The sequence below is a fragment of the uncultured Fibrobacter sp. genome, assembly GCF_946062555.1.
Taxonomy (GTDB): Bacteria; Fibrobacterota; Fibrobacteria; order Fibrobacterales; family Fibrobacteraceae; genus Fibrobacter.
Window position 1 is genome coordinate 1 of sequence record NZ_CAMGVQ010000001.1, and the last position, 115,343, is coordinate 115,343.

Below are 115,343 nucleotides of genomic sequence, written 5' to 3' on the forward strand. Positions count from 1 at the left end.
GTGATTATTCCGGGGTATGTTGAGCCACGAGTCCGGTGTCAGAGAGCCAGGGTTCCGAAGAAAGAGAGCCGGCCCTCTTAATGGGGGCTGCTTATGGCTGGATAAAACCAGAAACTGCTGTTCACAGCATTGCGTGTGCCTCTAAGCTGCTTGTAGGCAGGCGGCTCGCGCGAACAGGCTTATGAAATCCCGCGCGACAACAACACGCTGAATTTGACCAAACAAAAGAACTATAAATAGGTGGCTCTCTAGGTCTGGAATGGTGGCTCCCATTTTTCCGGACTGGCGGCTCCGCCGCACCGGAATAATCAAGATGTGCAAAAGACGGATCTTGTTTTACTCAGCAATCGTTCAGTACCTGGAAAAAAATTTGATTCAAATTCTCGTAGTGAATGCTATTCAAATTATGAATACAAATATATAGCAGAAAAAACATCTGACAAAATTCACATGAGTGACAATTTTTACGATGTCCTAGATTCTGACGAACATGTCCGCTTTTCGCTTTTTGACAAGAACAATGTTGAAAAGTCGTATGATATCGACCTTTCCGAAATAATCCATTCCTACACTTACAAGGGAGATTCCGTAGAAATAAAGATGCCGGAAAATGGGACTTCTAAAATTTCAATTGAGTGCCCTTATTGTAGTACTCATAGAATTTATGATAGCTTATGTCAAGGCATTTTTGCATGCAATTATCAAAGTACAGAGCTGAAGTCCGTTATGGTCGGAACCGATTCTTCTTGGGGAAAAAGTTATGGCATTGATTTATATTTGGGTGCTCAAAGTTCGATGAAAACCGACGGCATACACATTTTGGCAGAAATCACATTTAGGTAGATTTTATGTAAGGCTCATTAGTTTCAAGAAAATATCGTTCTAATTATTCGCCTGCTAAGATGATTTTGCTACGCCAATAGCTAAATTTTGTTTGTCTACATATTGTTTATCCCCGAACTAATCTATATTTAGGTTATGTTTGGATTTTACCGATTCGCATCTGTTTGCCCGACGCTGAAAGTCGCCGATACTGCCTACAATACGGCTGAAATTATCCGTTGCGCCCGCGAGGCGATTGACGGGGGAGCGGTCTTTGTCGTGTTCCCCGAACTCTGCATTACGGGGTACACCTGCAGTGACCTGTTCCATCAGGAACTGTTGCTTAAAAAGAGCCTGGAATCGCTTTCGGAGATTGCGAAGGCTTTTGCGGATAGCGATACGGTGATTGCGGTGGGGCTTCCGCTTCGTATGTTCGGTTGCCTCTACAACTGCGCCGCCTTTGTGCAGAAGGGTAAGCTTGTGGCGGTGACGCCCAAGATTCATTTGCCGAACCAGCGCGAGTTCTACGAAAAACGTCATTTCTCGAGTGGCCGCGACTTGTTGCGTGGCGGTGCGGCAGGGACTGCGCCGATTTGCCGAGTCGAAGGGTTTGGCGATGTGCCGGTGACGAATTTCTTTACGGTGAATGGCGAGGGCTCCGAGGTACGTGTCGGCGTGGAACTCTGCGAAGACTTGTGGACGCCTGTGCCTCCGAGCGGTGAACTTGCCCTGGCCGGAGCGAATGTGATTGTGAACCTTTCCGCAAGTGACGCCTTGGTGGGCAAGGGCGACTATCGCCGCAACCTGGTGATGAACCAGTCGGCCCGTTGTATGGCCGCCTATGTGTATGCTTCGGCGGGGGTGCACGAATCGACGACGGACATGGTCTTTAGCGGTCACCTGATGATTGCTGAAAACGGAACGATGCTTGCCGAGACGAAAAATTACAGCCGCGAATCTGAAATCATCTACGCCGATATCGACGTGGAACGCCTGAACATGCAGCGATTGAGCGAAGGCTCGTTCCAGGATTTCGATAGCCGCGAATTTTATGCGTGTGCGGCGAGTTTCGATGGGCTGCGCTCGATGGAGAGCCTCAAGTACCGTTTCGTGGCTCCAACTCCGTTTGTTCCGGGGAATGCCGAAACCCGTGACCAGAACTGCAAGGAAATTTTCAATATCCAGTGTGCGGGGCTTGCGAAACGCATCGAGGCTTCGCATACCAAACGTGCTGTCGTGGGGCTTAGCGGCGGGCTCGATTCGACGCTGGCATTGCTCGTGATTTCGGAAACATTCAAGTTGCTGAAACGCCCTGCAAGCGAAATTCTCGTGCTCACGATGCCGGGCTTCGGAACGACGAAACGCACCAAGAACAACGCTGTTACGATGGCGGAACTGTTGGGCGTGGAACTTCGCACGATCGATATCCAGAAGGCGTGTATGCAGCATTTTGCGGACATCGGCCACGACCCGAATACGCTCAACGTGACCTACGAAAATGTGCAGGCCCGTGAACGCACCCAGATCCTGATGGATATCGCGAACAAGGAAGGCGGTATCGTGGTGGGAACGGGTGACCTTTCCGAAATTGCGCTTGGCTGGAGCACCTACAATGCCGACCATATGTCGATGTATGCGGTAAACTGCGATATCCCGAAGACGCTGGTGCGCCACGTGGTGGGCTGGTATGCGGAACGTGCGAGGAACTTCATTGCCGACGAAAAGACTGCCGATGAACTTTCCCTGGTTCTCCGCGATATTCTTGATACCCCGGTCTCGCCGGAACTGTTACCTGCCGATGCCAACGGACAGATTGCGCAGAAGACCGAAAGTATTCTGGGCTCCTACGAAATCCATGACTTTTACCTGTATCATTTTGCCAAGTACGGTGCGACTCCGCAAAAGATGTTGTTCCTGGCGAAGTATGCTTTTGCGGGGAAGTATAGCGACGAGGAACTGGAAAAGGCGCTTGCCGTATTCGTGCGCCGTTTCTTTACACAGCAGTTCAAGCGTAGCTGTATTCCTGACGGCCCGAAGGTCGGAACGATTTCCCTGTCGCCGCGTGCCGACTGGCGTATGCCCAGCGATTCGAGTTTCGGCGACTGGCTTTAGATAATGCCGACTTCGAGGTTCGGCGACAGGCTCTAGCTTTGTCCGTTGCGGGACCTGTAATTGCGGAATTTGTAATTTCGGTACCTATAAAATAGGGCGACGAGTTCTTTTTATAGGTATCTGGAAAATAATTTTTTATTTCGTACCTATAAAGTTTTGAAAATCAATCCTTTTATAGGTACGTTTTTCTTGTTTTACAGATAAATTAATATCAAAGACTCAAAAAAAGCACCTATAAGACTAGCCTTTTGACATTGCTTATAGGTACAAGTTCAATATAATTTGCCTTGCGGGATTGTTTTGTACCTATAAAATGTGAAAAACAGCATTTTTATAGGTACAAATCACAAAAAAGAGTCTAAAAACGGAGAAAATTTCTAGAGCTTGCGAGATATATCCCCAAGCGCTTCTTCCATAATTTTGCCAAAAAGTTTCGATACCGTCTCGGCGGTGGTTCGCGGTTCGCGGTCGCCCATGCTCATTTTCTGGTCGAAGGATTTTTCCCAGAGGGCTTCGTCGCTTTCTGTCTTGCGGAAGGTGAGCTGCACGGCGAGACGTGCGTACTGCGAGGAGCCTTCGTCCACTTCTTCGATGGCGACGATGTTTCCGAGGAGTTCATAGTCGGGCTTGCCGTTTGCCTTGGTCTCGACGCTCTTGAAAAGGCCACTCTTGGCGAGGTATTCGCTTGCGACTTGCGTCATCATGTGTTCGGGGCGGCTGGCCCACAGGTCCAGGTCGTAGAACATAAAGTCGTAGGCGGATTCGCGGTAGACGATGTTGGTGCGCTGGTAGGCGGGCTCGATGGTGAACTTGCGCACTTGCAGGCGTTTGTCGGCGAAAGCCCCGGTCGAGGGCATGCTGATGCTTTCGACAGCGATAGTGTAGTACTTGGTGGGTTCGCTGGAGCCGCCACCCAGGCAGGCTGTGAGCGTGAGCGCGATTGCTGATAAAATGATTGCCGGTTTAAGAGTGTTGAACATATTTTACCGTTGAGTCCCTTCGACAAGCTCAGGGCCCTTGTTCTAATGTTTTATTTCCGCCTAGCCTTGTTCTCCGAATGGATCAGCACCGACGGATTGTTCTTGATTTTCTGCGTAAATTCTTCGAGGTTCTCGAGAACTGCGTTGAGTTCCACGACGGCGTCGCCCACCTGGTCCTGGTTCTTGTACACCACCTGGTCAAGCCGCTGCATGAGCTGCTTGATGGATTCCATCGCCTGCGTCAGGTTCTCGTTCATCGCCTTGGTGTCGATGGCTTCGAGCTTTTCCTTGAGAACATCCAGGTTTTCGCCCGCCTTGGCGGCAATCTTGGCTTCCTCGATTTCAGCGAGAACGTTCTTCATTGAGTTCGCCGCATTCGAGATGTTGTTGATAGGTGTATTTAAGTTCTGGGTAAGCTTGTTCAGGTTGTAAGTGGCGCTTTCAACATTTTTGAGGGAATTGCTGATGCTTTGGGTGTTTTCTTCGGAGAATATGTTGTTGATGTTAATCATCAGCGAATCGACATGGCCTATGATATCGGTTGCCTTGTTGGCGATGGCGTCGAATGCGGTCTTTGCCGCGGGAACGTATCCGCCTTCGGCGACATCGGGTTCATCGAAGCGCCCGCCTGAAAGTACAATCTGCTTTTCTCCGGTCAAGGAGATTCCATGCGTCATGCCGGCGCGGGTGCCAATCTTGATGGGGGTCCCCTTGTTCACGCGGAAATGGACGATGACCTGGTTTAGGTTTGAAGAATCGATTGCGATTTCGGTAACGTTGCCGACATCGATTCCGTTTAGTTTGACTTGAGCGTCTTTGTAAAGGCCGATAACGGATTCGCAGAATACCGTATAGTAGTTGTCGTATTCCTTGTTCAAAAAACGCGAAAGCACATAGCCCAAGAATATGCATATCATAATCCCGCAAAGGAGCATGAATGCACCAATCTTGATTCTTTCGGCACGCGTGGTTTCCATGGTTACTCCAGATCAGTCTATAAAGTTAAAATGATAATATTCGTTGTTGTCTTCTTCTTTGGGGCATTGCCTGTTGAAGAAGTTCTTTAAAATCGGGTCATCACTTTCGAGCCCCTGCTGCAAGGTCCCGTCCATGAGCACGTAGCCGTCTTTCAGGTATATAAAGCGGTCGCAGACGATCTTTATGCTTTCGAGTTCGTGGCTCACGATGACCATCGAGACTCCGAGCGTGTCGCGGAGTTCCAGTAGCAGTTCGTCAAGGGAACGTGCGGTTACCGGATCAAGGCCGGTCGAGGGTTCGTCACAAAAGAGCAACTCCGGCTTAAGGGCTATGGCGCGGGCAAGTGCTGCGCGACGCTTCATGCCACCCGAAAGTTCGGAGGGGTACTTGTGGAATGCGTGCAGCAGGTGGACCTTTTCAAGTCGGTCGGCTACAATCGCTTCCATTTGTTTTCGGGGCATGTAGGGCATGCTGCGAATCAGCGGGAGCATTGCGTTTTCTGCTACGGTCAGGTCCGAAAGGAGCGCCCCGTTCTGGAACAACACACCCGTACGCAGGCGAGTCTCGAAATCGAGACCTTCCTTGGCTCCGAACTGTTTCCCGAAATAAGTGATTGTTCCACTTTCGGACTTGTAGAGCTTGAGGATGTTGTTCATGAGCGTCGATTTACCGCAACCGGAGCTCCCGAGAATCATGCGGATTTCGCCCTTCTTGACGTCGAACGAGATGTCGTTCAAGATGGTCTTTCCGTCGTAACCGGCTTTCAGGTGATCTACTTTGAGTGTGATGTCTTCCATTGTTGCTCCTAGTAGAACGCAAAGCTGAACGCACAGTCTGCGATGATAATGGCTGAAATCGAAACCACGACGCTAGAGGTGGTGGCTAGGCCTACCGCCTCTGCACCGCCTTCGGCATTTAAACCCTTATTGCAAGAAATCAGTGTCACGAGCCAGCCGAATACAATGGACTTGACAGTGCTTTTCAAGAAAAGAATAGGGGGAATCCCGTCGCGGATAGACTGGAAATAGTTTGCAAACGAGATGTCGAAGAAGAAGTAGCCAATCAAGAATCCGGCGAGGCAACCCGCAATGCCCGCGCAGAAGGCGAGGATCGGCGTGCAGATGGTCATGGCGATAAAGCGGGGGACTACCAGATACTGTACCGGAGATATCGCCATGGTCTTAATCGCCTTAATTTCTTCGCAGACGGACATGTTCGCAATTTCTGCCGCAATGGAGCTGCCGGAACGCCCCGCCAAGATAATGGTGGTGAGTAGCGGGCTGATTTCTGCAAAGATTAGGTAGCCAAGCCCCGAGGCGAGGTAGGAACCGCCGCCCACGGCCTTGAGCATGAACGAACTCTGGAGCGCCATGGTGAAGCAGATGAGGGCGACCATCAGAAAGCAGATGCCCGTGGCTTCGGTGCCGAGCATAAAGACCTGCTTGGCGGTGCCGCCGAACTTGCTGCGCCCTTTGTCGAAAGGCCCGCAGATCATCCAGTAGATGCTCATGTTCAAGAGGATGAACACCTCGGCAACTTCCTTGGCGATGACGATGGTCTTTGCGCCGAGTGCTTCGAGGAAATTGCTATAGCCCGTCTTGACTTTTTCGGGAATTTTCTCTTTCTTGAGTGCCCTGAGCTGCGCCTTGATTTCTTCGTTGAAGTGAGCGAGCGTGAGCTTGTTGCCGGTCTTTTCGCTTAAGTCGGCAAGGAGCGCAAAGAACGCATCGCCGCTGTAGTCCATGCGCGTGAGGGAAGAACCGTCGAGATTGAGCGGCTCCTTGTAGAGCGTGCGCCGACACTCCCGCAACAATTCCTTGCTGTTTGTTGCGGTAAGGGCTACGGGTAGAGTAATAGTCCTTCCTTCCATTGTGCACAAATTTAGTAAAAGAAGAAAAATTTACATAATAGATTTTATAATTTTGGGATAAACGGCGATATATAGGTTATGATGGGTAATTTTGACTTGATAAATGGACCGGTTTCGGCAATCACGGATGGGCTCGATAACGAACAGAGGTGCGCTGTAGAGATGACCGAAGGCTATATCCGCGTGATTGCGGGGGCGGGTTCCGGCAAGACCCGGACGCTCACGCACCGTTACCTGTACCTGGCCAAGGAGTTTGGAATTTCGCCGTCGAACATCTTGTGTGCGACTTTTTCGAACAAGGCCGCCTTCGAGATGAAAAAACGAATCCGCACCATGCTGAAGGGCGACGATTCGGGCTATATTTCGACTTTCCACAGCTTTTGCGTTCGACTTTTGCGCGAAGATATCCACGTGCTCCAGTTCCCAAAGGAGTTCCTTGTTCTCGACGAAGAAGACCAGAAGTCGCTTGTAAAAAAAGCGTACACGGAACTTGGCTATTCGCTTAAGGACTTGCGCATCAGCAGTGCCATCGACTTTATCGGCGGCCGCAAGGGTAACGATATCTCGTATGTGCAGTGGTTTGCGGGGCATGATTCGGCCTCGGCCAACGACGACTTGCTCAAGATGGTGGAAAATGCCCCTGACAAGTGGCATAAGGTCTATTTCCGCTATCTTTATGAACAGAAAAAGAACTTTGCGCTTGACTTTGATGACTTGATATTGGTGACCCTGTACATATTGCAACGTTTCCCCGAAAAGCTCAAGAAGTGGAGCGAACGCATGATGTACGTGATGGTCGACGAGTTTCAGGACATAGACCTGCAGCAGTACCAGCTCGCTGAACTCCTTTCGAGCTACCATCATAATTTGTTCGTGGTCGGCGACCCGGACCAGACGATTTACGGCTGGCGTGGCGCCGATGTGAACCGCATCTTGGAATTCGACAAGGTGCACAAGGATGCGAAAACGATTCTTTTGCAGAACAATTACCGCAGTACGCCGAGCATCTTGAAACTCCCCGATGCGGTTATCAGGAACAACGAGTTCCGTATCGAGAAAGTGCTGCGTCCCATGCGTAGCGGCGGTAAGACGCCCGTGTTCTGCCACGCGAAAAATACCCGCGACGAGGCTTCGTGGATTGTTGAAAACATTCAGGAAGCGATTGCGAATGGGGTCGCGAAAAAGGATATCGCGGTGCTATACCGCATGCATGCGCAGTCGCGCTCCGTCGAAGAGGCGCTGATGACCGCTGATATTCCGTACAAGGTCTATAGTGGCGTAGGCTTTTACCAGCGGGCCGAAATCAAGGATGCCATTTGCTACTTGCGTATGCTGGTGTACGGCGACGATATGGCTTTCTTGCGTACGGTGAATACGCCTAAGCGGCAGTTCGGCCCGAAAAAGGTGGCGGCACTTGCGGCTCTTGCCGATGAACAGGGAATGTCGCTGTACGAAACCTTGCTGCAGATATGTTCTGTGGCGGGAGCTTTGCCGCTTGCCCAGGCGAAGGATGCGGCGGTTGCGAAACCCTTTGCGCTGAGTGCGGAGCAGTGCAAGGCTTTCCTTGCGAAAAGCAAGGTGGTGGAGTTCGTCGCGCTCATTGAAAAGTTCCGTTTCAAGTACCGCGAAATGCCTATTACCGAAGTGTTTACGCGGCTCATGCGCGAATCCCGCTACGAAGAGATGCTGCGCCTCGATGGCGATGAAAACCGCCTCGACAATCTTGCGGAACTCAAACAGGGTCTGCTCGAATTTGAAAACCTTCTCGAAGAAGATGCGACGCTCGACGAATTTTTGCAGAATATTGTGCTGTTTACGAACTCCGACGAGAACGACGGCGACCGTGACCGTGTGCAGCTGATGACCATCCACAATTCCAAGGGACTGGAATTTCCCTACGTGTTCGTATGTGGAATGAACGAGGGCTTTTTCCCGGTCAAGCGCATCGAGAACAAGATGCAGCTGGAAGAGGAACGACGCCTTGCGTATGTGGCGCTCACCCGCGCCGAAAATGTGCTGTTCCTGAGCGATGCCGAAGACGGTGTCGGCGAAGAATCGAGCCGGTACCCGTCGCGGTTCCTGCTCGAAATGGATATGGCCGATCTCCACGTGGTTCGCGGTGTTTCAGAAAAACTGCTGCAGGAGGCTCGCGCCTACATCGCTGAATCTGACCGCAACCGAGAACTTTTCAGCGACGAAACTTTGGGCCTCGTGAAAAAGGCTCCTGCCGCGGAATTTGCCGTGGGCGACCGCGTTTTCCACCGCATCATGGGCTTTGGGAGCGTCGCCAAGGTCGATGAACAGGCCCTTTGCTACCAGATTAAATTCGATAAAATTGAGACTCCGCGGGCGATTCAATTCGATTTTCCGCTCAAGCGGGTGGTGGATGGCGAAACCCTGGAGGATTAACCGTCTAGCGCGTGCTCCGTTTCTCTCCACGGGGCTTCGCTGCGTTCTTTCTCTTTCTGTTCGTAGGCTTCGCGCTTTTTGTGCCAGGCGGCGAGCTGTTCCTTGAAGGTTTCTCGGAGGCGTTCCATGCCGATGTTTTCGCGGGCGCTCACCTGGATGGCCTCGGGGTAATTTTCGCGGAGTTCCGTGCGGCGGGCCTCGTCGCAAATTTCGGCCTTGTTGAATACGCGAATACGTGGCGTCTCGGAACTGATGATGCCTTCCAGCGTCTTGTGGGTGACTTCCAGATGCTCCCGGTAGTCGGGGGCGGAACCGTCAACAACTTCCAGGATGCAGTCCGCATGAGCGGCCACGCCGAGCGTGCTCTTGAAGGTTTCGATTAAGTTGTGCGGAAGCTTACGAATAAAGCCTACGGTGTCTGACAAAATGATGTTTTCACCGTCGAGGTAGAGCTTGCGCGTGGTGCTGTCAAGGGTGGCGAACAACTTGTCTTCTACATACACGTCGGCGCCGGTCAGGCGGTTGGTCAGCGTAGACTTGCCCGCGTTCGTGTAGCCCACGATGCCGATGTGGAAAATGTCGTTACGGTTTTCGGCCTGGCTTTCGCGGGCGTCCTCGATTTTTTCAAGCTTCTTTTTGAGTTCCTGGATTCGCTTGCGGATCATGCGGCGGTCCGTTTCGAGCTGCGTTTCGCCGGGGCCCTTGGTGCCGATACCGCCGTTGTGCTGGCGACAAAGATGCGTCCATGCACCGGTCAGGCGCGGCATCATGTACTGGAGCTGCGCCACTTCAACCATCAGGCGGCTTTCCGCCGTGACGGCGTGTTTCGCGAAAATGTCCAGGATAAGCCCCGTGCGGTCGAGAACCTTGATTCCGGGGAGGCGTTGTTCCAGGTTTCGAACTTGGGAGCCCGAGAGATCGTCGTCGAACACGACCATCTTAGCGTTCAGTTCTTCTAGAGCGTGCTTGACCTCGTTCACCTTGCCTTCGCCAATGAGCGTTGCCGGGCTAAAGTTCTGTACCCGCTGCAAAAAACTCTGCACCACCTCGGCGCCTGCGGTCTCGGCGAGCCGGCCCAGTTCGGCGAGTTGCTCGGAGGCGAGCCAGGGGCGTACTTTGGGGGTAGAGATCCCCACGAGAATGCATCGTTCCTTTTCGGCTTTGTGTTCGATGGTCAAATCCTTCATACGCCCTATATATTAGTAAAAATTTTGTTATAATTGGACTTGTTTTTGGATGCATGAAAAAGATTAAGTTAAAAAAGTGGATGGCTCCTAGTCCTGTGGTGGTCGTGATGGCGGTCGCAGTGATTATCGTAATCAGCCTGTACTCCTTTTTTTCTCGAGTCTACTTCTTTAAACAGGTTGAAACCACCATTGCGCAGAATGCGGAAAGTGTCGCCACCGAACTAGAAAACAGTATGCGTTATGCGCAAAGCAGCATAAAGCTTGTTTCTCTGATGGCGACCCATCAAATGAATGGCCCTGTGCTACGCAATCCGGATTCGCTGTTCCTGTCGAAACTTGCCGAGACCCCGTTCTCGAGAATCGAATATGTTCGAGGCGACGGTTGGAATACGGCGTATGGTGATTCTTCGTTCGATGTGTCTGACCGTGAATTTTTCCAGCGGGGTGTTCGTGGCGAAACGGGAATTTGGGTTGACTACCGCCCTCTATACGCATCGGAAGCTCAGGTAATAGTTTATACGCCTCTGTTCTATCGCGATTCGGTCGTGGGGGTTGTAGCTGGAATCCTGGGGGGCAATACTGAAATCCGTTCCATGATGGATTACACGCTGTTTGGTGAACGGATTGTTGCTTTGGTGTGTGACCGACACTTGAAGATTGTCGCTTCAAATACGGATGACGATGTCTACGGTCAGCTGTTTGAAAAGAAATCCCAGGATTTCCTACCGCAGAATGTCATTGAAACCTTTAAGAAAAAGGCGAGGGCCGGCTCCACGAATGCTTTTAGTTTCTCTACGGAATATGGCAATTCAGTTGCGGGGGTAGCGCGAGTCTCGAATACGGGGTGGGTCGTTGTCCAGATGGTGCCGTTCCATATCTTGAAGGAGTTCTCGTGGAAAAATAATAGCCGAGCGATAGCGGCCATTCTGCTCGTTGCCCTCTTTTTTATTCTTTATCTGCATTCCGTGTATAGGACGAATCGGCGCTTGCACTCCGAAAACGAAGGGCGTCATCTGAATGTCATCAATGCCTTGACCGAGTCGTATGGTAGCGCCTTTGAAATTAACCTTGATACGGGAAAAATGGTGGCTTATAGGGTTCACCCGGCTATTGAGCACTTGCTGCATGAAGTTGCGGGCCAGGAAATCCGTTACGATTCATTCTTGTCCCTTTACCAAAAGAGAATGGTCCTTTCCGAAGACCGTTCTTCTTTTGAACGGATTGCAAATCTGGAAAATGTTCGTCGCGAATTCCTGAAAAACGAACGATTCGATATTACATACCGCATCTTTGTCAAGGATAAGATTCACTATCTCCAGGCTCATTTGGTGAAACCGTCCAAGACTCGTCCGGAGTTTGTGATGGGGTTCAAGGTTATTGACGATGTCATGTCAGCGGAACTGGAAAAGCGCAAGGCGTTGAACGAACAGCGGATGGAACTTGTCCGCGCTTTGGACCAGGCGCGTATGGCTGACCGGGCGATGTCAAAGTTCCTGTTCAATATGAGCCACGATATCCGCACGCCGATGAACGCGGTTCTTGGTTACGAGGCCCTGGCCAAGAAAACACTTTGGAATATGAACCTTTCCAAAGAAGAGACTGCCGTATTCGAACGCTACCTGAACAATATCCACAATGCGGGCGAATTGCTCCTGGACCTGATTAATTCAGTCTTGAATATGGCCCGTATCGAATCGGGCGTAGAAACTTTGAACGAAACGTCTGTGTATACGCTGGAAATGACGAATTGGATTGTAGCTACCTTTGAACAGGCTGCGCATCAGAAGAATATCCTTCTCCAGGTGTCCAGGAATTTCAAGAACCAGTATGTCTATGCGGACAAGGTAAAAATCCAGCAGATCTTGCTGAATGTGGTGAGCAACGCAATCAAGTTTACGCGTGAAAACGGCTTGGTGCGTATCTCGCTGAGGGACTACTCGCACGAGACTCCCGGCATGTGCAATGTCGAAATCGTGGTGGAAGATACTGGTGTTGGAATTTCTGAAGATTTCATGCCTCGCATTTTTGACGAGTTCGAACGCGAACAGACGGCCTTGACTCGCAACGTGGAAGGTACGGGGCTTGGGCTCTGCATCGTAAAAAAGCTAGTGGACCTGATGCAGGGGACCGTAAAGGTGACGAGCCGTGTGGGCGAGGGGACTCGCGTCGTTTTGACGCTTCCGCTTAAGACGACCAATGTGGCTTCCGTTGCCCCAAAGGCGAACCGTGACGTGCCCCATGTGAATTTGGCCGGAAAGCATGTTCTTTTGGTCGATGACGACCCGAAAACCTGCGAAATAGTGGGAGAAATGCTGAAGGATGCGGGCATGAAGGTCGTTTGTGTGGAATCGGGAACGGAGTGTGTCCAAAGGATTGATTATTCTGCGGTAGGCTCGTTCGATGTCATCTTGATGGACCTGCGTCTTCCCGGAATGGATGGATTTGAAACGGCTCGGAAGATTCGTAAGCTGGATAATCCACGGAATGCGAATATACCGATATTGGCCTTGACTGCCAATGTCTTTGATGAAGACCGCTTGCGTGCGAGCAGGGCGGGAATGAAAGGACTGATTGCCAAGCCGGTGATCTCGTCGGAACTGTTCGGTATGCTTGCTCAAGTACTGACTTAATTTGTCTTGGATGAATTTTATGAAGAAAAAAAACTTATCCCTTGTTTCGTTGATGTTGGCTTTCGCCGCGGTCCAGTCTCTTGCTGCCTCGCCGGTGGTCGGCCCCGAAAACGTGCGCAACTTGCGGCTTCTGGAAAATTCTCCGATGCTGTTCGAACTGCACCGGGTAACGACGGGGGAGGGCCGTCAGTTCTTTGCCTATCCGCAGCGTGATACGACTTTTCGCAAGAATTTCGTGAAATCCGAGGGAAAGGCCCTGCTTTATTACGATAGCGAACACGGAGCTTCTGTCTCGGGATATCGTGATTCCTGTACGTCGCAGGATTCTGTGTGCAATGCCGAACTCAAGAATCTCAACGTGCCGCGCATGGCTTTGGCGATGTCGCTGGTGGGCGGTATCGACTATCGTGGTGGCGAGGCGCTGAATGATACGATTTGGCCAGGAATTGACGGGGGCATTTACCTGCGCGGCTATGCAGATTCCGTCGACTTCGTCCTGGACGCCCGAATTTATGACGAAGGCCATTCGGCGAAGTATCCGAAATCTTTCGATGGGGAATTTCTGGAAGTCCAGAAGGAAGAAAACAATTCGGGTATCGAATATACGAGCTATGCTCGCTACCGCGCCCATATTGCCTTGAACTACGACTGGGCGCGAATTGACTTTGGTCGCGACGTGATGCATTGGGGCCCGGGCTACTATAACAACTTGAGCCTGAACCAGTTTGCGCTCCCGTACAACATGCTTTCACTTGACATGAAGCTTGGCCCCTTGCGTGTGATGTCTTTCTACGGGGACTTGCGCATCTATTCGAGCATGAGCGACAAGAACAAGGACGAAACCCGCAACATTTTTGGCCACCGCTACGAACTGGCTGTGGGCAATGCCACTTTCGGCATTAGCGAACTTCAGATTCAGTATGACAACCTGAAACCATGGCTTTTTGTTCCGGTGGTCCCCCTGTTCATGGAAAAGGGAAACTATTCCGAAAGTTCCAATAACGGATCGCTTTCGTTTGATTTCAACTACCGCCTGTTCCGTTCGCTCCGCGTCTATAGCGAATTTTTCCTGGACGACATGGAAAGTCCGGTGAGCCTCGTGAAAAACGACAACATCGAAGCCAAGTGGGCTTGGATGGCCGGTATGCATGGAGCCCATGATTTTAAGATTAATACCCATCTGCTGGAATCGGGGTTCATTGCGGAATATGCACGCATCGAACCGTATGTCTATTCGCATTTCAAGAAGTATACGGCGCAGATGGAACATCTCGGTCGCCCGATCGGTAATCAGAACGGTCCCAATAGCCAGAGGGTTGACTTTACGGCCTACGGAAGGTTAGACCACCGTATTTTCGCCTCGCTTCGCAACAGCTGGTTCTGGAAGGGAACGGATTTCGGCAGCGCCGTGAACGACACGACTCCGAACCGGGACCACATGAAGCTTCCTAAGCATTTCTTGCGTGGCGCGAAGATGGAATACTCGCTTACGCCGTCGCTCAGCTACGAAGGTCAATACGTGTTCTTCCTGGGCGAGATTACCTTGTTTAACGATGAAAAGGTTTATTTGAGAACTGGATTCAAGTGGTAGTTTAATGTTGCTTATGGATCCCGTCACCACTTCGTGGTTCCAGGAAGACGCAAAAGGAACAGTCATTCTGGAGCGCAGCGACGGAATCCAGGGTGACGCTGTTGGAAACTTATGAAACGTCCTGAGTTATTAGCTCCTGCGGGTGACCTGACCCGAATGAAGTATGCCTTTGCCTACGGTGCCGATGCCGTGTATGCGGGGCAGCCCGCCTTTTCGCTCCGTGCCCGCGAAAACGGTTTCAAGAACTTGGATGATCTGGCCGAGGGTATCGAATACGCCCACCGTCTCGGGAAAAAGTTCTACCTGACGAGTAACGTGATTCCGCGTAACGTCAAGGTCGAGGCGTTTCAGAAGGCTTTGCTTGCGGCAATCGACCTGGGCCCCGATGCGTTGATCGTGGCCGATCCCGGTTTTGTGGGGTGGTTGCGCAAGGTGCGTCCCGAAGTCGAAATTCACCTGTCGGTACAGGCGAATACGACCAATTATTTGGCGGCGATGTTCTGGCAGGATCTCGGAGTGCGTCGCATTATCCTGAGTCGCGAACTCCGCCTGTCCGAGGTGGTGGAAATCAAGGAACGTTGCCCGAACCTGGAACTTGAAGTTTTTGTGCACGGTGCCGTGTGTATGTCGATGTCGGGGCGCTGCATGCTGAGTAACTGGGTGACCCGTCGCGATGCGAACCAGGGGGCCTGCGACAACAGCTGCCGAATGCCTTATCGCCTGTACGCCAATCCGGAACCGCAGTGCGAAAATTATCGCGAACACGAAGGTTCGTTCACCTTGCAACGCACGGACCGCCCGGAACTGGACCCCATCGCCTTGGATGAAGATGCCTGGGGTACCTATTTTATGAGTAGTCGCGACCTTTGCGCCATGGACGTCATCCCGGACTTGATGATGGCCGGACTCGATTCCTTTAAGATAGAAGGACGTACAAAGTCGGTATACTACTTGAGTCAGGTCGTGCGCGCTTACCGTATGGCGATTGATGCCTGCGCCGAACAGGCCGAGGCGGGAAAGCCGTTCGAGGTTTCGGCCGAAGCCCGCAGGGCGATTTCGTTCGTGGATGGCCGCGGCTTTATGACCGGCTTTATGAAAGGCCCGCTTCCGCAGAATTACGAGTCGACGCACGAAGATGCTGCGGGTGGTTGCGTTGTCGCGCAGGTCCTTTCTTACGACGAGGCGACCCGTGCGTGCCGCGTGAATGTCAAGAACCGTTTTTCCTTGGACGATTCTCTGGAACTGATGACTCCGGCGGGGCAGTTTTCTTGCGAAGTGCTGTCGATGAAGGATTTTAAGGGCGGCGATACCGATACGCTCCACCCGGGGACGGAAGGTTGGATCTTCCTTTCTGAATCTGCAGGCGATATGTCAAAAAATGCTAATTTTTTCTTTTTTCTTAAGAAAAAACCTTAAAAATTAGAAATTTTTTCATAAATTTGTGATATGGCTGTTGACGAAGCGACCAAAAAACAGGATGAACTGGAACTTTATCAGATAGACGATAAAGCCATTCTGCCTTTTTTTGAAAGCCATATTGATGAATTGCGCGACTTTATCCAGGATCGCCGTTGCCAGAACCTTTCCCTGCTGGAATACCTGAAGCAGTTCATTCGCACCTACAAGCTGCCGTTCAATATGCAGCGATACATGTCGGTGCAGACGACCTACATCAAGCAGGTGTTGCAGGAACGCGTTCAGGACCGTCAGGGGGCTGTGAGCCACTGGATCCAGGAGCACGCCGGCCGTCACCGTAACCGCATGATTCAGTTGCAGTGCCTGTATCTGGACCGCATCAAGGATTCCCTTTTGCCCGAAATCCAGAAGCTCCTGGACCGCCGCCTCGAGGCGCTTCATTCGAAGCTGGACGAAACCAAGTAATCGTAGTTTATATATTGTTGACGGGGCCTCTTCGAGGCCCTTTTTCTTTTGGGTGTATTTTATTCCTATCGCTAAATTGTTGTCTGTCAAGATTTTCTACGAAAAAATGCCGTTTTTTGTCAAAATTCGCCTATTATTTTTTTGTAAGAAGTTCAGAACAGTGCTTGTTTGAGCAAAAGTTTGCTTGATTTTTTGTCAAGAGATAGTTGAAAATTTTTCTGTTGATAAGTTGTGTTAAACATAGGGGTTGAGAATGGATTGGAGAGTGACTAAAGGCGTGATTTGTTTGTAGAGTTTTGGGAACAGCGGGGGATAAAAATAAAAATGGTCAAAACGGGCCAAAAAAGGCACTTTGGAGGATTTTTTTAAGAAGGTGAGTTTTTGTCGGGGAGCTTTATTTAACTTTCACCTTGCTTTTTAGATCATTGGTAGATTGTGACAAACACTGTTTCTTTGGTTGAACCTTCCGCCCGTCTCCAGGCAGTCCCTGTTTGGCAGCGCGTGCTTGACCTCCTTCGCGAGGAATGTAACGACTATTTTGGCCTCACCATCTTGGATGCGGCCGATTACGAAGGCTTTTTTGACGGATACGTGCAAATCGCCGTTCCCGACGAGTTGCGTGAAAACTGGATTCGTGCCCATTACGGCGACATTTTGAACAAGGCCCTGGCGCAGGTGCTGGGCTCGGAATATGTGGGTTACCGTATTCGTATCGTGGAACCGGAAAAACAGGCGCTGACTCCGAAGGCTGCTCCCGTTTTCCCGGTCGTTCCGCGCGTGGTCCAGAAGCCGCAGCTCAAGAAGGTGATTCGCCGCAAGCTTTCGCTGTATGCGGGTTACACTTTCGAAAACTTTGTCGAGGGTGATTGCAACTTTACCGCTTGCGAGGCTTGCAAGTCCGTTGCCGAAAATCCGGGTGATCCGGCGCTGAACCCGCTGTTTGTCTATGGCAAGTCGGGGCTCGGAAAGACGCACCTGTTGCAGGCGGTGGCCGCTCAGATTCAGAAGTCCAGGGCTCATACGCGTATCGTCTATTGTCACGCTTACGATTTCTTGCGTGACGCGACGGCCATGAGCAAGGCCCTGAAGTATAAGATAGGGAATGTCCGCGAACTCGCCGTGGCATTCCAGGAAAAGTATGAAAATTGCGATATCCTGTTGCTGGATGACGTGCAGTTGCTGGAATGTGGCGTAGGAACGCAGGAGCGACTCGCTATCCTGATCAAGCACCTCCGCGCGGCAGGCAAGCAGGTGGTGCTTTCTTGCGACAGGCATCCGTCCCAGTTCAACCGTCTTGCCGAAGGCGAAAAGAAGCCCGCCGGGCATTCCTCCATTCCGAGTATTTCGGCCAAGCTGCTTGCCCCGCTGGAATCTTGCGTGGCGGTCGGTATCGATGAGCCGGACTTGTCGACCCGCATGAAACTTATCCAGAAAAAGTCGATGAATATTCCTTTTGTCGACAAGGATCGCGAAGAAATTTGCAGGTTCCTTTCGATTCCGCGTCGTGAAAACGTGCGCGTGATCGAGGGTATGTTGAACGGCCTTTCTGCGATGAACCAGTTCTGCCAGGAAAATCTGGACTTGTGCGCAGTCAAGCGTCTGGTGGCTCCTTCAAGTGCGAACGGTATGCAGGAACTGACCATCAAGGGAATTGCCGAAGTGGTGGCGCTTGAGTTCGGCACCGATATGGTGGCGCTCGCGAGCAAGCGTCAGGATGCAGGTGTCTCGCTACCGCGCAAGGTGGCAATGTACCTTTGCCGCGAAATGACGACGGATTCCCACGAAAAAATCGGGATGCTTTTTAACCGCGATTACTCTTCTGTGATCGCCGCCGTCCGTTCACTGATCAAGCAGATGGATAAAGACGAGGCCCTTGTTCGCAAGGTCCAGGATATCCGCTATTTGCTGGAAGCCTAGCGATGATTGCTTTGGTGACGGGGGGCGCGGGCGTCGTAGGGAAGGCGCTTTGTCGGGAGCTATTGAGCCGCGATGTGTGTGTGCGGGTCCTGGTGCTTCCGGGCGATACCCAGGCTGGGTTTTTACCCGAAGGGGTGGAGGTCTTTTACGGGGATGTCTCGGATTACGATTCGATCCGAGCGGCATTTGAAGGGGTGGATTTAGTCTATCACCTTGCCGCCATCCTCCTATCGACAAAAAAGGGTGCGTTTGACCGTATCAATGCGCAGGGGACGGCCAATGTGGTGCATGCCGCCCGCGAGGCAGGCGTTTCCCGACTGGTTTACGTATCGAGCATTTCGGTGACATATCCGGTTCTTACGGAATACGGTGCGAGCAAGCTTGCGGGGGAATCCGTGGTGAAGGAATCGGGGCTCCGCTGGACAATCGTGCGGCCGACCCTGGTCATCGGTGATGGTGGCGGTGTGGAATTCAACATGTTCGCGGCCTACGTGAAACGTTTCCCGGTATATTTCTTGCCGGGCGGGGGCAAGTGCCTCAAGCGTCCTGTTTGCAGCGAGGACCTGGTCAAGGGAATTGTTGCGGCGGGCCTCAATGAAGAAGCTTGCGGCAAGACTTATTCGCTAGCCGGTTCTACCGTGATGAGCATGGCGCAGATGGCGCGGTTGATATTGCAGTCGGCAGGAATGCGTCACTGGATGATTCCCTTGCCGTGGTGGATTGCAAACAGGCTTGCCGTGCTGAAAAGCTGGATCGGTGGTCGTCGCGTGACGGCGCAGCAGGCGCTTGCGGGGTTCCTGTACGATGCCGCCCCCGATATCGGCGAATCGATGCGCGATTTGGGGTATAATCCCGGCTGTCCGCTCGAAAAGGGGTGAAAATCTGTCGTTTAGCTCACAGATTTTGCTTTTTTCTTGATTTTTTGACGCTTTTTGTATATATTCGTGAAAAAAGAATTGTCTTGAAGGACGTGTTTTTATGAAAAAATCTTTTGGACTTGCGATTTGGCCTGCTGCAGTGGCTGCGACGACGATGTTTGCCGCCTGTGGCAGCGACGATAATTCTTCTAACGTTGAACGCGAAGAGGGCGCCAGTTCCAGTGTCGAGGCGACCTCCTCTTCTTCGGAGGAATCATCCTCTTCCGAAAAGCGCGAGGTTCCCGAAGGAACCCGTGCCGCTACTCTGGACGATTTGCAGAAAAATATGGCCCTGGGCAAGATGTTCGGGTCTGATATTTACCTTGCGACGGGTGCAAAACTCGGCGTATTTTCTATTTGGATTCCCGATACAGCGTGGATTGCAGTCCATTCGGAATTCAAGGACGGTGTCCTTGAATATGGAAAGTCGAATGGCTCGATCATGGCGACCGCTACGGCTGTATCTGATTCATTGACGGCTTTCTTCGAAAAAGGTGGCAAGATTGAATTTGTCGTGAAGGGGGAAAAGCTCCAGTATTCCATTAACGGCGGTGATTATGCCGATGTCGAAAAGGCCAATGTGAAGACCTCTTCGAACTGGCTTTCCGATGGAACCAAGCTGCAGGGCGTAAGGCTTTCCTGCAAGAACGATGATGCAAAGCAGGCCTATTCCTTCTACAAGGGTCGCTATGTTGTCGAGGAATCGATAGGGGACTCTTCCTTCTGGTCGGCCGGTTTCTACGATATCCAGCGCAGCCACTTGCTGATGACGCCCGTGTTCTTTAATAAGTCCGCCTATTCGCTGGTTTCTGGCCAGGTGAGTAGCGACTTTAACTTGTCGATGGATACCGGCGCGGAAATCAAGTGCGAAAAGACGACTTTCAAGTTCGACGAGGTGGATCGTGACAGCATCGCGAAGGAATGGGTTGCCGATGCGGATGGCGTTGACTGGACCTTGAAACTCAAGACGTCGGGAGAGTACGCTCTCGATGCGACGAAGGGCAAGAACTCCGAGGATGTCCGTTCCGGAAAGTGGGATATCTACGGAGACATTCTCTTTTTGAAGAATTCCAGTTGCCAATCTCCGTCGAAATGCGCCAAGTCCGTGAAGGGCGCCGTTGAAGGCTTTGATCCGCAGAAGGGTTTCACCTACAAGCATGACGACAGCAGCACGCCGGTCATGCCGAAGGACTGGACGCTCCCGCAGTACGAATAAACGCTGAAAAACGGGTTGATCCCGGATAAATTTTAAAAAGAAAACGCGTGTAATTGGAAAAATTACACGCGTTAATTGTTTTACGCTCTAAATCCGACTTCCGAGTTCCTGAACCCGAATTCCTAAATCCTAATTCCGAACCCTGAAATCTGAATTCCGAATTCAGATTTCAGAAATTACTTCCCGTGGTGCTTGTCGTGGTTGGGGCAGCCGCAGCCGCCATTGCCGTCGCAGTTTTCCTTGTGGCCGTGGCCACCGCATTCATGGCCTTCGCCGCCACATTCGCATTCGTGGCCTTCTTCTCCGCACTTGCATTCGTGATCGCCTTCGCCCTTGCCTCCGCAGCATCCTTCGCCGTCTCCTTTGCCGCCACAGCAGCAGTGGTGACCTTGCGGATTGAGTTCTTCTTCGGTGGCTTCGCGCACAGAAACCACTTCGATGGCGAAGTTCAGGTTCTGGCCGGCGAGTTCGTGGTTTGCGTCGATGACGGCGGACTTTTCGCTCACGGACTTGACACGGATGGGCATCGGGCCGGCGGGCGTCTGGGCATAGAACATCATGCCTTCAACAACCTTGTCGACACCCTGGAAAACGTCCAGCGGGACTTCCTGCGTCATTTCTTCGTTGTATTCGCCGTAGCCTTCGGAGGGGATCACCTTGACGTCGAACTTGTCGCCCACGTCGTGGCCGACCATCGCCTTTTCTAGCCCAACGACGATCATGTGGGCGCCCTGGATGTACTGCAGCGGTTCGCGGCCTTCGGAGGAATCGATGACCTTGCCTTCGTCGGAGGTCAGGGTGTAGTGCATCTGGACAACGGTCTTGTCGGCAATTTTCATGGGTAATCCTTTGGGGTTGCGCGGAATGTCCGCATAGGTACTGGATGCGCAAATATAGCAAAAAACTATTGCTTCTCGGTATTATTTTTTGCTTCGGGCGAGGGGATGAGTCGCACGCTGTAATTGCTTTCCATCCTTTTCGGCATGGTGGGCGGAAGTTTCTTTCCGAACCCCTGGAATTTCAGTCGGTTTTCGCTGATTCCCTTGTGGACCAGGTAATTGTAGATGGCCTCGGCGCGCTCACTGGAAACCTTGTCGGGGTCCCCGGTCGAAATGTCGCTTGCGCTGCATTGGATTTCGAGAACCATGGGGTTCTTTCGCATGATGTAGACGATGTCGTTCAAAGCCGTGTAGCTGGAATTGAGCAGGGTGGAGTCGGCGCCCTTGAAACGGATGCGCATGGCGATGTAGTTGAAATTCAGCTTGCCGTTCAGGGGGCAACCCTGGTTGTTCACGGCTACATTCGGGAAGGTACCGGGGCACATGTCGTTCCAGTCGGCGATTCCGTCCATGTCGTTGTCCTGCGGGCAACCTAAGCTGTCGATGGGGGCGCCTTCGGGAGTGCCCGGGCACTTGTCGTCTTCGTCGAAGACGCCGTCGTTATCCTGATCGATGCGACACCCTTGCTTGTTGGCGGTGACTCCGGCCGGGGTTTCGGGGCAAAGGTCCTTGGAATCGGCAACACCGTCCATGTCGCTGTCTATAGGGCATCCGAGCGAGTCCACTTTTTCGCCGAGGATGGTGTTCGGGCACTTGTCAAGTTCGTCGGGGATGGCGTCTCCGTCGAAATCGAGGGGGCAGCCGACTCGGTCAACCGAAATTCCTTCGGGCGTATTGGGGCATTGGTCCTGGATGTTGGGGACACCGTCGTGGTCCTGGTCCAGGGGGCATCCGTCGCTTCCGACCCTTTCGTGTGTGGGCGTGTGGGCACAGTGGTCGTTGTTGTCGTCGATTCCGTCGCCATCGGTGTCACGGGTGCAGCCGTTGGTGTCCGCGGCGAAGCCTTCCGGGGTGTTGGAACAATGGTCCAGGTAGTCAAAAACTCCGTCGTGGTCTGTGTCGAGTGGGCATCCGTTATAGTCTACGACCAGGCCGACAGGGGTTCCGGGGCAAACATCGACGATGTTCAGGACGCCATCCTGGTCTTCGTCTACGGGGCATCCGCGTTCGTTGACCTTGAGATTTTTTCCGGTGTTCGGGCACATGTCCTTGCGGTCGATGACACCGTCCTGGTCATCGTCGTCCCAGCTGAAATCAAGTGTCTTGCTGAAGGTAACGGCGATTGTCAGGTTCGGGGAACCCGATTGCGTGTAGTAGATAGGCTCGTCGCTGGACATCAGAGTGACGGGGAGCCCTTCTTCGATTTTCTTCTTTCTAAAGTAGCCGAGTCCGATGTCACCCGAAATGGTCAGGTTGCTTTCGTAGGGGAGATGTATCCGGAGTCCGGGGGTAAGGCGGAACGGACTGCTCAAGAAATTGTTTTCGGCGTGAGTGGTGTGTAGGGGCGCTTCTCCGGAGACCTCGAAAATGGGACTTATCATCATGTTTGGGAAAAAGTTGAACCCGGTTCCCCAGATGATATAGTTTTCGTTTTCCTCGATGGTCTTCAAGATGCCTACATAGGCGTTGTAGGTGATGTAGTCCCGAAAATCGAGGGTGAAGTACACGTTGCCTTCGACGGCCCAGCTGCCGGCGGTATAGGCATAGGCTTTCCCGTCGCGTCCGACATACCAGCGGTGCCTCGGGCGGAACCCCTTGTCCTTTGAACCGGTCGGTGCAAAAATTTCGCCGCTCAGGCCGAAATGGAACCAGTCGTTGATGGGGATATGCCCCTTGGCCAAAATCTGGAGGTCGCCGAGGGCGAGGCCCTTCAGGTCTTGTTCGTGGATATCTCCTTCGTAGTGGAAAGGTAATGTGATGCCAATTTCCAGGTTGTCAAAAATCCCGAAACCGACAAATAGGTTTTCGTCATTGGAAGGAGAACCTTTATCGAGTTCGATTTGGTTGCCCTTGTTGTCGGTATAGTAGCCTTCTATACTGTGGGCCTGTCCGTCATTGACGATTTCGAAACTGCCCGATATAAAAAGGTTGCCTTGCGGAAGAGTCTTGGCTGAAGGCGCATGGATGCCGCTCGCTGACCTCGCAATTCCCACCTGGGCGGAGGCGGCGATAGAGAGGAGGAGCAATGCGGCAAAAAGTTTTTTCATACGCTGTGGTATAATATAGTTAATAGTTTTGGGTGACTAATTACTATATTTCCCCTATAATGAATCAGGATCAAGAAAAAGAAGAATTGCCTTCCTGGCACCGTAAGACGCAAAAGGCGTACCGCATAAACCGGATTATCATTATTTTGCAGATGGTGGCCGCGTTCGTGCTGGCGGGTGTCATTTGGTTTGGCGTTGAGCGTGTTGTCGGAAACTAGTCCATAATGAAATTTTTTATTCCAGCGATATTGTTTGCCCTGATTCTTGCAGGGTGTGCGAGCAAGCCGGCCGAGGTTTCTCCCGCCGTGGAACCCGTGGCGAAGGAACAGGAACCGATTTCGTTTTCGGAAAGGGCTTTAAAGGAAAAGGTCTCGGATTCGCTGTCGGTACGCCCGTCGTGGACCTATTACCAGTACGCCTTGCAGGCAATGGAAAACCAGGAATGGCTTTTGGCAAGGCATTACCTAGATGAGTCCTTGCGTCAGCTAGTTGCCGAAAAGTACGATTCCACTTACAGGAACGTGAGCGACCACGAGGACTCCCTTTACCGGGTCACGATGCCGATCCGTATTGTGCTGGCCCTGGACGAAGTTTACCCGAATGTGGCCGAACTCGGTGAAAATGCCGAGAATTACCTGCGCAATGATGTCTCGATCGAGGGAATTGACGCTCTCGACGAAAGTGCGGCGGATAGTGCGGCCCTGCAAGTGATTGAAAGTTTTCTCGATACGCTGGACGTGTCGCAGTTTACGCTCCCGGTGCAGTTCAACGAACGCGTGCTGCAGGAAATTTTTTACATGACGAATGCGGCCCGTAGCTTTACGGCAGGTTCGTTGAATCGAAAGACCGCTTACGATTCATTGATTTATGCCCAGCTCGATGCGGCGAAAATGCCACGCGACTTGATTTACCTTGCGTTGGTCGAATCGGGTTTCAAGGTGAAAGCGTACAGCCGCGCGAAGGCGTCTGGTATGTGGCAGTTTATTCCGGAGACGGGCAAACGCTACGGGCTCGAGGTGGACTACTGGGTGGATATGCGCCGCAATCCGGAGCTGGCGACGATGGCTGCCCTCAAGTATCTGAACCGTCTGCACGGAGAATTCAACGATTGGCTGCTGGCGATGGCCGCTTATAACTGCGGCGAGGGCCGCGTGCGTAGGCTTGTCCGCGAAATGCAGGAAGATACTACCCGCGATTCCACCCTTCCGATTACCTACTGGGACTTGGAACTTCCGAAGGAAACCATGCGCTATGTGCCGCGAATCCTAGCGGCGATGGTCATCGGGCATTATCCGGAACAGTACGAAATGACGGTCGAGAAAACCTATCAGCCCGATTTCGATACGGTGACAGTTTTCGATTCCTTTCCGCTCGAAGAAGTCGCAAAGCTCTTGAAGGTCAGCGAAGATACGCTCCGCAGCTTGAACATGGAACTGGTCAAGTGGTGTACTCCGCCGAACAGGGATTCCTACCTGTTGCGTTTGCCGGTGGGAACGCGCTCCGCCTTTGTCGAAGGCTACGACAAGATGGAAAAGAATAACTTCTCGAGCTGGCATCACCATAAGGTCCGCAAGGGCGAAAGCCTCGGCGTTATCGCCCGACAGTACGGCATCAAGGTCTCGGAGCTGCAGCAGGCGAACGACATGAAGGGTAGCCGCATCCGCGCCGGACAGTCTCTGCTGATTCCGATCAAGGTGACTCCGAAGGCGAAATCGAAAGTAGGTAAGAAACCGGAAAGGGTGCGTACCTATGTCGTAAAATTAGGTGACAACCTGGCTTCGGTCGCGCGTAAGTTCGGCATCTCGCAAGAAAGCCTTCGCACCTGGAATTCTATGGATGCGGCCGCATTTGTGAATGCGGGGGACACCTTGTTTGTCTCTAAACCGGAACTGAAACCCGCTGCCGAAGTTTCTCGTCCGAAACTTTCGAAGGGTGAAAAGTACGTGGTTCAGGAAGGCGACAATTTCGCCTCTATCGCCAAGGCCTACGATGTTCCTGTCGTGCTGCTGATGCAGGAAAACCAGGGATTTTCTCGCCGCCTGACCGTGGGGGATTCCTTGAAAATTCCTGAATTTGTTCGTAGTTCCAAGGCGACACTGAAAACGGCCAAGTCTGAATCAAAACCTTCAACCACCAAGGCTCCGAAGGCTTCCAAGAATTCTCCGGAAAAGGTGTCTGTCTATGTGGTTCAGTCCGGCGACAACCTGAGTGCCATTTCCCGAAAGTTCGGAACGACGGTTGCCAAGTTGCAGAGTCTGAACAATATGGGACAGTCCACTAATCTTAGTGTCGGGCAGCGCCTCAAGGTGAGTGGCGAACCCGAAGCCGATTTCAAGATTCACACCGTCAAAAAAGGCGAGGGTCTGTGGGACATCGCTCGCCAGTATAACGTGACCATTGAAGAAATCGTGAAGTGGAATGGACTGAACGATACCAAGCTGAAGGTCGGGGAACGCCTGAAAATTAAGCGCTAGAACAGCGTGATTCCAAGCGAAACGTAAGGCACGAAGTAAGTGTCGAAGTCCAGCATGAATTCGTCATCGTCCTTGTTGTCACCGGTTTTTCGCTCAAAGTAGGTGTGGAAGTATTCGTGGCTGTTGCGGAACCCTGCCGAAAGGAAGATCCCGTGAAGTGCCGTGCGGATGCCTGCACCGTAGGCGTAGCCGTAAAGCACCGGAGACAGGAACTGCGTATCGTCGGCAAAGAAGGTCTTGCCGAACAGGGCTCCGCCGAAGGCGTAGAGCTTGAGCATAAACTGATGGTTGTAGCTCATGACGAGCGGAAGCGCAAGGTCAAATCCCAGCTGGAAAAGCGCCGTGTGGATCTGGTGGCGTCCGTCGACATCGGAACTGCCATAGGGGGCTTCGATGAGATCTTCCTTGAGGGCTTCGATGTCGGCTGTGACCTCGTCGCGGTTGCGTGGATGGTGGCTGATGCCCAGGTACTGGTAACCGGCCATTAGGTAGATGTCGAACCATTCGGTGAGCGGAAGGCTGCCCGATGCACCGTAGATGTAGGAATTGTCTATCGAAATGTCGTAATCCAGACCGTGGATTTTGTAGTCGTAGGTGACATTTTTCATCTTGATGTTGCCGAATTCCACGTAAGGGCCGAATGAACCTCGGTCTTCATATTTCATGTGTTCGCTTTTTTCGGCTGCGGCCATGGTCGTATCGACGACGAGTCGGTCCGCCAATGCCGCCCCGGTCATGAACATGATAAATGTTACAAAAAACTTATTCATACGAAATAAATGTAGTCTTTTTTGTAGGTGGCGTCATTCATGGGGAGCATATACAAACGAAAAGTTTAGCTACATTTTTCGCATGCGCTTATTGTCAAAGATTCTACTGCTCGGTGTAGCCCTTTCGGGTTTCGTGTTTGCCGATGCGATTAATCCGTCGGATCTCTCAAAGGGGGGCGCGGTGGCCCGTGACCAGCAGCTTTCCGAAATTCGCGATATAATGCGCGGTGGCCGTGGGGGTTACCTGGATATCGGTTTCCACTATTTGCCGTTCCGCACGCAGACCCCGCTCCAGAGTGAATACGGTAAGCACGATGGTTATGCGTTTAGGCATCATGCGGCGGTTTTCGGCTCGGGCGAGGTGGCTCCCGATAAACATCTGGGAATGCTTTTGTGGCTGGAACGCTCGGGTTGGGATGGCGAGGATTTTTTCTTCGTCCCGCAGTACAATGATTTTTCTATCCAACGGTCGATTGCGACTTGGGGTTTCTCGTTTACGGATTCCAAAACGGACTGGACGCTGGCTTTGGGTATGCAGCACCAGAATGTGGAACATGTAGGCAAGGTCTACCCGCACGAAAACGATTCGCTGCTTTACAGCTGGGCCCACTTGCGCTTTGGCAAGGCGAGTGCGCAGGCGAATTTTTACAAGACGGATTGGCGGCTTTTCCGCTTCTCGCTCGACTTGGAGAGCCGCGCCGTATACGGGGGCCGTTCTTCGGGACCGTTGACTTACTTGCCGAATGTGTCTTTGGCGATGTATAATGCCGATGACGAATCCGATGTGGATTCGATGCGTGTGACCTGGGAACAGAATCTTTACGGTCAGCAACTTTATGCGGAAGTTTCCTACGACCTGCCCGACGCGGGGTTCCATAGCGCGGCGCTTAAGTTTTATCCGGATCCGTCGCGTATGATCGGTTTCGAGGCAACCTGCCTGCGTAGGCATTTGTATAGCGGCTCCGAAGATTTCCTCTGGGGTGGTGCCATTGACTTGCTGTTTGTGCGTTTTGCCTATAATGCGGCCTACGACTACGAACACTTGTTTGGAACCAAGGGAACCTTTGTTGCCGAAATCAAGTTCAACCTCGCGACTGTCGACGGACTCCTCTTTAACCGTGGTGGCGCCAGGAGCGCTCCTCTCGAAACGAATGTCATCAAGATGGACCAGTCTGCGAAACACAGCGAAATTACGCCGCTGAATGCCGATAAGTCGGGAGCGACCAAGACCATCGAGGCGAAGGGAATCCGCTATGAAAAGTCGAATACCGCTTCGAATGGAGGTGCTGTCGGTAGCCCTGCTAGCACGGAGGGTGGCAAGTGATGAAAAAGAGACTTGGAAATTTATTTGTAATTGCCGCGGTCTTAGCGTGTGCCTTCTCGCTCACGGGTTGCCTGACCCATTTGTTCGTCGATTCTACGACTAGGCTTCAGGTGGAAAATAAGACGGATTGGCATGTTGTCGGCTTCGGAATTCTTTCCGACGATGGCTCGTATTGGCCATGGGTGAAAGACACGATTGCCCCCGGTGAAAAGAGCCGCGTTTACGAAGAAGATTTCGTGGGCTCGTTCCATGTCCGTCTGCAGTTGGAAAAGGGATCTTGTTATGAGCCGGTTGCAGAAACCAAAGGTGCTTGCACGGGGGACTGTGTCCGTAACTGCTCCGTGATTTCGACGGAAGAATCCTTCTCGGTAGAGTTTGACGGCGGCAGCTACTACATGGTGGTGAAAGAAGAAAAAGGCGAAATTAAGTTGGAATTCCGTTAGCAGGTTGTCCTCGACCAACGGGGTTCGCTTGAGTTGCAGGATTCTGCTGTCAAAATAAGTGCTGGATTCCGTCACTCGCTCCGCTCGCTCCAGAATGACGAAGGTGGAAACGTCGTCCTCGACTCGTTCCAGAATGACTAAGGTGGAAACGTCGTCCTCGACTCGCTCCAGAATGACGAGGGTGGAAACGTCATCCTTGGTTTGTTTCTGATGATGTAAGCCGTAGCGTCATCCTCGACCAACGGGAGGGGATCCATGCAGTTTCTAAAGCGAAGTTTGGGAATGCCATTCCATTTCCTTGAGTCTACTTTACTAAATTAAGTCCCAGTGCAGATTACAAAGTTAAAGATTTTTGGCTTTAAGTCCTTTGCGCAAAGGACTGAAATCAACTTCCCGACGAAGGGGCTCACCGCCGTGGTGGGGCCGAACGGGTGCGGCAAGTCGAACATTACCGACGCTATCCGCTGGGTTCTGGGTGAACAGAAGGCTGCATCGCTCCGTATGAGCAAGATGCAGGACGTGATTTTTAGCGGTACCGAAGAACGTGCCGCCATGAGCCTTGCCGAAGTTTCCATTGTGATCGACAACAGCGATGGAACGCTCAATTCCGAATATTCCGAAGTGATTGTGACCCGCCGCGTGCACCGTGACGGTTCGGGCGAATACCTGATCAACAACCAGGAATGCCGCCTTCGCGACGTGCATGCCTTGCTTTTTGACTCGGGCCTCGGTTCCAGTACCTATTCGCAGATGAACGCCGACATGATCAAGGCGGTTCTTTCTGACAAGGCGGACGACCGCCGCGTGCTGTTCGAAGAAGCCGCCGGCGTGAGCAAGTACAAGCAGCAGCGCAAGGAAACCCGCCGCCAGCTGGAACGCGTGCAGATGGACATGGAACGCGTGGAAGACAACCTGCGCAGCGTGCGTCGTTCCGTAAAACTGTACGAGACCCAGGCCGAAAAGGTCAACGAATTTAAGCGTCTCAGCAAGCGCCTGCGTGAACTGGACCTCTCGGTCAGTATCGACAAGTTCGAGGACATGAAAGAGGGGCTTGCTACCCTCGATACTGCGACCCGCCGTCTGAACTACGATGTGGAGAATTCGAAGACGAATGCGACGGTGTTGCAGGCAAAAATTGACGAAAAGAAGCTGTTGATTGCCGAAGACGAAAACGCCTACCGCGACTTGGAACGCGAGGTGCAGAAGGCGACTATCGAACTCAACGACTTGAACAACAGCATGGGCCGTATTCGCGACGTGATTTCCAACTTGGAAGCCGCGAACGAAAAATCCCAGGAAGAAATTGACCGCAACACAGGCAAGGTGCAGGAACTTCTCTCTGAACGCGCTCGTTTGGAAGAAGAAAATGCGGTGCTCAGTTCCGACAGCGACGTGGACGAAATGAACGCGCTGCTGGAGCGTGAACGCGAAATTTTGCAGGTCATGCGCGACAAGGTGGACGACCTGCGTACCCAGTCAAGGGAACTTGCGAACGAACGCCTGCAGAAGACGAACCAGGTGAACTCCCTCAAGAGCCGTTTCGAGCGTATGGACGCAGAATCGGGCCTGTTGCAAGCGAACCTCTCCAAGTGGCGTAGCGAAATGGAACAGGTGCAGTCGCAGAAGGTGAATGCCGAATCTGCCCTTGCCGACATCAATGCGGGCCTTGAAGCTGCCGATGCCGACCTGGAACGCCTTACCGAACAGCGCTCGACGCGCGAAGAGCGACTCGATGCCGAACGCGCCGATTTGCTCGAAGCCCAGAAGAAACTGCAGGAACTGAAGAACGAGGTGGCAAGGCTCACCTCTCGAATCGACGTTTTACAGAGCGTTGCCAACGAGGGCACCGACGCTAGCCGCTGGCTCATGGAGCATAAGGCGGACCTGGTGGGCGGGCTCCTGTCGGAACGTATCGAAGCCGCTCCCGAATATGCCGCTCAAGTGGAGGCCGCCCTCGGTGACTTGATGGATGCCGTGGTCGTTGCCTCGGACGATGCCGCCATTGCCGCGGTGGATGCCATGAAGGGCGAAAACGTAGGCAAGGCGGTGCTCGCGCTGGTGGGTGCCGGTGCCGAACCCTATTCCGGCTCTCTCCAAGGCGACGGCGTAGTGGGTTGCCTCAAGGATTATGTGACTGCCGACGAACAGATTGCAGGCTGGCTCAAGGCGCTGCTTTCTCGTTACTTTGTCGTAGATAGCTTGCAGACGGCGGTGCGCCTTGCGCGAGCTATGCGCGGCGAAGACCTCTGCTTTGTGGCGCCCGAAGGCATTGTGCGTACGAGCGGCCTCATGAGCAGCGGTACGGCGACGTCTGGAACGCTCAGCCGCAAGAACGAAATTGCCGAGGCGAACAGCCTGTTGGAAGGCGTGAACCTTGAAGTGGCTCAGGCCGAAGAAGAAATTGGCCGCTTGCAGGATTTGGTCGACGAAGACACGCAGATGCTTGCCTCGTTGGTCGACGAAATCCGCGAAAAAGAAGATATGAAGCGCGGCGGAAACGCCGGCATTTCAATCCAGAATAACATTATCGCCGGTTGCGACCGCAGACTTGCGCAGTTGCAGGGCGAAATGCAGAACGCCGAATCCAAGATTCAGGCGGCGGAAGCCTCTAAGAACAGCGACCAGGAACTCATGGACGCCCAGGCTTCTCTCGAAAAGATCGAAGAAGAATATTCCCGCGTGAACGATGAACTCGGCGAACAGGACTCCATGTTCCGCGAAAAGGAAGAAGATGTTCGCGAATTGGAACGCAGTGCCCAGGACAAGACTGCAAAGCTCTCGCAGAATACGAACCGTTTGAACTACATCGCCGAACAGGTGGAATTCTTGGAAAATGCGATTCAGGGCCGCAAGGCAGAAATTGAAAAGAACCAGGCCGCCATCCAGAAGAACGAGGAAGACGGCAGGGGAGTCGCCGACCAGGTGCAGAGTAAGGATTCCGCTCTGCGTGAACTGGAAAATCAGCGCGACTTGGCCCGCGAAAAGTACGAACTTGTTTCGGGCGACCTCGAAGAATGGCGCAGCGAAGTCAACCGTCTCCGCGACGACATGATCGAGAAAATGAAGGAATTGAACGATGTGGGCCGCAGGCAGGAAGCCTTGCAGGCAAACCTCGACCGCCTCACCGAACGCATCACCAACGAATACAGTGTAGACCTTGCGAACCCCGACGACATCGAGCGCGTGGAATACAGCCAGCCCGAAGCCGACCGTGAAATCCGCGAACTCCGCGGAAAGATTAAGGAACTAGGCCCCATCAACGTGAACGTGATGGAAGACTACGAAGACGAAAAGAAGCGCCTGTTGGAAGTGGAAGCGCAGTTCGACGACCTGGACCGTGCTCGCGCTTCGCTCGACCGCACCATTACCAAGCTCGACGACATTGCCCGCAGCCGTTACCTCGATACGTTTGCCCGCATCCAGAAGAACTTCCAGTTCGTGTTCAGCAAGCTGTTCCTGAACGGCGAAACCAAGATGAGCCTTGTCGAAAAGGTGGACGAAATGGGTAAGCCCATGGATATCCTCGATGCCGACATCGAAATCAACGTGCGCCCGACGGGTAAGAAAATGCGCGGTATCAAGGCACTTTCCGGTGGTGAACATGCCCTGACCGCAACGGCTTTGCTGTTCGCTATCTACATGGAAAAACCGTCGCCGTACTGCGTGCTGGACGAAGTCGACGGCCCGCTCGATGACGCTAACGTGGGTCGTTTCATGGCGCTGCTCCGCGAATTCAGCAAGCAGACCTTGTTCATCGTGGTGACGCATAACAAGCGTACCATGGCCGAAGCCGACATGCTCTACGGTGTGACGCAGGAAATCAAGGGTATTTCCCGCATCGCCAGCGTGCAGTTGGCTGATGCTACGAAGTTTGCGATTTAATATGCCTTTCACGCGCAATAATGTCATCCCCGCGAAGGCGGGGATCTCCGCATTAAAAGGCTTCTTTTTTGCGGTTATCTTTTTCCTAATAGCTTGTTCAGAGGAACCCTCTGAATGTTTTCATGTACTGAAGATCAATTATTGGTCAACCACAGATATAGATAGCATTTTATTTTATTTAGACAACAAACAAATTTGTGATGGAAAAACAAAACTAGAACGAGATCATCGTAAAAAAAATGGTTATAAAGAAAATGTTATTTTGTGTAAAACTTCGATTGAAGATAGTGCATTGAGTATTGTTACATTTGATGAAAAAGAAAATTGTATATCATCAGAGGACACTTCTTTATGGAGGGTTTTTATCTGTGTAATAGATGAAGAACAATATGGAAACGAATTTAACTCTTCTATTCTTTCATCTATTGTTTATGCAAATACAGATATTTCAAAATTTAACGTATTTATCCCTAGAGAAAGTTTTAAAATTAATGAATATGGAAATTCACAGGGAGTTCGGTATCATATAATTTCTGAACAGGATACTGCAAAATGGAATCAATTTCGAATTGACATTTGGAGAAAAAATATTTTAATTAACTCCGAATACGATGAATTCAACATTCCTTATTTGGAGCATTCTTCGAATTCGGAGCGTGTGCTCAAATTTTCTTCATGTTCTGAAAGAATGTGCTATTTTGATATAGAGGAATATAATGAAACCGTTTGTCGTTATTAAATTATATTTTTTTTGAGGTCATATTGTGTTCCTTGTAGGAAATGATTTCCAATGGAGTGGAACGATTGTTGCTCCGAATGCAGAAGTTGTTGTTGGACAATCTGGCAAAAACTTTTATGGTGCTATATATGCTAAGAGTATTGTAATTCATCAAAATACGAGGATTATATGGGTACCGTTTGTGCAAACACAGGGAAATGTTGTTGCAAAAGCAGACTTCCCTGATTTGAACTATGTGGTTGATTTTTGGAGGATATAAGGATGCGGAAAATAGGAATTTCTTTTTTGATTTTTTGGGGAACCCTATTTTGAGGATGTTATGAGGGTGAATATGAATGCTTCTCTAATCTCAGAGTGAATTATATAACTGCATCTGATGTTGATAGCGTCCATTTTTATTTGAATAGTGAACGGGTTTGTCTTCAATGTTATTTCTATTTTATCGGTATTGAATATGGTTGATCGTGTGATTGCCTCTCTCAAGGGTTTTATTTTTGCAGCTCTTTCCGCGATTTGTTACGGTACGAATCCGCTGGGGGCGTTGCATCTGTATGCCCAGAATTATTCTCCCGAGACGGTTCTCTTTTACCGATTCTTTACAGCGGCGCTCTTGCTTTTAGCGGTGATGCTTGCGAAGGGTTCTCGTTTTAAGATAACGCTTCGCGAGTGTGGGGCGCTTGTCGCTTTCGGTTTCTTATTTGCGGTGAGTTCGCTTACGTATTACGCCTCGTTCAAGTACATGGATGCGGGGCTCGCTTCGACGCTTTTGTTCCTTTACCCGCTCGAAGTTTCTGTACTTATGGCGATTTTCTTCAAGGAAAAAATCAAGTTATGGACGGTCGTCTCGATTGTGGTCTCGATGGCGGGTATCGCCCTCCTGTACCGTGGTGGTGACGGTGTGGCGTTGAGTACGGTGGGACTTGCGCTCGTGTTTGCGTCTTCTATTTCGTATGCGGTGTACATGGTAATGGCAAACCGCATCAACTTGCAGATGGGTTCGGTGAAGATGACTTTTTATGCCATCTGCTTTTGCATGTCCTTTTTGTTGCTTTATTCGGTAACGCTCGGCTCGGGCCTCCCGCCGGTGCTTATCGAAGCTACTTCATGGGGCTGGGGCTTTATGCTTGGCCTTGTGCCGACGGTGCTTTCACTGATTTTTATGGTGAAGGCTGTAAAAAGCATAGGGTCTACTCCGACGGCAATTTTGGGAGCTTTGGAACCCGTGACGGCAGTGAGCATTGGTGTACTTGTCTTTGGTGAAATTCTCACTAGCCGCCTAATTGCAGGAATTATTTTAATTCTCGGCTCTGTGGTGCTGATTGCTGTTAAGAAGAAGTAATGGTTTGCTATATTGCAGTCATGCTTCGTTTGTTCTTGATTTTTTTGATGTTGGTTGTCTCTGTTACGCTGACCTCGTGCGATAGTGGAACCTTGAATCCGCTACCGGAGGGGTACGATCCCGATGGCAGGTGCAGTGCCGGGAAAACGCAGATCTTGCCAGAGGATGAGTGGGACTCTTTGCAGGTCCGTTGCGATACGGTCTTTATTCGCGATACGGTGATTGTCTATGGCGATACCGTTTATGAAGATACGGTGGTTACAAAACATAACTATATCGGCTTCAAGTATTTTGACCGTTTTCTCAATGACTACGATACGCTTGTGGGAATTCGCGTTGATGAACGCTCTGAGTTGGCCGATTCTTATCATTGCGGCCATCGCCCTGTCTACTGTGATTTGGATTCCACGCAAAAAACATTTAGTTGCCAAACAGGCACATTTTGTTATAGCGTCATGTATTCAACTGAACTCTCTCAATCACGAGTGGTGGCGTACCCGAATCCACCGATTGTTCATGTTCCTAAAGGGCATGCGATGGGTTCCATGTTGTGTAATCGTTCCGGTTACAAGTGTGTGCACGACCGGGTTTATCGCGATACGATGTATTTGCCGCCACTCTACAAGGACGTTTACGATACGACCTTCCTGAATTATGGTCGTGATGCCTGGACGGACTATGTTCCGGCCGTCAATGCGCCCCTCTTCGACACCTATGCTTTCCGTATGGCGCTCGACACGCTAGATACCCGAAAACCGATTTTTGGAATGGATTCCTTGTTTACGGGATACTTTATTACGGTAGAAGGCTTGCCTGAATGGGCGGAAAAAGGCCACCGGAGCCATTGTACAAAACAAGGGGACAATACCGTGTGTACAACAGCCGTTGTGGCGTCTCTTTTGGGCAGTTACCCGACTGCTTATGAAAAGGAGCCGTTCTTTCTCGAAAATAAGCTGGAAAAACCACTTGAAAAAGATACCGTTATCACTTGGGTGTTACGGTACGATTATCTCGGAGGCTGGTTCGAGGGTGATAGCGATTCCCTGACCATTACGACCCTGTTTAAAGGTTCACAGAAGTAACCATTGCCTACTGCTTACTATAATTACAGATATGCAGTGCACATGCTCCGTTTGCAACAAGGAATTTAACGACAAGGTCGGGATGTCCCCGATGCAGAGTAATCTTGCCATTCGTTACCGTAACAAGGTCGGCAACATTTGTCCCGATTGTCAGGCGGAAATTGCCTCGACAAAGCGGGGCCGCTGGCGCCTGTTTTTCTGGAACTTGAAAGTCGCGCTTTACTGCCTGCGATTCCTCTCGATTTTCGCAATCCCGTTTATCGCTTTTATTATTTTGCTTGCGTTGTATGTTTTATAGGTAAACCATGGAATTTATCAAACTCGCCCAGAATCGTTACAGCTGCCGCAAGTCCAGCGACAAGGCTGTAGAACCCGAAAAACTTTCCCTCGTGCTCGAAGCGGGACGCCTTTCTCCGACGGCCGTGAATGGCCAGCCGGTGACGGTGAAGGTTCTCAAGTCGGAGGCCGCTCTTGCCAAGCTCCGCGGCATTACCCGCATGGCCTACAACGCCCCTGTGGTGCTCATGGTCTGCTACGATAAGGACAAATGCTATTCTCCCGTGACCTACCACGATGATTTTGTAAGTGGCGACATGGATTCAAGCATCGTGACGACCTCGATGATGATGCAGGCGACCGACTTGGGCCTTGCGACCTTGTGGGCCCGCGGCTTCAACGCCTCTGAAATCGAAAAGGCCTTCGACTTCCCGGCAAACCTGAAGCTTGCCTGTTTCTTGGATGTGGGCTACGCCGACCCCGCCGAAGGCGGCCCCTCGCCACGCCACCCCGTGCGCAAACCCATGAGCGAATTCGCAGAAGAAATTTAGTTGTTGATGTCATGCCGGACTTGTTCCGGCATCTCCGTTCCATTTGAAAAAGGATTATTATGCGTTTATTTGTTCTTGCTCTTGCCCTAGCATCTGCTGTTCATGCGATAAATTGTACCGATGCGATTATGTCGTATTACAAAGGGTGGTACGGCATATATTTTGATTTAGATGACGCTGTTTTGGACAGTTCCTATAAACAGCATCAGGAAAGCTATGCAACTACAAAATACATAAGAGAAAAAAATATCATCAAACAAATCTATTCTGATTATTGGAATGGAGAATACTTCCAAGAATCTAACTTTATGTATGTCTTTAACGATCTTTCTGCACCGATTGATTCCGGCGTGGTGTATCAGAAAAGTTATTTGGGAGACACCTTATTTGTCGAGGCTATTATTAAAGAATATGTTCCCAAAAAAGAAGGCGTTCGAACTACAAACATGACAATGAAGATTCTTAAGGATTGGTTGCTTCTTGCTGAAGAGGAACATGAGCCGTGGAAGGAAGACATTTCGTCTGTGGGGTATATCGAACTATTTGTGAAAAATGATACATTGTTCAGAATTCATTATGGTTCTAATGATGGGACCTCTTTTGATACAACAAAATTTCAATTTGATTTTGCTTCGGAAACGGATGATCATGTCTGCCGAAACTTTTCTAAGGAGTATGGTTGCAGTGGATATTGTACCGATGAACATGGAAATGCGATTCATAATGGGGATGTGCAACAATTGGCTGATTGGACCGTCATCGAAAATGATTCCGGTTTTGTGGTTGGATACGGGGACGACGATGACTTAATGCAGTATTTCATGGTGTATCGGGATGGAAAGCCTACATCGATTGCGAAGCCGTTGGTTAAACGTTCGAATTCCGTGCGCCATACGCCGTACTTTGACCCCAAGGGCCGCAAACATTCCAAGACGTTACCTTACAGGGTTATGTTCTAAGGGCTAATTTGCTATATTTGGTACGGAAAATTTTAAAAAGGAATAAAAATGCGTTCTTTTAAATTTGTTTCTCGCGGTATCATGACGGTCGCTCTGGCCGCCGGTATCGCTTCTGCTCAGTTGTTGAACTCCAAGAGCCTGGACGTGATCCGTGTCGAAAAGACCGGTATTTCTGCAGGTAAGATTGATAGCCTTGCCAAGATGCTCGGCGAACAGCAGTTCCGCGGCAAGAAGATTGATGACCAGACCATGACGCAGCTCCGTTATGCCGTGATTGACAACCTGGTAGGTCAGGAACTCATCAAGCTCGAAGCCAAGAAGATGGGGGTCAAGGTGAACAAGGGCAAGGTCGACAGCTTGACCGCACTCTTCAAGGCCCAATTCCCGAGCGAAGACGCCTTCCAGAAGGAACTCAAGAAGTCGAATACCACCATGGCCCAGTTCCGTGAAAAGATTGAAGACCAGCTGAAGAGCGAAGCGATCCTTGAAAAGAAGGTCCCGTATCCGAAGGATCCGACCGAAAAGCAGAAGGAAGCTTTCTGGGAACTCAACAAGGGTAAGGTCCAGGTCAACGATTCCATTAGCGGTGCCCGCATCGTGATTTCAACCAAGGGCAAGTCCAAGCAGGAAATCGAAGATGCCAAGGATATGCTGAAGGGCCTCGCCGCCCAGGTGCGCAGCAAGAAGGCTACGTTTGCCCAGCTCGCCGCCATGTACAGCGACGACCAGACTGCCAAGAAGACCGGTGGCGTGATGACCAAGTTTGTCGCCAAGACCAAGGGTGACGCCTTCGTGAAGGCCGTGAACAAGATCAAGGTGGGCGAAATGACCGAACCGTATACCGACAAGGACGGCATCGCCATCTTCATGCTGACCGAACGCAACGACGGCAAGTACGAAAGCTACAAGCACCAGATCGACTACATCCTGCGTGTGCAGGCCGAACAGGACCGCCAGGCTCAGCTCAAGGCATACCTCGATGGCCTCGGAAAGGTCTACAAGGTGCAGTACCTCGACGCGAAGTACACTCCGCCGCAGGCTATCGGAGCAGCTAAGTAATTTTAAGAAATAGAACTTAGAAGAGGTGTCATTCTGAGCGAAGCGTAGCGAAGTCGAAGAATCTATAGATTGATTTAGATCCTTCGATTTCGAACCTGCGGTTCTACACTCAGGATGACACATTTGCTAGAATATCTACCCGAATTTGAGGATTGATATGGCATTCCAAACTACACATACTGGGCTGATCGACTTGCGTGCGCGCATCGACAAGCTCTGGGGGTATCTTTGACTTAGAGGCAAAGACCGAAGAACTTTACGTTTTGGAAAAGGACTCCGCCGACCCGAACCTGTGGAATGATCAGGACAAGGCGCAGTCCATGATGAAAAAGATCGGCAATCTGCGCGCCCTGCTGGACTCGTGGAAAGAAGTCTCGCAGACATGCGACGACCTCGCCGAACTTTACGAAATGAGCAAGGCGGAAGAATCCGCCGACCTGACCGCATCGATTGATTCCGATATCGCTGAACTCAAGTCGAAGATTGAGGCGATGGAATTCAAGAAGATGCTGAACGGCCCGGACGATGCCTGCAACTGCCTGATGTCGATTCACCCGGGGGCTGGCGGCACCGAGTCGCAGGACTGGGCGCTGATGCTCTTCCGCATGTACACGCATTTCTTCGAACGCGAAAACATGGACTTCAAGGTGGTGGACTTCCAGGAAGCGGAAGACGCCGGCCTCAAGAGCGCGACCATCGAAGTCACTTGCGAAAACGCTTATGGCCTGCTCCGCTCGGAAATCGGCGTGCACCGCTTGGTGCGCATCAGCCCCTTCGACGCAAACGCCCGCCGTCACACAAGCTTTACCGCCGTGTACCTTTACCCGGAACACGAAGATGTGGAATTTGATTTGGACATGGCCGACGTTCGCGTGGATACCTATCGCAGTAGCGGTGCCGGTGGCCAGTACATCAACAAGACGGACTCTGCCGTGCGTATGACGCACTTGCCCACGGGCATTATGGCGAGCTGCCAGACCGAACGCAGCCAGATTCAGAACCGCGAAACCTGCTACAAGATGCTCAAGACCATGGTCGCCGAACATTACCGCCTGGAAGAAGAAGCCAAGCGCGATGCCCGTATGGCCGAAAAGAAAAAGGTCGAATGGGGTAGCCAGATTCGTAGCTACGTGCTGCAGCCTTACCAGTTGGTCAAGGACTTGCGTACCGGTGTCGAAACTTCTGACACTGCAGGCGTGCTCGACGGTAAAATCAAACCGTTCATCAACGCGTACCTGCTCAGCACCAGCGAAGGGCAGAAGTAGTTCGCCAAGGTCCCTGAGCGGAGGGCTGAGCCCGTAGTCGAAGGATCTCTAGTTACAATTAGAAAAGTCCGCTCGAAGGAGCGGACTTTTTGTCTAAGGTAATGTCGGTTGCCTAGCGGTACTGCGTACTCCAGCGGTGCTTGAAGCGCGGCTCGTCCAGGACTTTCGCCCAGATGAATCCTTTTCTCACGTCGGCAAGGTTACTTGTCGACACAAGGGGGCGATTGGGTGCTGCGGCAGGTTCTGCGCTCGCTTCAGCCGAAGCGCCCATTTCTGTAATGGTGGCAGCCGATTCGCGTGCGGACCTGGCGCGGTCTTCGAGGGCGTTCAATTCGCGTTGGCGTTCCAATTCGCGCTGACGGGCGCTATCTTCTTCGTCGTTTTCGCGCTCGTCAGCCGGTCGCAGGTTTTCATTTCTATCCAGCTCGGCGCGCTTTTCGTGGCTGAGCAAGTTGTCGAGTTCTTCGAGGTCGTGCACCAGAACGTCGCATTCGCCTTCGCCCATGTCGCGGCCCACGATGCGGTGCGCCTGCAGGTCCATCAGCATTTCGGCGGCGGTGTTTTCGTCAACGTCGAATTCTTCCATCAAGAATTCCAGGTCGATAAAATCCACTTCGATAACGGCTTCGGCAATGTCGCGGAGCGTCAGCTGTTCCGGGTGTTTGCGATGCACAGGCGGAGTCGGTGGCTCAATGTTTCCTTGAGTCGCTTGCCTCTGGGCGTTTTCGAATTGGCGAATCAAATCCTGCAACGAACGCGGGGGACTGTTCGTCTCCTGCGTATCGTCGTCAACATCTCCATTTTCGCGACGCTGTTCCTGGTGACGGGGCGACTGGTTCTGCTGCTCCTTCGCCTTTTCCAGCTTCTTCTGGATAATCGTGATGACGACTGCGATTGCAATGAAGATTAGGGTTTCCATATTGCCCTACAGTCGGTTACTTGGCCTCGGGAATGCTGCCGATTTCCTTGCGCATTTGCGTGTCGGCTTCGATGTTCTTGAGGTTGTAATAGTCCATCACGCCGAGCTTGCCGTCGCGAAGGGCCGATGCCATAGCCATGGGAATCTGGGCTTCGGCTTCCACGAGCTTGGCCTTCATTTCCATGACCTTCGCCTTCATTTCCTGTTCGGCGGCGTATGCCATGGCGCGGCGTTCTTCTGCTTTGGCCTGTGCAATCTTCTTGTCGGCTTCGGCACGGTCGGTTTCGAGGATGGCACCAATGTTCTGACCCACATCCACGTCGGCGATGTCGATCGAAAGAATTTCGAAGGCGGTACCGGCGTCAAGACCGGAAGCGAGCACCTTCTTCGAAATCATGTTCGGATTTTCGAGCACATCCTTGTGGCTCTTTGCGGAACCGATGGAACTCACGATGCCTTCGCCCACGCGGGCGACCACGGTGTCTTCACCGGCGCCACCCACCAGCTTCTGGATGCTGGCACGCACGGTAATACGGGTCACGGCATGCAGCTGAATACCGTCGAGAGCCACGGCGGAAACCTTCGGCGTTTCAATCACCTTCGGGTTCACTGACATCTGCACGGCTTCGAGCACGTTACGGCCGGCAAGGTCGATGGCAGCGGCTTCTTTAAAGTCGAGCTTGATGTTTGCCTTGTTGGCGGCAATTAAGGCCTGAATCACGCGGAGCACGTTACCGCGGGAGAGGTAGTGGGCTTCAAGCAAATTGGTATCTACGGGGAGGCCTGCCTTGCAGCTGAGAATTCGGGCTTCCACGATCACCTGCGGCGGAACCTTACGCAGGCGCATACCGATGAGCTGGAAAATGCTCACGTTTGCCTTGGAGAACAAGGCCTGCAGCCACAGGCTGAAGAACTTGCCGATAAAGGCGAGTAAAACGATAACGGCAATGGCCGCGACGATGATACCAATGATAAGGAGTGTATCCATTTAGTTTTCTCCGGTTTTTTGTTTAAAAAATTAAGCATCCATTTCGGATTTAGCGACGGTCACCCAGATGTGGCCTTCTTGTACGGCGGTCACCTTGATGCGGGTGCTGGCTTCGATGATTTCGCCGTGGGTCTGCACGTCAAAAAGTTTTCCGTTAATAAGGGCCTGGCCGACCGGACGTAAGAATGTCTTTGCGATACCTTTGTCACCGACGGCGACTTCTTGCACGGCCTCGGTGGGCGAGGCGGCGGTTTCCAAATCGGTCTTGAGCATGGGCGTCCAGCCTTCGGGCAGAAGCGGAATCAGGTACTTGCTAGCTGCAATCGGAAATATGAGTGCGACACCCGCGCAACAGAGCATGTAGAGTAGCCCGAGCAGCCAGGGGGAGGCATCAAAAGTCGTCTCGATGGTTTCGGGGACGTATTCGGGCATTTCCGAGGGCTCGAACGAAAGTGCGAGTGCAAGGATCATGCACACGATACCGCCGATGCCGAATAGGAATGTTCCCGGCATTACGAAAATTTCGACTAGGAACAGTACCACGCCGGCCACCAGCAGGATGGCGGGAATGTAGCCGTCGAGCTGCGGGGCGAACTGTCCGAGGAATACGATGCCGATGAGGATGATGCCGAGAATTCCGAACAGGCCGAACCCCGGTGTCTTGAATTCGATGTAGAGCGCGCCGAATCCGAGTATCAGGAGAATGCCCGAAATCGCTGCGATGGCGGAGGCGATGTCTTCGCCGAGGGTGGTTTCGACTTCGCTCCTGCTTTCGATGGCGAGCTTGGTTTCAAATTCGTCGCGGCTCTTGAAGGTGCCCTGCGAGAATCCGAGTTCTTCGGCTTCCTTGTCGGTCATGGTCAGGAGTTCGCCTTCTTTCACGAGGATTTTCGGGGCGCCCCAGAAGGCCTTGGCGGCGCTGTCGAGGACGGCGTATTTTTCTCCTTCGATAATGAGCACCGTGTCGCGTTGCGATTTCTTGCCCTTGTCGAGCGTTGCGGTGAGTTCAAGAATTTCGAGTTCCGGCGTCACGAAGGCGGAACTCAGCAGCTCGGGGTAGCCGTTGCGCTGGGCAAGGTTCCTGAATTTGGCGCGGAGCGGGGACTGGATTTTTTCGCCGACGATTTGCGGGGTGCCGTCGCCTCCCTGCACTATTGGTGCGCAGTCGCCGATGGTGGTGGCCTCGAGCATGTAGAGCTTTTGGCAGGCGAGCGCGATGAGGCTACCCGCGCTGATGGCTTTCTTTTTCACTAGGGCGATGGTAGTCGGACCCTTGACGGCCATGATGGTGTCCACCAGGTCGAAGGCGGCGTCGAGGCGACCGCCGAAGGTGTTGATTTCAAAGACGATGTAGTCCGGGTTTTCCTGAAGCGCGTCGTCGATGGCGCGGGCGCAGAATTCGTACATCGACGGTTCCACGTCGCCTTCCAGCTTAATCCAGACGGCGTGTTTCTTGGCCTGTTTCTGGATGGCGGCTTCAGTTGCCGAGGCTGCGCGACCGATAGAATCCAGGGCGCCGGAATCAACTGCAAGTTTGCCGGTGTCGACTGTCGCAACGGCGGAATCGCCGGTAACGGCCTTCTTGATGGAAGTGGGACCCTGTGCTGTGTCGGCAAAACAGAATGCCGCAAGCACCAAAAGAGTAGAAATAATACGCACAAACAACTTCATACCCTCAATATATGAAGATTTTATGCCCAAAAAGCAGATTATCACAAAAAAAGACAATTTTGTTCCTTAAATCCTCCTTAACCAACCCCCTCGAGTCGTCCTCGACCAACCCCCTCGAGTCATCCTCGACCAACCCCCTTAAGTCATCCTCGACCAACCTCCTTGAGTCATCCTCGACCAACGGGAGGGGATCCATTACTTGCTGGGCGTACGATACGGAATTTCCTCCGAGATCCACATTTCAAAAATGACGCGTCCCGGCTTCCTTAAGTCCTTTTCGGGGGTGCCGCAGGCGAATTTTTTCTTAATTATTGTACTTTTGTGTAATTTTGAGAACATTTTATAATGTAAAATCTTTAAAAATATGAAATAAATGTGGATTTTAGTATTGCTTTTGCTTGATTTTGAGTGTATATTTTGAGAAGAAATTTGAGAACATTTTAAAAAGGGATGGACGAATATGGCTTCGAAATGCTCAAAAATGACCTCTAGGGTGGCGATTGGTGTGGCGCTGCTCGGTTTTGCTGGGGCGTATGCCCAGGTAACGGTGAACAAGGCCGAAGGCTGGTTGGAATCCGCATACGCGGAATGGGCCCCAGTTTCGGGAGCGGCCAGCTACAATGTCTATTGCGACGGCAACAAGATCGACGCACAGTTGATCCGCAGCTACGGTAGCTATATGCGTGCCGATGTGCTCGGACTCAAGGCGGGTTCACATACCTTGAAAATAGCTCCGGTGGTAAACGGAGCCGAGGGTACGTCTGTAACCAAGATGGTGACGGTGCTGGCCCATGACCGCACGGGTTTTGCGTTCAGTAACGGGCGCGTTCCCGGTGCCTACAATGCCGACGGTACGCTCAAGAGCGGTGCTGCTATTCTCTACATCTCCGAGAACACCAAGAATACGGTGACGATGGACGTGACGACAAGCGCCAAGGGCTCGAAGACGACTTGTAAAAGTTTTCAGGGCATTTTGAACTGCTACAAGAAAGGTTTTGAGACGACGCCTCTGGACTTGCGCTTTATCGGCAACGTGACGGATTCCGATTCGCTGTTGCAGGGGGACATGATGATTGACCTCGGCAGCTCCGAAAACACCTACGTGACTGTGGAAGGTGTCGGTGAAGATGCCGTGGTGAACGGTTGGGGTATCCGCATCAAGAATGCGCAGAATGTGGAAATCCGCAATTTGGGCATCATGAACGTGAACAGCAACGAAGGCGACAATATCGGCCTGCAGCAGAACGACCAGTATGTCTGGGTGCACAACAACGATTTCTTCTACGGTGATGCGGGCTCCGATGCCGACCAGGCGAAGGGCGACGGTGCGCTGGACTGCAAGAAATCCACCTACATCACCTTCAGCTACAACCACTTCTGGGACAACGGCAAGTCGAACCTGTTGGGTCTTTCCGAAGGTTCCACCGATGGCTACTACATTACTTATCATCACAACTGGTACGACCATTCCGATAGCCGCCATCCGCGCGTGCGCTACTACAGCGCCCATGTGTACAACAACTACTACGATGGTAACGCGAAGTACGGTATCGGCTCGACGCTCGGTTCGTCGGTCTTTGCCGAAGGAAACTATTTCCGCAACTGCAAGTTCCCGATGCTCACCTCGATGCAGGGGAGTGACCTTTACGCCGGTACGACAAGTAAGTCCAACGACAACGCCACGTTCAGTAAAGAGGCGGGCGGCTCCATCAAGGCTTTCAACAACTACATGGAAGGCGGTACCTTTATTGCGTATGGCGCGAGCAAGTATATGCTCAAGGGGGCCGAAGCGTCCATCGGCTCTATCGACAGTAAGGCGGATTTTGATGCCTATGTGATTACGAGCCGCAACCAGGAAATGCCCGCGTCGGTGAAGTCGCTTTCGGGTGGCAATACCTACAATAATTTCGACTTGAACAGCTCCGTGATGTACAAGTACACCGCCGATGAACCTGCCGCGGCCAAGGCGAATGTGATGAAGTATGCGGGCCGCGTGAACGGAGGCGATTTCAAGTGGACGTTCGACAATTCCGTGGATGACGCTGCGTACGCGGTGAATACGGCTCTCAAGTCGGCGCTCGTTGCATACAAGGGAACGGTGAAGTCAATTCAGGGCGAAGGCAACTTGCCCGTGGTGGCGCCGACTTCGAGTAGCTCGGTTACAAGTTCTAGTTCGTCGTCTCCGAAATCCTCGAGCAGCTCGCAGACCCCTAAGTCCAGCAGCTCTGTGGGGGTAAATGAAGATCCGGTTGATGAAGATGTTTCTACGACTCCGATTGACAAGGATGTTGTCCATAACTTTACCGAAGATGCGACTTCGAGCGACTACTTTGATTTTATCGGAAGCCTTTCGACAAGCAAGGGCACGGTGGCGTTCGACGGCTTGACGCTGACCCGTTGCCTCAAGATGGAATCGTCCACCTTAATTGAATTTACTTTGTCTAAAAAGGCGACGGTGACGCTCGTGTTCAACAGTGACTTTGCGAAGGATGTCAAGGTAGACGGCAACAAGGTGACTGCATCTGCTGGTGTCGTGACGGTGGAACTTGCTGCGGGTACGCACAAGGTTGCCAAGGGCGATGTGGCGAATCTTTTCTTGATCGTGGTGGATGTCGACGAAGCTTCGGCTCCGTCAAGCAGCTCTGTCTCAAGTTCCAGCAGCACAACCGATGAAACGAGTAGCTCTAGTGAAGAAGGCGGGACGACCGCGGTTGGGACGAAGATGCAGACTGTGGCTCCGATGCGCTACATCGCTGGCGAGGCCCATCTCGAGATTTTCACCGGAAATGTCCGCCGTTTAGATATTTTCGCGGTCAATGGAAATGTCGTGAAACTCTCGACCGAGGCGGTGTCGCAGTCCAGTGTGGACCTGAGTAGCCTTAAGCCGGGTGTCTACCTGGTGCGACTGGTGGCAGGCGGCAAGGCCTACCAGCAAAAGATTGTGAAACGATAGAATTTGACATCGTTCCGTTCAGGATGTCTGAGGTGTTTGGTCCTGAATAGGAACTTTGTGTGGAGAGGCGCGCGGGTACGTATGTGTCCGTGCGCTTTTGTATGTGAGGGACATTTCTAGTCAAACTTGGCTTGCTGATGAATTCCGCTGCCGGAGTCAGTCAGGAAGTGCCCTATGGAGTTTTATACAGGACAGGATGCTTTGCAATTTGGGCATTGAGCTTAATAATGGTTTCGTGTGTGAAGTTGAATCGGCGCACAACTTCGGCGATGGACTTGTAGCCGTAAACTTCACTGCATTTCTTGAAATCCATTTTGAACTGCTCCTTGGCCTCGCTGTGGAATCGTGTTGCTGTAGCCGCTCGGCCTTATCTGTGTGCGGAATGATAGAACAAGTTTCCGTACACCATAACATACTATTTCTTTTTTTGTCGTTGTTCTTTAGAAATCTTGATGTAGTGTTCGGCTTCGTCAGCCGTAATCTTTCCTGCATCGATCAACGTTTTGACCAAGTCCTCTTGCCCCTGCATGTAAGACCCCTGTTTTTCGTAAAGCATGTCAGTCATTCCGTCAACCTCGTTCAGAAGAATTTCGTCGGTGTACGAGCCAAAAGATACATCCTTAACAAAGTCTTTGTCAAGCAATTTTTTCAACTTATCTACAGGAATTTCCTTTTCTTCAAGAATGTCCCTAAAAATACGCAACATTTCCGCTCTGTCGGACATGTCGCGTTTTTTGGGGGGGCGTAAGATCATCGATGCTAAAAAATTTTTCGAGTTCAATCAGGTAAATGTCGAGTTTGTCGTAAAAAAGGTGGCGGTTGCGAACGAGTTGCGCGTGATGCAGATAGGTGTTCGTTTCCTTGGGAAACTGATTTTCAGTCAAGAGCGAAAGCACATAGATGTGGGGGAGATTGTAATCTTGCGACTTCTTGACTGTGCGAGAAATGACGCGTGCCGTATAGTAGATGAGCCTGTCGATGAAAAGGGCGTTGTAGTTTTGCTGGACTTCGATGAGAACAGGGCTGTTTGCCTCTGTGATGCCGTAAATATCGAAAATAGCCGTTTTGTCGTTGAGTACACCAGGGTTTTCGGGGACTCCCAAAGTAAACGTTTTTATGGCGTTGCCCCCATACAGTCCGAGCATTGCATTCAGAAATTTTATGGTGCGTTCGTGCTTGGCCTCGTTTGCCATAAGCATCTTGAAGATTCCATCGCTGAATGGATAAACGTTCTTGTATTTTTTGCGGTAATAAGCTAGCCTTTCGGGATGCGCGTGAACATCTCTGACAAAGGCGATGAATTGCGAACGATTCATAATTGCGTCTCCGTTAAGTTCAGGAGTGCAAATCTAAAAAGGAAAAATGGCCGTTTTCATAAAAAAGCGATTTTTGCAAACAATGTTTGCAGCAGCTAACAAGTTGTCAACACAAGAAAAATTTACATCAAAAATGGTCTATAAAATCAAGGGGAGCCTTATCTGTTATGATGGCTTTAATCCGAGTGAAAAATAGAACTCTTGCCAAAAATCCCTACTTTTATTAATTTTCTGCACATGAACAAGATTTTGAATCTACGACTTATTAACCTACTAGGACATTGCGCTGGAGCGCAAGCCGGTTTTTAAGCATAGGTTCAAGACGATTTTAGAGTTTTAACCCAAGGATTTAAACCATAAGGCCCGCTCCAATAAGGACGCGGGCTTTCGTTTTTGAGTCAAATTTCTATTTTTTAGACGAAAAATGAGCTTGCCGCCTTGTTGGAGAGGCAAGGAGATAAAAATGAACGAGAATAAGAACACGATTGAAAGACAACCCTTCTTTTACGACGTCACGCTGCGTGACGGTAATCAGGCGCTCCCGAAGCCCTGGAACAATGCCCAGAAAAAGGACGTGTACCTGCAACTCTTGAAACTCGGCGTGCAGGGCGCCGAAGTCGGTTTCCCGGCTTCGAGCGAGATGGATTTCGAATCGTGTAAGGAACTTGCCCAGCTGACAGCCAAGATGGCCGAAGAAGGCGACGAAGTCGCAAAGCGCATCGTGGTATCGGGTCTGGCTCGCTGCGTGGAGAGCGATATCCAGCGCTGCTGGGAAGCGGTGCAGTACGCTCCGCATCCGCGTATTCATACCTTCCTCGCCACGAGCCCGCTTTCGATGGAACATGTGCTGCACATGACGCCGGAACAGGTGAAGGAAAAGGCGGTGCATTGCGTGAAGTTTGCAAAATCGCTCGTTGGCGACAAGGGCGATGTGGAATTCAGTGCCGAACATTTCGGTGACTGCCTCGAAAACATGGATTTCGTGATTGACGTGCTGAAGGCCGTGGTCGAAGCCGGTGCAACGACGTTGAACCTGCCGAATACGGTGGAACGCTATCGTCCGTTCCTGTATGTGAACCAGGTAAAGCAGGTGTGCGAAGCGATGCCGAAGAATATCACGATTTCGGTGCACTGCCATAATGATCTCGGCATGGCGACTGCTGCCACGGTCGAAAGTTTCTTCGTGGGTGCGACCCAGCTGGAAGTCGCCCTGAATGGCCTCGGCGAACGCTGCGGCAACACTAACTTTTACGAAGTTGCGGTGGGCCTGCATAATTCCGGCGTGAATACGGGCCTGCACATGGAACGCATTTATGAAACGGCAATTCTCATCTCGCAGTGGTCGGGTATCAGCATCTATAGCCGCGCCCCGCTGATCGGCGCCGAAGCGATTGTGCACCGTAGCGGCATCCACCAGGATGGCGCCTCCAAGACGAAGGACATGAAGAAGGGCGCCTACCGCCCGATCGACTACTCGATTATCGGTCGTCACCAGAACGATTCGCTCAGCTTTACGAGCCAGAGTGGCCGTACCGCCGTGTACGAAATCATCACGAAGTTCGGCTACAAGATGTCGCTCGCCGAAGCCGCTCAGTTGCAGCCAATTCTGAAGGCCTGCAGCGAAAAGGAAGGCGAACTGTCTGCCGAACGTGTGCTGGATGTGTTCCGTGAGCATTTCGTGAATGTGAACGGCCGTCTGGTGTTCAACAACATCGAGGTCATTCCCGACGAGAACCGCTTTATTTTCCACTTCAAGAAAGATGGCGAATCTTTGGTAAAGTCCGTGACGGCCGAAGGCCCGATCGAGGCGGCTCTCATGCTTATGCGCGAAATTGGTATGCCGGTGGAACTCATCAAATATCGCCAGCTTGTTGTGCCCGAAAAGGACAAGATGTGGGCGGGCCGCGGGCTTAGCCGCATGCTCTTGAAGGCTGGTGATGTCGAGGTCGAAGGTCGTGGTGTGTCTAGCGATACGCTCAAGGCCAACATGCGCGCCCTCTTCGGCGGCGTGAACCTCTTGTACAAGAAGGTGTAAATCGTCATTGCGAACCCCGAAGGGTGAAGCAATCCATGGGAGAATGACTATGCTTGAACAACTGAAACGCCCTTTTAAAAAGCGCTACGACAAGGTCCGCGAAAAAGCGGGCCAGTATGTCGGTCCCGTCAAGGAATCGGCGTCGAAGTTGTTTGCGATGCTCCCGAAGATGGAAGCCTTTGCGGGTTCCGAGGACCTGGGACAGGAATCCGATGGCTCCATCTCGGGCGGTAAAACAGGCTTCTTTGCTAAGTTCAAGGATTTCAAAAAATCTCTCAAGGGCCTTACCGATTTTCAGAAGTTGCTGCTTTTGACGATTGCGGTGGTGCTCCCTGCGGGGATGTTTATCTCGGTGGCGCTTCTCGGATTCTTTAATCGGAAGAAGTGATGTTTTCATCCCGACTTCCTAAAGATCTTTCCCCGTCTCCGTTCTTTGCCGAACTGGAACGTGTGAAGGCGTGTGCGAAAAAGGATGCTGCCGAGGGCGGTCTTTCGTTTATCGACATGACGGTTTCTTCGCCTGTTAAAGTGGGGCTCCCGATTGACTTGAATGCGGCGGTGGACGAAGGCCGCGAATCCTTTGGTTGCTGGAATCCGGATGCGGCGGGGTGGATGTCGGCACGCGAGGCGGTGGTGGAGTATTACCGTGAACGTGGCGAAAACTTTACGGCGGGGCAGATTATTCTGACTGCAAGCACGAGCGAGGCCTACTCGGTGCTGTTCAAGACCTTCTGCGATCCGGGCGATGTGATTCTGACGCCGATGCCCGGCTACCCGCTGCTCGATACGCTTGCACAGCTCGAACATTTGGAATGTGCGCCCTATTTTCTGCAACTTAGACGAGAGAACGCTCGTAAACTCGCTACAGACGAGAGACGAGAGGGCGCGGCGTTTAGATTCGTTCTCGATACCGACAGCCTGCTCGCCGCACCGGAACGCGCGAAAATCCTGCTGCTGGTCAGTCCGCATAATCCGACGGGCCATTGCATTTCCCGCGAAGAATGGAATGCGGCGGTTCGTTTTTGCGAAGAAAACGGCATGGTTCTCGTGGTGGACGAAGTCTTCGGTGATTATGCGTTCTCGGATAAAGTAAAACGCACATGGGAGTATGTTTTTGGATTGTGTCCTCCTGAACCGTCGTTGTCGCAATCTTCGCCTTCCAAGTCATTCTCGACCGAAGGGAGGAAATCCATACATTGCAGATTTAATGATTTTTGGGATGCGGGCGGCGGCGACTTCATCAACCTTCCCGAAGACGGTCCGAAGTGTCCGATATTCTGGCTGAACGGCCTCAGCAAAGCCGTGGGCTCGCCGCAACTTAAGCTCGGCTGGATGGCGTTCTACGCCCCGCGTGAACACTTCGAAGAAACCCGCGCGGCGCTCGAATTTGTGGAAGATGCCTACTTGAGTGTATCTGCTCCGGCGCAGGCTCTCGGCTCCGCGCTCCTCAAGCAGTCCGCCGCTTACGAATCGCGCGTCAAGGAACGTCTCTTGCAAAACTGGCAGACGCTCCGTGAAGCGTTTCCCTCCAAGTACTGCCCCGAGGTTCTCGGCGGCTGGTATGCGGTCGTGCGCCTCGGCGAAGACGACGAGGATCTCACGCTTCGCTTGCTCCGCGAAAAGCATGTGCTGGTGCAGCCCGGCTTCTTCTTCGACTTCGACGAGGATGGCTGGGTCGTAATCAGCTTGCTGCAAGAGCCTGCATTGTTTAAAGAAGCGGTCCGCCGCATGGCTGACCGCTAAATTCCGACTTGATTTGCCTTGCGCAACTCATTTTGCGCAGGGCATTTTCTTAGAAGTTAAAATTCAGGAACGTCCACGTCGTAGCTGGCCTTGTGGCCGGCCTCGTCGACAATCTTGAGGTTGAAGGTGCCGCCCGCTTCGGGGAGCTTTTCTCCTTCGATAACGATTTCGCGGGGTTCGGAATCATATTCTGCAGCGACCCATTTCTTACCGACCGTTACGGTGATGGAATTGCCGTCGGCAACTCCGTCGTACTTGAACATCAGCGGAATTCGGAGCGCGGGCTGGCGGATACCACCGATAAACATGTCACCCCAGTAGGGGAATCCGAGTGTCGGAGCCTCTTCGTTGTTGATGTTTGCGATGTCGCGCAGTTCGTTGGTCGTGGCGCAGCGGTTCTTGCCCTTGGTCTGCTTGCTGAAGATGAACCAGTTGCGGCTCGTTTCGCCTAGCCAGTAGAGCGGGTAGTTGTTTTCGCTGTTCTCGACGCAGACTGTCCAGTCCTTGAGCTGCATCCCCTTCGGGTGGAATTCCAGGAAGTCGAGACTGTCGGTATGGGTACGCGTGACAGCGAGTATCTTTTTCGTTGTGTCGCGTCCGGTGGGAATTCCCGTGATTTTTTGCGTGACGCCGATGTCGCCAATTTTTGTGGTCCAGTTGACGCTCTTTTGATACTGGTTGAAGGAATAGATGGCGATGGTCTCGTCGACCGCCTTGCCGTCGCCGGTGGAGCCTGCGTCGGCCGTGTAATGGATGTTCGTCATTTCGGGGTAGATTTCGAGAAGCCGTCCGACAGTGATGGGCCTATGCTTGAACGCCTTGCACATGTCTTCTTCGATTACCTGGTCCTTGGCAAGCGCGGTGAACTTCATCCCGTTTTCGCAACGGAACAGGTCTAGCATCGGGCGGCTGAGGAAGGTGAATAGGGGTGATGTCTGCACCTTGGTCAACGGGAGAGGCTTGTCGCTCTTGCAGCGACCGTGGAAGGTGAATTTTTTGCTGGTCATATTGCCGTTGAAGTCTTCCACTTCGAGCCTGTAGGTCGAAAGGGGGGCGAGTTTCGCGTTGATTACATGCCAGTCGCCGGCGGTGTCGGCTTCTTCGGCCCACAGGAGCTGGTCGCGAATCTGCGACATCCTGCTGTAGCGGAGTGTGTCGAGCCTTTCGTCAAAAATCTTTTCGTCGTAGCGCCAAACTGTGATGCGGCGGACCGACATCGGGTTTTCCTTGGGTTCGCGGCTGTAGTCGGCGATTTTCACGGCCATGCTCAGGTTGAATTCGTTCTTGACCGGAGTTTCGACGCAGCCCTTGTCAATTGCTTCGGGCGTGGTGATAGCGAGATGGTTGCCCTGCCAAACGGCGATTCCGAAAATCTGCGGGGCCATCGTGTCTGCGACGGCGACGCCTGCGAGTGCGGGGTTGATGACGCGGTCGTTGTCCAGGCGCACTTCCAGGTGCAGGTGCGGGTTACCGATTCCGGTGCTGCCAGCGAAGGTCAGCGTGTCGCCTTTCTTGTAGCTTGTTCCCGGTTTTACAATGACATCGTTTTTCTTGGAGGAATACTGTTTCTTGATAATCTGGTCGTCCAGCTTGCCGAAGCTGCTCTGGTGCGCAAAAGCCCAGGTCTTGCCGCTCTTGCCCTTGAAAAGCATCAACTTTCCGTAGTGGAAGGGCGATACGCGGAGTTCGACCACCTTGCCGTCTTCGGGGGCGTAGATCGGCCAGCCTTCTTCCATTTGGGTGGAATAGTCAAAACCAGCGTGGTAACGGGTTCCGCGGTTTTCGCCGAAGCTCGACGTCAAATAGGCGTCGCGTTCGAACGGACGGTAAGTTGGCGCATCCGGCTTAAGGATCGTCTTGGTTTCCATTCCGTCGGCGTTGTCTATCCCGGTATTCTTCTGGGGGGTGGCCTTGTCGCCGAAGTCCGTTGTCGAAACGGTTCCACCGGATTTTGCCTTGATGCAGTCTTCATAGGCGAATGCGTCCATCGCTTCCGCATCGCATTCTTCTGCGTATGCGGGAGAGAGCAAGGCGAGGCATCCGACGATGCCGAAGATTGTTTTTTTATTCGTAATTTTGGTAAACTTATTCCAAATCGTTTTCATGGAATAAAAGATACAAAATTCTTACAAGCTTGTCTGCGATGGTTTAGCTCGCACCCAGGAGAAGACTAGTGTTTCTTCTTTTTCTTCTTGTCTTTAGGCGGGGTGTAGTTGGAACCGACGGCTCCGCCGTTGTTCTGCTTGCGGGCCATGTCGCCGACCTTCTTGAACATTTCCTTCATGGTCTCGTACTGCTTGAGCACCGCGTTCACGCGACCGATTTCGGTGCCGGAACCCTTGGCCACGCGGGCCTTGCGGCTGCCGTCCAGAATCTGCGGTTTCTTGCGTTCCTTCGGGGTCATGGAGCTGAGCACGGCTTCCACGTAAACGAGTTCCTTTTCGTCAATCTGATCGATGGGGAGCTTGTTCAGCCCCGGAATCAGGCTCAGGATGTCCTTGATGCGGCCGAGTTTCTTGATGGTGCGCAGCTGGTTCAAGAAATCGTTCAGGTCGAAGGTGTTGTTGAGAATCTTCTTCTTCAGGTCCTTCGCGTCTTTTTCGTCGATGACCTGCTGTGCACGCTCCACGAGGGTAACCACGTCGCCCATGCCGAGGATTCGGCTGGCCATGCGGTCGGGGTGGAACAGTTCAATTTCGGGGAGCTTTTCGCCGACACCGATAAAGCAGATGGGCACGCCCGTCATCTTCTTGATGCTGAGTGCTGCACCGCCGCGGGTGTCACCATCCATCTTCGAAAGGCAAACGCCGGTAAAGGAAAGACGCTGCCAGAAGGTTTCGGCCACGTTCACCGCTTCCTGACCGATCATGGCGTCGGCCACGAACAAAATTTCATCCGGGTGAACGGCGTCGCGGGCTTTTTCGAGTTCCTGCATCAACTCTTCGTCGATCTGCAGGCGGCCTGCGGTATCGTAAATCACCAGATCAAAGCCGTTGTCCTTGGCGTACTGGTAACCGTGCTTGATGATTTCCACCGGATTGCCCTGGCCTTCGTCGTAAACGGGAATGCCGATAGATTTGCCCAGCACCTGCAACTGCTTGATAGCGGCGGGGCGGTACACGTCGGCGGCCACCAGGAGCGGCTTGCGCTTTTTCTTGCTGCGCATCCAGAGGGCGATTTTGCCGGCGAAGGTTGTCTTACCCGAACCTTGCAGACCTACCATCATGATGCCGACCGGAGCAGGGCCAGAGAGGTTGATTTCCTTGGTTTCGCCGCCCATCACGGCCACGAGTTCGTCGTGGATAATTTTCACAATCTGCTGACCGGGGGTCACGGAGTTGAGCACTTCGGAGCCCAGGGCCTTTTCCTTGACGGCCTTTACGAAGTCGCGGGTCACGTTGAAGTTCACGTCGGCTTCGAGGAATGCGCGGCGCACTTCGCGCAACGATTCGGCGACATTTTCTTCGGTGAGCTTGCCCTGCCCGCGCAGGTTCTTGAGAGTAGATTCTAGAGAGTCTGTCAGCTGTGAAAACATAGTGGGTCAAATTTAGCAAAGTCAGAAGTATGATGTAGAAGGTAGAATCGAAATGATGCAAAAAATCCGCCCAAATCAATGGGCGGATTTTGTGAAGTTTGCTTGTCAGGTCTTCGCGAACTCTTTTGTCCGTTACGTCCTGTCTTCGCCGCGGAGCATGATGACCTTGCCCGTGCGAATGTATTCGACGATTTCGAACTTCTGCAACAGGCTCTTGAGCGTGTCGACCTTCTGGCTGTTTCCGGTGATCTGGATAATCATCGATGTCGCGGTCATGTCCACGGTGTTGGCGTGGAAGTGGTCGCAAAGCTGCAGAATTTCGGTACGCTGGTCCGGAGTGCAACGCACCTTGATGAGTGCGAGTTCCTTTTCCACGGCGTCGGTATCGGTATGGTCCTTGGCCTGCACCACGTCCACGAGCTTTTCGAGTTGCTTGATAATCTGCATCAAGATCTCGGGATTGCCGTGAGCGATGATGTTCATGCGGCTAAAGTTCGGGTCGAGCGTGGGGGAGACCACCAGGGAATCGATGTTGTAACCACGGCGGGAGAACACGAGGGCGATGCGCACGAGCACGCCCGGGCGGTTTGCAACTAACAAACTAATAGAATGTGCTTTATCCTTTAACATGGCTTATCTCCTTAGGTCGATCCCGTGGGCTTTTCAAGTTGAGTCTTCGGCTGTTCGGTAATCATGCTCGTAATCGGAGCACCGGCCGGAATCATCGGGAACACGTTGTCTTCCTTTTCGCATTCGCAGTGGATGAGCACCGGGCCTTCGTTGTATTCCAGAGCCTTCTGGATCACGCGCTCGGCGTCGGCGCTACGCTTGATGCGGAGTCCGAGAATGCCGTAGGCTTCGGCGAGCTTCACGAAGTCGGGGTTGCCCTTCATGTCCACGCTGCTGTAACGCTTGTCGTAGAACATGTCCTGCCACTGGCGCACCATGCCCAGGTACTTGTTGTCCATCACGAAAATCTTGATGGGAAGCTTGTGGATGGCGGCCGTTGCAAGTTCTGCTTCGGTCATCTGGAAACCGCCGTCACCGCAGAAGGTCACTACCGGCCAACCGGTCGTGTTGCCGAAAGCGGCGCCAATGCAAGACGGGAGGCCAAAGCCCATGGTGCCTGCACCGCCACTGGAGTGGAGCTGGCGCGGATAATTGGTGTGGAAGAACTGAGCCACCCACATCTGGTGCTGGCCCACGTCAGTCGTGACAATGGCCTTGCCCTGCGTGAGGTCGCTAACAGTCTGAACAATGTGCTGCATACGGAGACCGCCCTGCTTCGGGTAGGTCAGCGGGAAACGCTTCTTCCAGGACTGGCAAGTCTTCACCCATTCGGCGGTGTCGAGCTTACCCACGAGCGGCAGGAGCTGTTCCAGAACGAGCTTTGCATCGCCGCACATGAACACATCCGGCTGTAACACCTTGCCTTCTTCGGCGGGGTCAATGTCGATGTGCATCTTGATGGCGTCCTTACAGAACACGTCAAGCTTACCGGTAATGCGGTCATCCCAGCGACTGCCGATCGAAAGAATCAAGTCGCAATCGAGAACAGCCTTGTTGGCGTACACGGTGCCGTGCATGCCGAGCATGCCCAAAGAAAGTTCATGGTCGGTCGGGAAGGTGCCAAGGCCGAGCAAAGTGCATGCCACGGGGGCGTTCAACTTTTCGGCGAGTTCCTTCACCTGGCGGCTAGCGCCCGAAATCATGGCACCGTGGCCCACGAGCAAGAGCGGCTTCTTGGACTTCTTCAGGTATTCGGCGGCCTTTTCGACACTTTCAGTAGAAGCGTAGCTCGGAATCTTGTAACCCGGAAGGTCCATCTTGTCGGTGAACGGAGCGGTGCAGGGGCCTGCGGTCACGTCCTTCGGCAAGTCGATCAGCACGGGGCCCGGACGGCCGCTGCGTGCGATGTGGAAAGCTTCCTTCATAATGCGCGGAAGGTCGTTGGAATCCTTCACCAAGTAAGAATGCTTCACGGCTGCAAAAGTCATACCGCTGGTATCGCATTCCTGGAAGGCGTCCTTACCCAAGTTCGGAGTGGTCGTCTGGGCGGCAAGAACCACAATCGGGCTAGAATCCATAAGGGCGGTGTAGATACCGGTAAAGGTGTTGGTGGCGCCCGGGCCGCTGGTGACGAGAGCGACGCCGACCTTGCCGGTCTGACGAGCGTAACCGTCGGCCATGTGGGTGGCACCCTGTTCGTGGCGGGTCAACACGACTTTAATATTGGAATCCAGAATGGCGTCGAACATCGGGATGGCCGATCCACCGGGATAACCGAAAATGGTATCAATTCCTTCGCGCTTGAGGCATTCGATAATCACCTCTGCGCCACTTAATGGAGAATTTGCCATATAATTTCCTGTACTTAACGGGTTGTTATTTAAAAAATATGCGGAAAATATAGAACGGATGACCCCTAGTGGCAAGAGATTTATGCTAAAAAACTGAAAAAAGTTGAAAATTTTTGAGAAAAACGCCGCGCAGAAAGGTGCTTTTTCTGAAAAATCCTAATGTTTTTGGCTTAAATTTGAAATTTTGAACAAAAAGTTTCGTGAAAAAGTCTTGTGAAATTGATGAACTTTTAAAATTTTTGATTTTATACAAATTAAAAACAAATGTTTTTGACTGTAAAATTGAAAAATGTAAGTTTTAGATAATTTTCTGCGAGCCGTTTCTCGTCTGAAACCCGTCGGTCGCGGCACCCCAGCCAGGATGACGGCTCCAATTAATGTCGTTCTCGACCAACGGGAGGGAATCCATTGACCTCGTTCCTACTCATTTTCTCATTTTTCTGGAGTTGTGCGTATATATAATAGGTTTACCCCCAAAAAAGGAAAAATGATGACTCAAGAAAAATTTCAGATTGCGCCGGCAAAGGCTGAATCTCTCTACATATCTTCTTCGAAGGATCTTTCGGCAATGAATCCTCTTCTCCCTCGCGAAAAAATCGAGCGGATGGGGGCATCATCCATGAGCAACGAGGAACTTTTGGCGCTGATTCTCGGTAGCGGCTGTCAGGATTGCGATGTTTTCGAACTTTCGCGGAAATTGGCGGATTTCCTTTCGGAAGAAACCGAAATGCCGACGCTCCAGAAGCTGCGCCGGATTCGCGGACTTGGGCGCGTCAAGGCGACCCAGGTGCTTGCGTGCCTGGAGCTTTCGGGGCGCTATATCTTGAGCGGAAAGGCAATGTTCGTGGGAAGTCCCGAAGATATTGTCGTTCGGCTTTCTTTTTTGAAGTACGAGTCGCAGGAGCGCTTCGTGTTGGCGACTCTCGATGCGGCGAACCATGTCATCCGTGTGCATGAACTGACCAAGGGGCTGGTGGACCGTACGCCGATTCACCCGCGCGAGGCTTTCGTGAAGGCAATCGAGGACCGTGCCGTGTCGGTAATTTTCGCCCATAACCATCCTTCGGGTGCGACGGTGCCGAGTGAAGAGGATTTGTCCATTACCCGTGTTCTGTGCGCCTCGGGCCGTATTTTGCAGATTCCCGTCCTTGACCATATTATTGTGGGGAAGTGCGGTCACACGAGTATCTGTCGCCTTTATCCTGAGTATTTTGAAAAGACTTTTACTCCTGTAGACTAAAAATGGGCGAAATTTCGCCAATTTAGGCACTATGGTCACAAAAATATTGATTTTTTGTCTCTTTTTTATCTTATAAAATGTGTTTTTTTCATTAATAAACTATATTTAGGATAGTTAAATGGGGTAGCCTTGTTTGGTAGGTTGCCCAATATAAGGAGATGCTATGAAAAAGGTAGCTATGGGTCTTGCCCTTGCGCTGGCGGCTTCCGCCTTTGCTGGACATCCCCAGACGATTAACAAGGAAGGCTTCGTGGGTGTGAATAAGACCCAGGCGGCTCATTCCCTTGGACATTCCAAGCTTGTGTTTACCCTTTTGGGCGACGCAACCTTTGGCAATGACATGTTCCCGAACAATGATGCAACTGGGGTTGCAATTTCTGAAATTGATGCCGCCGGTGCTCAGAAGAGCGCCCCGGTCGCGGACTATGTGGGTGGAAGCGCCTACATCGGTTTTGCTATCGGTATCTGGCACTACTTTGACTTGGGCGTGACGATGCCCGTCTATTATGACCAGTTTAACGCTGAAGGTGTTTATAGCGACGGTACCGGTGGTGCTGTTGTTCCGAATACCAAGGTCGGCTATGTGGGTAACCTCAAGGTGGACTTGAAGGCCCGTTTCCCACTGCCCGAAGACCAGGTGTTCGACGTTGCCGTGTTTGGCGGCGTCGCTGCCGGAACGGCCAATAATGAAAAGCAGGGGCTCTGGATCCGCGAACCGGAATATGTCAACAAGAAAAACGGCATGGCCTATCCGTACGGTACCAAGAATACCACCATCAAGGGCGGTCTTGCCGTGTCTATGGACCTGAGCAAGATGGACGGCGGTGACGGTTTCCCGTTCCTGTTGCACTTGAACGGTGGTTTCCGCTACACGACGAACAGCGACTACATGTCGCTTCCGTTCATGAGCGCCGCTGCCGAAGTCTACTTCATGGACTTCCTCTCTTTGTTCGTAGAATATTACTGGGACATCCAGACGAGCAATTATGAATACTGTATTGAAGGTCAGTGCATTGATAACCGCGACGGCGAACTTGACATGAAGCAGCTGACCGGTGCCCTCGTCTTCCACCTGCCGGTGGGTGTCGACCTGCACATGGGTGCTTCTTACTACCTGGGCGGCGACAAGTTTATCGCAGCCAGCACGCTTGAAAACGGCGAACGCCCGTGGGGTGTTCAGGTGGAACGAATCCGCGTGAACCCGCAGTACACCGTATATGGCGGCCTTACCTGGAGCGGCTATCTGCTTGCTCAGGACCGCGATGGCGACGGCGTGACGGATGATGAAGATAAGTGCCCGGACGATGTCGGTCACCGTCTGAACCAGGGTTGCCCGCTGGGCAATCCGGATGCCGACGAAGATGGCATCTGTGATTCCTGGGTGTCAGAAAAGGGCTTCGAATCCGAATTCGCTGAAGTTTGCGAAGGCATTGACCAGTGCCCGAACGAAGCTGGCGAAGGTGACGATGGTTGCCCGCTTGACAATCCGGATGCCGATGGTGATGGCGTTTGCGACGCATGGGTTTCTCAGAAGAAGTTGCTCAAGAAGTTTGCTGGCGTTTGCGAAGGCATCGATGAATGCCCGAGCCAGGCAGGTTCTCCCAACTTCAACGGTTGTCCGACCAAGAAACCGGACCCGGATGAAGACGGTCTCTGCTCTCCGTGGGTCACCGACGAAGGCTTGCTGAAAGAATTTGCCGATGTCTGTAAGGGTTACGATATGTGCCCGGGCGAAGCCGGTTCCGCTGCGAACAAGGGTTGCGCATGGGATGATCCGGATGCCGATAACGACGGCCTCTGCGACACGTGGGTGACCGAAAAGAAGATGGGCTTCTACTTCGAAAAGGCTGCTGAAGACGAAGCGATGGCGAAGGAATGGTTCATCGACAAGTCTTGTAAGGGTATCGACAAGTGCCCGACCGAATTTGGCCCGATGAACAACGAAGGTTGCCCGCTCGGCAATCCGGATACCGACCAGGATGGCTTCTGCGATCCGTGGGTGACCGAGAAGAATATGCTCGAACAGTACGAAGGAATCTGTCAGGGCGTTGACAAGTGCCCGACCGAAGCCGGCGAAGCGTTTGCCCAGGGTTGCCCGAAGGAAAGCCCGGACCCGGATGGCGACTCCCTCTGCTCTCCGTGGGTCACGAAGGAAAAGGCCCTTGAGCAGTTCAAGGATATGTGCCACGGCTACGACCGTTGCGAACTTGAAGCCGGTCCTGAATGGAACAAGGGTTGCCCGATTGACGACGATCCGGACCCGGATAAGGACGGTGTCTGCTCTGAATGGGTTGCAACCAAGAAGCTCCAGAAGGAATTCGAAAGCGTCTGTACCGGTATCGACCGCTGCCCGGATGAAGCGGGTGACGATGGTCACGGCTGCCCGAAGAAGGCTGCTGAAAAGCTTGATGGCGTGACCTTCAAGAGCGGCAAGTCTACCTTGGAATCTAACGCCAAGAAGATCCTCAAGAATGTGGCCAAGAAGCTTGTCGAAGACGATAGCTATAAGGACTTGAAGATCGTGATCCAGGGTCACACCGACAACGTGGGTAAGGAAAAGACCAACCAGAAACTTTCCGAAAACCGCGCTAAGGAAGTGATGAAGGTGCTCACCAAGGCGGGCGTCAAGAAGGATCGCATCAAGGCTGTCGGTATGGGTTCCAGCTGCCCGGTGGATGACAACAGCACCGCCGAAGGCCGCGAAATGAACCGCCGTATCGAAATGCACTTCGTAACGCCGGATAACGACGGTACCCGGTGCGAAAGCAACTTGGTTCAGTAATCCTCGCTAACCTTTGAATAAAGTCCCTGGCATACCGCCGGGGACTTTTTCTATTTTAGATACGAACAACTAACCACTGTCTACTTCCTACTCCTCTATGACCAAACTCGACGAAATTCTCCAGTCCCTGGAAGCCTCCAACCATGACCTCGTGGAAATGCTCCCGGCCAATTTGAACCACAAGATGGTGCAGAAGGCCCGTCTCGGCAAGAAGCCTGTTCCGAAACATACTCAGGACCTGATTCTGCAGGCGCTGAACAAGTATCTGTTGCAGAATGCCGTTACCGAAGACAAAAAGGTGAAACAGTACAAGCGCGTGGAAATATTCAGGGAGTGATTACAATGAGGAATGTGTAATGTGGAATGTGTGGTTATTCATTTCTCATTACACACTTCACATTTCACATTTTATTAAATTGACTGTATGCAACAATACCTAGACCTGCTCAAAGATATTATGGAAAACGGGGTGGATCGCTCCGACCGTACCGGTACGGGAACGCGCTCCGTGTTTGGACGCCAGTGCCGCTACGACCTTTCCAAGGGTTTCCCTTGCCTGACGACGAAAAAGCTTCACCTTCGCTCGATTATCCATGAACTGCTGTGGTTTTTGAAGGGTGATACAAACATCAAGTACCTGCACGACAACAAGGTGACTATTTGGGACGAATGGGCTGACGAAAACGGCGATCTGGGGCCTGTTTATGGACATCAGTGGCGTAGCTGGCCGACTCCCGATGGCGGACATATCGACCAGATCAAGAATCTGGTGAATAGCCTCAAGAATAATCCCGACTCGCGTCGTCACTTGGTATGTGCCTGGAACGTTGCCGAAGTCGACAAGATGGCGTTGCCGCCTTGCCACTGTCTGTTTCAATTCTACGTGGGCGGTGTAGGGGCTTCGGGCAAGCGCAAGCTCAGCTGCCAGCTGTACCAGCGCAGCGCCGATACTTTCCTCGGGGTTCCTTTCAATATCGCTTCTTACGCCCTTTTGACTTTGATGCTTTGCCAGGTTTGTGACTACGAACCGGGGGAGTTCATCCATACGTTAGGTGATACGCATATTTATTCTAACCATTTTGACCAGGTGAAGGAGCAGCTTTCTCGTACGCCGCGCAATTTGCCGAGCATGAAGCTGAATCCCGAAATCAAGGACCTTTTTGAATTCAAGTTCGAGGACTTTGAACTCGTGGATTACGACCCGTGGCCGACCATCAAGGCTCCCATTGCGGTTTGAGTTCGGATTTCGGAATTCAGAATTCGGAGTGTCTTATGTTGATTTCTGCAATAGTCGCAATTTCTCAGAATAACGTCATTGGACGCGACGGACACTTGCCGTGGCACCTGTCCGCCGATCTCAAGCGATTCAAGGCGATTACGACGGGGCATTCGATTGTGCTCGGCCGTAAGAATTATGACGATATCGGACGCCCGCTTCCGAACCGCACCAATTACGTGCTGACGCGCAATGCGGCGTTCGAGGCTCCGGGCTGCATCGTGTGTGGCAATCTTTCGCAGGCGATTGAATCGGCTCGCGCCGCCCACGAAACAGAATGCTTTATCATTGGTGGCGCGGCGGTCTACCGCGAGGCGATGCCCCTGGTGCAGAAACTTTATGTGACGCGAGTCCTCGCCGATGTCGAAGGTGACGTGCTGTTCCCCGAATGGGGATGCGGCTGGCATAAGGTGAGCGAGGAACGTTTCGATGCCGACGAAAAGAACGACTACCCGACGATTTTCGAGGTGTGGGAGCGCTAAGAGAGGTGACTCTTATGCCGATGACCATCAATACGAAAAAGCTGTTTATAGCAGGTGCCGTGGCGATTTTTGTCGTGGTGCTGTTCCAGTTTTTTTTTGAGATTGTTGCCAAACAGGGGGCCGCCAGCGAAACATATTCTCCGCAACACGACTGGGCTGTTTCTTATAAAAGCGGGGGCTTTACCTATAACGGTTTGTCTGCCGTTCAGAAAAACAATGTTGTTTTGCAACGCGGTGATAGTATTTTTGTTCAGAACGAGTTGCCGCCCGGTCATCCTCTTGTGGTTCGCTTTCTTACTTATCATAAGCTGATTGAAATTTACCAAGACGATATAATGCTGTATTCGTACGGGAAAAGCGACTTTGAAAAAGGGACGCTGGTCGGAAACGGATACCATTATTTTTATCCGATGGTTTGCGATACCAACTGTGCCGTTCGCTTTGTTTTTGTAGAAAGTGAAAACGACATGCCTCTTTATGCGCCGAAATTTGAACTCCTTACTCCCTGGGAGGCGAACAGCGACTTTAATGCTACCCGTTTTTCATCGCTAGTATTCGGCTTGTTTCTTGTTGTATTCGGAGCCTTGTCGGTCATTGCCGGGGCGTGCGCCTCTATCTACGGGGTGTCTTATTTCAGGTTGCTGATGATCGGTCTGCTTTCTTTTTCGCTCGGCCTGTGGACCTTATGTTATACGAAACTGGCGCAGATTTTTTCGATGAACCTGGTGTTCAACACGTCGCTTGAATATGTCTCGCTCCTGTTTTCCGCGATTCCCTTCAGCTTTTTGCTTGTTCGGATGCGTAAAGGAAAAATCCTGCGCTGGAAGTGGTATGTACTGATAGGAATCAATGCGATTGGCATTCTTGTTTTCGTTGCTTTGTCAACCCTTCACTTTATGGATATTGTCCATTTTTCAAGAACTCTTTGGATTTTCCATATTTATATAGGCTTGGCCGTTATCGCGCTTATTGCGTGCGGAGCGATTTACAATCGGCGCATGGACATGTCCGGAAAAATTTTCGCTGTGGCGTGCTTTGTCTTTGTCGGTTTTGCCATGCTGGAACTTGTACGGTACAAGATTAATCAAACGGAGATGTTTGGACATAATCTCAGTGATAATTCGCTTTTGCCGATGGGAACGTTCATCTTCGTATTGTTGCTGATGGTCAGTTTCGTTGTTCATTTGTCTCGCCTGCAGTCTCACAAGGCAGAACGCGATTTGTTGGCAAACATCGCGTATCTGGATTCCCTGACCGGACTTTTCAATCGGGCCAAGTGTAAGCAGATTTTCGAGGTGCTCGACAGGGGAAACAGTGACTATGCTATCATGAGCATTGACTTGAACGGTTTGAAATATGTGAACGACAATTACGGGCACGGTATGGGAGATGCCCTAATCAAGGCCTTTGCGCAGGCGCTCAAGGAAGCCTTTGAGGGAATCGGGACCGCCATTCGACTGGGCGGCGACGAATTTATAATGGTTGTCCGTAGCGAACACCATGCCGAAATGGACCAGGCCTTGGCCAAGATGGCGGAACTCCAGAAAAAGCGCGGGGCCGAGTTGCCTGTTCCCCTAGAAGTGGCCTATGGAATAGCGTTCAGACATGAACTGGCGGATAAGTATTCTGCGGAACAGCGGAAAGGGCGGTTTGAGTCTGAGTATGTGTATGATCTGGCGGACGAACGTATGTACGCCATGAAATCGGAGATGCAGTCGAACCTGGTGAGAAAATAGGGTATGCTTGATTTTAATGTTTTTTATCGTTTGGCGGCAGCCATAGGCATTGGCCTGATTATAGGCTTGCAGCGCGAACATACTTATTTTGACCAGTCGGATAGGCATCCGGCCGGGGTTCGCACGTTTACCTTGGTCGGACTCGCAGGGGCCATGGCGGCGCTTCTTTCGGACCAGATGGGTGGCGTCGCTCCCTTTGTGGCTGGATTTGTGGTAATGGCTCTATTGTTGTTCGCTTCGCACATTTCGTTTGCCCTGGGCAGGCGCGCCGCGGATGGACTTCCTACGGGGAAAAATGGAATTACGACAAGCGTTGCCGTTATTATCGTGTATCTGTTGGGCGGAATTTGCTGGTATGGCCGCTTGCCTGAATCTTGCGTGATTGTCGTCGTGATGCTCTGGGTGCTTTCGGCGAAGGAACAGCTGCATGCCTTCGCTCAAAAGCTTTCGAAAGAAGATATCATTGCGATTGTAAAGTTTGCTGTGATAACGGCTCTCGTTTTGCCTTTCCTGCCGAACCAGTCCTATGGCCCTCCCGGTCTTGAAGTCCTGAACCCGCGCTCCATATGGTTATTCGTGGTGTTCATTTCGGGAATCGGCTTTGTGGGGTATGGCCTGATTAAACTTGTGGGGCCGGGCAAGGGAATCTGGCTCACGGGTTTGCTGGGCGGGCTTGCGAGCAGTACGGCACTTACACTCAATCTGGCAGGACGCAGCCGCGAAAATGAGGATTATGCTTCGGACTTTACGCTCGGAATTGTCTTGAGTTGGGCGGTAATGTATGCGCGTCTTTATCTGATATGTATCTTCTTGAGCAGCACTCTTGCCAAACCCCTGCTGTTGCCCCTGTTGCTTCCGGTGGTGCCGGCGCTGGGATATGCGCTTTATCTTAAGGTGAGGGAATTTCGCGATCATCGGCAAAAGTCGGCGGACTTTACGAATCCTTTCAAACTGTTGCCTGCCATCAAGTTCGGCGTGATTTTTACTTGCGTTATGTTTGTCGCGAATGCAGCCCGTGTTTACCTGGGCTCGGGCGCCTTGCTGGCGTGTAGCTTTCTGGGCGGTGCCGCCGAGATGGACGCGGTGGCGTTCTCCGTAATCGATATGAATTTAAAGTCGGGGCTTGCCGTGCGTGAACTAGTGCTTGCCCTGTTGTTTGCAAGTCTTGCCAATACGATTACCAAGGGTGTCCTGGTTTGTGTACTAGGAGCTAAGTCGATGCGCCGGCCGATTATTCCGGCAGTGGTGCTGATTTGTGCGGTAACGGGCGGCTTGATTGCATATTATATGACTTGCGTATGACGAATTCACTTGATTTTATTGGAGATATTCACGGGCATTGCGAAGAACTTCGTGTCCTGCTAAAAGAGCTCGGTTATGTCGAGTCTGCCGGGGCCTTTCGCTATCCGGGCGGCGCGCGTTCGGTGGTGTTCCTGGGCGACTATGTGGATCGTGGCCCCAGAGTGCGTGAAACGCTGAACTTGGTGCGTGCGATGCGCGATGCGGGGTCGGCGGTGGCCCTGATGGGAAACCACGAGTTCAATATGCTCTCGTTCTGGCAAAGGAACGGTGCGGGCGGCGGCCATTTTCTAAGCCGGTTTAAGGACGGTTTCTTGCGTGAACACAGCTTCAACAAGGTCGCAATTCATTCGCGGACTGTTGCGGATTTTGTCGGGCGAAAGCAGGAATTTCTGGATGCGCTGGATTTCGTAAAGACGCTGCCGTTGTATCTGGAGACGGAATCGTTCAGGGCGCAACATGCCTGTTTCGATGCTGATGCAATCGCGACGCTGCGTCGCGAAGGTATAGGCTGCTTTGCCGACGGAAATTTCGACGAGCTGATTGCCCGCGCCAACGACGAGGACTTTGAATTTGAAGACAGCCTGTTCAATCCGATGAGTACGGTCTTGAAAGGTCCCGAGATGTATTTGCCCAAGGGAGAATACTTTACCGATGCCGAAGGCGTAAGACGAGTCAAGACGCGAATAGCCTGGTGGCTAGACCCTAAAAAGGCGAGCTTCAGCGAACTTAGTTTCCAGCCGGGAGTATCGATGGACGTGAAGGAAGAAGTGCCGTCAGAGGTTCAAGCTCGGAATTTTTACGGAGAAGAGGAACGCCCGGTCTTTTTTGGACATTATTGGTTGACTGGAATCCCGAAGCTAGTTCGCGATAACGTTTGCTGCCTTGATTTCAGCGTGGCAGGTTACCGTGGCGATGGCCGGTTGGCGGCTTACCGCTTTGACGGGGAGCAGCGACTGGACGAAAGTAAGTTTGTATGGGTGGAGGCTATTTAGACGAGGGACGTGAGACGAAAGACGAGTGAATCTTTAAGAAAGATGGCATCGCTGAGGGTAACGGCCGCGGTCCTTGTGGCGTTTCTGGTACTCACGTTCTGGGGGGTGCTGGCGCAGGCGAATGCGGAGGCGTCTGGGCTTTCGGCATCGGTAGCGATAGATCGCTTTTTCGATAGCTATTTCATCTGGATGATGGGAGTGATTCCGCTGCCTGCCTTCAAGGGACTTGCCTTGTTGGCGGCTGTGAATCTGGTAGCTTCGCTTATGTGTCGCATGCCCCGCGGATTCAAAAATGCGGGCCTTTGGATGATGCATCTCGCTTTGTTGGTATTGCTAGTCGGCGGTGTTGTCGGTAGTGAAATCAAGCGGGAATATAACGGGTTTGATGTGTTTGCCTTGAATTCGACAGAACTTCCCGAATCCAGCGAAACAGCGCAGAAGGTCAAGTTCTATGCGGCAAACGATAGCTTGGGTGCAGAGCCCGTGAATCTGGATGAATCCGTTTTGCTCACAGGTTGGCCTTACTATGTACATTTCCGGGGGGACTTCCGAATGTCGGAGGATAAGGTCATCTCGATGTACAAGGTTTGTTACGACCCGTTGCATTTTGTACCGTATGCATTTATGGCCCTATTTTTGCTTGGGGCTGTTTTTCATTATACCGTTAAGATGCGAGGCGGAAAGGCTTCTGCACGGGTGCTGAAACTTTTGCCGTTCTTTGCCGTACTGGTGGCAATGCTTCCGATGAAAGCCCAGGCATCGGTGCGTCCGATTCCGGTGGGGGATGGGCTTTCGGCGACGGCGCCGGTCCTGGTGGATTCCGCGGTGCGCCCCTTTGATTCCTTTGCACGCGGATTTCTGGATGATTTAAGTGGAAAGACGACTTATAAGTGTCGCGAGGCGGATGCGTGCGAAGGGAAGCTTTCGGCAAGGGAAGTGGCGCTGTTGCTTGTAAAAGCTCCGGAAAATGCCCAACATCTGGCGCTGTTCAAGGTGCTTCGCGCCGATGTGTCCGAGGCGTTGCACTTGCCATCAGAAAAACGCTACATGAGCTATGCCGAATTGAATGCTGTGCGAGACGTGTTGCAGCTTTATGCGAGCCGTAACGACGAACATCCGGCGACACTTGAAATGAAACGTCTGTATTCTAATGTGCGCTTGTACGAGTCGGTGTCGGACCGTTCCGCGTTTTCGATTGTTGCTAGGAATACGCCCGTCGCTTTGTCGGTGAATCCGCACCGTCTGAAAGCCGAAGTGGCGTATCATTGGCTAAAACTGACTCTGTGGAGCTTTGTATTTGCCTTGCTTGCGTGCTTTTTGGCGTCGGTCAATACGCTTTACAAGTCTCGAAAATTAGATGTGGCTGCTAATATGACTTGTATGATGACATCCGCTGTCTTGCTAGCCCTGTTGGCCATGCGCGCTTATGTAGCCGCACGTCCTCCAATGTCTAGTTTGTACGAAATCGTACTGATGGTGTCGTTAATTCTGATGGCGTTTGAAACGGGAGCGTTTTTTTTCTGCAAGAATCGCACGTATACACTGATGGTGCCTGTAACTCTGATGGCGTCGGTGCTCCTGTTTTTTGCGAAGTTCGTGTTGGAACCGGGCGATACCTTTCAGCCGATTCCCGCGGTACTCAATTCCTCCGTTTTTTTGACGGTTCATGTTTTTACGATTGCACTTGGATTCGCGGGGATGATTTTGTCGGGTGTGGTGGCGCACTTGGTGCTTGTCCGCGGCGCAGCGGCATTACCCTCTGCGGAACAGCCCAAAGGTTCGCCGCTGTATTCGTTGCTTTACGGAACACTCGTTTTCGGGGCAGTGTTTACGATTGTCGGTACGCTCCTGGGCGGGGTGTGGGCCGATTTTGCATGGGGTCGTTTTTGGGGCTTTGACCCGAAGGAATGTGGCGCCCTGTTCGTGATTCTGTGGGCAATGCTTTCGCTTCACTTGCGTGCTGGCCGCATCGTGTCTGCGCGCGTTTTTGTGTTGTTGAACTGTTTCAATGTCGTCGTCACGTTCCTTTGCTGGTTCGGAATCAACCTGCTTGGAGTAGGGCTTCATAGTTACGGTTTCCAGACTGGCTCCGTGATGTGGCTCGCTGTTTTTGTGGGCGTAGATTTATTTACTATTTTTATTCTATGCCGTTTTTTACCAAGAGCAACTTAGTGGATTTGCGGGCGGAAGCCGAGCAACTTTCGATTTGCGTGGAACATTTTCTGTATGCGTCCGAGCGTGTGGTCGAAGGAGACTACAAGACGAAGGGTTTTTACGATAACTGTATCGAGAAATGCAACGGTCGCCTAAAGGCAATCCATTTCCTGATGGAATCCATTCGTCAGGATAGGCCCGTTTCAGAAGAAGAACTCGAAGAAACTTTGCCGGATTTTCTAAATTGCAAGAAAAACGATAAAGAAAAAAAGCGCAATGCTTGATAGCGAATTCGAAGACGAACGCGAACCTAGACGCGTAAGGCCGACCCGCCGCGATCACCGCAGCAGGCGTATTGACGTGATGCGTGAAATGGAATCAGGCGTTGTCGATGAACGCCCCATCAAGGAACGTTTCAGCCGCGAATTCAAGAATCCCCGGCTCAAGAAAATCAAGGACCCGCTTGAAAAAATTCGCGAAGAGGACTGCGTCGAAGGCCTGGTAGTCGAAGTGCACCGCCGTACCTGCGAAGTGAGATTGAAGCCTTCGGCTTCAAATTCAGAATTCGGAATTCAGAATTCAGAATTATTAACTCCGAACTCCGAACTCCAAACTCCGAATTTAATTGTTACCGCCATGTACCGCGCAACGACTTCGAAGGCGCTGGGTGAATTCCCGGCGGTGGGCGACCGCGTCCTCTTGGGACAGGTAAACGAGGACGAAGATAGCGGCGAAGGCGTTGGCTCGCAGAAGTATTGCGTGGTGCGCGTGCTTCCGCGAAAGAGCGAACTCAAGCGTCCTGGGCCTCGCGACAGTTTTAGGCGCAAGCTGACCTTGGCCGCCAATATCGACCAGGTGGTGATTGTTGCGAGCGTGACGCAACCCGAATTCAATTACGGGTTCATGGATCGTTTTTTGCTCGCGGCAAATCTGAATAATTTGCCGTTCGTGCTGGTGCTCACCAAGATGGATTTGTTGCCGAACGGTGAGGCTGACCTGAGCGAAGATATCCGCGACTTCATGAGCATCGTGGACAAGGTGATTCCCGTGAGTGTAAAAAATGGCGTTGGGCTTGATATGCTTCGCGAAGAACTGATCGGAAAGTCCTCGGTATTCAGTGGACAGAGCGGTGTCGGTAAGTCAACTCTGGTGAATGCACTTGTGCCTGGAGCGGAACTCGAAACCGGCGCCGTGCGTGAACGCGATGGCAAGGGCAGGCATACGACGACTTCTTCGAGCCTATTTGATTTTCCCGGTGGTGGTTACGTCATTGATACACCGGGGATTCGTAGCATCGGCCTGTCGAATGGTGAAGACGATATGGATGGCGAAACGCTCGCCAAGATTTTCCCGGGCTTTTTCGAGGGCGACCTATTTACTTGCAAGTACAGCAACTGCAAACACCTGAAAGAACCGGGTTGCACCGTGCGTGCTGCTGTGGAATCGGGAAAACTTTCCCGCGCCCGTTACGCAAGTTACCTGCGCATTTTGAATTCGAGAAACTAGGGGAATGGGGATAGATGGATATTGCGGTAAAGATTACCTTGGTCGCATCGATTGTGATGGTGGGGTATAACCTGCACCAACTTTTGACCTCTTATGAAGCCATTTGCGAGAAAGTGAAGGAATTCAAGACGCTTGCCCTACAGAACGAATCCGATGAAGGGGCCGTGCGCCGTTCCAATTTCTTGCTGACGGGCGTGTTGTCGCTTTTATTTGTGACGCTAGTTTACCTTTCGGATTTTGCCTATTGGATTGTTGCGGGTGTCCTTGCGAAAATGGCGGTGTCCATGTTGCTTTCGCATTTTGAAATTTCGCAGATTTTCAGGGAAGACTCCATTCGTCCGAAATTTTTCAAGTTGACCAAGGTGGATGCCGCGGTGAATGTCCTGGTCGGACTGGGTGTTGCCGTGATTGCGGTGTCGTGAGGATAATATGAAAAGAATCTTTGCGCTATTTTTTTTGTGCTGTGCGTTCGCTTTTGCTCAAGATGCAGGCGGAGGCTCGATGCTAGGTGGAATCCGTACGCCCTTGATTGTGGGTGGCGCGCTTGGCTTTGGTTCCGGAACGGGTGTTGGTTCCGAGCGTGGCGTAGGGCTTCGTCAGATAGAACCGATGGTAGGTGTCTGGTATCCGGGACTTGGCGTATTCCGTGTTGGGTATGGTTTATTCAGCTACTGTGAAGAATCCGACGACGAGAAGGATTACGATATCGACCATTCTGAATGGGATTTTGAATTGGGCGCCCATATATTCGGTAATGCCTATGTGATGGGATCCTATTCGCGAGTCAAGGAATTGAGTGACTTGGGAGATGTCGCCTGGAATGAATGGGGAGCCAGTTTCGGTTCACTCCTCTATATTTTTTCGAAGACTCTTCTCTTTGCCGAAGTCGGTTACCGTTGGGTGCTTTCGCACTATGATCCGTTCCTGGAAAAGAAGGTGCATGGTGGGCGATTGCAGATGAATATTGGCTTTGCCGCATACGTGTTCTAAAATTAAATGGTTATGAAGAATGTAGCTGTTTTAGGGGGTGCTTTCGATCCAGTTCACTTGGATCATATTCGGGTTGCGAAGACCTGTCTTGAAAGGGGCTTTTGTGACGAAGTTTGGTTTATGCCGAGTCCCGACCGCTGGGACAAGAAATTGAACGCAAGTCCCGAAGATCGTTTCGCCATGCTGGAACTTGCCATGGAAGGTGATCCGCGGCTGATTCTGTCGGACTTGGAAATTCAGCAGGGCGATTTCAGGGGATCGTACGTATTCTTGTGCGGACTCAAGGAAAAATTCCCGGACATCAACTTTCGCCTGCTGACGGGTGCCGATACCTACGAAGGCATTCCGCATTGGCGTGACCCGATGCATTTTTTCGGTACCAATTATAATGGACATTTGCTGTTGCGCGACATTGAACTGATTGTTTTTGCTCGTAACGGTTATCCGAGGCCGGATATAGAGGCGCACAAGGCGAAGGGCTATGCAAATTTGTTTTGGCTTGGACCGGAACAGGGCTTCGAGGGCGTCTATTCGAGTACGGCTATTCGTAAGGCGCTCTTGTGTGGCGAAGAACCTAAGGGACTTCACCCGAAAGTGTACGAGTATATCAAGCAGCGAGGACTGTATAGGGACTAATTCGGAATTCGGATTTCGGAATTATGAATGATATTCAACACTGAAATTCGAATTTTGAATACAGAAAATAAACTCCGAATTCTGAACTCTAAAATCTGAATTGCCTATGGTTCCTTCTGATATGTTTTTTGAGAGCGTTGTTCAGCCTGAGCATGAGGGCTGGCTATTGCTCGATTCTCTTTGCAAACGTTTTACCTACCATAGTCGAAAATTGTGGGGCGAAAAAATATCGGGCGGATTTTTGACGGTGAACGGTTCGGAGGCAAACCTTGAGACGGTTATACACCGTGGCGACAAGGTGCTTTACCATGTAACGAATTACACCGAGCCCGAAGTGCCGACGGACTTTAAGGTCGTTTTCGAAGACGATGAGTTTATGCTGGTGGCAAAGCCTGCGGGCGTGCCGGTACACCATACGGGGCATATCTTCTACAATACGTTTACGGCAATCGTGCGTAGGGGAACCGATTACGAGACTGCGACTCCGATGCATCGCCTGGACCGCGATACGGGTGGGCTGATGTTGTTTGCGAAGTACGCGGAATCGGCGGCCAGGTTTCAGAAGAATCTTGATCGTATCTTGCTGCAGAAATTCTACATGGCGGTTGTCCGCGGGGATTTCGGTGTTGATTCCACCGGCATCATGCCTGAAGCCAGTTCTGGCGTAGTTGCGTATGACCGCAGCTCTGGCGTCGTTGACTGTACAATGCCTTTGCGCGAAGACCCCGCAGACCGTTTGCGGCTCCGGATGCATCATTTTGCTGACGGAAAGCCTTGCCGTACGCGGTTCCGCAAAATGGGCGTGGGGGAACTTTCGCAACCTGTCGCTGGCGAGTCGAAATATTCAGTGGTCGAAGCGGAACTCTTGACGGGCCGCAAACATCAGATTCGGGCTCATCTCGCGGAACTCGGGTTCCCGATTCTGGGCGACCGCCTCTACAGTTTCGACGGCATTTATTATGAGAAAATGTCCCGCTCCTGGTCCCGCGATCCCTCTGTCGACAATTCCGAAGAAGGCCTTTCCGCCGAAGACCTTTCGGCCCTCGGCGGACGTTCGCAGATGCTCTATGCCTATAAGGTAAAAATCCAGCTGCCTTATTGGAAGGATGCCCGCACCTTTGAATGTTTGGACTACCCCGAAGAAATGGCGGAACTTGTCAAAAAGGCGAAATGTGAAGGCTGATTTTTCGAAAAAGTATTTCGAAAATGTTTTTTTTCAAAAAAAACGCAAAAAATTCGCCTATACCCCTTGACGAAATTTCCTGAATATCTATATTTGGTGCCGTCGATGAGAGCAATCCCAAAGACGAAATAATCTGACGAAAGTTAGAGACAAATTGCTTCATAGCTCAGTTGGTAGAGCCCGCGACTGTTAATCGCGTTGTCCTTGGTTCGAGTCCAAGTGAAGCAGTGAAAAGGGTTCCGATGAAAGTCGGGACCTTTTTCGTATACCTGAACATATAAGTGCAATTTCACTTGCGCAACTCCATCATCATGTTTGATTGTTGCTATTTTTAAAAAAGATATGGGGTTATATATGAACAAGATTTTCCGTTTCTGTGCAGTCGGTATGCTGGCTGTGGCTTTTTATGGTTGCGATACCTCGGATTCTTCGAAACCGGTTGCTCCCGAAGAAGAAAAAGCACAAATTGATGATCAGTCTGAACCGAAGGATAATCCGGAGACTGAATCTAAAGATGACACCTGGCACCATTTGCATATTTTCTATGCCGACCGTCATGCGAACGGCTCCGTGTTACACTTGAATTTTTAACAACGAGGAATCCCTATGCTCAAGAAGCTGATGTTCATTTTGCTGGCCGTGGTCGCCTTTGCGGTGGCCGATCCCATTGCCGTCGAAGCTCGTCTTACGGAAATCCCGGGCAAGATGCCTAGTAATGACCTGTACAGTTACGTTTATGTTTTCAAGTACAAGGTACTCAAGGTGGAATCGGGTTCGCTCGATGCCAAGGAAGTTCTGGTGGGTGTCTACAATCCGCTGATCGCCCGCGGCAAGGTAAAAGACAAGATGGCCGACAAGTCCAAGGGCAACGTGGGCGAGTTCAAGGCGAAGGCCAAGCATAAGCTCAAACTTGTGCCGCTCGAAGGCAACTGGGACGGTGCCGTCGAGGACGAATACTTTGATGACGAATCTCCGCGTTACCTGGCTATCGAGGTTAATGAGTGATGAGGTCGCTCGTTTCACTCGCTTTGTGCGGTGAGGTTGGTCGCCTGCGGCTCCCTTTGAGGGAATTTGTTGTTGATATTGACTTCTTCATCACGACCCCATACCTCAAAGGGGCTTTAGCCCCGCGCTCATAGCTCAATCCTCTATGGTATTCTCCTCTCAGATTTTCTTGTTCTATTTCTTGCCGACGTTTCTTGTTGGCTACTTCGTGTTGTACAAGCTGCACGCGAAGCATTCATTGCTGAACTTTTTCATCACGGTCTTCAGCTATATCTTTTATGGGTGGCTTGAACCGTGGCTTGTGTTCCTGATGTTTGGCTGCACCTTGGTGGTGTATGTGGCGGGGCGCTTTATTTCGGCGCCGGGAGCCTCGAAGCTGCAACGGAATCTTGCGCTTGGAGTCGCTGTCGCGGTAAACCTCGGTGCGCTAGCTTATTTCAAGTATTACATGTTTGGCATGGGGATCATTAACGATGTGGCGACCAGGCTCGGTTGTGAGCCGTTCTCGGTAATGACGGTGCTTTTGCCGGTAGGTATTTCGTTCTATTCGTTCCAGTCTATGAGCTATGCGATTGACGTGTGGCGCGGGACTGCTCCGCCGGTCAAGAATTTTGCGACGTTTGCGTGCTACGTGGCTTTGTTCCCGCAGCTGGTGGCGGGTCCGATCGTGCGTTACAATACGGTTGCTGAAGAACTCGAAACGCGCACGCATACCCTTGAAAATTTTGTACGCGGCATGGTGTTTTTCTGTTTCGGTTTTGCCGAGAAAATTTTCCTTGCGAATCAGGTGGGCATCATTGCTGACCGCGTGTTTGCGGCAGATGCGCCCGGCGTGCTCAATAGTTGGTGGGGTTCGCTCGCTTACATGTTCCAGATTTATTTTGATTTCTCGGCGTATTCGAATATGGCGATTGGCCTTGGGCTTATGCTCGGGTTCCATTTCCCGCGCAACTTCGACGGCCCGTACCGTTCCAAGAGTATTACCGAATTCTGGAAGCGCTGGCATATTTCACTCACGAGTTGGTTCCGGGATTATCTGTACATTCCGATGGGAGGCAATCGTGTCGGAACGGCCCGCCTGTATTTCAACTTGTTCCTGGTGATGTTCGTGAGTGGCGTGTGGCACGGTGCAAACTGGACTTTTGTATGCTGGGGACTGTACCACGCGTTTTTCATGATTGTGGAACGCGCGAACAACAAGCAGGCGCTTTACTACAAGTTGCCTAAGGTTGTACAGCTTGCGGCGACACAGGTTATTGTGTTATTCGGCTGGGTGCTTTTCCGCGCCGATACTATCGGTGAAGCTTGGCGTATGTGGAAATGCTTGCTAGGCTTGAATGCGGTGAGTGCCGCCGATGCCATTCTTTCTGCGGAAATCTTTACGCCGAGCTGCCAGTTCTTTATGGCGCTCGCCTTTATGCTCTCGTTCTGGAAGTTCCGCAGCTATGACTGGTGTGACAAGGTGTCTCCGCAGCGAGTGGCGGTGGCGCTCCTGATTTTTGTGGTGGCCGTGCTTGCGCTCTTTACGCAGAGCTACAACCCGTTCCTGTATTTCCAGTTTTAAAAACGCCAATTAGCTTTGGATTCTCCCCATTCGGGGACCGTGCGCACTAAGGCAACAAAAGCATATAAGGTGAACGCCGCGACAGAATGTTTACATTCTGGCATGGTTGAGCCGAAATTGCGGACGCCAAAGGCGTCCACTTGCCAGGTGCTGTCCGCCCTCCCTTCGGTCGAGGATGACTTTTGTAGAAACTTCATCTTGGACGGAGCGGTGCGACTGACGGAATCCACAAAAAAAGCTCCCGAAAATTTTCGGGAGCTTTGCAATATCCGGAGGTGTTTGGATAATTGATTTTTACACCTTGGCGAGCTTCTTCAGAGTTGCAGCCTTGTCGGTCTTTTCCCAGGTGAAGCGTGCGCCGGTGCGGCCGAAGTGGCCAAGCGCGGCAGTTGCCTGGTAGCCCGGCTTTTTGAGGTCGAGCATCTTCACGATGCCGGCCGGAGAAAGGTCGAAGGTCTTGGAAACGATTGCTTCGATTTCGCGGTCGCCGATCTTGCCCGTGCCGAAGGTGTTCACGAGTACGGAAACCGGCTTGGAATAACCGATGGCGTAGGCGAGCTGTACTTCGCAACGGTAGGCGAGGTCTGCGGCGACAATGTTCTTTGCCACGTAGCGAGCGGCGTAGGCGGCGCTGCGGTCCACCTTACTCGGGTCCTTACCGCTGAAGGCGCCACCACCGTGACGGCCCATGCCGCCGTAGGTGTCGACGATAATCTTACGACCGGTGAGGCCGCAGTCCCCGTGCGGGCCACCGACCACGAACTTGCCGGTCGGGTTCACGAGGTAACGGGTCTTCTTGTCGAGCAACTTGGCCGGAATCACCTTCTTGATGAGCTTTTCGATGATTTCCTTTTCGATCGTGGCGTGCTTGAGTTCCTTGCCGTTCACGAATTCGTCGTGCTGGGTAGAAATCACGACCGTGTCCACGCGCACCGGCTTGTCGTTTTCGTCGTATTCGACCGTCACCTGGGACTTGGCGTCCGGACGGAGCCACTTGATTTTTCCCTTTTCGCGGAGGTTCTGGATTTCTTCCATGAGCTTGTGGGCGAGGCTGATCGGGAGCGGCATCAGTTCCTTGGTTTCCTTTACGGCGTAGCCGAACATCATGCCCTGGTCACCGGCACCCTGCTTGTCGTCTTCCTTACCGTCGGCAGCTTTGGCGTCCACGCCCTGGGCGATGTCCGGAGACTGCTTGTCCATAGCGACGAGCACGGAGCAGCCCTTGTAGTCGAAGGCGAGTTCCGGATTCACGTAGCCGATGCCCTTGATGGTCTTGCGGGCAATCTGCTGGTAGTCGATGACTGCCTTGGTGGTGATTTCGCCGGAAATCACGACGAGGCCCGTGTTCACGAGCGTTTCGCAAGCGACGCGGCTGTTCGGGTCCTGCGCAAGGCATGCGTCGAGGATTGCGTCAGAAATCTGGTCGCAGACTTTGTCCGGGTGTCCCTTGGATACGGATTCAGAAGTAAAAAGATAATGTGCCATGTAGGCTCCTTGATGTTTCCAGCACCAAAAAGAAAGTCGCATTTTTGAGCATTCCCAAGCGCTGAAAAAACGGGTTTGAGATTTTTCTATGCATAAATCTACAAAAACGCATAAAGATTGGCAACTCCAAAAAAGAGAACAGCCTTTTTTCGCAGGCAGTCTTTTAAAATGGGCATTTTTACTATTTTCCGTCATATGAAATTGTCTGTTTTTTCCACTTGGCTGAACGACCTGCTAGTCCCGCAGGCATTTAAGGATTATTGCAATAATGGCCTCTGCGTAGAGGCGTCCGACAAGGTGAACCGAATCGTGACGGGAGTTTCTTTCCGTGACCGTCTGATCGATGCGGCTATCGAGGAACAGGCCGACTGTATTATAGTACACCATCCTAACGGTTTCTGGAATGGCGAAAATCGTGTCTTGGTCGGAAAATTCGGCGAGCGTATGCGCCGACTGATGCATAACGGCATCTCTCTGTACGGCTACCACCTTCCGCTCGACGGCCACATGGAAGTGGGTAATAACGTGTCGATTGCCCGCGCAATGGGGCTGGAAAAAATCGAAGGGTTTATGCAGGAGGGGGAACGCACGATCGGTGTGGTGGGGCAGTTTCCGACGAAGGTTTCGCGCGAGGCTTTGCTGACATGCCTGAATAGCGTGTTCGAACACGGAGTGCAGCAGTCGCTTTTCTACGGGAACGGGATTATCCGCAAGGTTGCCGTCTGTAGCGGTTCGGGAGCGAGCGGAATCCAGGAAGCGATTTCACTCGGATGCGATGCTTTTGTAACTGGGGAAATCAAGGAGGCTGTTCCGATTACTTGCGAGGAACTGGGATTCAATCTTGTCAGTTGCGGGCACCATCGTACCGAGATTTTCGGGGTGCTCAATCTGGCTCATAAAATCCAGGCCGAACTAGGTATTCCGGCCAAGTTTGTCGATATCGACAATCCTGTCTAAAAACTTACTTTTTTCTTGCATTAATTTTGATGAAATTCTGTTTTTTGCTCGAAAACGGCGCTTTTTGTTTCGTCTCGGGATGTGGTTGATGAATATCACGTTTTTTGTTTGGCTTTTTGGAGGTCTTTTACTATCTTTTCTGCCGTGAATTTTTACAAGACAACCATACACTTCCAGAATTCCTCGAAGTCCGTGACGCTGCACATGCCGGCGATCCTCTTCAAGGCATGGCCGGTGCTCCGCTTCTTCGTGGCGATAGGTGTCTTGCTGTTTATGGTGCAGGTGGTTTCCACAACCATCTACGACGGAGTCCTGAATCACCAGCTGAACGAACGTGCCAAGCTGGACCGCGAAATGACCCAGATTCAGGGAACCCTCGATTACCTGTCCAATACGACGAATTCCTTTTTTAACGACGAAAACCGCCTCTATGCCCGTTTCAGTCTGCCGATGCAGGACGAGGCTTCCAGAGAACTGGGAACGGGTGGCTCCATCAGTGCCGATTCGCTCTTGCTCCGCAAGACGTCTCCGGTTTTCGAACGGATGTCGATTCTCGGCGAGACTGCCCAGCGCATTCAGGGCAAGCTTGCGAACAACGACGCTTCTTTCCGCAATCTGAACAAGTACATGGACCAGAAGATGTCTGCCTGGCGATTCGTACCGTCGATTTCTCCGACAAACGGCCGCTACGCTTCTGCTTTTGGTCCCCGAATCCATCCGGTCACGGGTGAAGTCGGCAAGATGCACCAGGGCGTGGATATCTCGAATGAACGCTGGACCCCGATTTACGCCTCTGCCGATGGAGTGGTGGAAGTCGCCCAGATGAGTTCGACCTTCGGAAACTTCGTGACGATTGACCACGGAAACAGCATCAAGACTCGCTACGGTCACATGCAGCTGTCGATCGTGCATCCGGGCCAGTTTGTTCACCGCTACCAGGTGATTGGTTATATGGGAAATACCGGCCGCTCTGTGGGCCCGCACCTCCATTATGAGGTCTGGGTGCATAACGCCCCGGTTAACCCGCTTGCTTACATGTTGCCCAACGGCTATACCGTCGACTGATGGTGTTCGGGTAACGCCCCTATCCGAAAAAATGGCGTCGGCTTGACCGGCTAAGGATAGTTCCACCCCTAGGGGGTGATTTTGCTAAAAATTGTTTTGGAGCGGTATCTTGGGTACTGCCTCTATTTTGTCGGGATCGTGCTGGCAGAGTGTGGGACTCCAGCATACGCCTGTCCGCAGTTCGTGGAATTCTATTCCGATCCGGTCGATGTCCCGGATCAGCAGGGGGAATTCGTCGAGATTCGCCTGTCGGCTCCTTCGGAAGATTTTGTGTACCGGCCCGAGAGCCTGCTGGTGCAGTTTGAGGGCAAGGAACCGCTTCGCCTTGAATTTCCTCAAGGAAACCGCCTGTTGCTGGTTCACGACAGCGCCTCTTGTTCTGGGACGGGGGTTGCTTGCGGGCTGTTGGGATCGGTTTCGCTCCCTAATTCTCGCGAATCGTCCTGGCTTCTTGAGGCGGGTTCTTGTCGGGATTCGGTGTTCGTTCCCAAGCCGAAACCCGGCAAGTCGCTGCAGCGGGTCAAGGAAACCGATGAATGGGTCGTATCCGAGCCGACTCCGGGGGTTCCGGATGAATATAATGAGTACAGAGTGGATCCCGAAAGCGCTTCGTCAGCTCCGATTGCGCCTCTTCGCATCACCGAAGTCCACCACTGTCCGGCGGAACCGGAGCCGGAGTGGGTGGAAATCTACAATGCGGGGGTGGCACCTCAGCCTTTGTCAAAATTCCACTTTTGTGGCCGTGGCGGGGTGTGGGGCTCCTTGCGCGATTCCTTGGCGCCTTACGAGTCGTTCCTTTTGAGTAGGGATACTTTCATGCTGCGCGAATTCATCGGTTTTCGAGATGTACGCCTCGTTCAGGTGGCGTTGGGCTATCTCAATAACACAGCGGGTTCTATCGCGATTTGCGCGGACGAAACGGTTGTCGATAGTGTGTCGTGGGACAAGAATACGGTCAAGTGTCCCTCGGGCTTTAACCCGCAGACTCTCCGGAGTGAAAATACGCCGGGCTTCCAGGGAGTAGCGAAGTCTTCAAAGGAGCCCTCCTCCGATTTCCCGTTCGAATGGAAACTGTCTTCGCGCGTGGTTCGGCGCGGGGGTGCGCCTTTGCGGGTCTATGTCGAAAGTGAAGCGTCGGTTCAGGTCCGTCTGCTGGATTCGTCGGGGCGTTCGGAATGGGGACGCCTCCTTCCTGCTCGTTCCAATGCTTGGTGGGTAATCCCGCTGGATAGTCTTCCGAAGGTGGGGGTGGCTTACGTGGAACTTTCTGTGGGCAAGTTCGAAAAACGAATCGGCATCTTGCTGAGACCGTAGGGTGCCTATGATGAACTTTGTTGCTTTTCGTCAATTTGTGGGGGTGCTTTTATTTCTTTGGATATCCCGAGTGTACTCGATGGACTATCCTGCGGAGTTTGTTCAAAATCCGGGAGGAAATCTAGCCCTGTTTGGACTGCCGGGATATTCTTCGACACCTGCGCGACAGGGAATGCCTGGTTTTGGGCTCTCGTATGTGCGTCTTGGGGAAGTCGGAATGCAGGCGGCGGGGGTCGCTGCGGAAATCTGTCTTGGTTGCAAGTTGGTGAATCTAGAAGCTTCTCGCAGTATGGCCGGGCGCGTCGCCTTTTCGAGTTCCTTTCTCGAATTGGATTCGATTTATCGGCGAGTCTATACGGAATTGGATTTTTCTGTATCAGGGACATGGTTTGCCGTGGGGGCTGGTTATGGCTTTTCTGCCGAATGGGCCCCTGGGCTGGATCATTGGGGGCGACACCGCTATAAGTCGGGGGTCGCCTTGCTTTGGAAAGTCCTTTCGTTATCGGCGATGCTTTCGGGCTGGACCGATGCTCCTTGGTCCGAACGGGATTATTACTTGGGTGCGGGGGTTGATGTCAATGGGCGGTTTGCCGGTTTTGTGGAATGGGATGGAACCTCATTTGATGTGGGGTGTTCCGTGCGGTTCGAGTTTCTTGAAGTTCGCTCGTCGTACCGTTTCCCGGAATTTGGGATGGCCCTGTCGCTCTCGTTTGGGCTGGGAGGTCTGTTTGCGGAAGGGGCGTATGGAGTGAAATCGTCAAATTGGGACTGGTTCGGGTTTTCGTTCTCGAAACAAATTCGCAAAAAGACTATATTGTAGATGAGGATTGGATTTGTTATGCAGGTATCCTTTAGCATCGTTGTCGCATTTCTCTTTTTGCTCCTCCTGTTGCTGGTGGCATTGCTTCTTGTGGCTATGTTGCTCAAGGAAAACCAGGAAAAGCAGAAGGCCTATACCGTTTTTTCGGGGTATTTGGGCGATTTCCTGATAACGATGTCCAAGGAAGGGCGGTTGCTCGATGCGACCCCCAAGTATGTGTCGGATCCCCTTTATGAACAGATTCTCCAGAAACACTATTTTAAGCCGATTCTTTCGGAAAGTGATTATTTGAGACTTCAGGAATATGTCCGCGGGTGGGATGCGCATCCGGATATTCCTTTTGTTTTTTCGTTTGGCGAAGAATCAAGAAAAAACTGGTACGAGCTACGCGCCTATATGCATAAGCGAGGCAGCGACGTGAATATGGTGCTTTTTCTCAAGAATGTCACCATTGAAATCGAAACGAGCCGTCAGCGAGACCAGCTGAAGGACAACATCGATATGTTCCTGCGCAGTACCGGGGATTTCCTGTGGTCCTTGGATATTGATTCCCGCCGTTTTTCCTTTATTACGCCGTTGGTCGATGACGAAGGCCGAGTCATTCCTAGGTCCATGGGCGTGCAGGACCTTCGGTTGTTGATGCCGGAAGAAGATTATGCTTTTTTTGAAAAGCATCTGAACAAGCGTATTGTTGATTTTAGAGCGGCTGGTCACGATATTAGTGAAAACCGGGGCGTCCGTTTGCGCCTGTACGGCGAAAATGGCAAGCTGACTTGGTTTGCCTTTTCGGGAAGGCTCTGTTCCGAAGAAAATGCAAAAATCGTTTTCAAGGGGGCGGCTCGCCGTCTGGACATGTTGCTGGAAAATCCGATTACGGCCGATGATGTCGTGAACGAGAATATGCTGTTTTCCGTGTTCTCGTTCCCGGACATGCGAGTGTTCTGGATTGACCGCGATTACAAGGTGGGTGGCTGCAACCAGGCTTTCTCGCTGGCGTTTGGTATGTCGTTCCCGAAAGAAGTGGAAGGCAAGCGCCTTTTGGAAGTGGTGCGACCCAAGTATTTCTCGATGTTCCACGGCGTCCTTTCGGATGTTTTTGAACGAGGGCTTTCCAAGGCGTGGAAAGGCCCGTTCGGGGTGGAAAAGCGCTTGCTGTGGTTTAATGCGGTTCCTATCAAGCGTTCTGACGGTTACACCCATTCTGTGCTTGGGGTGTACATGCAGTTGGATGAGAATGATTTTAAAAAAGCAAGAACAAATAATACGGAGATCCTATGAAAAAATTAATGCTGATTGCTGTTTCTGCACTGTTCATGATGGCAGGTTGCGAAGAGAACAAGTCTGAAAAGGCTGCCGATGTTAAAACGGCTGCGCCGGCGGTTGTGAACCAGACCGTGTCTGCCACACAGCAGGTTGCTGAACAGAATGCCATCAAGTCCATTGATTGGAACAAGGCGCTTGAAATGAATGCTGCCGGAGCGGTCTTTGTGGATGTACGCAATCTTCCTGAATTGAACGAGGGCTATGCGCCGAATGCGGTGAACATTCCGCTTCCTGAACTCAAGCAACGCGTGGGAGAACTTCCCAAGGACAAGGACTTGCTAATCTACTGCCGTTCTGGCCGTCGTAGCGAAGCCGCCACTCGAATCCTGATGGAACAGGGTTACGATCGCGTGTATAATGTGCTTGGCGGTTATCTTGCTTTCCCGAAAAAATAAACCGAAGAGGCCATCTTCGGAAAGCGAATGAACTTTTTGCAACTAGCTTTTGATGAATCCCTCCTGGCGGTAGGGATTAGTCGGCCGAACCCTGCGGTGGGTGCGGTGGTTGTGAAGGACGGGATTGTCGTCGGGAAGGGGCGTACGCAGCGCCCGGGAAACGCGCATGCCGAAGTGATGGCGCTGCGTGACGCGGGCGAGGACGCCCGCGGCGCGGCCATTTTCGTGACGCTTGAACCCTGCTGCCATTATGGCCGCACGCCCCCCTGCACCAAGGCGATTACCGAAGCCGGAATTGCGGAAGTCTACTTTGCTCATGCAGATCCGAATCCGCTCGTTCGTGGCAAGAGCCGCAAGATTCTCGAAGAGGCCGGTATCAAGGTCTTTGAGGGGCTTGAAGCTTGCGAGAAGGCTGTGGCAGAGGAATCGTGGGACGATGTTTGCGGTGACGAATGTTGCAAGGTCCTTTCGGGACCGGTGGATCCTGCTGCGTCCCGAGCCGAATCCCGTGCCGAGAGTCGGATGCTTTTTCACGAGATAGAACGCTTCTTCGAAGCCTACGATTATTTTGTTCGCAACAAGGCGACCTTCGTCGAAATCAAGTCTGCCGTATCGCAGGAGGGAGTCATAGGAACTCTCCTTGCCGATGGCTCGCGCGCCCCTTTAAAAATTACCGCTCAGGGGGCCAACTGCTGGAATCACGAACTTCGCGCGATGAGCGATGCCGTTCTTGTTGGTGCAGGAACGCTTCTGGCGGATAATCCCGGCTTGGACGTGCGCTTTGCCCGCGGGAACAGTCCCGTGAAAATCCTCTGGGCGGGGCATCGGACTTTCTCTGCGCCCGAAATCGCCGGACTGCGCTTCTTTGACTGTACCGACGCGTCCGCCGATTCCCGGCTCGTGTTTTCATGCGTTGAACAGCCGAACATTCAGGGAATTGAAGTCGTCCTGCTTTCTCACGCAACGTTCGCCGAAAATTGGAATGAGATGCTTGCGAACCTTGCCCGTCGGGGAATGCACCGCCTGATGGTGGAACCGGGGGCGCGCCTTGCGGCGGCCCTGTTCGAATGTGGTGGGTGGAATCGTCTGGATCTGTGGCAATCCTCCGATGCCGCTGTCGATCGTTCGCTGGAGTCTTCGGGCCTTTCCGGAATCCCTTATCCTGAATTGCCCCATGGGGTCGTTGCGAGGGAATCCTTTATGATTGGACCGGATGTGTTGACTGTTTACGAAAAATCGTAATTTGCTATATTGAATGATATGAATCAAGTTGTTTCGCCCGCTATTCAACAGTTTTTGTCGTCCCACGGCTATGCCGATTATGAAGTGACCTCTATTGCCGGTGCCGGTTCGGGCCGCAAGTATTACCGTATTGCAACGGATAATCGTAGTTCCGTATTGCAGGTCTCCGCCTCTGTTGACGAAGACTTCAAACGCTTTGTTGACTATTCCGAATCCTTCAGTTCTTTTGGACTCCCGGTTCCGCGCATCTATTGCGTCGATGAATCCTCCTGTTCCGTGCTGCAGGAAGACTTGGGCGAACATAACTTGCTCGATAATATCTTGCCGCCGGGACGCGAAAAGAAGACGGGCAATGTTCGAATCCTCTATCCGGAGGTCATCGATTCTCTGATTAAGTGGCAGGATGTTTCCCGTTCGCTGTTCAGCTCCCGTTCCGATTTGTGGTTGCGCCGTTTTGATTTCGACGCACTGAAGTGGGAAACGGACTACTTTACTGAAAATTATCTCAAGGCTCACAAGGGTATTGCCGAAATTCCGGAATGTGTCCGACAGTTCTATTCCCTGTTGGCTGTTTCCGTCGAGGCACAGCACAAGGTGCTGATGCATCGCGATTTCCAGAGCCAGAACATCATGGTGAAGCCCAATTCCGAAATCGCCTTTGTTGATTTCCAGGGAGCACGCCGCGGTGCGATGTTCTACGATCTCGCCTCCCTCCTGTGGGATCCCTATGTGGAACTGTCGCTGACCGAAATAAAGGATTTCTTCGAGTATTGGCGAATATCTTATCGTGAGGCGAAAACCTATTCCAAGGATGACGCCTGGGAAGCCTTTATCCATGCGAGCTTGCAGCGCGTCATGCAGGCGATGGGCGCCTACTGCTTCTTGAGCAGGGTCAAAAAAATTGAAAAGTTCGAACAGTACATTGAGCCGGGCAAGCGTCAGTTGCGAATTGTCTTCGATGAATTCAAGAAGATGGCGAAGGCAACGTCTCCGCAGGTGTTCGACTTCATGGACAAGGCTTTGGTTTAGTAGCGAAACTGAATGAAACCTGTTTACGTCAAAAATTACCCAGAATCGGTTGCGTTCCCGAAAGCATTGGGACTCGCTTACGATGCACTGGTGCATGGTCCCGTCGCTTTCGATGCCATGACGGTGTGGAAGTCCTTGTCGGAAAGGGTATCCCAGGGTATTTATATGGGCGAAGGTCTCCTGTTGCCGCATACCCGTGTGGCGGGCCTAAAGGAACCTCTGTTTGCTTTTGTGGTTTGTCCGCAAGGCTTTACGGATATCCAAGTCAAGGCTGGGCAGGTCCCCCGGTTTATGTGTTTGTTGCTTTCTCCGGCAGAATCGGCGACGGCGCATACGCAGTTTATTGCTAAAATTGCATATAAACTATTGAATCCGGCGTGGCGAGAAAAGGCGCTGGTCGCAAATTCTTCCGAAGATTTGCTGAAATTATTTGAAGAATGAATTTCTGCTTTTTCCGGTATTAATACTGGAAACTTCCGCCCACCATGGCGCGGAATCCTTCGTAATCTCCGAAGTAGCGGTCGTATCCGGCACGAATGCTCATCCAGTCGAACGGCTTGAATTCAAGTTTTCCGCCGATTTCAACATAATGGAGTGTGGTTTCGTCGGCGAGAAACTTCTTGTCTGTGGCGCTTTCGGGCGTATGCATGTCGGTGATGTTTCCGCCGAAAGCCGTGTCTTTTGCGACGGCGCTTGCATGTAGCGTTCCCTTGAACAGGGCGTCTTTCAAGACTCCACTTTCGACCTTGTAAAGTCCGCTGACTTCGCTATAGATCTCCTGGCTGTTCGGACCGAGATCGGTTCCGAGACTTTGGGCGTAGCTGCGGTAGGTGTATCCGCCGCCCTTGTGGTGCGTGTAAACCCAGGGCTCGACACGGGTGTATTCCATGTACCAGTTCCAGAGCGTGCTACCGAGGCGGATGCTGTCGCGGGCGATTCCTACGGAGGTGGCCCACTTGTTGCCCCACCAGCCATCATCGAACATGCTCGTAGGTGATTTCATATCGTCCCACAAGAGTTCGCCGTAAAATTCCCAATGCGGAATCGTCTTGACACTCAGATCGAATGCGAGGGAAATGTTGTCCTGGTCGCCTTGCAGGTGTTCCTGGAACACGTAAGGGATAAAAGGAATTACGTAGGCCCATTCAAATTCACGGCCGGAGCTGTCCGCATCTTCGTTCGGGTTCGGTTCCGTTTCGGTGGTGCTTCCGTAGAGCGCCGTTTCCGAAAGCCCGAAGGTGATATTGAAGGGGAGGGAAAGGTCGAGGCGGTGTACGTGCATGTACTTGCCGAAGTTCTTCTTCTCGAATAGTTTCATGGCGTACTGCGAGTAGGCGATGGGACCGAGTTCGAAACGGTAGCCGAAATACGGTGTCGGTGCCGGTTCAAAAATGCGACTTGTGGAATCCTGCCATGGACGGTAATTGTTCTGGTCTCCGCGAAGAATCACATGGTTGCGACGGGCGGGGCCCATACTCAGATAGTCGAATCCTGCAAGCAACTTGACGGCATCCAAGTCGTAGCTGGTGTTAGCGGCAAAAATGTCCCATGTGCGCTTGTTTTCGCTCTGCTTGTTGTAGGGTATGCCTTCGTCGGGGTGGTAGAAATTGTCGGCTATATCCCTGTTGGTGTGGTCGGTACTCACCTTGACGCGCGCATCGAAAAGGAACCGTTCGGTAAAATGCCCGTTCAAGAAAAGGCGGACCGAGGCGGAATTGTCGTAGTGCGTCGGGGCGTTCGTCAGGTTTGTAATTGCAATCGAGTCGTCGAGCTGTGCTCCAATGACAATTTCGTGGTGGCGAGTGGAATCAGCAAAAGAAATGTGGGAGGGCCAGTCCATACCCGTGGCGCAGGCGAGTTGAGCTGCCCCGAAGAACAAGGTAAAACCGATGACCTTCTTAATGCCTAATTTCATAAGATCCCCCGTTCTTTTCAATAAACTTTTTAAAAGCCCTTTCGGATAGACTGATGACGAGAATGGTGGCGATTCTAGAAAATTGCAGTCTTTTGAATCGTAGACCGAGACTGATCAGCAGTCCTGCAAACAGGCTCACCGCAGAGAAACCGTTCCTGAAACCGAAATGGATTCGGTTGCGGATCATCAGGCAGTCGATAAAGTAGGGAACTCCGCCCTTGGCAATTTCGCTGCCAGTCGAAGATCCGATATCGTGCCGGATAATACTGTCAGTAGCCCATGCAAGAGAAAATCCGTTTTTCTTTGCATGCATGCAGTAATCGCTTTCCTCGAAATACAGGAAATACTCTTCGCTCAGGAGTCCCGTCTTTTTCAGGCATTCGTGCGAAATCAAGAAAGAGGAACCCTCAACGTAGTCGAATTTTGTGGCTTCGGGCGAAGAGACGCGTTGCACGGTCGCAAACTTCGGGTGGATGACGCAAACGCCTCCCGAGAATTCTCCGTTAGCCTTCTTGATAAGGGAACCCGTGATTCCTGCTCCCGTTGCAAGGGCCTTGCTGAGTAATTTTTCAAGCGCGTCTGCTTCGGGCAGCGTGTCGTTGTTGAGCAACCAGATAAAACTTCCTGCAAAGTCACCTTGTGCGGCACAGATTCCCTGGTTACAGGCCGCCGCGAAACCGCGGTTTTCGTCGTTCCAAATCCAGCGGACCTTGAACTTGAAGGTGAAGGTCCAAAAGTACTGCCTTGATTCTTCGGTGCTGGCGTTGTCGATAATATAGACGCAGCTTGGCTGTACAGAACTCTTTTCGAGGGCGCGTAGGCAGTCTACGGTCTTTTCTTTGTTCTTGTAATTGACGAGGACAACGCAGACGGAATTCATTATTTCTTTCCGAAAAATTTGGTGATGATAGGAGCGCCGATAATGCCGTAAAGAATTCTCGGAATAAGACCGAAAAGTCCCGAAACATGAGGGTAAAGGCTACGGGCATTTCGGGCGACCCAGGCGGTGTACTGCGGAATAATTGGCTTGTCGAGCCTGTCTTGAATGTAACCGATGTAGCGTTTCAAAAATTTCTGGTCGTCTTCAGAAAGCTCGCCGAAAAGGGGTGTTCCTGCAATCATTCGCGCCCATTGCAGGTTCAGCTTCAGATTGCCCGTCCAAGTGTGCGAGTGTCCAAGACCGATTGCGTTTTGCCCGTGAATCCTGTATTGGATGACCGGGTCGGAAATAGAAACATATCCGTTACGGGCACAGGCGCAGAATGTAATCCATTGGTCATGGACGGGAACCTGCTCGGGAATGGGTAAAATCTTTTCGAGGAGGTTTGCCCTAAAGAGGGTCATGCAGCCGGTTACATTGGTAAATCCGGTCAGGAGAGCCCTGAGGGACAGGTGCTCGGGAATGCCGTCCATTTCTCGCCAGGAATTTCCGATGATTTTCCCTTCGCCGTCAATGACTTGGGCATCTCCGAAAACCAGGTCGGGTTTCTTTGAAATTTCGTCGTTCGTTTCGATGGCTTTTTCTAGAATTTCGAGTTTCTGCGGAAGCCAGACGTCGTCCTGGTCGGCAAGGGCAATCAGGTCGTCGTCGCCCAGTTGCGGGCGGGCGAGTTCCAGCGACTTTGAAAAGGCGCTGCGATGTCCCATGTTCTGTGGCGAAATGGATATCTGGAGTGGCAGGCGGTCCTGGTAGCTTTTCAGAATTTCTAGAGTGCAGTCCTTGGATCCGTCGTCCACGGCGACAATGAAGTCGGCGGGCCTTGTTTGAGCCAATAGGGATTCGAGCATCTGTCTAAGATACTTTTCGCCGTTATAGGTTGCAAGAACGATGCCGATTTTTGCCATGCTACGAATATAGTAAATCGCAGTCGGTGAAGGCTGCCGTGATCGGGAATCTTAAACTTTAAATTCTATATTTGCGTTATGCCCGAGAAGCGAAAAATCCTGTTTGTCTGTGACAAGAACGAATGTACCAGTTTTGGACGCCTGACGATGAACCTCGTCAAGGCTGTGGCGGGGGAGTTCGAACCCCATGTGCTATGGCTCAAGACTCCGAAATTCTTTGGCGACAAGGATAATGGAAAAAAAATTGACGCTTCAAAGCTTGAGAATTCTTATGTTTCTCATGAGGTGTGGGCAAAGTCGCTTTATACGGGATTCATCGGATTCCGTTCACCGCTCAAAAAGCTGGTCAAGAAAATCCAACCGGAAATCGTTTTCTTCATCCGTCCAGAATTGGGCTTCTTGGTTCCCGTGGTCAAGGGGTGTGCCAAGACTGTGATGTTTGTTCACGACACCTTTGCCGAAACGCTTTATCCGAATTCTCTTAAATTTAGACTGCTTAATTTGTTCTATATCCGGCCAACGGTCAAGGCTGATTATTTTGTCTATAACTCGGGCTGGACCCGCGAAGAAGCCTCTAGCTATTTTGGACCGCAGATGTCGCAAAAACCGGGCTCCGTTATCGGCTGTCCCGTTGATAGCGCCCTGTTCAATAAGCCTGCATCTAGGCCGACTTTCGAAGAAAAGAAAAAATTTCTCCGCAAGTACGGTATCAAGAATTTTGATGGTATGTGCCTAAATGTGAGCCTCGACGAACCGCGCAAGAATATCGAGACTTTCTTCGAAATGGCGCGTCTCAGACCGCATGTCGCCTTTGTTCGTGTAGGCAAGTTCTCGGAACGCCTGCGTGCCGTCGTGAATGAAAAGAAACTCTACAATGTGTACCATTTCAGCGAGTTCCATGCGGAGGAATTGCGCGATTTTTATCGCCATGCCGACTTGATGGTTTATCCGTCTTTGTTGGAAGGCTTCGGACTTCCTCCTATCGAGGCTATTGCCTGCGGTACGCCTGCTGTCGGGGCGTCGACTTCGGCTGTCAAAGAAAATCTCGAGGGAGTCTGCCCGTTGGTAGACCCGCCTACAGATGCCGAGGCTTTTGCATCCGTATTGGACCGCGTCCTTGCGGGAGAAAATGTCCTGGATAACGAAAAAGCGGTCGCTTTGTTGGACCGCTGTTCCATGGATGCTTTCCGGCAGAGGGTTGTCGAGTTCTTCAAGACCCTGTAACGGTGCCACCGCTTACTTGTTCTTCTTGTTGTAGACCACGCGGGTGTGTGCGACAAAATCGTGTAGGGCGCGACGCTTGGGGTCAATCATTACGATAAGGTAGCCTAGACCGTAGAATGCAAGTGTGCATTGGGTAAACAGGCTGGCGATAAACCGGATGGCAGATTCTATCCAGCTGATTTTTTCGCCTGCCGCAGATTCTACATGGATATGCACCAGCATCTTGCCGGGAGTTGCAGCCTTGATCGCGGTGAAGGTGACGTAGTAGGCCGCCTGAAGCATGCCCCAAATAATGAGGAATACATGCATTCCGGGGAAGTTCAGCACGTTCATCAGGGCTTCGTCAGAGGTCGGGTTGTTGACATAGGCGTTCATGGCTTCGCCGATGGCGTTCAGGTCTATCAGCTGCGTTTTGCTCATGGTCATCAGAATCAGGAGACCGATGAAGCTCAAGATGATGTTGTCAACCAGGTAGGCGATTCCGCGAATAAGGAACCCCGCATAGCGCTTGCCTTTATTGTGCTCGGCAATGATAGCTTCCAATGCAGCCTTGATTTGTTCTTCTTCGGAAAGCGGAACTTCCTTGGATTCTTCGGTGTCTTTCCAGGGAGTCCAGGATTCCATACCCGAATGCCACACCAAAGTTTCTTCCTTGATGGTGCCGTTTTTGACAAAGTCCCTGATTTCGTCGATATTATAAGGACCCTTGCGTCGTTCACCGTCTGTCACGGATTCATCTATGTAGTACCATATCATACGAGGTAAATATAGAACTTAGAACTTAGAACCTAGAACTTAGAACATCAAATTTGTGGTATGAAACTTGGATTTTCTCTAAGTTCTGCCAACTAAGATCTATCAACTAATAAAAAAAAACTACATTTTGGAGGTATGATGAATTTCAAGATTGGCCAACGCTATGTAAGTCAATCGGAACCTACACTCGGGCTTGGTATTGTCACCGAGGTGCAAGACCGTATTGTTAAGATTTCTTTCCCTGCTGTCCGTGATGTCCGTTGCTACCGTTCTATGGGGGCTCCTGTAGATCGTTTTGAACTTTCGGTAGGCGATACGGCAAAAAGCGAAAAGGGACTGTCTTTTACGGTAGAATCTGTCAAGGATGTCGACGGCCTGCTTGTCTATACGGGCCGTGGCGGTAGGCAGATGAAAGAATCGGAATTGAGCGGCAAAATTTCGATTGCCCGTCCCGAAGATTTGTTCCGTGCACTCCGTGAAAACCGCATTTCGAATAGTGCGCAGTTTGCCCGTCGCGAAAGCGCCATGGAACTTTCTTGCAAGTGGATTTCGTCGTCGGTACGTGGCATGATCGGTCCGCGCACTTCCATGATTCCGCACCAGTATTATTTGTGTAGCCGAGCCTGCGATAGCTCGACCCTCCCGCGCTTGATGCTTTCGGACGAAGTGGGCCTCGGTAAGACTATCGAAGCTGGTATGATTTGGCATGCGCTCAAGTCCCGCGGTCGCTTGACCCGCACCTTGATTATTGTGCCTGAAACCTTGAAGCACCAGTGGCTCATCGAAATGAAGCGTCGTTTCAACCATCTCTTTACGCTGGTGGACGAAGGCTATATTAAGGGTCTATTCGTGAACGACGACGATGACCGCCCGAATCCGTTCACGATTGCAAACGATCTTATTTGTTCCATTGATTTTCTGATCAAACAGCCGGCGCTTATCGAGGACCTGCTCAAGACGAACTGGGACATGGTGATTATCGACGAAGCGCACCACCTGGTTTGCGAAGATGGCTTTACGAGCCACGAGTATCTGCTTGCCAATGCGGTGGTTCAGCGTTCCAAGGGTGTACTCCTGTTGACGGGTACGCCGCTGCAGTTCCAGCCGGAATCGCAGTTCAACCGGCTCAAGATGCTTGACCCGGTACGCTTCAGCGATTACAACAGCTTTATCAAGGACCAGGATGCTTACCGCAAGTTGGTCAACGAGCTTTCCAAGCTGCCGACCGATCCGGGCGAACAGATGAGTTGGGACGACCTGAACGAATGCGTGCCCAAGAAGTCGATGATCCGTCCTTGGCTTGAACAGGAAAGTGCGAAGAGCATGCCTGCTGACGAATGGATTCGCCGCATTGTAGATGCCGTGGGTACGGGCTCGGTGGTGTTCCGCAATACGCGTAAGGGCGTGGGCGGATTCCCGAAGCGCGTACTCGACGAAATTCCGCTGGAACCGAACCAGAACTACCGCGATATGGTGAACGTGGCTGCCGAAAACGATCTCGACATGTCCACCGACATTCAAGAAAACGGCCTTCTCTGCACGAGCTATTCCGATGCCTGGGCACTCGATGAACGCTATGTGTGGCTCAAGGGATTCTTGAAGGAACATGCGAACGACAAGGTGCTCCTGATTTGCGAATCGATTCAGGTGGTGCAGGCTCTTGAAACGCTCCTGACGGAATTCATGGGCGAAGGCGCCTTCTCGATGTTCCACGAGAATATGACGATTATGGCCCGCGACAAGGCTGCAGCGAATTTCAGCCGTGAAAACGGCGCGAACCTGCTGATTGCCTCCGAAATCGGTTCCGAAGGCCGCAACTTCCAGTTTGCCCATCACCTGGTCCTGTTTGACTTGCCTTTGGATGCCTCGTTGGTGGAACAGCGTATTGGCCGTCTTGACCGTATCGGCCAGACCGAAAACATTATCATCCACGTGCCTTATGTAAAGGGCTCCGGCCAGGAAGTCATGTTCCGCTGGTACCACAACGGCTTGAACGCCTTCGGCACTCCGATGATGAGCGGTGGCGAACTCTTCCTCAAGTATACGGACGAACTGATTGCCGCCCTTGCCGATCCTAAGGACCTTCTCCAGAACTTTGTCGATACCGTAATCCCTAAGGTCAAGAAGGATTGCGATACCATGCGTAAGAATATCGAGAAGGGGCGTGACCGTCTGTTGGAATTCAATTCTCGCAATCCGGCGAAGGCGAAGGAAATCACCGACGAAATTTTGAAGATCGATGCGGACCAGAATTTGCAGACGCTCGTGTTCTCGTCGCTGATGGACCGCGGCCTTGAAATCGAAAAGAGTAAGATTAAGGGCTGCTATGTAATTAGCATGGGAACGCAGGTTGAAGCGGGTTCTGTGCCGGGAATGCCTAAATCGGTGGGAATGGCCGGAACCGGTGGTGGCGGCCGCATCACGCAGTCAGTCGGAAACTTCGAAGAAAGTTCGGGAGGCGGCGACGAGGATTCTCGTTTCTGCGATACGTCTTGCCTGACTGTGACCTTTGACCGCAACGTCGCGATGATTCACGACGAAGTAGATTTCGTAAGCTTGGAACATCCGCTGTCGCAGGGCATCATCGACTTCGAGACGACGCTCGACAATGGTGCTGTTTCCTGCAATGTCTGGCCGAATTCCGGAATGCGCGGACTCATGATGCAGTATAACTTTGCTGTCGATTTCTCCATTGCCGAAGAATGGGGCGTTTCCGATATCGCAGGGCCTCGCTACCTGAGCGTGCTCGTGAACCCGATGGGCGAGGATATGTCCGCGAAACTCGATGATTTAAAGAACGCCTGTTTCAAGGATGTTCCTGTTCCGCAGGGCAATGCCGCCGTAAATATGACACTCAAGTATTTCGGTAAAGACGGCCTCGCGATTGCTCGCCGCATTGTTTCTGCAAAGGCGAAGGAATATGCCGAAGAGGCTGCCGCTGCGGTAGAGGCCCGCGCCGAGCAGGAATACCAGCGTATGAACCATTTGCTCAGCATGCGTGGCAAGGCGGGCAACAACGCCCAGCTACAACAGCTTCGCAAGAACGCCCTGGAATGGAAAAAGGTCATTTCGAACCCGCAACTCCGCCTAGACGCGATTAGATTGCTTGTTTGCAGGTAGTTTTGAATGAAAAAGGAATGGTGTCATCCTGAGCGGAGCAACGAAGTTGCGAAGTCTCTTTGATCACTTAGCGCTTTAGCGCTTATGTGAGCATGCTCCCCCTTGCGGGGAGAAGGATCTAAAGCATTTTTGAATAAGATTATGAGTGAATTAAGAAAGAATATTCTCGATGAATCCCGCCGCATTGTCGTAAAGATCGGCTCGCGTATTTTGGTCGACTCCGAAAAGGGCGGCGTTCGCACCCGTTACATCCAGAAACTTGCAGACTCGGTCGCTCGCCTGATGGAAGCGGGCAAGGAAGTCGTTGTGGTGACGAGTGGTGCCGTGGGCACTGGCATGAGCCAGCTCGGTTACAAGGAAAAGCCGACCGTGCTTGCCGAAAAGCAGGCTTGCGCTGCCGTGGGTCAGATTGACTTGATGTATGCCTACCGTGAAATGTTCCGCTGGATGCAGCTTTCCGTGGGACAGATCCTTTTGTCTGCCGAAGATTTCCGCGACCGCAACCGCTACAAGAATTTGCAGAACACCATCAAGGCGATGCTTGCCCGCAAGATTGTCCCGATTATCAACGAGAATGACTCGCTCGCCGTTGCCGAAATCAAGGTGGGTGATAACGACAAGCTTTCAAGCGATGTTGCGCTCTTCCTTGATGCCGACCTGCTTTTGATTTTCACGGACGAAGATGGTCTCTTCGATGACAATCCGAAGAAGAACCCGAACGCCCGCCTGCTCCGCTTTGTGCCCGAAATTACGCCTGCTGTGCTCGCCCTTGCGGGTAAGCCCGGCGAAACGGGTTCTGCCGTGAGTACCGGCGGTATGCGCAGCAAGCTCGAAGCTATCCGCAACGTGACCAAGAGCGGCTGCAACGCCTTCCTCGCGAGTGGAATGAAGGTGCTGCCGCATCAGGTGATTTTTGAAAACGCCGAAGGCACGCTCTTTGTTGGCTCCAAGAAAAAACTCAACAGCCGCCAGCGCTGGCTCAGCTTCATTACGACTCCGCGCGGGGCCGTGGTGGTGGACGAAGGCGGCGTGAAGGCTCTGCGCGAAAAGCACTCGAGCCTGCTTCCCGTGGGCGTGTGCGCCGTCAAGAAGCATTTCGACAAGGGCGACCTGATTGAAGTCTTGAGCGGGACCGGCGAGCCGGTGGCACGCGGTGTCGCGAAGTTCGATAGCGAAACCTTGAAGCTTGTGCTCCACAAGAAGACCGCCCAGATTCATGAACTCTTGGGCAAGGATGTCGCCGACGAACTCATCCACAAGAATGATTTAGTTGTTTTTTAATAGACAGTCCTGATTTCCCTTTGTTAAGGTCTCTGGTATGCTCGGGGACCTTTTTTAAAATATTCCAAATTGGAGCAAGAAAAAACTGTTTTTTTTGTAATAATATTAACGCGTTTTGTGCTTTTTGGATAAATTGCAAAGTATATTTTGCATGACAGTTTTGAGTCGACCCTGTGTATTGGGAAAAATGTATGAAAAACAGAATATTCGCCTTTAAAGACATGATGCAGTTCGAAGGAGAACTGTCCCTGTTCAGCAAATGGTATAAAGAACATGAATCGCCGACGATGTATTTCCAAATCCATTCGGTTATTCTGGAACCGGAAAAGCTAAAACCGGTTTGGGACTGTTTGGAAAACTTTTTCCCGGACGTGCCATGGGTTGGCAATTCTACGAGTGGCAATATCGTGGACTGCGAGGTTGCCACGGAGATTTCTGTGTCGGCTGTTATTTTCGAAAAGCCGACGAGCAAATTCATTGTCCGCCAGTATGATTATAGTCGCGAATCTGTGGGTGGTATTGCCCAGAATATAGTCGGGGAAACCAAGGAAAATCCCTGGATCAAGGCTGTCGAAATTTACCATTGCATTTCCCCGTTCTCGACAACGGCTCTTTGCGAAGGTCTCGATGGCTTGGCATCTGATATTCAGGTGTTTGGAGGCATCGTCTGTTCTCCCGACATTACAAGCCCGAATTCCTGTGTATTCTCGTCGGAAGAAGGCTATACGAAGTCGGGTCTTTTGGTATTGTTCTATGGCGGCCCTGATTTTCATGTCGATTCCCGTAAAATTAGCGGGTGGAAACCGATTGGCCGCAATTTCCATGTGACCCGTTCTGAAGGCAACATTCTTTATGAATTGGGAGGAATTCCTGCTTACGGGGTCTATAACAAGTATCTGAATATCAAGAATGACCAGAATTTCTTCTACAATGCACTTGAGTTTCCGATGCTGTATGAGCATAACGGGGTCTCCATCGTACGTGCTCCAGGCTCCAGTAATCCCGATGGTTCGCTCACGATGTCTTCCGATATCGATGAAGGCTCCATTATCAGGCTTTCGTATGGTGAACCGGGATTGATTGTAGACCGCATCAGGGAAGAAAGTGAAAAATGCGGTGAATTCGGCCCCCAGGTGCAGCACATTTTCTCGTGTGCGGCGCGAAAGGCGTTCTGGTCGCATCGTGAGCCGACTTACGAAATTACGCCGTTCAAGGGTTTGGCTTCGAGTACGGGATTTTTCTCGCATGGGGAATTCCTACGCGAAAAGGGGCATTTGAACCAACACAACATTACGCTTGTAATTGCCTCGATGCGAGAAGATCCTGCGGTAGGGAAAAACCGTGAAAGGGCTGACGATATCCGAGCCGAAATGACGACTAGGCTTCCGCTCGCGGCCCGTATGGCGACTTTCATTCGTGAAACTTCATTTGAGCTTGAGCAAATTAACAGTAAGCTCCGCGTGATGAACGATCACCTGCAAGATGTCGCGACGACGGATTCTCTGACGGGACTCGAAAATAGGCTTGCATTTGACGAATTGCTAAAAAACATTGCCCAGGAAGACTCCGATGCCGGAAACTGGACGATGGTTCTGATGGATGTGAACGGCCTCAAGTACGCCAATGATACCTTTGGACATCAGGCTGGCGACATCTTGATTGTCGCTGCAGGAAAGTCTATCAAGAAGGCTTATGGGCTTCATGGGAACTGCTTTAGAATCGGCGGCGATGAATTTGCCGTAGTGACGAAGGCGCCTTTGGATTCCCTGTTCTTGCTGTACACCAATTTGCAAAAGAGTATTGAGGAATACAACAAGGAGGCTCTTTATCATTTGTCGATCGCTGTTGGCGAAAGTAGGCTTCGCAGCGATTCGGGCATCCGCAAGTCCATTAGTGACTGGAAGATGGAAGCGGACCTGAACATGTATCGCGACAAGGTGCGTTACCATAGGCCGACCGAAATTAGCGAAAATCAGAACTTGAAAGATTTGATAACCTGCCTTATTTCGGTGGAAGAAGCGAAAGACTCTTATACGGCGTACCATTCCGAACGCGTCAAGGCGTATACGGAATTGCTCGCGCGTTTGTTGGGACTTTCCGAGGCATCGGTGTCATTGATTACGCATGCAGCTCATTTGCATGATATCGGCAAGATGGGTATCAGCGACAATGTGCTTGGTAAACCGGGAAGGCTGACTGATGAAGAATTTGCGATTATCAAGCAACACCCGGTAATTGGTGCAAAAATTTTGATGCAGTCGAACTATACGCACGAACTGGTGCAGATTGTGTTGCATCACCATGAACGTTTCGATGGTCGTGGATATCCCGAAGGCCTTAAGGGTGAAGAAATCCCGATCGGTGCCCGTATCATTGCCGTTGCGGATTCGATTGACGCCATGACGAGTAAGCGTGTTTACCGTGATGCGATGTCGCTCGAGTATTGTCGCAAGGAAATCGAGAAAAATCTGGGAATCATGTATGATTCGGCTATTGGCAAGGTGGCGCTGGACCATTGGAATGAAATTGTCGATATGCTGATGAAAATGCAGACAGGACGTCCGAAAGTCATATAAATTGGCTTTCTTTGCGGCCGTTTTCATCCGTGAACAAAAATAATCTTGGAATCCCGCTTTCGGGCGGGACTTTTGAGTATTATTATGATAGATTGTTTTAAAAAGGATGGAATATGGATAATTTCAACTTCTACAGCCCCACAGAATTCGTATTCGGCATGAACCGCGAAAATGAATGCGGTGAACTCGTCAAGAAGTATGGCGGCACCAAGGTGCTGATTCATTACGGTGGGGGTTCTGCCGTGCGTTCGGGACTTATTGACCGCTTGAAGGCGAGTCTCGATGCGGCAGGTGTCCCGCATGTGGAATTGGGCGGTGTGAAGCCGAATCCGCACGATTCGCTCGTGTACAAGGGCATTGAGATTGTCCGCCAGAACGGTATTGACTTTATCCTTGCGGTGGGTGGCGGCTCCACGATTGATAGCTCCAAGGCCATTGCCATGGGTGTTCCTTATAAGGGTGATTTCTGGGATTTTTACGAGGGCAAGGCCTCGGCGACATCTGCGCTCCCGATTGGCGTGGTGCAGACCATTGCGGCGGCCGGTTCCGAGGGCAGCGGTGATTCCGTGGTGACCAAGGAAGAGGGTATGCTCAAGCGGGGGGCCAGTAGCGAACATATCCGCCCGAAGTTTGCTGTGCAGAATCCTGCTTTGCTTTGCTCGTTGCCTGCCTACCAGACGGCCTGCGGCATTACCGACATCATGGCCCACGTCTTTGAACGCTATTTCACGAATACGTTGGAAGTTGAAATCACTGACCGCCTGTGCGAAGCGGTGCTCCTCACGATGGTGAAGGAAGGCCCCCGCGCCATTGCCGACCCCGCCAACTACCAGGTGCGTGCGAACATCATGTGGGCGGGGACGGTAGCCCACAACGGTGTTGTGGGCTGCGGGCGCAGTCAGGACTGGAACAGCCACGCCATCGAACATGAACTTTCGGCGCTTTACGACTGCGCCCATGGCGCGGGCCTAGCAGTCATCATGCCTGCCTGGATGGAATACGTCGTCGACCACAACGTAATGCGTTTTGCGCAGATGGCGACGCGCGTGTTCGGCTGCGAGATGAATTTTGATAACCCGAAGTCCACCGCCCTCGAAGGCATCAAGGCATTCCGTCGCTTCCTGCATTCCATCGGCATGCCGATTAACTTCGCTGAACTCGGCGCGAAGGAAGAAGACATCCCGAAGATGGTGGAAAAACTGAACCCGGGCGACGGCTGGGGATTTGTCCCGCTCAAGGCAAAGGACGTCACCGAAATCTACAAGATCGCGGCCCACGCGACGGTGTAAGAAATGTGTAGTGTGAAGTTCGGCCCTAACCACTAATCACCAACCACTTCTTTATGATTGCTCTCTTTATCGGCGGTACGGGAACTATCAGCATGGCCATCACGCGCCTTGCAGCATCCCAGGGCTGGAAACTATACCTGCTCAATCGCGGGAACCGTCCCGCAGAAGACATCCCTGCTGGTGTCGAAATCATTAACGCCGACATCTACAATGAGTCGGATGTTGCCGAAAAAATCAAGGGCATGCAGTTCGACGTGGTCTGCGACTTTATCGTATTCCACTCGAGTGCACTTGAACGCGATTACCGCCTATTCAAGGGCAAGACCAAGCAGTTCATGTACATCAGTTCCGCGAGCGCCTACCAGAAGCCGCTTTCGGACTACCGCATTACCGAGGGCACGCCTCTCGCGAACTCCTATTGGGAATACTCCCGCAACAAGATTGCGGGGGAGGAATTCTTGATGAAGATGTACCGCGAGGAAGGCTTCCCGATTACCATCGTTCGCCCGAGCCATACCTACGACGAACGCCACATCCCGCTGGGTGTTCACGGCAAGAACGGCAGCTGGTAGGTGGCAAAGCGCATGCTCGAGGGCAAGCCCGTGATTGTTCACGGCGATGGCACGAGCCTCTGGACCATGACTTTCAACACCGACTTTGCCCGGGGTTTTGTGGGCTTGATGGGGAACGTTCACGCCATCGGCGAAACATTCCAGATTACAAGTGACGAAACGCTCACCTGGAATCAGATTTACAAGGCGGTTGCCGATGCTCTCGGTGTCGAACTCAAGCCTTACTACGTGTCTTCGAAATTCCTTGCCGATGTGAGCGACTACGATTTGCTGGGGAGCCTCATCGGCGACAAGGCGAATTCCGTGGTGTTCGACAATTCCAAACTCAAGCGTGTCGTGCCGAATTTTCGCGCCGAAGTCCGTTTTGACCAAGGAATCCGCCATACCATTGATTATGTGCTTGCCCATCCTGAGTTCCAGAAAGAAGATCCCGAATTCGACGCCTGGTGCGACAAGGTGATTGCGACGCTGGAAAAAGCGAAAGCTGCTTTGCGCTAATTTCCTCGGCGCTTGATTGCAGAATTTATCGGCTCAGTTCCACCACATAATCGGCGGCGTTGACGAAGTCCTGCGCATGTTCGATGGCGATGACGGTGTGGCCCGCTTCGGTGAGGCCGCGGATTAAGTCAAGCAGATGCTGGATGTCCTTTTGATGGAGCCCGCGGGCGGGTTCGTCGAAAAGGAATAGCGTATTCGGAGCCTTCGCGCGGGCAAGCGCGATGGAAAGGCGCAGGCGGGCGCGTTCGCCGCCGGAAAGGTGCGACGTGGTTTGCCCGAGTTTCAGGTAGTCGAGACCCGTATCCACGAGGGGCTTTAACTTGTCCGCAAAAGGCTTCATGTTGATGAACAGCTTGTAGGCTTCGCCGATTTCCAAATCCAGAATGTCGGCGATGGAAAGCGACTTGAAGCGGACTTCGAGAATTTCGTCCTTGAATCGCCTGCCAAGGCATACGGGACATTCGGATTCTTCGTAGCCCGCGGGGTCGAGGATGACGCCTTCGCCCTTGCAGTTTTCGCAGCGGCCCCCGGGGGCGTGCGTCGCGAACTTGCTGGCGGTGTAGCCGCGGACCTTGCTTTCGGGAAGTTTCGCGAAAAGGTCGCGGAGAATCGTGTTCAGGTTGATGGCTGAGGCGACGGTGCTGCGGCGGTTCCCGTGGAAATCGCCTGTCGAAAGTATGGAAAGTGCCTGGACGCCGAGGCTTTCGAATTCGCCCTTGGAGGCACGCGGGGCTAAGTTCCTGAAGAAAATCGTGGACTTGCCGCTACCGCTCTGGCCTGTGATGACGCTGAACTTTTGCACCGGAAAATTGGCCGTGACTGGTTTCATGTCAAACATCGCGAAGTTCTCGATATCGATGGCCGCGGCGTTTTTCTTTGGAACCTTCGGCTTTCTCTCGTCTCTCGTCCCTTCGACAGGCTCAGGGCGGGCTTTTAGTCTCTCGTCTAAACCTTTAATCCAATTCCCCGTGGGTGATGCCGGATTCCCGAGTACTTCTTTCGCGGTTCCCTGCAAGAGAATTTCTCCTCCCTTTTCGCCGGCACCAGGTCCCATTTCAATAATCCAGTCCGCCTTCTTGATGAGGGCTGGGTTATGGTCGATGAGTACGAGCGTGTTTCCGCGGGACTGAACCTTCTTGAGGACTTTCCAGAGAGCTTCCACATCGCTCTGGTGGAGTCCGCTGGCAGGTTCGTCGAGAACAATCAAGAGGTTGTTCAGGTGACCGGTGCTGAGGCTCGAAAGCCGAAGTCTCTGGACTTCGCCACCCGACAGGGTGGCGCCTGCACGCCCTGCCGTGAGGTAACCGATATCCAAATCGACAATCGCCTGGATGCGGTCAATCAATGTGCGGAATGCGGGCTGCTGCTTTGCCGTCAGTCGGTTGTCGAACAGGGCGTGCAGCCGGCTTTCGAGTTCCGCGAAAGGCGCGCTTAAAATGTCTTGCCACGTGGTACGGATTTTGCGCGGCTTATCTTTGCTATCTTCGCTGCTTTTGTTTTCGCGGTCATCTTCACTTGAAATGCTTTCAATCGCCGCATTCAAAAAATTCGGCTTGAGTCGAAGGCCCTTGCAATCGGGGCAATCTTCGCTGTTGTCGCCGTTTTCGATGATTCCTGTGCCGCCACATTTTTCGCAAACGCTCGTGCGGCTATAAGGCGACAAGTCCTCGGCGGCGAGCGGCCTGGAAAGTTGCGCTCCATGTTCAGGGCAGCGCGGCACCGTGCTGAAAAGCTTGCGACTCCCGTTGATGTCTAGAATCAATTCGCCGTGGGTGAGTTTCAAGACTCCGTCGACCGCCTCGGCAATACGGGTGCGCGTGTTCTCGCGGACAATCACTCGGTCTACGACGATAAAGAATTCTTGCGGTACGATTTTGCGCTCGGCCGCAGTCAGGTCGGCTAGTGAATAGCTTACGCCGTCGGCTATGGCGCGTGTAAAGCCCTGCGCCAGGAATACCGCCGACAGCTTATCGAGAGTCGCGTGCTTATCAGCTTCAATCCGTGCAAAAAATTGCAACTTGCTCCCTTGCGGAAGGCTCGCAATTTCGCGAATTATGTCTTCGCGGCTCATGCTTTCCATAGGCTTTCCGCAAATAGGGCAGGCGGGCTTCGCATAAGCCGCAAACAACGCGCGTAATGTAAAATCGCATTCCGAGATGCTGAGCGCATAAGCCTTCGCAGGCGTTTCTCCGTGACTCGGGCCTACGGCTAGGCTTGCGGGCAAACCTTCGGCGCTATCCAGCGGAATTATGCGGCGACCGCCGAGCAATTCTGCGGCAAACGGCGAAAGTGTCTCTAAATAGCGACGCTTGGACTCTCCGTGCAGGGTATCAAGTACAAGCGTCGACTTCCCGCAGCCCGAAGGTCCGCACACCACAGAAATCTTGCCCAGCGGGAACTGGGCGTCGATATTTTTCAGGTTATGCAGCCTGCATCCGCGTATACTGATGAAGTTGGGCATTACTCCCTAATCGTAAATCTCAGTTCGCCAAACGGAGTGCAGAAGTCGAGGTTCTCGAGGCCGTTGGTCTCAATGCCATTGAACATGCGGTAGCCACCACCGATAGACACTTCGAGCATCCTGGTTACGCGATAGTTGAAATGTACGGCCATGTCGGCGGTAAAGAAGTAGTCTTCAGATTCGAAAGCTTCGTCATCCGGTTCCATCACGTACAGGGCTCCGCCGCCGACTTCAATCGGCACGGAAATAGCGAAGTCGCCGAGTCTGAGCGGGAAAAGTTCCACGAACCCGCCGAACGACATGTACTTGATCATCTGTTTTTCGGCGACATTGTAGTTGCGGACATCGCTCAGGAGTCTTGAAACCCAAACGCCGGTAGAAATCTGCGGCAAGATGTCGAGACCGATTCTGATGTTTGCGAAAATGGCGCCGTCGTCGGCCACGAGCACGTTACCGCCACTCACGCCGATGAAAGCCTTCAGGCCGTCGTTCGACTTTTCTTCGGGGGTGAATTTTACGCTCTGCAGTTCAGCGTTTGCAAAAGCCACCAGTGCCATAAGGAACAACAGAAGTTTTTTCATAAGCAAAGTCCTTTTTGTACAATGTATAAAAATAATCAGCAAATGGCTTTTGGTCAGATTGCCGCGTCGCGTCGCTTTTTAATTCCGAATTCTGAACTCCGAACTAGAGCCTGTCTTTGGTCATGTTCAGTCCTTCAGTGGGGGATCCTTCCCAGTTCCAGATGCGGTCCCTGGATTCTGGCCAGGTACAAATGGTCCAGACAATGGAATTCCCACAAAGAACGATGGTCCAGATACCGAAAACAAGGAACAGGATAAGGGGGATAAACGCGAGAGAACCGTAGAAAATGGACATCCTGGTGACGAGTGTTGCCTGGATGAGCATTAGGATTCTCACGTAAATTATGATGCTGAACCATGCCAGGAAGGAAATTCCGATGGAGGAAAGGAGCAGCTTTTTCTTGGTGTAATTCTTGGGGTCTGGTCGCGCCGGCAGTGCGTAAAGCGTGAGGAAGATGATTAAGATAATCGCCCCGTGAAACGTCACGTACCAGAAGGCGTCTATCAACGTATGAAGTACGGCCGGGTCAAAATGCAGGCCGTCTACGACGATGACCGAAAGGACATTTTGCACGTGATTTACGAAGCCGGCGTATAGGCCGATGATACCGGCAAAAATAAGCAACAGTGGGGTGTAGATACGGATTTGCTTGTGCAACGGGCGAGAAACCTTGTTTTCCCACACCACGTTAAAATTTGATTCTAGGCTACCGAAGGCGAGAATGAAGGTTACGAAAAGGCCCATGGCGCCGATGAATCCGAGCTTGCCGATGGGGACATGCTCTGCATTCTTCACGATGGCGATGATAGGGTCGATAGGCCAGTCTAGATTCAGAATGTTCAGGAGGTGGGGGAGGTAGTCCGAGACAAAATTGCCGAATCCGACCGCAATGGTAATCGAGGTCAGGAGAATGAGCAGAGGGACCACCGCCAGGAATGTTGTGTAGGTGAGTGCAGCTGCACGGGTCAGGCCGTGGAAGTACAGGAAGGATTTTCCTGCAATAATCGCGATTTTTACGGGAGTGACGGAACGCGCGGCTATCGCGTCGAACATCTTTTCCCAGGAAAAATTCGTGAACCATTCTGGCATCATTGGCCGCAAATCTAGAAAAAAATGGGACTTTTATTGATTGATGTCTACAGTTTGCTCGTTTTTATCCTAAAATGTGGACTTTTTATTTTTGTTACGCTACTGCAAAATAAAGTGAAATATGTAAAAATTAAGAAATTATGTGGACTTTTTATAAAAATTTGATTATATTTGAAGAGTGCAACTATTGTAGACAGTTGTCTTTGGACTACAAAAAAGGAATGTGCCGTGAACCTTTGTTGTTTTTTGAGGATAGATTTGCTTAGAGGTTGCCAAAAAAATGGAGCTTATATGGGTATTGGTTTAAAAACATCGACAATTTTTGCTGGAGCAGTCCTGGCTTTTGGTCTTGCGTCGCCCTCTTTCGCGGCGACCCGCCAAATGGAAAAACTTTCGCGTGGCCTTGCTGTAGCGAATACGGGCAAGGGTATGCTTGTGAGCTGGCGCCTCTTGGGTACCGAGAATCCGGACACGGAATTCAACCTTTATCGCGACGGAACGAAAATTGCGTCCATCAGTAAGACTGCTGGCACGAACTACCTGGATGCCGACGGCAAGACGACTTCCAAGTATACGGTTGCCGCCGTGGTGAACGGCAAGGAGGGCAAGGCGGAAGGCGCACTTATCGTGTTGGACCAGAACAGCAAGGGGTTCCCGTACAAGACCATCAAGGGACTCAATGTACCCAAGGACCAGACGATGCCGGACGGTTCTACATGCAGCTACAGCCCCAACGACATGAGTGTGGGCGACCTGGATGGCGATGGCGAACTGGATTTGGTTCTCAAGTGGGATCCGAACAATTCCAAGGACAATTCCCAGTCGGGTTACACGGGATCGGTGTTTATTGACGGCTTGAAGATGGATGGAACCCTCCTGTGGCGTATCGACCTGGGCAAGAATATCCGTGCCGGCGCCCATTACACCCAGTTTATGGTCTACGACCTGGATGGCGACGGTATTGCCGAAATCGTGATGAAAACTTCCGACGGCACAGTCGACGGCAAGGGCAAGGTCATTGGCGACGGTTCCAAGGATTACCGCTCCTCTTCGGGAACGATCATGACCGGTAACGAGTTCCTGACGGTGTTCAAGGGAAATACCGGCGAGGCTGTCCATACGATTAACTATTGGCCTGCCCGCGGAAAGATTTCGGGGGATACCTACGGTAACCGCGACAACCGCATGCTGGCGGCGATTGCCTACCTGGACGGGGTCCATCCGAGTGTCATCATGAGCCGCGGTTACTATACCGAATTCTTTGTGGCTGCCTATGATTTTGACGGCAAGGAACTCAAGACCCGCTGGCAGCACAGTTCCGACAAGAAGGGGCAGGGGCTTTATGGTGAAGGCAACCACAACCTTTCCGTTGGCGACCTGGATGGTGACGGCTTCGACGAGATTGTCATGGGCTCAGCCGCGCTCAATCACGACGGTACGCTCCGCTACCGTACGGGCTTTGGTCACGGCGATGCGATGCATCTTTCTGATATGGATCCTGACCATCCGGGTTTGGAAGTCTACGATGTTCACGAAGAAAAGCAGAATGCGTATAGTGAAGAATACCGCGACAAGGATGGCAAGGTCATCTGGGGAACGACTCAGACCCAGGCTGGAAATGTGGACAATGGCCGTGGCATGGCTGCCGATGTCGATTCCACGAATCGCGGCTTCGAAATGTGGTCGGGAACCAGCGGAGGAATGCGTACCGTGAAGGGGACTCTTTTGCATGAGACGAAGCCTTCGGTCAATTTCCGCATTTACTTTGATGGAGACTTGCAAGATGAACTGCTGGATGCTACAGGCAGTGGCGGCAGCGGAGGAAAGATTGAAAAGTGGAATTCCAGCAAGAAGACTGTCGATCGCTACTTCAGCTTCTATGAAGTGAATAGTTCGACTCTGAACAACTACACTAAGGCGAATCCTTGTATTGTGGCCGATCTCTTCGGTGACTGGCGCGAAGAGTTCATTGCACGTTCCAGCACGGATCCTTCGACGATTACGATTTTCCAGACTCCCGTGACGACTCCGCACAGGCTCTACACGCTGATGCACGACCCGCAATACCGCGTGAGTGTCGCTTGGCAGAATGTTGCCTATAACCAACCGCCCCACGTGAGCTATTACCTGCCCGACATGGTGAAGAACTTGAAGAAACCCGACATTTACATGCTTGGTACCGAAGGTGTCGTGGGCCTCGCTCCTTCTATTTCGAAGGTGGGCGATGGGCTTGAAAACCAGGGAATCCTGCTAGGTAATGCAATCGAGAGCTTCGGCTACAAGTTTATCGGCTGTGACGGCGTGAAGGTGACTGGACTCCCGAAGGGCGTGACCGCGAAGGTAGAGGGTTCGACCGTGACCATTTCGGGAACTCCGACGGAAGCGGGCGTATTTGCCTACACCGTTGTAACCGAAGGTGGTGAGGGTGATGCCGCGTCTGCGAAGGGTGTGCTCTCTGTTGCCGCTCCGGGAAATGCTGAAGAGGTTGCGACGAAGAAGGAGGCCTCCAAGGTCGATGTTTCTACGCCGGATGCGGGAATCGGCTGGTCCGAGACGACCAATACTGGCTTTGTCGAGAAGGGATACTTCAACTTCGACAATTCCACTGCAAGCTACGGGACATGGAACCTGCATTCCGAACATACTGCTTCTACCACCATCAGCATCCGTTTTGCAAACGGAGGCAGTGCCGCACGCGATATGGAACTTGTGGTGAACGGAGTCAAGGTAGGGACGGTCTCTATGGATGCGACCGGCGGCTGGACGACTTGGCTTACGACTGATGTGAAGATTGACTTGGCGAAGGGACTCAATACGATTACGCTCAAGTCGACGACTGCCGATGGTGGCGCGAATGTGGATATGTTCTACTTCGATATCGAAGGCGTGAGCGCCTATGCGGGCCAGGTCGACGAGCAGACCACGATAAAGCCTGTTGCAGCTTCTGTGCGTGGAATGGTGTTCAACCCCTCGACGGGCGTGTTGTACACCCCGAAAGCAGGCCTTGCCGAAATTTACTTCTACGACATGTCCGGTGCGATGCGCCTGGGTATCTCGAAGAATGTTTCTGCGGGATCTACAGCGATGGCACTCGACCAAGAACTGCTCCCGAAGGGAATGTACTTGGTGAAGGTTAAACTTAACGGAAAGGCTGTTTCGACGAAGAAATTCTCGAAGCAATAAAACACCTCACTGCCTGGCCCTGGTCTTTCGAGTGTTGGACTGGGGCTAGGCAATTTAGGGTCTTGGTTATGAAGATGTTTAATAAAATTTGGCAGTCTGCCGTAATCGCATCGATGGTCGTGGCTCCGCTCACATGGTCGGCGGTGACCATTTATATGTGTGGCGACTCCACCATGCAGGACTGGAACGAGGGCTACTATCCCAAGCAGGGAATGGGGCAGGATTTTGGCTATTTCTTCGATGCTAGTGCAGTTTCGGTCTACAATGCGGGCCGCGGAGGCACGACTTCGCAAACGTATTACGATGGCCATTGGAAAGTTGATTTCAAGAAGAACGGTGTGACTTATCCTGCTGTGTCCGGCCTTGTCCAGAAAGGGGACTACGTGTTTATCATGTTTGGTGCCAACGATAATGGATACAAGACAGGGGAGACCAATTTCAAGAACAGCATCGGTGGCATGGTTACGGAATCGAGGGCCAAGGGTGCAATCCCGATTCTGCTTGCTCCGATTCGCCGTTCTAGCTTTACCAAAAAGGATTCTATATATGAATCCTATCATGCATACCCAATCTACATGCGGCAGGTTGCGGATTCATTGAAGGTTCCGTTGATTGATCTGGACACCCTTTCTAGGAACTATCTGATTTCTACGGGCGAACTTTATGCCCATCGTTTTGTCAATATGTTCATCAATGATGGTGAATATTCGACGAGTGGCTCGCAGACAGATAATCAGCATTTGCAGCAGATGGGCGCAAATGATATGGCGCGTATGGTGACGGAGCAGATGCGTATTCATCGTGATGCGGATGTCAAGGCTCTGGCGAACTATTTGGCACCCATGTATCAGGTAGATGTCAAGGTTAGTCCGGCCGGGAGCGATTCTGCGACTACATTGAGTGCGTATTATCCGCAGGGCATGAAGGTTACTCTCAAGACGATTCCCAAGGCCGGAAAGAAGTTCGTGGGGTGGTTTGATGGCAACGGAAACAAGGTGAGCGGCAATGCGGTAACCCAGATCCGCTCCAATTACATGTATTCCTTTGCGATGGGAAATAAATCTACGCAATATACGGCTGTGTATGAAGGCGGATCCGCTATTAAATACACGGGCGATGGTTCTGCGCGGAAGACTTTCCCGACGGATGTTCCAAAGTGTATTGGAGGTTGTTCGGGGAATGTATCCAGTTCTTCGATAACACCGACTTCGTCAAGTTCTTTTGATGACGAAAGTTCGTCGTCTCACGTAAGTCTCGACATTAAGAGATATTTTGATGCTCATGCACCTGATGAAGGTGTAGGCTTTTCAGAAAATAACCATGAAAATTATACGGGTGAAGGTTTTTTCAACTTTGCAAACGAGATGAATTCCTATGCCAATTATAAAATGGTTTTCCCGAAGGCCTCGCGAGTGACGATGGCGATTCGCTATTCTTTTGCAGGAAATGCGGATAGGATGGTGAATGTTTATTTGGATCATGATTACTATGTGTTCTTTGAACCGACGGGTAGCTGGGATGAATGGGATACAGCCTATGTTGATATTGATTTGCTGAGTGGTGAAAATACGCTTCAGTTTATTTCGATGTCGAATGATGGAGGTCCTAATATTGATGCCTTTGGCTTTAGCATCAATGGCGTTTGCCGTGTTGGAGAAGAGTGCCCCGAAGTTAATGACTCGACCGATTCGTCAGAGACTATTATTGCTGCAAGCGCTGTACGCCCTGAACAGGTCCGGTTAAACGGTGATGTTTTGAAATTGAATGGCATAGAAAATGCACGCATTGATGTGTTTGATATGCGCGGACGCCTGGTGGCAAAGCGGATTGTCGAAAACGCTTCTGAAGTTTCTCTTGCAAACTTGGTGAAATCTACCGGACTCTACCGCGTTGTGGTGAAACAGGGAAGTGCCCGATTCTCGGCGACTTATGCAAAGGTGAAATAAATAAAGTGTCTTTCTTCATGGTCATCCTGGAGCGTAGCGACGGGATCCAACGCTGGATTCCCTCCCTTCGGTCGAGAATGACTGAACCGAAGAACTACTCTACGTACTGTTAACTAATCATTGTTATGAAAAAAGTTTTAAAATTTTTTCTTGCTGCCGCCGTGTTTGCGGGTGTCGCCGTGAGCGATTCTACGAGCTTTAAGGTCCACGTGATTGGCGACTCCACGGTCTGTAACTACAAGGATAGCGCCTACCCGCAAACGGGCTGGGGACAGATTCTGGGGAGTTTCTTTGACGTTTCCCGCGTCCAGGTGGTGAACTACGCTATCGGCGGTCGCAGTTCCAAGACGTTCGTGCAGGAAGGCCGCCTGGATGAAGTCAAGAAAAATCTCCAGAAGGGCGATATCATGATGGTCCAGTTCGGGCATAACGACCGTTATTTTGGGAGCAAGGCTCGCGAGGTTCCCTTTGATTCGCTTGGCTATTGGCTACAAAAGTATGCCGATGTGGCTAAAGGGGCGGGCGTTACCTTGGTGTACGTGACCCCGATGAACATGAACATGGGAGCCAACGGCCGTAATATCTTTACGGAATACAACGTTGTTGGCAAGATGGAAGAACTTGCCAAGAAAAACGGCGCCGTTTACGTGAACCTGAACGCAAAATCCTACAATGCTTACAGCAAAAGCTGGGACCCGGCGTATGTTTCCCGCTACCAGTTCAAAATGTTCCTGGCTGGAGAATACCCGAATTACAAGGATGGTGTCACCAACGACGGAACGACGCACTTCCAGGAATCGGGCTCCATTGCGCATTGCCAGTGGATTGCCGAGGAACTTGAAAGCGCCCTGAAAAATGAATCGTACATCTCTGCCGATAACAAGGCGAATTTGACACAGCTCGTGTCTGCCCTCAAGCCGCGTTATGCCTTTACGGTCAAGGCGAATGTTTCGAACAGCAAGGGGCTCATTACGCATAACCAACAACTTCCTGGCGGCGCTCCTCTTACTTTGCATGTAAGCCCCGGTAGCTTTGGCAAGAAGTTCGTTGGCTGGTACGATGACGACTGCAATAAGCTTTCTGCCGATTCGAACTACTACGGAAAAAAGACCCTCTACCGCGCGGCAACCTATACGGCTGTCTTTGACGGTGGTCCTGCCTGTCAGCCGACTTCGCACGGTGAAGAAGGCTCCGGTGACAATCCGACTTCTTCTAGTTCCGTGGAACCGGAATCTTCGGCCTCTATTGACACGGCGCTCTGCTTTGACGGTGTTGCCGACGAAGCCTGGCCTTCTCCGATTGACATGGCTAACCCCGAAGTGGGGGATGGCTGGACCGAGGCGAACCACGAAGGCTATACGGGCCAGGGATTCTTCAACTTTGACAACACCGCCTACAGTACGGCAACTTACAATGTGACCTCGGACCAGTCCGCGTCGAACGCCCGCGTAATGATTCGCTACTCGTTCGTAGGTAATACTGATCGAGACATGAAGCTGACTGTCGATAATGGTGAGTACGATGTGACATTCAAGTCTACCGGAAGCTGGGACAAGTGGGATACCGCTTACGTCGAGGACGTGTGGGTGGATGCTCTTGACTTTAAGGTGAAGCTTGCTTCGGCCTCGGCAGATGGTGGCCCGAATATCGACATGATTGCCTTCGACATCAAGGGCGTTTACCGTACCGGTTGCAGCCCTGCAAAGGTAAAAGGCGGTGTGGATTCGTCTTCTTCGGAAAGTGGCGAAATGATCGCTTTCGACAATCGCATTGTTGCAGGATTCCATTTTGATGCGACTCACAAGACCGTGACGACTTCTGGAGGCTTGCTCAAGGTTCAAATAACGGATGCCTTGGGAAAGATGGTGGCCCAGGAGATGCGTCAGGTTGCTCCGGGAACGGTTTCCCTGCTGCAAAAAGACGCAAGGATGCCGTATGGACGCTATTTTGTGCGGGTGCAACTGGATGACCGAGTCGTAATGTCTTCTTTTTTGTATATTAAGTGAAAAATGGAGGCTTTATGAAGCTTTTTAAGTTGACTGCATCTGTGTGCGCTCTGGCCGCCGCGGTTTCTTTTACTGCTTGTGATGATTCTTCTTCGGCATCCGATGAAGGCAAGGTCGCTTACGATTGCTCTGTCAAGGATGGCGTAAAGGTCGCTTATCCGAAGGGTGGCGAAACTTTCAAGATTGGTGACACTGTTACTGTTGTTTATGGTGCTGACGTTGAAGATTCGGGATACCGTATCCTTCTTAAGACGGATGAAGATGATGCCGGTATGGATATGCTGGATGAGTCTCTTGATCCTGCCCATCTGGATGGAAAAACTTGCAACGAACAGAAAGTCGTTGTGAAAATGGATTTTCTGCCGGATAGCGTCGAATTGCCTCTCTTGAAGGCTTTGATTCGCGTCTCTCCTTATAACAAGACTGCCAAGGGTGCAAACTCCGGTTCCTTCAAGTTGACCGAGTAATTGAACGCGACTCTTGAATTTGAAGATTCTTCGATCACCGTAGCCCTTGTGGGTTGCGGTGGTTTTATTGGTAGCCACCTGTTGCGGGCAATCTTTGAACGAACCCGCTGGCGTATTTTCGGCGTAGACCTGGATTCGTACCGCATTCAGGAACATTTGGCTAATCCAAGGTTTGAATTTTTATGTGCAGACCTTGCGGATTCCGAGGTGGTGAAGCGTATTGCGCAGTATCCGGTAGTGGTGAACCTGGCGGCTATCTGTACACCAGGGCGATATATGGCCGAAGCGGCTGAGGTGATTCGTAGCAATTATGACCATCCGCGTGCCTTGGCTGATGCTTGTGCCAAGAGCGGAAGCTGGCTAATCCATTTTTCAACCTCCGAAATTTATGGCAAGACGGCAGCGGATTCGAAAGCTCTTCTTGAAGATGAATCCGAAATTGTGCTTGGACCTGTTACCGCTAGCCGATGGAGTTATGCGACTGCAAAACTCTTGACCGAACGCTACTTGGCGGGGCTTGCCGACTTGAATTGGACGGTAGTTCGCCCGTTCAATTTCGTGGGGCCTTTCATGGATTTTATGCCGGGGGTCGATGGCGAGGGAATTCCGCGGGTGCTCGCGAATTTCTCGACGGCGCTTGTTCGCGGCGAAACACTTAAGCTTGTGAATGGCGGTATTGCCAAACGTTGCTTTACCTCGGTGCACGATGCGGTGGACTTTATGTTCTGCGTGTTTGCGGCGGGTTGCAATCCAGAACGTCGCGAAAGAGTTCTTTCGCAGGCTTTCAATGTCGGTAATGCGACGAACGAAGTAACCGTTGAAGAACTTGCGCAGCTGATGCGTTCGGTGTATGCCAATCTTAAGGGAATTCCCGAAAGTGCGGTGCCTGGAGTCGAAACGGTCTCGGGTGAAAAATATTACGGCAAGGGTTACGATGATTCCTTGCGTCGCCTGCCTTCTGTCGAAAAAGCGGAACGCCTTGTTGGCTTTAAAGCGAAAATTCCGCTGAAAGAAGCCCTTGAAGAATCGCTTCGGTGGTTCATTGGTCATTATGCCCTTTGATTATTTTATTTTCATTCCCGCCTATAATGTTGCGACGACCCTTGCGCTTGTCCTGCAAAAGATTTCAGACGAAGTTTGGAACCGTTCGATTGTTTTGGTCATTGACGACGGTTCCGCCGACGATACGCGGGGCTCCTTTGAAAATTTTGTGGAGGCTCTCAACGGCGAATCCGCTGGCGTCCAGAAAAAAACGCGCCTTCGCTATATGCGTTTTGAACAAAATAACGGCTACGGTGCTGTCGTCAAGAAAGGAATTGCAGAAGGGCTTCGATCTGGTGCAAAATTTATTGCTTGTCTGCATGGCGATGGCCAGTATCCTGCTGAACAGTTGGACGTGTTCTTTAAGTACTTGGAATCTCAAGAAAAAATGGTGACGGATGCTACGAAAAAACTTGCATTGGTGCAGGGCTCGCGTCATTTGATTCGTGGGGGAGCCAAGGCGGGTAAAATGCCCCTGTACAAGCGACTGGGCGGAAAGTTCCTGACGGCAGTAGAAAATCTTGCCTTCAAACAGAAATTGACGGATCGTCACAGTGGATTTATTGTCTATTCCTCGGAATTCTTGAAGACTCTCAATCTTGCAAAACTGAGCCCGAGTTTTGATATTGATCTCGAAATGATTTCGATTGCCGATGCACGAGGCTTTAAACTTGCGGAACTCCCGATTCCAACTCGTTATGCCGGCGAAAAGTCTAATCTGAACGTGGTTACTTACGGCTTACGCGTTTTACGACAGGTTGTCCGCCGTATTGTTGCTTGATTTTTTCCCTATTTTTAATATATATTTAAAGCATGGTTAAAGATTTAATTCATGCTTTGAATGGGGTACTGCTCGGAAAGTCCGAGACGGTGGAGCTTTTGGTGATGGCACTGTTGGCGGACGGCCACGTGCTGGTAGAAGATGTTCCCGGCACAGGTAAGACGACGCTTTCGAAGGCGCTTGCCGCGGCGATTGGCGCGGACTTTGCGCGAATCCAGTTTACGCCGGATTTGTTGCCTGCCGATGTGACGGGCGGTGCGGTATTCAAGGCGAATACGGGCGAATTTGAAATCAAGAAGGGTCCTGTGTTTACGCAGGTGCTGTTAGCCGATGAAATCAACCGAGCCTCGCCGCGTACGCAGAGTGCGCTCTTGGAAGCGATGGAAGAGCGCCAGGTGTCGCTGGAAGGCGAACGGTACAAGTTGCCGGAACTTTTTATGGTGCTTGCGACAGAGAACCCGGTGGAATTTCATGGTGTATTCCCGCTGCCCGAAGCGCAGATGGATCGCTTTATGGTGCGCATTGCCGTGGGGTATCCGAGTGCGGAAACGGAACTTGAAATTTTGCGGGCGCATCGTACAAGTCGCCCGATTGATACTTTGAAGGCGGTAACGAATCCCGAAGAAATTTTGAAGGCCCGTGCCACGGTGCGCGGCATTCATATTGATGAATCGCTGGAACGCTATGTGATTTCGCTGGTGCAGGTGACACGTAACGATGGCGGCGTGCGTTTAGCAGCTAGCCCGCGTGCAGGTTTGAATTTGGTGCGCATGGCGCAGGCTTGTGCGTATGTGAATGGCCGCGACTTCGTGAATCCCGATGATATTCAACGCATATTTTTCCCGGTGATGGAACACCGCGTGTTCGCCAAAGACAGTGGCGACTCCGACGCCAGCAAGAAGATTTTGCAGGGAATATTAAAGCAGGTGAATGTACCCAAATAAAAACAATGTGTAATGTGTGGTGTGTAATGACCAAAGACTGTTTTTTTTAC

At 51.8% G+C, this 115,343-nt stretch carries 93 protein-coding genes, 1 tRNA gene and 1 pseudogene; 69 read left to right on the plus strand and 26 right to left on the minus strand.

Features of this window, described 5'->3' with window-relative positions; genetic code table 11:
- Positions 1–315 precede the first annotated feature (315 nt).
- Both Q0P86_RS00005 and Q0P86_RS00010 read left to right on the plus strand, forming a co-directional pair.
- On the plus strand, positions 316–843 hold the full coding sequence (locus tag Q0P86_RS00005) for a hypothetical protein (RefSeq protein WP_295036555.1): 528 nt from the start codon (positions 316–318) through the stop codon (positions 841–843).
- Between the two features lie 135 nt (positions 844–978).
- Positions 979–2,934, plus strand: a complete 1,956-nt coding sequence (locus tag Q0P86_RS00010; protein WP_290991182.1) for an NAD(+) synthase — start codon at positions 979–981, stop codon at positions 2,932–2,934.
- A 377-nt stretch (positions 2,935–3,311) separates the two neighbouring features.
- On the opposite strand, the gene Q0P86_RS00015 is transcribed toward Q0P86_RS00010, so the two are convergent.
- From Q0P86_RS00015 to Q0P86_RS00030, 4 genes are read right to left on the minus strand one after another with little or no spacing between them, the layout of a single operon-like run.
- Entirely contained in the window at positions 3,312–3,914 is a 603-nt protein-coding gene (locus Q0P86_RS00015) for an ABC-type transport auxiliary lipoprotein family protein (protein ID WP_294986097.1), read from the minus strand.
- 50 nt (positions 3,915–3,964) lie between these two features.
- Positions 3,965–4,891 carry an MlaD family protein gene (locus Q0P86_RS00020; protein ID WP_295036559.1) on the minus strand — a complete coding sequence of 309 codons (927 nt, stop codon included), beginning with the start codon at positions 4,889–4,891 and terminating at the stop codon, positions 3,965–3,967.
- A gap of 12 nt (positions 4,892–4,903) precedes the next feature.
- Positions 4,904–5,689: an ABC transporter ATP-binding protein gene (locus tag Q0P86_RS00025; protein WP_290991176.1), complete on the minus strand. Its 786-nt coding sequence runs from the start codon at positions 5,687–5,689 to the stop codon at positions 4,904–4,906.
- An 8-nt stretch (positions 5,690–5,697) separates the two neighbouring features.
- Positions 5,698–6,762, minus strand: coding sequence for an ABC transporter permease (locus Q0P86_RS00030; RefSeq protein WP_290991174.1), 1,065 nt, complete (start codon positions 6,760–6,762; stop codon positions 5,698–5,700).
- 78 nt (positions 6,763–6,840) lie between these two features.
- Between Q0P86_RS00030 and Q0P86_RS00035 the strand changes: the two genes are divergently transcribed.
- A complete protein-coding gene (locus tag Q0P86_RS00035) occupies positions 6,841–9,171 on the plus strand; it encodes an ATP-dependent helicase (protein WP_295036562.1) in 2,331 nt (776 codons plus the stop codon).
- On the opposite strand, the gene hflX is transcribed toward Q0P86_RS00035, so the two are convergent.
- A complete protein-coding gene (gene hflX / locus Q0P86_RS00040; protein WP_290991170.1) occupies positions 9,168–10,358 on the minus strand; it encodes a GTPase HflX in 1,191 nt (396 codons plus the stop codon). The genes Q0P86_RS00035 and hflX overlap by 4 nt on opposite strands.
- Positions 10,359–10,411: 53 nt before the next feature.
- Here hflX and Q0P86_RS00045 point away from each other — a divergent pair, with 53 nt between their 5' ends.
- From Q0P86_RS00045 to Q0P86_RS00075, 7 genes are all read left to right on the plus strand, one after another.
- Positions 10,412–12,988: a hybrid sensor histidine kinase/response regulator gene (locus Q0P86_RS00045; protein WP_295036564.1), complete on the plus strand. Its 2,577-nt coding sequence runs from the start codon at positions 10,412–10,414 to the stop codon at positions 12,986–12,988.
- 19 nt (positions 12,989–13,007) lie between these two features.
- On the plus strand, positions 13,008–14,579 hold the full coding sequence (locus tag Q0P86_RS00050; protein WP_295036566.1) for a hypothetical protein: 1,572 nt from the start codon (positions 13,008–13,010) through the stop codon (positions 14,577–14,579).
- A gap of 111 nt (positions 14,580–14,690) precedes the next feature.
- Positions 14,691–15,995, plus strand: a complete 1,305-nt coding sequence (locus Q0P86_RS00055) for a U32 family peptidase C-terminal domain-containing protein (protein WP_294111810.1) — start codon at positions 14,691–14,693, stop codon at positions 15,993–15,995.
- A 30-nt stretch (positions 15,996–16,025) separates the two neighbouring features.
- Entirely contained in the window at positions 16,026–16,460 is a 435-nt protein-coding gene (locus tag Q0P86_RS00060) for a hypothetical protein (protein WP_295036569.1), read from the plus strand.
- Positions 16,461–16,895: 435 nt separating this feature from the next.
- Entirely contained in the window at positions 16,896–18,377 is a 1,482-nt protein-coding gene (locus tag Q0P86_RS00065) for a DnaA/Hda family protein (protein ID WP_294111812.1), read from the plus strand.
- 2 nt (positions 18,378–18,379) lie between these two features.
- Positions 18,380–19,255, plus strand: coding sequence for an NAD(P)H-binding protein (locus Q0P86_RS00070; RefSeq protein ID WP_295036572.1), 876 nt, complete (start codon positions 18,380–18,382; stop codon positions 19,253–19,255).
- Between the two features lie 100 nt (positions 19,256–19,355).
- Complete coding sequence (locus Q0P86_RS00075; RefSeq protein ID WP_294111816.1) at positions 19,356–20,510, plus strand: hypothetical protein; 1,155 nt, start codon at positions 19,356–19,358, stop codon at positions 20,508–20,510.
- A gap of 176 nt (positions 20,511–20,686) precedes the next feature.
- Here Q0P86_RS00075 and Q0P86_RS00080 read toward each other — a convergent pair whose 3' ends face one another.
- Positions 20,687–21,349 (minus strand): peptidylprolyl isomerase, encoded by a 663-nt coding sequence (locus tag Q0P86_RS00080; RefSeq protein ID WP_072978899.1) that lies wholly within the window; start codon positions 21,347–21,349, stop codon positions 20,687–20,689.
- Between the two features lie 65 nt (positions 21,350–21,414).
- Positions 21,415–23,556 carry a thrombospondin type 3 repeat-containing protein gene (locus tag Q0P86_RS00085; protein ID WP_295036574.1) on the minus strand — a complete coding sequence of 714 codons (2,142 nt, stop codon included), beginning with the start codon at positions 23,554–23,556 and terminating at the stop codon, positions 21,415–21,417.
- Between the two features lie 59 nt (positions 23,557–23,615).
- Here Q0P86_RS00085 and Q0P86_RS00090 point away from each other — a divergent pair, with 59 nt between their 5' ends.
- Both Q0P86_RS00090 and Q0P86_RS00095 read left to right on the plus strand, forming a co-directional pair.
- Positions 23,616–23,774, plus strand: a complete 159-nt coding sequence (locus Q0P86_RS00090; RefSeq protein ID WP_290991142.1) for a hypothetical protein — start codon at positions 23,616–23,618, stop codon at positions 23,772–23,774.
- 6 nt (positions 23,775–23,780) lie between these two features.
- Entirely contained in the window at positions 23,781–26,030 is a 2,250-nt protein-coding gene (locus tag Q0P86_RS00095; RefSeq protein ID WP_295036576.1) for a LysM peptidoglycan-binding domain-containing protein, read from the plus strand.
- Here the strand turns inward: Q0P86_RS00095 and Q0P86_RS00100 are convergent.
- Entirely contained in the window at positions 26,027–26,800 is a 774-nt protein-coding gene (locus tag Q0P86_RS00100) for a hypothetical protein (RefSeq protein WP_295036578.1), read from the minus strand. The genes Q0P86_RS00095 and Q0P86_RS00100 overlap by 4 nt on opposite strands.
- Before the next feature lie 82 nt (positions 26,801–26,882).
- Here Q0P86_RS00100 and Q0P86_RS00105 point away from each other — a divergent pair, with 82 nt between their 5' ends.
- The 12 genes from Q0P86_RS00105 to prfB all read left to right on the plus strand — a co-directional run bounded on the left by Q0P86_RS00105 (position 26,883) and on the right by prfB (position 39,719).
- Positions 26,883–28,124 carry a hypothetical protein gene (locus Q0P86_RS00105; protein ID WP_295036579.1) on the plus strand — a complete coding sequence of 414 codons (1,242 nt, stop codon included), beginning with the start codon at positions 26,883–26,885 and terminating at the stop codon, positions 28,122–28,124.
- Entirely contained in the window at positions 28,124–28,567 is a 444-nt protein-coding gene (locus tag Q0P86_RS00110; RefSeq protein ID WP_295036580.1) for a hypothetical protein, read from the plus strand. The genes Q0P86_RS00105 and Q0P86_RS00110 overlap by 1 nt, the downstream gene beginning before the upstream one ends.
- Before the next feature lie 327 nt (positions 28,568–28,894).
- Positions 28,895–32,449, plus strand: coding sequence for a chromosome segregation protein SMC (gene smc / locus Q0P86_RS00115; protein ID WP_295036582.1), 3,555 nt, complete (start codon positions 28,895–28,897; stop codon positions 32,447–32,449).
- Between the two features lies 1 nt (position 32,450).
- On the plus strand, positions 32,451–33,188 hold the full coding sequence (locus Q0P86_RS00120; protein ID WP_295036584.1) for a hypothetical protein: 738 nt from the start codon (positions 32,451–32,453) through the stop codon (positions 33,186–33,188).
- Between the two features lie 25 nt (positions 33,189–33,213).
- Positions 33,214–33,447 carry a collagen-binding domain-containing protein gene (locus tag Q0P86_RS00125; RefSeq protein ID WP_295036585.1) on the plus strand — a complete coding sequence of 78 codons (234 nt, stop codon included), beginning with the start codon at positions 33,214–33,216 and terminating at the stop codon, positions 33,445–33,447.
- Positions 33,448–33,642: 195 nt separating this feature from the next.
- Positions 33,643–34,527: a DMT family transporter gene (locus tag Q0P86_RS00130; RefSeq protein ID WP_295036586.1), complete on the plus strand. Its 885-nt coding sequence runs from the start codon at positions 33,643–33,645 to the stop codon at positions 34,525–34,527.
- A 20-nt stretch (positions 34,528–34,547) separates the two neighbouring features.
- On the plus strand, positions 34,548–35,609 hold the full coding sequence (locus tag Q0P86_RS00135) for a hypothetical protein (RefSeq protein WP_295036587.1): 1,062 nt from the start codon (positions 34,548–34,550) through the stop codon (positions 35,607–35,609).
- Between the two features lie 31 nt (positions 35,610–35,640).
- The gene (locus tag Q0P86_RS00140; protein ID WP_295036588.1) at positions 35,641–35,907 is read left to right on the plus strand and encodes a hypothetical protein; all 267 of its coding nucleotides are present in this window, start codon (positions 35,641–35,643) and stop codon (positions 35,905–35,907) included.
- A gap of 7 nt (positions 35,908–35,914) precedes the next feature.
- Complete coding sequence (locus tag Q0P86_RS00145) at positions 35,915–36,436, plus strand: nitroreductase family protein (RefSeq protein WP_295036589.1); 522 nt, start codon at positions 35,915–35,917, stop codon at positions 36,434–36,436.
- Between the two features lie 59 nt (positions 36,437–36,495).
- The gene (locus Q0P86_RS00150) at positions 36,496–37,395 is read left to right on the plus strand and encodes a hypothetical protein (protein WP_295036590.1); all 900 of its coding nucleotides are present in this window, start codon (positions 36,496–36,498) and stop codon (positions 37,393–37,395) included.
- A 48-nt stretch (positions 37,396–37,443) separates the two neighbouring features.
- On the plus strand, positions 37,444–38,454 hold the full coding sequence (locus Q0P86_RS00155; RefSeq protein WP_295036592.1) for a peptidylprolyl isomerase: 1,011 nt from the start codon (positions 37,444–37,446) through the stop codon (positions 38,452–38,454).
- A 157-nt stretch (positions 38,455–38,611) separates the two neighbouring features.
- Positions 38,612–39,719 (plus strand): peptide chain release factor 2 gene (gene prfB / locus Q0P86_RS00160; RefSeq protein ID WP_290995886.1). Its coding sequence is split into 2 segments (ribosomal slippage): positions 38,612–38,683 and positions 38,685–39,719, totalling 1,107 coding nucleotides; the frame shifts between segments, so codons are not numbered across the junction.
- 112 nt (positions 39,720–39,831) lie between these two features.
- Here prfB and Q0P86_RS00165 read toward each other — a convergent pair.
- The 3 genes from Q0P86_RS00165 to Q0P86_RS00175 are packed head-to-tail and all read right to left on the minus strand — an operon-like array spanning position 39,832 to position 43,297.
- Positions 39,832–40,638: a hypothetical protein gene (locus Q0P86_RS00165; RefSeq protein ID WP_295036594.1), complete on the minus strand. Its 807-nt coding sequence runs from the start codon at positions 40,636–40,638 to the stop codon at positions 39,832–39,834.
- Between the two features lie 16 nt (positions 40,639–40,654).
- Positions 40,655–41,626, minus strand: coding sequence for a flotillin-like protein FloA (floA, locus tag Q0P86_RS00170; protein ID WP_295036595.1), 972 nt, complete (start codon positions 41,624–41,626; stop codon positions 40,655–40,657).
- A 30-nt stretch (positions 41,627–41,656) separates the two neighbouring features.
- Complete coding sequence (locus tag Q0P86_RS00175) at positions 41,657–43,297, minus strand: ATP-dependent Clp protease proteolytic subunit (protein ID WP_295036596.1); 1,641 nt, start codon at positions 43,295–43,297, stop codon at positions 41,657–41,659.
- A 460-nt stretch (positions 43,298–43,757) separates the two neighbouring features.
- On the opposite strand from Q0P86_RS00175, the gene Q0P86_RS00180 reads away from it, so the two are divergent.
- On the plus strand, positions 43,758–46,250 hold the full coding sequence (locus tag Q0P86_RS00180) for a T9SS type A sorting domain-containing protein (RefSeq protein ID WP_295036598.1): 2,493 nt from the start codon (positions 43,758–43,760) through the stop codon (positions 46,248–46,250).
- A gap of 172 nt (positions 46,251–46,422) precedes the next feature.
- Here Q0P86_RS00180 and Q0P86_RS00185 read toward each other — a convergent pair whose 3' ends face one another.
- The 3 genes from Q0P86_RS00185 to Q0P86_RS00195 all read right to left on the minus strand — a co-directional run bounded on the left by Q0P86_RS00185 (position 46,423) and on the right by Q0P86_RS00195 (position 47,566).
- Positions 46,423–46,563, minus strand: a complete 141-nt coding sequence (locus Q0P86_RS00185) for a hypothetical protein (RefSeq protein ID WP_295036599.1) — start codon at positions 46,561–46,563, stop codon at positions 46,423–46,425.
- A 102-nt stretch (positions 46,564–46,665) separates the two neighbouring features.
- The gene (locus tag Q0P86_RS00190) at positions 46,666–46,956 is read right to left on the minus strand and encodes a hypothetical protein (protein ID WP_295036600.1); all 291 of its coding nucleotides are present in this window, start codon (positions 46,954–46,956) and stop codon (positions 46,666–46,668) included.
- Complete coding sequence (locus tag Q0P86_RS00195; protein ID WP_295036601.1) at positions 46,940–47,566, minus strand: PD-(D/E)XK nuclease family transposase; 627 nt, start codon at positions 47,564–47,566, stop codon at positions 46,940–46,942. The genes Q0P86_RS00190 and Q0P86_RS00195 overlap by 17 nt, the downstream gene beginning before the upstream one ends.
- 463 nt (positions 47,567–48,029) lie before the next feature.
- On the opposite strand from Q0P86_RS00195, the gene leuA2 reads away from it, so the two are divergent.
- The 3 genes from leuA2 to Q0P86_RS00210 are packed head-to-tail and all read left to right on the plus strand — an operon-like array spanning position 48,030 to position 51,344.
- Positions 48,030–49,601: a 2-isopropylmalate synthase LeuA2 gene (gene leuA2 / locus Q0P86_RS00200; RefSeq protein ID WP_295036603.1), complete on the plus strand. Its 1,572-nt coding sequence runs from the start codon at positions 48,030–48,032 to the stop codon at positions 49,599–49,601.
- Positions 49,602–49,650: 49 nt separating this feature from the next.
- Positions 49,651–49,989, plus strand: a complete 339-nt coding sequence (locus tag Q0P86_RS00205) for a hypothetical protein (protein ID WP_295036604.1) — start codon at positions 49,651–49,653, stop codon at positions 49,987–49,989.
- Positions 49,989–51,344 (plus strand): pyridoxal phosphate-dependent aminotransferase, encoded by a 1,356-nt coding sequence (locus tag Q0P86_RS00210; protein WP_295036605.1) that lies wholly within the window; start codon positions 49,989–49,991, stop codon positions 51,342–51,344. Before Q0P86_RS00205 ends, Q0P86_RS00210 begins: the two co-directional genes overlap by 1 nt.
- A 56-nt stretch (positions 51,345–51,400) precedes the next feature.
- On the opposite strand, the gene Q0P86_RS00215 is transcribed toward Q0P86_RS00210, so the two are convergent.
- From Q0P86_RS00215 to ilvB, 4 genes are all read right to left on the minus strand, one after another.
- On the minus strand, positions 51,401–53,449 hold the full coding sequence (locus Q0P86_RS00215) for a M23 family metallopeptidase (protein ID WP_295036606.1): 2,049 nt from the start codon (positions 53,447–53,449) through the stop codon (positions 51,401–51,403).
- Positions 53,450–53,514: 65 nt separating this feature from the next.
- Positions 53,515–54,879 (minus strand): signal recognition particle protein, encoded by a 1,365-nt coding sequence (gene ffh / locus Q0P86_RS00220; protein WP_072978872.1) that lies wholly within the window; start codon positions 54,877–54,879, stop codon positions 53,515–53,517.
- 132 nt (positions 54,880–55,011) lie between these two features.
- The gene (gene ilvN / locus Q0P86_RS00225) at positions 55,012–55,509 is read right to left on the minus strand and encodes an acetolactate synthase small subunit (RefSeq protein WP_290995709.1); all 498 of its coding nucleotides are present in this window, start codon (positions 55,507–55,509) and stop codon (positions 55,012–55,014) included.
- 11 nt (positions 55,510–55,520) lie between these two features.
- Positions 55,521–57,239 (minus strand): biosynthetic-type acetolactate synthase large subunit, encoded by a 1,719-nt coding sequence (ilvB, locus tag Q0P86_RS00230; RefSeq protein ID WP_290995707.1) that lies wholly within the window; start codon positions 57,237–57,239, stop codon positions 55,521–55,523.
- 487 nt (positions 57,240–57,726) lie between these two features.
- Here ilvB and Q0P86_RS00235 point away from each other — a divergent pair, with 487 nt between their 5' ends.
- From Q0P86_RS00235 to Q0P86_RS00325, 19 genes are all read left to right on the plus strand, one after another.
- On the plus strand, positions 57,727–58,479 hold the full coding sequence (locus Q0P86_RS00235; protein ID WP_294111499.1) for a RadC family protein: 753 nt from the start codon (positions 57,727–57,729) through the stop codon (positions 58,477–58,479).
- 163 nt (positions 58,480–58,642) lie between these two features.
- Positions 58,643–61,261, plus strand: coding sequence for an OmpA family protein (locus Q0P86_RS00240; protein ID WP_295036608.1), 2,619 nt, complete (start codon positions 58,643–58,645; stop codon positions 61,259–61,261).
- A gap of 97 nt (positions 61,262–61,358) precedes the next feature.
- The gene (locus Q0P86_RS00245; protein WP_290995696.1) at positions 61,359–61,598 is read left to right on the plus strand and encodes a hypothetical protein; all 240 of its coding nucleotides are present in this window, start codon (positions 61,359–61,361) and stop codon (positions 61,596–61,598) included.
- An 87-nt stretch (positions 61,599–61,685) separates the two neighbouring features.
- A complete protein-coding gene (locus Q0P86_RS00250; RefSeq protein WP_290995694.1) occupies positions 61,686–62,498 on the plus strand; it encodes a thymidylate synthase in 813 nt (270 codons plus the stop codon).
- Positions 62,499–62,533: 35 nt separating this feature from the next.
- On the plus strand, positions 62,534–63,019 hold the full coding sequence (locus Q0P86_RS00255; protein ID WP_295036609.1) for a dihydrofolate reductase: 486 nt from the start codon (positions 62,534–62,536) through the stop codon (positions 63,017–63,019).
- Entirely contained in the window at positions 63,007–64,755 is a 1,749-nt protein-coding gene (locus Q0P86_RS00260) for a GGDEF domain-containing protein (RefSeq protein WP_295036610.1), read from the plus strand. Before Q0P86_RS00255 ends, Q0P86_RS00260 begins: the two co-directional genes overlap by 13 nt.
- A gap of 3 nt (positions 64,756–64,758) precedes the next feature.
- On the plus strand, positions 64,759–66,057 hold the full coding sequence (locus tag Q0P86_RS00265) for an MgtC/SapB family protein (RefSeq protein ID WP_290995687.1): 1,299 nt from the start codon (positions 64,759–64,761) through the stop codon (positions 66,055–66,057).
- Positions 66,054–67,049, plus strand: coding sequence for a metallophosphoesterase (locus Q0P86_RS00270; RefSeq protein WP_295036611.1), 996 nt, complete (start codon positions 66,054–66,056; stop codon positions 67,047–67,049). The genes Q0P86_RS00265 and Q0P86_RS00270 overlap by 4 nt, the downstream gene beginning before the upstream one ends.
- A gap of 42 nt (positions 67,050–67,091) precedes the next feature.
- Positions 67,092–69,221 carry a cytochrome c biogenesis protein gene (locus tag Q0P86_RS00275; RefSeq protein WP_295036612.1) on the plus strand — a complete coding sequence of 710 codons (2,130 nt, stop codon included), beginning with the start codon at positions 67,092–67,094 and terminating at the stop codon, positions 69,219–69,221.
- Entirely contained in the window at positions 69,194–69,487 is a 294-nt protein-coding gene (locus tag Q0P86_RS00280; RefSeq protein ID WP_139257926.1) for a hypothetical protein, read from the plus strand. Before Q0P86_RS00275 ends, Q0P86_RS00280 begins: the two co-directional genes overlap by 28 nt.
- Positions 69,480–70,709 (plus strand): ribosome small subunit-dependent GTPase A, encoded by a 1,230-nt coding sequence (gene rsgA, locus Q0P86_RS00285; RefSeq protein ID WP_295036614.1) that lies wholly within the window; start codon positions 69,480–69,482, stop codon positions 70,707–70,709. The genes Q0P86_RS00280 and rsgA overlap by 8 nt, the downstream gene beginning before the upstream one ends.
- A gap of 14 nt (positions 70,710–70,723) precedes the next feature.
- Positions 70,724–71,131, plus strand: coding sequence for a hypothetical protein (locus Q0P86_RS00290; protein WP_290995678.1), 408 nt, complete (start codon positions 70,724–70,726; stop codon positions 71,129–71,131).
- Positions 71,132–71,210: 79 nt separating this feature from the next.
- On the plus strand, positions 71,211–71,699 hold the full coding sequence (locus Q0P86_RS00295) for a hypothetical protein (RefSeq protein WP_290995675.1): 489 nt from the start codon (positions 71,211–71,213) through the stop codon (positions 71,697–71,699).
- Positions 71,700–71,711: 12 nt separating this feature from the next.
- Entirely contained in the window at positions 71,712–72,335 is a 624-nt protein-coding gene (locus Q0P86_RS00300; RefSeq protein WP_295036615.1) for a nicotinate-nicotinamide nucleotide adenylyltransferase, read from the plus strand.
- 106 nt (positions 72,336–72,441) lie between these two features.
- Positions 72,442–73,518, plus strand: coding sequence for a pseudouridine synthase (locus tag Q0P86_RS00305; protein WP_295036616.1), 1,077 nt, complete (start codon positions 72,442–72,444; stop codon positions 73,516–73,518).
- Positions 73,519–73,673: 155 nt separating this feature from the next.
- Positions 73,674–73,746, plus strand: a tRNA-Asn gene (locus tag Q0P86_RS00310).
- Positions 73,747–73,872: 126 nt separating this feature from the next.
- Positions 73,873–74,109 (plus strand): hypothetical protein, encoded by a 237-nt coding sequence (locus Q0P86_RS00315; RefSeq protein WP_295036618.1) that lies wholly within the window; start codon positions 73,873–73,875, stop codon positions 74,107–74,109.
- Between the two features lie 15 nt (positions 74,110–74,124).
- Positions 74,125–74,523: a hypothetical protein gene (locus Q0P86_RS00320; RefSeq protein ID WP_294111478.1), complete on the plus strand. Its 399-nt coding sequence runs from the start codon at positions 74,125–74,127 to the stop codon at positions 74,521–74,523.
- A 145-nt stretch (positions 74,524–74,668) separates the two neighbouring features.
- Positions 74,669–76,087 carry an MBOAT family O-acyltransferase gene (locus Q0P86_RS00325; protein ID WP_294111476.1) on the plus strand — a complete coding sequence of 473 codons (1,419 nt, stop codon included), beginning with the start codon at positions 74,669–74,671 and terminating at the stop codon, positions 76,085–76,087.
- A 294-nt stretch (positions 76,088–76,381) separates the two neighbouring features.
- On the opposite strand, the gene metK is transcribed toward Q0P86_RS00325, so the two are convergent.
- A complete protein-coding gene (gene metK, locus Q0P86_RS00330; protein WP_290995660.1) occupies positions 76,382–77,572 on the minus strand; it encodes a methionine adenosyltransferase in 1,191 nt (396 codons plus the stop codon).
- A gap of 195 nt (positions 77,573–77,767) precedes the next feature.
- Here metK and Q0P86_RS00335 point away from each other — a divergent pair, with 195 nt between their 5' ends.
- The 9 genes from Q0P86_RS00335 (at position 77,768) to Q0P86_RS00375 (ending at position 86,158) form a co-directional block, all read left to right on the plus strand.
- Positions 77,768–78,529: a Nif3-like dinuclear metal center hexameric protein gene (locus Q0P86_RS00335; RefSeq protein WP_295036620.1), complete on the plus strand. Its 762-nt coding sequence runs from the start codon at positions 77,768–77,770 to the stop codon at positions 78,527–78,529.
- Between the two features lie 144 nt (positions 78,530–78,673).
- Positions 78,674–79,594 carry a M23 family metallopeptidase gene (locus Q0P86_RS00340; protein ID WP_290995655.1) on the plus strand — a complete coding sequence of 307 codons (921 nt, stop codon included), beginning with the start codon at positions 78,674–78,676 and terminating at the stop codon, positions 79,592–79,594.
- Between the two features lie 138 nt (positions 79,595–79,732).
- A complete protein-coding gene (locus Q0P86_RS00345) occupies positions 79,733–80,908 on the plus strand; it encodes a lamin tail domain-containing protein (protein WP_294111467.1) in 1,176 nt (391 codons plus the stop codon).
- 79 nt (positions 80,909–80,987) lie between these two features.
- Entirely contained in the window at positions 80,988–81,728 is a 741-nt protein-coding gene (locus tag Q0P86_RS00350) for a hypothetical protein (protein WP_294111465.1), read from the plus strand.
- An 18-nt stretch (positions 81,729–81,746) separates the two neighbouring features.
- Positions 81,747–83,006: a hypothetical protein gene (locus Q0P86_RS00355; RefSeq protein WP_290995648.1), complete on the plus strand. Its 1,260-nt coding sequence runs from the start codon at positions 81,747–81,749 to the stop codon at positions 83,004–83,006.
- Positions 83,003–83,446: a rhodanese-like domain-containing protein gene (locus Q0P86_RS00360; protein ID WP_294111464.1), complete on the plus strand. Its 444-nt coding sequence runs from the start codon at positions 83,003–83,005 to the stop codon at positions 83,444–83,446. The genes Q0P86_RS00355 and Q0P86_RS00360 overlap by 4 nt, the downstream gene beginning before the upstream one ends.
- Positions 83,447–83,473: 27 nt before the next feature.
- Positions 83,474–84,688 (plus strand): bifunctional diaminohydroxyphosphoribosylaminopyrimidine deaminase/5-amino-6-(5-phosphoribosylamino)uracil reductase RibD, encoded by a 1,215-nt coding sequence (ribD, locus tag Q0P86_RS00365; RefSeq protein WP_295036625.1) that lies wholly within the window; start codon positions 83,474–83,476, stop codon positions 84,686–84,688.
- Positions 84,689–84,706: 18 nt separating this feature from the next.
- Positions 84,707–85,717 (plus strand): phosphotransferase, encoded by a 1,011-nt coding sequence (locus Q0P86_RS00370; protein WP_295036628.1) that lies wholly within the window; start codon positions 84,707–84,709, stop codon positions 85,715–85,717.
- A 12-nt stretch (positions 85,718–85,729) separates the two neighbouring features.
- A complete protein-coding gene (locus Q0P86_RS00375) occupies positions 85,730–86,158 on the plus strand; it encodes a PTS sugar transporter subunit IIA (RefSeq protein WP_295036631.1) in 429 nt (142 codons plus the stop codon).
- Between the two features lie 19 nt (positions 86,159–86,177).
- Here Q0P86_RS00375 and Q0P86_RS00380 read toward each other — a convergent pair whose 3' ends face one another.
- The 3 genes from Q0P86_RS00380 to Q0P86_RS00390 are packed head-to-tail and all read right to left on the minus strand — an operon-like array spanning position 86,178 to position 89,477.
- Positions 86,178–87,632 carry a hypothetical protein gene (locus Q0P86_RS00380; protein WP_295036633.1) on the minus strand — a complete coding sequence of 485 codons (1,455 nt, stop codon included), beginning with the start codon at positions 87,630–87,632 and terminating at the stop codon, positions 86,178–86,180.
- A complete protein-coding gene (locus Q0P86_RS00385) occupies positions 87,616–88,512 on the minus strand; it encodes a glycosyltransferase family 2 protein (protein WP_294111456.1) in 897 nt (298 codons plus the stop codon). The genes Q0P86_RS00380 and Q0P86_RS00385 overlap by 17 nt, the downstream gene beginning before the upstream one ends.
- Positions 88,512–89,477, minus strand: a complete 966-nt coding sequence (locus Q0P86_RS00390; RefSeq protein WP_290995633.1) for a glycosyltransferase — start codon at positions 89,475–89,477, stop codon at positions 88,512–88,514. Before Q0P86_RS00390 ends, Q0P86_RS00385 begins: the two co-directional genes overlap by 1 nt.
- 78 nt (positions 89,478–89,555) lie before the next feature.
- Between Q0P86_RS00390 and Q0P86_RS00395 the strand changes: the two genes are divergently transcribed.
- Positions 89,556–90,701, plus strand: coding sequence for a glycosyltransferase (locus Q0P86_RS00395; protein ID WP_295036635.1), 1,146 nt, complete (start codon positions 89,556–89,558; stop codon positions 90,699–90,701).
- A 12-nt stretch (positions 90,702–90,713) separates the two neighbouring features.
- Here Q0P86_RS00395 and Q0P86_RS00400 read toward each other — a convergent pair whose 3' ends face one another.
- On the minus strand, positions 90,714–91,457 hold the full coding sequence (locus Q0P86_RS00400; protein ID WP_290995629.1) for an RDD family protein: 744 nt from the start codon (positions 91,455–91,457) through the stop codon (positions 90,714–90,716).
- Between the two features lie 135 nt (positions 91,458–91,592).
- On the opposite strand from Q0P86_RS00400, the gene rapA reads away from it, so the two are divergent.
- From rapA to Q0P86_RS16825, 5 genes and pseudogenes are all read left to right on the plus strand, one after another.
- Positions 91,593–94,577, plus strand: a complete 2,985-nt coding sequence (gene rapA, locus Q0P86_RS00405) for an RNA polymerase-associated protein RapA (RefSeq protein ID WP_295036637.1) — start codon at positions 91,593–91,595, stop codon at positions 94,575–94,577.
- A 141-nt stretch (positions 94,578–94,718) separates the two neighbouring features.
- Entirely contained in the window at positions 94,719–95,858 is a 1,140-nt protein-coding gene (gene proB, locus Q0P86_RS00410; RefSeq protein ID WP_295036639.1) for a glutamate 5-kinase, read from the plus strand.
- 191 nt (positions 95,859–96,049) lie between these two features.
- Positions 96,050–98,434 (plus strand): HD domain-containing phosphohydrolase, encoded by a 2,385-nt coding sequence (locus tag Q0P86_RS00415; RefSeq protein WP_295036641.1) that lies wholly within the window; start codon positions 96,050–96,052, stop codon positions 98,432–98,434.
- Positions 98,435–98,547: 113 nt separating this feature from the next.
- Entirely contained in the window at positions 98,548–99,723 is a 1,176-nt protein-coding gene (locus tag Q0P86_RS00420; RefSeq protein ID WP_295036643.1) for an iron-containing alcohol dehydrogenase, read from the plus strand.
- Positions 99,724–99,776: 53 nt separating this feature from the next.
- Positions 99,777–100,793 (plus strand): annotated as a pseudogene (locus tag Q0P86_RS16825) (NAD-dependent epimerase/dehydratase family protein).
- 25 nt (positions 100,794–100,818) lie between these two features.
- On the opposite strand, the gene Q0P86_RS00435 reads toward Q0P86_RS16825, so the two are convergent.
- The 3 genes from Q0P86_RS00435 to Q0P86_RS00445 form a co-directional block, all read right to left on the minus strand.
- Positions 100,819–103,254 (minus strand): ABC transporter, encoded by a 2,436-nt coding sequence (locus Q0P86_RS00435; protein WP_295036650.1) that lies wholly within the window; start codon positions 103,252–103,254, stop codon positions 100,819–100,821.
- The gene (locus Q0P86_RS00440; RefSeq protein ID WP_290993680.1) at positions 103,254–103,835 is read right to left on the minus strand and encodes a hypothetical protein; all 582 of its coding nucleotides are present in this window, start codon (positions 103,833–103,835) and stop codon (positions 103,254–103,256) included. The genes Q0P86_RS00435 and Q0P86_RS00440 overlap by 1 nt, the downstream gene beginning before the upstream one ends.
- A gap of 103 nt (positions 103,836–103,938) precedes the next feature.
- Positions 103,939–104,928: a YihY/virulence factor BrkB family protein gene (locus tag Q0P86_RS00445; protein ID WP_290993677.1), complete on the minus strand. Its 990-nt coding sequence runs from the start codon at positions 104,926–104,928 to the stop codon at positions 103,939–103,941.
- A gap of 288 nt (positions 104,929–105,216) precedes the next feature.
- Here Q0P86_RS00445 and Q0P86_RS00450 point away from each other — a divergent pair, with 288 nt between their 5' ends.
- The 7 genes from Q0P86_RS00450 (at position 105,217) to Q0P86_RS00480 (ending at position 115,293) form a co-directional block, all read left to right on the plus strand.
- The gene (locus Q0P86_RS00450; protein WP_295036653.1) at positions 105,217–108,108 is read left to right on the plus strand and encodes a carbohydrate-binding protein; all 2,892 of its coding nucleotides are present in this window, start codon (positions 105,217–105,219) and stop codon (positions 108,106–108,108) included.
- 68 nt (positions 108,109–108,176) lie between these two features.
- Positions 108,177–110,054: a GDSL-type esterase/lipase family protein gene (locus Q0P86_RS00455; protein ID WP_295036656.1), complete on the plus strand. Its 1,878-nt coding sequence runs from the start codon at positions 108,177–108,179 to the stop codon at positions 110,052–110,054.
- Between the two features lie 125 nt (positions 110,055–110,179).
- Positions 110,180–112,060, plus strand: a complete 1,881-nt coding sequence (locus Q0P86_RS00460; protein ID WP_294111433.1) for an SGNH/GDSL hydrolase family protein — start codon at positions 110,180–110,182, stop codon at positions 112,058–112,060.
- Between the two features lie 14 nt (positions 112,061–112,074).
- Positions 112,075–112,527, plus strand: coding sequence for a hypothetical protein (locus Q0P86_RS00465; protein WP_294111431.1), 453 nt, complete (start codon positions 112,075–112,077; stop codon positions 112,525–112,527).
- Positions 112,528–113,589, plus strand: coding sequence for an NAD-dependent epimerase/dehydratase family protein (locus tag Q0P86_RS00470; protein WP_294111429.1), 1,062 nt, complete (start codon positions 112,528–112,530; stop codon positions 113,587–113,589).
- The gene (locus Q0P86_RS00475; RefSeq protein ID WP_294111427.1) at positions 113,579–114,349 is read left to right on the plus strand and encodes a glycosyltransferase family 2 protein; all 771 of its coding nucleotides are present in this window, start codon (positions 113,579–113,581) and stop codon (positions 114,347–114,349) included. The genes Q0P86_RS00470 and Q0P86_RS00475 overlap by 11 nt, the downstream gene beginning before the upstream one ends.
- Positions 114,350–114,381: 32 nt before the next feature.
- Positions 114,382–115,293: a MoxR family ATPase gene (locus Q0P86_RS00480; RefSeq protein ID WP_290993659.1), complete on the plus strand. Its 912-nt coding sequence runs from the start codon at positions 114,382–114,384 to the stop codon at positions 115,291–115,293.
- The last annotated feature ends 50 nt before the right edge of the window (positions 115,294–115,343 follow it).

Coding starts and splice junctions, on each gene's coding strand:
- Q0P86_RS00010 (WP_290991182.1), top strand. CDS start 979: ATGTTTGGATTTTACCGATTCGCATCTGTTTGCCCGACGCTGAAAGTC.
- Q0P86_RS00465 (WP_294111431.1), top strand. CDS start 112,075: ATGAAGCTTTTTAAGTTGACTGCATCTGTGTGCGCTCTGGCCGCCGCG.
- rapA (WP_295036637.1), top strand. CDS start 91,593: ATGATGAATTTCAAGATTGGCCAACGCTATGTAAGTCAATCGGAACCT.
- ribD (WP_295036625.1), top strand. CDS start 83,474: ATGAACTTTTTGCAACTAGCTTTTGATGAATCCCTCCTGGCGGTAGGG.
- Q0P86_RS00460 (WP_294111433.1), top strand. CDS start 110,180: ATGAAAAAAGTTTTAAAATTTTTTCTTGCTGCCGCCGTGTTTGCGGGT.
- Q0P86_RS00245 (WP_290995696.1), top strand. CDS start 61,359: ATGACCAAACTCGACGAAATTCTCCAGTCCCTGGAAGCCTCCAACCAT.
- Q0P86_RS00235 (WP_294111499.1), top strand. CDS start 57,727: ATGATGACTCAAGAAAAATTTCAGATTGCGCCGGCAAAGGCTGAATCT.
- Q0P86_RS00475 (WP_294111427.1), top strand. CDS start 113,579: ATGCCCTTTGATTATTTTATTTTCATTCCCGCCTATAATGTTGCGACG.
- Q0P86_RS00075 (WP_294111816.1), top strand. CDS start 19,356: ATGAAAAAATCTTTTGGACTTGCGATTTGGCCTGCTGCAGTGGCTGCG.
- Q0P86_RS00190 (WP_295036600.1), bottom strand. CDS start 46,956: ATGTTGCGTATTTTTAGGGACATTCTTGAAGAAAAGGAAATTCCTGTA.
- Q0P86_RS00120 (WP_295036584.1), top strand. CDS start 32,451: ATGCCTTTCACGCGCAATAATGTCATCCCCGCGAAGGCGGGGATCTCC.
- Q0P86_RS00195 (WP_295036601.1), bottom strand. CDS start 47,566: ATGAATCGTTCGCAATTCATCGCCTTTGTCAGAGATGTTCACGCGCAT.
- Q0P86_RS00210 (WP_295036605.1), top strand. CDS start 49,989: ATGTTTTCATCCCGACTTCCTAAAGATCTTTCCCCGTCTCCGTTCTTT.
- Q0P86_RS00055 (WP_294111810.1), top strand. CDS start 14,691: ATGAAACGTCCTGAGTTATTAGCTCCTGCGGGTGACCTGACCCGAATG.
- Q0P86_RS00030 (WP_290991174.1), bottom strand. CDS start 6,762: ATGGAAGGAAGGACTATTACTCTACCCGTAGCCCTTACCGCAACAAAC.
- Q0P86_RS00355 (WP_290995648.1), top strand. CDS start 81,747: ATGCAGGTATCCTTTAGCATCGTTGTCGCATTTCTCTTTTTGCTCCTC.
- Q0P86_RS00135 (WP_295036587.1), top strand. CDS start 34,548: ATGCTTCGTTTGTTCTTGATTTTTTTGATGTTGGTTGTCTCTGTTACG.
- Q0P86_RS00070 (WP_295036572.1), top strand. CDS start 18,380: ATGATTGCTTTGGTGACGGGGGGCGCGGGCGTCGTAGGGAAGGCGCTT.
- Q0P86_RS00370 (WP_295036628.1), top strand. CDS start 84,707: ATGAATCAAGTTGTTTCGCCCGCTATTCAACAGTTTTTGTCGTCCCAC.
- Q0P86_RS00280 (WP_139257926.1), top strand. CDS start 69,194: ATGCCGTTTTTTACCAAGAGCAACTTAGTGGATTTGCGGGCGGAAGCC.
- Q0P86_RS00020 (WP_295036559.1), bottom strand. CDS start 4,891: ATGGAAACCACGCGTGCCGAAAGAATCAAGATTGGTGCATTCATGCTC.
- Q0P86_RS00305 (WP_295036616.1), top strand. CDS start 72,442: ATGGTTCCTTCTGATATGTTTTTTGAGAGCGTTGTTCAGCCTGAGCAT.
- Q0P86_RS00290 (WP_290995678.1), top strand. CDS start 70,724: ATGGATATTGCGGTAAAGATTACCTTGGTCGCATCGATTGTGATGGTG.
- proB (WP_295036639.1), top strand. CDS start 94,719: ATGAGTGAATTAAGAAAGAATATTCTCGATGAATCCCGCCGCATTGTC.
- Q0P86_RS00060 (WP_295036569.1), top strand. CDS start 16,026: ATGGCTGTTGACGAAGCGACCAAAAAACAGGATGAACTGGAACTTTAT.
- Q0P86_RS00480 (WP_290993659.1), top strand. CDS start 114,382: ATGGTTAAAGATTTAATTCATGCTTTGAATGGGGTACTGCTCGGAAAG.
- Q0P86_RS00400 (WP_290995629.1), bottom strand. CDS start 91,457: ATGATATGGTACTACATAGATGAATCCGTGACAGACGGTGAACGACGC.
- Q0P86_RS00050 (WP_295036566.1), top strand. CDS start 13,008: ATGAAGAAAAAAAACTTATCCCTTGTTTCGTTGATGTTGGCTTTCGCC.
- ilvB (WP_290995707.1), bottom strand. CDS start 57,239: ATGGCAAATTCTCCATTAAGTGGCGCAGAGGTGATTATCGAATGCCTC.
- leuA2 (WP_295036603.1), top strand. CDS start 48,030: ATGAACGAGAATAAGAACACGATTGAAAGACAACCCTTCTTTTACGAC.
- Q0P86_RS00300 (WP_295036615.1), top strand. CDS start 71,712: ATGAAGAATGTAGCTGTTTTAGGGGGTGCTTTCGATCCAGTTCACTTG.
- Q0P86_RS00450 (WP_295036653.1), top strand. CDS start 105,217: ATGGGTATTGGTTTAAAAACATCGACAATTTTTGCTGGAGCAGTCCTG.
- floA (WP_295036595.1), bottom strand. CDS start 41,626: ATGGATACACTCCTTATCATTGGTATCATCGTCGCGGCCATTGCCGTT.
- Q0P86_RS00385 (WP_294111456.1), bottom strand. CDS start 88,512: ATGAATTCCGTCTGCGTTGTCCTCGTCAATTACAAGAACAAAGAAAAG.
- Q0P86_RS00375 (WP_295036631.1), top strand. CDS start 85,730: ATGAAACCTGTTTACGTCAAAAATTACCCAGAATCGGTTGCGTTCCCG.
- Q0P86_RS00155 (WP_295036592.1), top strand. CDS start 37,444: ATGCGTTCTTTTAAATTTGTTTCTCGCGGTATCATGACGGTCGCTCTG.
- ilvN (WP_290995709.1), bottom strand. CDS start 55,509: ATGTTAAAGGATAAAGCACATTCTATTAGTTTGTTAGTTGCAAACCGC.
- Q0P86_RS00150 (WP_295036590.1), top strand. CDS start 36,496: ATGCGTTTATTTGTTCTTGCTCTTGCCCTAGCATCTGCTGTTCATGCG.
- ffh (WP_072978872.1), bottom strand. CDS start 54,879: ATGTTTTCACAGCTGACAGACTCTCTAGAATCTACTCTCAAGAACCTG.
- Q0P86_RS00095 (WP_295036576.1), top strand. CDS start 23,781: ATGAAATTTTTTATTCCAGCGATATTGTTTGCCCTGATTCTTGCAGGG.
- Q0P86_RS00185 (WP_295036599.1), bottom strand. CDS start 46,563: ATGGATTTCAAGAAATGCAGTGAAGTTTACGGCTACAAGTCCATCGCC.
- Q0P86_RS00180 (WP_295036598.1), top strand. CDS start 43,758: ATGGCTTCGAAATGCTCAAAAATGACCTCTAGGGTGGCGATTGGTGTG.
- Q0P86_RS00045 (WP_295036564.1), top strand. CDS start 10,412: ATGAAAAAGATTAAGTTAAAAAAGTGGATGGCTCCTAGTCCTGTGGTG.
- Q0P86_RS00205 (WP_295036604.1), top strand. CDS start 49,651: ATGCTTGAACAACTGAAACGCCCTTTTAAAAAGCGCTACGACAAGGTC.
- Q0P86_RS00395 (WP_295036635.1), top strand. CDS start 89,556: ATGCCCGAGAAGCGAAAAATCCTGTTTGTCTGTGACAAGAACGAATGT.
- Q0P86_RS00250 (WP_290995694.1), top strand. CDS start 61,686: ATGCAACAATACCTAGACCTGCTCAAAGATATTATGGAAAACGGGGTG.
- hflX (WP_290991170.1), bottom strand. CDS start 10,358: ATGAAGGATTTGACCATCGAACACAAAGCCGAAAAGGAACGATGCATT.
- Q0P86_RS00420 (WP_295036643.1), top strand. CDS start 98,548: ATGGATAATTTCAACTTCTACAGCCCCACAGAATTCGTATTCGGCATG.
- Q0P86_RS00145 (WP_295036589.1), top strand. CDS start 35,915: ATGGAATTTATCAAACTCGCCCAGAATCGTTACAGCTGCCGCAAGTCC.
- Q0P86_RS00035 (WP_295036562.1), top strand. CDS start 6,841: ATGATGGGTAATTTTGACTTGATAAATGGACCGGTTTCGGCAATCACG.
- Q0P86_RS00380 (WP_295036633.1), bottom strand. CDS start 87,632: ATGAAATTAGGCATTAAGAAGGTCATCGGTTTTACCTTGTTCTTCGGG.
- Q0P86_RS00015 (WP_294986097.1), bottom strand. CDS start 3,914: ATGTTCAACACTCTTAAACCGGCAATCATTTTATCAGCAATCGCGCTC.
- Q0P86_RS00335 (WP_295036620.1), top strand. CDS start 77,768: ATGAAATTGTCTGTTTTTTCCACTTGGCTGAACGACCTGCTAGTCCCG.
- Q0P86_RS00090 (WP_290991142.1), top strand. CDS start 23,616: ATGAATCAGGATCAAGAAAAAGAAGAATTGCCTTCCTGGCACCGTAAG.
- Q0P86_RS00360 (WP_294111464.1), top strand. CDS start 83,003: ATGAAAAAATTAATGCTGATTGCTGTTTCTGCACTGTTCATGATGGCA.
- Q0P86_RS00350 (WP_294111465.1), top strand. CDS start 80,988: ATGGACTATCCTGCGGAGTTTGTTCAAAATCCGGGAGGAAATCTAGCC.
- Q0P86_RS00325 (WP_294111476.1), top strand. CDS start 74,669: ATGGTATTCTCCTCTCAGATTTTCTTGTTCTATTTCTTGCCGACGTTT.
- Q0P86_RS00175 (WP_295036596.1), bottom strand. CDS start 43,297: ATGAAGTTGTTTGTGCGTATTATTTCTACTCTTTTGGTGCTTGCGGCA.
- Q0P86_RS00390 (WP_290995633.1), bottom strand. CDS start 89,477: ATGGCAAAAATCGGCATCGTTCTTGCAACCTATAACGGCGAAAAGTAT.
- Q0P86_RS00415 (WP_295036641.1), top strand. CDS start 96,050: ATGAAAAACAGAATATTCGCCTTTAAAGACATGATGCAGTTCGAAGGA.
- Q0P86_RS00100 (WP_295036578.1), bottom strand. CDS start 26,800: ATGAATAAGTTTTTTGTAACATTTATCATGTTCATGACCGGGGCGGCA.
- Q0P86_RS00295 (WP_290995675.1), top strand. CDS start 71,211: ATGCTAGGTGGAATCCGTACGCCCTTGATTGTGGGTGGCGCGCTTGGC.
- Q0P86_RS00025 (WP_290991176.1), bottom strand. CDS start 5,689: ATGGAAGACATCACACTCAAAGTAGATCACCTGAAAGCCGGTTACGAC.
- Q0P86_RS00105 (WP_295036579.1), top strand. CDS start 26,883: ATGCGCTTATTGTCAAAGATTCTACTGCTCGGTGTAGCCCTTTCGGGT.
- Q0P86_RS00255 (WP_295036609.1), top strand. CDS start 62,534: ATGTTGATTTCTGCAATAGTCGCAATTTCTCAGAATAACGTCATTGGA.
- Q0P86_RS00315 (WP_295036618.1), top strand. CDS start 73,873: ATGAACAAGATTTTCCGTTTCTGTGCAGTCGGTATGCTGGCTGTGGCT.
- Q0P86_RS00215 (WP_295036606.1), bottom strand. CDS start 53,449: ATGAAAACGATTTGGAATAAGTTTACCAAAATTACGAATAAAAAAACA.
- Q0P86_RS00265 (WP_290995687.1), top strand. CDS start 64,759: ATGCTTGATTTTAATGTTTTTTATCGTTTGGCGGCAGCCATAGGCATT.
- Q0P86_RS00110 (WP_295036580.1), top strand. CDS start 28,124: ATGAAAAAGAGACTTGGAAATTTATTTGTAATTGCCGCGGTCTTAGCG.
- Q0P86_RS00435 (WP_295036650.1), bottom strand. CDS start 103,254: ATGCCCAACTTCATCAGTATACGCGGATGCAGGCTGCATAACCTGAAA.
- Q0P86_RS00130 (WP_295036586.1), top strand. CDS start 33,643: ATGGTTGATCGTGTGATTGCCTCTCTCAAGGGTTTTATTTTTGCAGCT.
- Q0P86_RS00320 (WP_294111478.1), top strand. CDS start 74,125: ATGCTCAAGAAGCTGATGTTCATTTTGCTGGCCGTGGTCGCCTTTGCG.
- Q0P86_RS00270 (WP_295036611.1), top strand. CDS start 66,054: ATGACGAATTCACTTGATTTTATTGGAGATATTCACGGGCATTGCGAA.
- Q0P86_RS00275 (WP_295036612.1), top strand. CDS start 67,092: ATGGCATCGCTGAGGGTAACGGCCGCGGTCCTTGTGGCGTTTCTGGTA.
- rsgA (WP_295036614.1), top strand. CDS start 69,480: ATGCTTGATAGCGAATTCGAAGACGAACGCGAACCTAGACGCGTAAGG.
- Q0P86_RS00085 (WP_295036574.1), bottom strand. CDS start 23,556: ATGAAAAAACTTTTTGCCGCATTGCTCCTCCTCTCTATCGCCGCCTCC.
- Q0P86_RS00445 (WP_290993677.1), bottom strand. CDS start 104,928: ATGATGCCAGAATGGTTCACGAATTTTTCCTGGGAAAAGATGTTCGAC.
- Q0P86_RS00080 (WP_072978899.1), bottom strand. CDS start 21,349: ATGAAAATTGCCGACAAGACCGTTGTCCAGATGCACTACACCCTGACC.
- Q0P86_RS00140 (WP_295036588.1), top strand. CDS start 35,641: ATGCAGTGCACATGCTCCGTTTGCAACAAGGAATTTAACGACAAGGTC.
- Q0P86_RS00455 (WP_295036656.1), top strand. CDS start 108,177: ATGAAGATGTTTAATAAAATTTGGCAGTCTGCCGTAATCGCATCGATG.
- Q0P86_RS00440 (WP_290993680.1), bottom strand. CDS start 103,835: ATGAAAAAACTTCTGTTGTTCCTTATGGCACTGGTGGCTTTTGCAAAC.
- Q0P86_RS00165 (WP_295036594.1), bottom strand. CDS start 40,638: ATGGAAACCCTAATCTTCATTGCAATCGCAGTCGTCATCACGATTATC.
- metK (WP_290995660.1), bottom strand. CDS start 77,572: ATGGCACATTATCTTTTTACTTCTGAATCCGTATCCAAGGGACACCCG.
- Q0P86_RS00240 (WP_295036608.1), top strand. CDS start 58,643: ATGAAAAAGGTAGCTATGGGTCTTGCCCTTGCGCTGGCGGCTTCCGCC.